This is a genomic window from Glycomyces sp. NPDC048151, from assembly GCF_043202775.1.
Taxonomy (GTDB): domain Bacteria; phylum Actinomycetota; class Actinomycetes; order Mycobacteriales; family Micromonosporaceae; genus Glycomyces.
On record NZ_JBIDBB010000008.1, the window covers coordinates 1 to 114,802 of the forward strand.

Sequence of the window (114,802 nt, forward strand, 5' to 3'; positions counted from 1 at the left end):
CACCCGGTCCCATTCCGAACCCGGTCGTTACGGCTTCCAGCGCCGATGGTACTGCACTCGAGAGGGTGTGGGAGAGCAGGACACCGCCAAACATTAACGTAAAGGAAAGGCCCCCACCTCACGGTGGGGGCCTTTCCGCATGCCCTGATTCAGGAAGAAGTCGAGAGCGCGTCTCTCACTTTCGCCACACCGACCCCGATCCCGAAGATCGCCCCTGTCACCAGGAATGTCAGTAGCGAGACGGTCACCAGGGCGATCGCGATCCCGATCGCTCCTACGACGCTGAAAAATGTGCTCACGTGGCCTCCTCCGTTGCAGGCTCGTCGGCTGGGCGGGGTATGCGCCCTTCCTGTATTGTCCCACATCGCTGGATAGCACGTAGCGGGCGTCACAAGTTAGATAGGTCACAGTAGTGAGCAGAGATTCGGTTTCACGTCTTCCCGGCACAGGGCTTCCGCCGTCGGCTTCGCGGCGGCTGGCCGCAGTCGGAAGGGACCCGATCAATCTGCATCGTGCACTTGGGCACGCGCCGGCGTTGCTCGCGCCGGTGCTCGATCTCATCCATGCGCTGCGGTTCGACGCGGAGGTGTCGCGTGCCCTGCGGGAACTGATGATCTGCCGGATTGCGCAGATCGAGGATTCCGCCTATGAACTGGCACATCACCTGCCGATGGCCGCGGAGTCGGGGCTGGACTCGGAGCAGCTGGCGGCCCTCGGCCGGTGGCGGGAGGCTGACTGCTTCAGCACGCCGCAGCGGGCGGTGCTGGGGTACGCGGACCACTTGGGGGCCGGGGCGCCGCGGGACGATGCGGCGCTCGACGCGTGCTTCAGCCCGGTCGAGCAGACCGAGTTGACGGTCACCGGGGCGACGTACATCGCTTTGGCGCGGATGCTGCGCGCGCTCGAGGTGCGGATCGACGAGGGGCTTTCCGATTGATCGTTCCTCTCGCTGGGTAGGTCGACTGATTGCGGCAATTCGTGATCTACAGGGCGAATGCGGCTTAGGATTTCGGCACGTGTGGTACGGGATCGAGTCGGCAGCGGGAGTGAGTGATGGCCCAGGACAATGAAGATCTGATGCGGAGCGGACCGCAGGCGGGCACCGCTTCGGTGGTGTTCGTTTCTATCGCGGCGGCTCTCGGCGGGTTCCTGTTCGGGTACGACACGGCCGTGATCAACGGGACCACCGGCGCGCTCGAGGTGCAGTGGGGGATCAACTCGGTCGAGACCGGTGTCGTCGTTTCCTCGGCGCTGCTTGGCTGTGCGGTCGGCGCCTGGTTCGCGGGGTCGTTGGCGAACAAGCTCGGGCGTCCCCGGGTCATGATGATCGCCGCGGTCGTCTTCTTCATCACCTCGCTGGGCAGCGCCTTGGCGACGGGCCCGGTGGACCTGACGATCTGGCGCGTGTGCGGTGGCCTGGCGATCGGTGCGGCGAGCGTCATCGCCCCGGCGTACATCGCGGAGATCGCGCCGGCGCATCTGCGGGGGCGGCTGGGTTCGCTGCAGCAGTTCGCGATCGTGCTCGGCATCTTCGGTGCGCTGCTGGTGAACTACGCGATCCAGAACGCCGCGGGCGGCGCGAGCGGCGAGGTCCCGTGGGGCGGCACGGCGTGGCGGTGGATGTTCGCGGCGGCCTCGATCCCGGCGTTCATCTACTTCATGTGCTCGCTGCAGATCCCCGAATCGCCGCGGTACCTCGTGGCGAAGCAGCAGCTGGAGAAGGCGAAGGCCATCCTGCGTAAGTACGTCGGCGGGGACGTCGACACCAAGATCACGGAGATCCAGGCGTCGCTGCACAGCGACAAGCCGCCGCGGATCTCGGATGTGCGCGGCCCGCGCTTCGGGCTGCTGCCGATCGTGTGGGTGGGCATCTTCCTGTCGATGTTCCAGCAGTTCGTGGGCATCAACGTCATCTTCTACTACTCGACGTCCCTGTGGCAGTCGGTCGGGTTCAGCGAGAACGACGCGTTCCTGACGAGCGTCATCAACTCGGTCGTGAACATCGCCGGTACGATCCTCGCGATCTACCTGGTCGACCGGGTGGGCCGCAAGAAGCTGCTCATGTGGGGCTCGCTGATCATGTTCTTCGCGCTCGGCACGATGGCGGTCATCTTCGCGACCGCCGACGTCGACGCGAACAACAACCCGATCCTCGGCGACGCGCAGGGCGTCGTCGCGCTGATCGCGGCGAACGTGTTCGTCTTCGGATTCGCGTTCACCTGGGGCCCGGTCGTGTGGGTGCTGCTGGGGGAGATGTTCTCCAACCGGATCCGCGCCTCGGCGCTCGGCGTGGCAGCGGCCGCGCAGTGGATCAGCAACTGGCTCATCACGGTCACGTTCCCCGAGCTCGCGCAGACCGGCCTGTTCCTGGCCTACGGCCTGTACGCGGCGTTCGCGCTGATCTCGTTCTTCTTCGTGGCCAAGATGATCAAGGAGACGAAGGGCGTCGAGCTGGAGGACATGGAGGCGCTCGAGGCGGGCGGCATCAAGGCCGCCGACTGACGCTGAACCGACGGCGAGGGCCGCCCCTGATGGGGCGGCCCTCGCCGGTTTCCTTGCGGTGGAGAGTTATTCGTAGGCGATGGCGCCGAGGATGTTCACCTTGGAGGCCCGTACGGCCGGGGCGATCGCGGCGAGGAGTCCGACGAGGACGGCTGCGGCGAAGTACCCGGCGATGAGGGCGGTCGGGACGGCGAACACGTTGACGCCGCTGTCGGCCAGCGCGTGCTGCAGCGCCCAGCCGATGCCGAGGCCGGTCGCGATGCCGAGGACCGCGCCGAAGAGGGCGATGGTGACGCTCTCGACGGTGACCATGCGGACGATCTGGCCGCGGGTCATGCCGATGGCCCGGAGCATCCCGAGTTCGCGGGTGCGTTCGAGGACCGACAGGACCAGGGTGTTGACGACGCCGATGACGGCGACGATCATGGCCAGGCCGAGGAGCAGCTGGATCGCGATGATCGCGAAGTCGAAGAACACGGTGATCTGGGAGACGAACTCCTCGTGGTTCTGGGCGCTCACCTCCGGTTCGTCGGCGAGGACGTCGTCGACTGCCGCGGTGACGGCGTCGATGTCGGCGTCGTCGTCCACGTCGACCAGAGCCATCATGGGTTTGATCGTGTAGAACTCCGGGGCGTAGGTCGGGGCGACGTACCAGCCGTCGGTGTTCTCGTTGTCGACGAGGATCGCGGCGATCGTGAACTCGTGCGGCTCCTCGCCGCGGCTGAACTCGACGGTCACGGTGTCGCCCATGCCGACGCCGAGGTTGTCGGCGGCCCACTGGTTCACGGCGATCTCGCCGTCGCCGATGTCGGCCATGCTGCCTTCGGCCATTCGACCGCCGAAGAGCTCGACCGCGCCTTCGAGGTCGGTGCTGGTGTTGACGAACTGCTCTTCGCCGTTGACCTTCGGATTGTCGTAGTACAGCTCGACCGCTGATTCGACGCCGTCGACGGCGCGGATGCCGTCCATGACGGCGGGGTCGAAGGACGCGGGGAGCTCGCTGACGGCGGGTCCGGTGACGAACAGTTCGGCCTTGACCGCTTCGCCGAAGTAGTCCTCGATGCTCGCTTTGACGCTGGTGAGCAGGGTCGCGGTGGCGGTCACGAGGGTCACGCCGATCATGAGCGCGGCGGCGGTGACGGCGGTGCGGCGCGGGTTGCGTCCGGCGTTGCGGCGGCCGAGGCGTCCGGCGAAGTTCCAGGACCACAGGAGGCCGAGCGCGCCGACGAGCGGTTTGGACAGCCATGCGGTGAGGACGGTGACGCCGATGAAGACCAGGCCGGCGCCGATCGCGGTGCTCGTCAGGTTGGCGTTGTCGCTGCTGAACGTGTCGGTCAGGCCGAGGGTCATGGCCGTGCCGCCCGCGAGTGTGACGATCAGCCCGGTGACGGTGAGGGCCGTGATCGGCTTGTCGGTCTTGGCGGCGGCGCGCATCGCCTCGACCGGCGGGACCTTGGAGGCCCGGACGGCGGGGACGAGGGCGGCCAGGACGGTGACGCCGATGCCGACCGCCAGCGCCGCGAGGATCGAGGTCGGCGGCACGGACAGGCTGACGTTGCCGGCGTCGAAGAACGAGTTCGCGATGACGGAGGTCAGGACCGCGCCGCCGGCGACGCCGACCGCGGTGCCGACGGCGGCCGCGACGGTGCCGAGGACGATCGCCTCGACGAGGATCGACCTGACGACCTGGCCGCGGCCGGCGCCGACGGCCCGCATCATCGCGAGTTCCTTGAGGCGCCCGGCGATGACGATCGAGAAGGTGTTGGCGATGAGGAACACCGAGACGAACACGGCCACGAGCCCGAATCCGAGGAGGAAGTTGCCGACGAGCTTCGTCATCTCGGCGGTCTGCGCGTTCGCTTCGGTGTTGAACTCCTCCCAGGTCACGACCTGGGCTTCGGCGCCGACGACGGGTTCGAGGGCGGCGACGAGGCCGGTCGCGGATTCGCCGTCGGAGGCGTGGACCGCGAACGCGGAGTAGGCGTCCCGGCCTTCGAAGAAGAGCCGCTGGGCTTCGGTGGTGGTGAAGGCGATCTCGGTGCCGCCGCCCATGGAGTCGCGTCCGCCGCTGTAGCCGTAGACGCCGACGATCGCGTACTCGGTCTGCTCGGTGGTCATGGTGTACGCGGTGACGTTCTCGCCGAGGCCGAGTCCGGCGTCGGCGGCGAACTTGGCGGAGACGGCGACTTCGCCGTCGGCCTCGGGGGCGCGGCCTTCGCGCAGTTCGCGCTCCTGGGACTCGTCGTCCCAGTTGACGCCGGTGGTGGGGGCGAGGCCGCCGACGATCTTGCCGTTGTCGCCGATGGCGTTGACGCTGGCGGTGACGGTGGTGCTGACGCGGTCGACGCCGGGGACGGCTTCGACGGCGGCGAGGGTCTCGGCGGGCAGGCCCTGCTCCACGAGCGGGTCGCGGCCGTCTTCGGCGGCGGCGGGCTGGACGAGGACGTCGCTGCCGGCGTACGACTCGGCGTTCAGGTCGTCGACAGTGGATTGGATGGAGGCGGTCAGGACCAGGGCGGCGGCGATGAACGCTGAGCCGAGGACGACGGCGAGGCTGGTGAGGGCCAGGCGGGCCTTGCGGGCCGCCATGCCCTTCAATGCGGCGCGGATCATGGGTTAGACGGGCTCTCCGGCGAGGGGGACGCGGTTCTCGAAGCCGCGCATGGTGTCGATGACGGCGTCGGCGGTGGGCCGGTCGAGGTCGCGGACGATCTGGCCGTCGGCGAGGAACACGACGCGGTCGGCGTAGGCGGCCGCTGAAGGGTCGTGGGTGACCATGACGATGGTCTGCCCGAAGTCGTCGACGGACTTGCGCAGGAACCGCAGGACCTCGCCGCTGGAGCGGGTGTCGAGGTTGCCCGTGGGCTCGTCCGCGAAGACCACTTCAGGGCGCGTCGCGAGGGCGCGGGCGCAGGCGACGCGTTGCTGCTGGCCGCCGGACAGCTCGGTCGGCTTGTGCGACAGGCGTTCCTGGAGGTCGAGGGTGCGGATGATCTGGTCGACCCAGGCCGGGTCGGCCTTCGCGCCCGCGATGGACGCCGGGAGCAGGATGTTCTCCTCGGCCGTCAGGGTCGAGAGCAGGTTGAACTGCTGGAAGATGAAGCCGATCTTGTCGCGCCGCAGTTTCGTGAGCGCCTTGTCGCCCAGGCCCGTGATGACGGTGCCGCCGATGTCGACGGTGCCGCGGTCGGTGGTGTCGAGGCCCGCGAGGCAGTGCATGAGGGTGGACTTGCCCGAGCCCGAGGGGCCCATGATGGCGGTGAAGCGGCCGGAGGCGAACGACACGGACACATCGCGCAGGGCCACGACCTGGGCCTCGCCGGTGCCGTACGCGCGCCACAGGCCGGTGGCCGTGACGGCGGATCGGGTGCTGGTCGGCTGTAGGCTCTGGGGGGCGTGGGGAGTGCTGAGTGGCACGGAAGCGCCTTTCTGATCGGGTGTCTTTCCTTTTGCCACAAGGCTATTGAGCAGCGCACCCGGGCGCTTCGGCCCGCGGGACGGAGTTCCGTCCTCCCCGAGGCGGAGCGCCGGACGCCGGATCGGCCGAAAGACGGAGTCCCCGAGTGCCCCTCCCTCGGCCGTCCGGCGGCCCCCGGACAGACGGGAGGGGCGGCGCCTGACAACGCCGCCCCTCACCTGGTTTCCGGTAGAGAGCTATTCGTAGGCGATGGCGCCCAGCACGTTCAGCTTCGCGGCGCGCGCCGCCGGGGCGATCGCCGCGAGCAGGCCGACGGCCACGGCCGCGACGAGGTACCCGACGATGAGGGCCCACGGGAGCGCGAAGCTCGTCAGGCCCTCCTCTTCGAGCGCCTGCTGCACGGTCCAGCCCAGGCCGATGCCGACCGTGATGCCCAGGACCGCGCCGAAGAGGCAGATGATGACGCTCTCGACGGTGATCATGCGCCGGGCCTGGCCGCGGGTCATGCCGATCGCGCGCAGGAGCCCCAGTTCCCTGGTGCGTTCGAGGACCGACAGGACCAGCGTGTTGACCACGCCGATGATCGCGATGATGATCGCCAGCGCGAGCAGGATCTGCACCGACGCGAGGAGGACGTCGAGCTGGCTGGTCTGCTGCTCGACGAACTCGTTGTTGTCGGTGACGCTCACTTCGGGCTCGTCGGCGAGGATCGTGTCGACCTCGGCTTCGACGGCGTCGACGTCGGCGCCGTCGGTGACCTGGATGTAGGCCTGCATCGGCTTCGGCACGGTGAAGTGCTGGATCTGCGCGGGCGAGACCCACCAGCCGTCGGTGAGCTGCGAGTCGTCGAGGATCGCGGTGACCTGGAGCTGGACGGTGGTGCCGTCGGTGAACGCGACCTCGACGCTGTCGCCGAGCGCGACGCCCCGGTCCTCGGCCGCGGACTCGTTGACGGCCAGGCCGTTCTCCGGGAGGTCCGCGACGGAGCCTTCGGCGACGGTGCCGCTGAAGATCTCCAGGCTCGTGGCGAGGTCTTCACTGGCGAACAGCGGCGTCGCCTCGCCGTCGACCTCGGGGCCCATGAAGTCGGCGTACAGGTCGCCGACGGCAGCGACGTCGGGCAGGGCCTTGATCTCGGCGAGCGTCTCGGGCGCGAACGTGGGGATGTTGGCCCCCTGCTGGCCCATGACGATCAGGTCGGAGTTGAGGTTGGAGTCCGTGAGCTCCTCGGTGGTGGCCTTGAAGCTGGACACGAGCGTGGCGATGCCGGTGACGAGGGCGACGGCGATCATGAGCGCGGAGGCGGTGATCGCGGTGCGCCGCGGGTTGCGTCCGGCGTTGAGCTTGCCCAGGCGCCCGGAGAACGACCAGGACATGACCGAGCCGAGGAGCGCCACGAGCGGGCGCGACAGGATCGGCGTGAGCAGGGTGATGCCGACGAACGCGATGCCGACGCCGGTGAGGAACCCGCCGAGGCCGAGGTCGCCGAGGTTGTCGGTGAGGCCGAGCGCCACCAGGACGCCGCCCGCGGCGGTGACCGCGAGGCCAGCGATGGTGATGCCGCGCAGGGGCTTCGGCGGGTTGACCGCCTCGCGCATGGCGGCGACCGGCGGGACGCCGGAGGCCTTGACCGCGGGGATGAGCGCGGACAGGACGGTGACGCCGATGCCGACCGCCAGCGCCCACAGGGCGGTGGCCGGGACCTGCAGGGTGACGGGGAGGCCGCCCATCGCGGTGGAGCTGACCAGGGAGGCCAGGCCCCAGCCGAGGAGGACGCCGAGCCCGAGCCCGAGGATAGAGGCGATGACGCCGATGACTGCTGCCTCGGCGAGGACGGAGTTGACGACCTGGCCGCGGGCGGCGCCGATGGCGCGCAGGAGCGCGAGTTCGCGCTGGCGCTGGGCGACGATGATCGTGAACGTGTTGATGATGAGGAACACCGAGACGAACACGGCCACCAGGCCGAAGCCGAGGAAGATGTAGCCCATGATGTCGGCGACCACGGCGAACCCTTGGGCCGCTTCGTCGCTGGCCTCTTGGCCGGTCTGGACCCGGTAGTCGGCGCCGACCGCGTCGGCGATCGCGTCGGTGGAGGCGTCGCCCTTGACGTAGATCGCCATGTAGGCGTCCTCGCCCTGGGTGAGCAGGCGCTGGGCGGCAGCGGTGGTGAAGCCCATCTGGGTCTCGCCCGCGAGGGAGTCGCGGTCGCCGCTGAGGCCGAAGACGCCGACGATCTCGTAGTCGGCGCGGTCGGCGGTGTAGGAGTAGGCGGTGACGGTGTCGCCGAGACCGAGCCCGGAGTCGGTGACGAACTGGGCGGAGACGATGACCTCGTCGTCGGCTTCGGGGGAGCGGCCGTCGCGGATCTCGTTGAGTCCGGGATCGGCGTCGTTCCAGTTGAAGCCGATGGTGGGGGCGAAGGCGCCGACGAGTTTGCCGTCGTCGCCGATGGCGTTGACCTGGCCGGAGACGTCGCCGGAGGCGGTGTCGACGCCGTCGAGTCCTTCGACGGTGGCGAGGACGTCGCCGGGGATGAGTGTCGCGCCGGGCGTGTTGCCCTGCGCGGCGGCGGGGTCTTCGGCGGAGGTGACGACGGCGTCGATGTCGGTGAAGGCGTCGGCGATGACGCCGGTGACGGACTTCTCCATGGTCGCGGTGAGGATCATCGCGGCGGCGACGAACATCGTGCCGAGGACGACGGCGAGGCTGGTGAGGACGAGGCGGGCTTTTCGGCTCGCCATGCCCTTGAGGGTGGCGCGCAGCATGGTTAGGCGTGCTCTCCTTGGGCGGCGGCGACGAGCTCTTCGAAGTGCTTCATCTTGTCGATGACCTTGTCGGCGGTCGGTTCTGCCATGTCCTCGACGATCTGGCCGTCGGCGAGGAACACGACGCGGTCGGCGTAGGCGGCGGCGGACGGGTCGTGGGTGACCATGACGATGGTCTGCCCGAAGTCGTCGACGCTGGTGCGCAGGAAGCGCAGCACTTCGGCGCCGGAGCGGGTATCGAGGTTGCCGGTCGGTTCGTCGGCGAAGACGACCTCGGGGCGGGTGGCGAGGGCGCGGGCGCAGGCGACGCGCTGCTGCTGGCCGCCGGACAGCTCGGTCGGCTTGTGCGACAGGCGGTCGGAGAGGTCGAGGGTCTTGATGATCTGGTTGAGCCAGGCCGGGTCGGCCTTGGCGCCGGCGATGGCCGCGGGCAGGGTGATGTTCTCTTCCGCGGTCAGGGTGGGGAGCAGGTTGAACTGCTGGAAGATGAAGCCGATCTTGTCGCGGCGGAGCTTGGTGAGCGCCTTGTCGTTCAGGCCGGTGACGGCGGTGTCGCCGATGCGGACGGTGCCGCGGTCGGTGGTGTCGAGCCCGGCGAGGCAGTGCATGAGGGTGGACTTGCCCGAGCCCGAGGGGCCCATGATGGCGGTGAACGCGCCGGACGCGAACTGGACGGAGACGTCGCGCAGGGCGATGACTTGGGCTTCGCCGGTGCCGTAGGCCTTCCAGAGGCCTTCGGCCGATACGGCGGTGGTCTTGACGGGGGATGCGGTGGACACGACGCTCTCGCTTTCGGTGAAGGTGTCGATGTGCCGAGGGATTCGGTGTGCTCGGTTTCCTTGTCCGCGAGACGCCGCTCGCGAAGTCGTTGCGTCAGTTACGAGATGAACGGATGACGTCGGCTCGCCTGATTGTGACATCATACATGATGTCATTCGGCGTCGTGCTGCTCCGGGTCATGTTCTGACGATATTGGACTCCGGCCGGGCGCGCATCAGCTTCGAGAACGGTCTTCGTCTACGTCGAGAGGCGGAGGCGGCGGTACCCCGGTACGACGTTCTGCGGGGGTCTCAGTCGGTGCTGCCGGGCTTGACCAGGCCGCTTTCATAGGCGAGGACGACGGCCTGGACGCGGTCGCGGACGCCGAGCTTGGTGAGCAGGTGGCCGACGTGGGTCTTGACGGTGGTCTCACCGACATGGAGCGCCCCGGCGATCTCGGCGTTCGTGAGGCCCTTCGCCAGCAGCAGCAGGACCTCCCGTTCGCGGGCGGTGAGGCAGTCGACGATGGCCGGGTTGGCCTCGCCGTCGCCGCCGGGGTTCTGGGCGAAGCGCCCCAGCAGGGTCGAGAGGATGTGCGGCGCGACGACCGCGCCGCCGCGGTGGACCGTGCGGATCGCCTCGACCAGGTCGGCGGCGGGCGCGTCCTTGGTGAGGAACCCGGCGGCCCCGGCCCGCAGCGCGCCGACCACGTATTCGTCGAGGTCGAAGGTGGTGAGCACGAGGACGCGGGTGGGCAGGTTCGCCTGCACGATGTCGGCCGTGGCGGCGACGCCGTCGCGCCGCGGCATGCGGATGTCCATGAGCACGACGTCGGGGACGAGCCGCCTGGCGAGGTCGAAGGCCTCGACGCCGTCGCCCGCCTCGCCGACGATGTCGATGTCGGTCTCGGCGCCGAGGACCATCTTGAAGCCCGCGCGCAGCAGCTGCTGGTCGTCGGCGAGCAGGAGGCGGATCGGCCGGTCGTTCAACGTGTGACTCCCTGGAGGTGGGCGTTCTTGGGGAAGCGGGCCTCGACGAGGTAGCCGCCGCCGGGCCGGGGCCCGGCTTCGAGGGTGCCGCCGTACAGCGTGGCGCGCTCCCGCATGCCGATGAGGCCGTGGCCGCCGGAGAACCCGGAGACGACGGGAGCGCCGTGCCCCGAGTCGCCCACGGCGATGCGGAACTCGGCCTCGCCGTAGTCGACGACGACCCCGGCCCGGGCCTGCGGCCCGGCATGCTTGATGGTGTTCGTCAGGGCCTCCTGCGCGATGCGGTAGACCGCCAGGCTCACGCCCGTCGGCAGCGGGTACTCCTCGCCGCGGACGGTGTACTGCACGGGCACCCCGGCGTCCTTCGTCTGCGCGACCAGCGACCGCAGCGAGTCCACTGTAGGCTGCGGCTCGAGGTCGGCGGCGCCGCCTTCGTCGCGTCCCTGCCGCAGCACGGTCAGGATGTCGCGCATCTCCCGCAGCGCGGTCCGCGCGGTCTGGTTCACCGTCGTCAGCGCGTCCTCGGCCGCGTCCGGGTCGGTGCGCAGCACCCGCTTGGCCCCTTCGGACATGACCCCGATGACCGAGATGTGGTGGGCCACCACGTCGTGCAGCTCCCGTGCGATGCGCCGCTGCTCGTCGGCGACGGCCTGGGCCGCCAGCGCCTCCTGGCGTTCCTCGGCGAACCGGGCCCGCTCGGACAGCTCCACGACCTTCTCGCGCCGGTTGCGGATGACCCAGCCGATCCAGAACACCGTGGCCGCCAGCGCGAGGTTGAGGATCGTGACCAGCGTGCTCGTCACATGGTCGCCGCCTCTGAACGCGGCCGACTGGACGAACACGACGACGGGCACCCAGATCGCGGCGCTGGCGACGAGCGCCCTGGCCAGCGGCAGGCGGGAGGCGGCGGTGTAGGTGAGCACGAACATGCCGATGCCGCTGTCCATCGCCAGGCCCACGAGCGGTTCGACGAAGAACGCGACGCCCATGACCAGCAGCGACAGGATGATGCCGCCCCACAGCCACTTGCGGCGCAGGCAGATCGCGGCGAACGGCACCGCCATCAGCCCGGCTTGGCCCCAGGTGAGCTCGACCTCCGGGCTGATCGCCGCCGAGACCGCGAAGAAGCCGAGGTACGCGACGGCGGAGACGGCCGCCAGGAGCGTGTCGGCCAGGAACGGCCGGGCCCGCATCAGGCGTGTGAAAGTGGAGGCGGCGTGCACGCTCTACACCGTATCCGCCGTTCCCGCCCGTTTCATCGAACGCGAGAATGATCCGCGAGTACGCCTCAGGTAGGAGGAGTGTCCGCGGACGGGACCTCGACCGGCATCGCCAGGCCCGGCAGGACCGTCGGCAGCGGGTACGCGGGCGGCTCGCCGCCGAACTCCGGGCACAGCGCCTGGTGCGCGCACCAGCCGCACAGCTTCGACTTCTGCGGCCGGAAGTCGCCGGTGGCGATCGCCTCGCGCATCACCGACCACAGCGCCTTGAGCGTCTTCTCGAACCCCTCGAGCTCACGCTCGTTGGGGGAGTAGTCGAGCATCTGCCCGTCCCCGAGGTACATGAGCCGCAGCAGGGTCGGCACCGTCCCCCGCGTGCGCCACCACACGAGCGCGTAGAACTTCATCTGGAACAGCGCCTTGTCTGCGAACCGCTCCGGCGGGCGCTTCCCGGTCTTGTAGTCCACCAGGCGCACGAGCCCCGCAGGGTTGACGTCGGCCCTGTCGATGAACCCCTTCAGCGAGGTGCCGTCGTCGAGCGTGGTCGTCACCAGGCACTCGGTGCGGTGCGGCTGGAGCCGCTGCGGGTCCTCCATCGCGAAGTACGTCTCGACCAGGCGGCGCACGTTCCGCAGCCAGTCCGACTCGTCGTCGAGCCCGTCGAACAGCGCCGCGTATTCGCCCGACGCCTGCAGCTTCGCCCACTCCGGCTCGATCATGGCCAGGGCCTGCCGCGGCGTGCGCAGGCCCGCCTCCAGCTCGTACAGCCGCTCCAGCACCGCGTGCACGAGCGTGCCCTGCACCTGCGCCTTCGACGGCGGCTCGGGCAGGCGGTCGACCGCCCGGAACCGGTACAGCAGCGGGCACTGCTTGAAGTCCCCGGCGCGCGAAGGGGAGAGCTGGGTCGGGCGGGTGGCGTGCGGCATCACTCGAGCATAAAGCCGCCCACCGACACGCCTCCCGACCCCTCGCTCAGACCGGCCGCACCCGGAACACGTACGTGTCGTACGGCATCGCGAACGACTCCCGGCCCTCCAGGTCCGGGTGCGACCCGAGCACGTCGCCGACGACCGCCTCGATCCGCGCCTTCCCGGCCGCGTCCGCCGTCAGGTAGTAGGAGCGCGACTGGACCAGCCGCAGCACCCCGGCCCGGTCGATCGGCCACTCATGGCGGAACACCCGGTACTCGACCTCCCCGAACAGGTCCCCGAAGTAGCCCGGCGCGGTCGCCGCCAGCGCGTCCTTCTCGCCCTGCGAGTTCCCGATCGCCTCGGTCAGCGCCCCGACCCAGCCGGTCGACTCGTCCCGGACGTTCCACACCGGGGCGAGCACGCCGCCGGGGCGCAGCACCCGCCGGATCTCCGGCATCGCCTTGTCACGGTCGAACCAGTGGAACGACTGCCCGCCGGTGACGAGGTCGGCGCTGGCGTCCGGCACCGGGATCGCCTCCGCGCTCCCGCTCAGCGCGGCCGCGATTCCCTCAGTGGCGCTCACGAGCTTGGTCCGCATGAGGTCGTCGGGCTCGACCGCGGTGACGCGGTGCCCCTGCGCGACGAGCGCCCGGGTGAGCAGGCCCGTGCCCGCCCCGAGGTCGACGGCGTCGACGGCCTTCCCGTCGGTCATCCACGCGACGGCCTCGGCCGGGTAGGTCGGGCGGATGGAGTCGTAGAGGTCGGCCGCGGGGCCGAAGGACTGCGCCATGCTCTTGTCGAAACCCATGCCATCACAGTACGCACGTTATGTTAGAACTTCAACATGCCGCGCCCCCGGAACCGGCCTTCCCGGGCGCGTAGCATTGCCGCCGATGTCGACTGCAAACGCGCTGGCCTTCCGCAAATCCGGATTCACCCTCGTCCGCTTCAAGGGCATCCCCGTCACGCTCGGCTACACCTGGCTGCTCCTGGCCGCCGTCGTCGTGATCGTCTACGCCCCGATCGTGCAGCGCTCGGTCCCCGACCTGAGCACCGGCGCCGCGCTCGTCGTCGCGGCCCTCTTCGCCGTCACCCTCCTCGTCTCGGTCTTCCTCCACGAACTCGGCCACGCCCTCGTCAGCCTCCGCGCCGGCATCGGCGTCCGCCAGATCAACCTCGACGCCCTCGGCGGCTTCACCGAGATGGACCGCGAAGCCCCCGGACCCGGGACGGCCGCCGCGATCGCCCTCGCCGGACCCGCCGTCTCCGCCGTCCTCGGCGGCATCGGCCTCGCCGGCCTCTTCCTCACCACCCCCGGCTCACTGCCCTGGCAGTTCGCCTTCCAGATCTGCGTCGCCAACCTCCTCGTCGCCGTCTACAACCTCCTCCCGGGCCTGCCCCTCGACGGCGGCAAAGCCCTCCAGGCCGGCATCTGGGCCGCCACCGGCGACCGCTGGACCGGTTTCCGCGTCGCGGGCTGGGCCGGACGCGTCGTCGCCGTCGCCACCGTCGCCGGGGGCCTCTGGCTCTACGCCTCCGACTGGTTCTCCCCCTTCGGCCTCATCCTCCTCCTCTTCGTCGCCTTCGAGCTCTGGCGCGGCGCGACCAGCGCTATCCGCGCCGCCCGCATGGGCCCGCGCGTCAAAGCCCTCGACGCCGCCGCGCTGGCCCGCCCGGTCGTCCTCGTGCCCGCCTCCGCGACCCTGGGGGAGGCCCTGAACGCCGCGAACGGGCGCGAGGTCGTCGCCGTCGACGGCAAGCCCGTGGGCGTCCTCGACCGCGCCGCCGCCGAGGCGGTCCCGGCCGACCAGGTGGCCGCGATGCCCCTGGCCGGGCTGCTGCGCTCGGCCGGGCAGGTCCCGGGCATCGGGGCCGAACTCAAGGGCCAGGCGCTGGTGGACGTGATCGGCAAGAGCGGCGCGGAGCGGTTCTTCGTGGTCGATGAGGGCCGCCTGACAGGGCTGCTCTACACCGCCGACGTGGTCAAAGCCCTCCGTTAGGATGCTTCGGACCTACCGGGCCTCGGCGAAGCTTGCGAGCCGTACATGTGCAAGGAGCGCAAAGAAGTGGCATCTGACCTGCTGGAGCCGGGCGACCGCGTCCAGTTGACCGACGCGAAGGGCCGCATGGCCACGATCACCCTCGCCGAGGGCGGCGCGTTCCACACCCACCGGGGCAGGCTCTTCCACGACGACCTCATCGGCAAGCCCGACGGCGTCACCGTCACCACCGAGGGCGGCACCGCCTACCTGGCGCTGCGCCCGCTCCTGCCGGACTACGGCCTGTCGATGAAGCGCGGCGCGCAGGTCATCTACCCCAAGGACATCGCCCAGATCCTCACGTTCGGCGACATCTACCCGGGCGCAAGGGTCGTGGAGGCCGGGGCCGGGTCGGGCGCGCTGACGAACTGGCTGCTGCGGGCCACCGGCCCGACCGGGCGCGTCTACTCCTGGGAGCTGCGCGAGGACTTCGCGAAGATCGCCGAGGAGAACGTCCGCGGCTACTACGGCGAGGTCCCCGAGCACTGGACCCTGACGGTGGGGGACGTGGCCGAGGCCGAGTTCGAGGAGCAGGTCGACCGTGTCGTGCTCGACATGCTCTCCCCGTGGGAGGTACTGGACACTGTGGAGCGCATCCTGCGGCCCGGCGGCGTCTTCATCGGGTACGTCGCCACCACCACGCAGATGTCGGAGCTCGTCGAGGCGCTGCGCGAGCGCAAGACCTTCACCGAGCCCGCCGCGTGGGAGTCGCTCATCCGCGGCTGGCACCTGGAGGGCCTGGCGGTGCGCCCGGACCACCGCATGATCGCGCACACCGCGTTCCTCATCACCGCCCGCAAACTCGCCCCCGGCACGGTCGCTCCGGCGCGGAAGCTCAAGCCCTCCAAGGGACAGCAGGCGCTGCGCGAACGCAAGGAGCGGATCGCCGCCGAGGCCGAGGCCCGCGCGGCCGAGGCGCTGCGGGCCACTGAGGACGACACTCCCGTTTCGTAACGATCTGGTTACGTTCTGAGTCGGATTCACGACTCTGCAAGGGCTGAAACGAGATCCGGGCGGGTGACGTGTTCACGTCACCCGCCCGGATCCGTCCGTCCTACTCGTCGGCTCCGGGCCCGGCGACGGCGCTCTTCGTGGCCCGGTCGCGGACGTAGATGCACTCGCCCGGGCAGTCCTTGGCCGCGTTCACGATGTCCAGGCGCAGGTGTTCGGGCACGTCGACTTGCGAACCGGGCGTAGTCAACAGCTCGCCCGCGGTGTCCTTCACGTATGCAAGACCGTCGATGTCGAACTCGAAAACGGTAGGCGCGTACTGCACGCAGAGCCCGTCGCCGGTGCAGGCGTCCTGGTCGATCGAGACTTCGAGTTCACGTTCAGCTGACATGTTTCCTAGCCTAGATCGGCCCAATCGCTCTAGCGAATGTCGGTGTCGAGCCTTACTATTGGCGTCCACAACCAGATACGGTTGGTGTAGGAAAACCCTCACTCGGGAGGTGTGACCCGTGGCACGTAGCAACGATGACCGTCGACAGAACCTGAGCCAGGGCTCAGAGCACGACGAACTGTCAGGACAGGTCGAAGAGCTCCAGGAAGAACTGGCCGCTGCCCGACGCCGTCTCACCGAAACGCCCCGACACATGCACATTCTGGAGGAGCGGCTCGCCGCCGCCCAATCCCAGATCGACCGCCTGTCGGAGCAGAACGAGCGGCTCGTGGCCACCTTGAAGGAGGCCCGCGAGCAGATCGTCTCACTGAAAGAGGAGATCGACCGGCTCGCCCAACCGCCGTCTGGCTACGGCGTGTTCCTGGGAGCCCGTGAGGACGGCACCGTCGACGTCTTCACCTCCGGGAGGAAGTTCCGCGTCTCGCTCGCGCCGTCGATCGATCCCGACGAGCTCGAACGGGGCCAGGAGGTCCTGCTCAACGACGCCATGAACGTGGTCGAGGTGCTCGACTACGAGCGCATCGGCGAGGTGGTGACGCTCAAGGAGCTCATCGAGAACACCGCGGGCGGCCCTCCGGACCGCGCGCTGGTGACCAGCCACGCCGACGAGGAGCGGGTCGTGCTGCTCTCCGACGCGCTCATCAACGGCCCGCTGCGGGCGGGCGACTCGGTCATGATCGAGCCGCGCGCCGGGTACGCCTACGAGCGCATCCAGAAGAGCGAGGTCGAGGAGCTCGTCCTCGAAGAGGTCCCCGACGTCGACTACTACGACATCGGCGGCCTCGACGGCCAGATCGAGATGATCCGCGACGCGGTCGAGCTGCCGTTCCTCCACGCCGACCTCTTCCGCGAGCACGAGCTGCGCGCCCCGAAGGGCATCCTGCTGTACGGCCCGCCGGGCTGCGGCAAGACGCTCATCGCCAAGGCCGTCGCCAACTCGCTGGCCAAGAAAGTCGCCGAGATGCGCGGCGAGGAGGCCTCCGGCCGGAGCTACTTCCTCAACATCAAAGGCCCCGAGCTGCTGAACAAGTACGTCGGCGAGACCGAGCGGCACATCCGCCTGGTCTTCCAGCGGGCCCGCGAGAAGGCCAGCGAAGGCATGCCCGTGATCGTGTTCTTCGACGAGATGGACTCGATCTTCCGCACCCGCGGCTCGGGCGTGTCCTCCGACGTCGAGAACACCATCGTCCCCCAGCTCCTGTCGGAGATCGACGGCGTGGAGGGCCTGGAGAACGTCATCGTCATCGGCGCCTCGAACCGCGAGGACATGATCGACCCGGCGATCCTGCGGCCCGGCCGCCTGGACGTCAAGATCAAGATCGAGCGGCCCGACGCCGAGTCGGCGAAGGACATCTTCTCGAAGTACATCACCCCGACCCTGCCGCTGCACGACGACGACCTCGCCGAGCACGACAAGGACCGGGACGCCACGGTGCAGTCGATGATCCAGGCGGTCGTCGAGCGGATGTACTCCGAAGTGGACGAGAACCGCTTCCTCGAGGTCACCTACGCCGACGGCGACAAGGAAGTGCTCTACTTCAAGGACTTCAACTCCGGCGCGATGATCGAGAACATCGTGGCGCGGGCGAAGAAGATGGCCATCAAGGACTTCCTGACGCACCAGTCGAAGGGCATCCGGCTGAGCCACCTCATCGACTCCACTGTCGACGAGTTCCGCGAGAACGAGGACCTCCCGAACACCACCAACCCCGACGACTGGGCGCGCATCTCCGGCAAGAAGGGCGAGCGGATCGTCTACATCCGGACGCTCGTCTCCGGGAAGGGCCCCGACTCCGGCCGCAGCATCGACACCGTGTCGAACACCGGTCAGTACCTGTAGCAACCAGCGCTTCGATCGGCCGGCGGACCCCCGTCGGCCGATCGGCGTCCCCTCGAACGTGTCAGACCACCCGCCGCCGGGTAACCGATCGCCATGAAGACCCAGAACCTCAACGGCGCGAAACTCGGCGGCCCTGAAATCCAGACGTCTCCCCTCGGAGGGAGCGACGCCGCGCCCGAAGGGACTAGGCTCGATACCATGACCGTACGCCGCATTATGGGCACCGAGATCGAATACGGGATCTCCGTGCCGGGCCAGCCGGGCGCCAACCCGATGGTGACCTCCTCCCAGATCGTCAACGCCTACGCCGCGCGCCCCGAGCTCTCCAAGGGCGGCCGCGCCAGGTGGGACTACGAGGAGGAGACCCCGCTCCGCGACGCGCGCGGCTTCACGTACACCGGCGCCCTCTACGACCCGGCGGAGAACCTCGCCGACGAGGACTCCGGGCTCGCCAACGTCATCCTCACCAACGGCGCCCGCCTCTACGTCGACCACGCGCACCCCGAGTACTCGACCCCCGAGGTCACCAATCCGCGCGAGATCGTCCTGTTCGACAAGGCCGGCGAGATGACCATGGCCGAGGCCGCCCTCCGCGCGGCCCACACCCCCGGCATCGGTCCGATCAACCTGTACAAGAACAACACCGACAACAAGGGCGCCTCCTACGGCGCGCACGAGAACTACCTCATGTCGCGCCAGACGCCGTTCGCCGACATCGTCGCCCACTTCACGCCGTTCCTGGTCACCCGCCAGATCTACTGCGGCGCAGGGCGCATCGGCATCGGCCAGGACGCCTCCGAGCACCGCTTCCAGATCTCCCAGCGCGCCGACTTCTTCGAAGTCGAAGTGGGCCTCGAGACCACGCTGAAGCGGCCCATCATCAACACCCGCGACGAGCCCCACGCCGACGCCGAGCGCTACCGGCGCCTCCACGTCATCATCGGCGACGCCAACCTCGCCGAGTACGCCACGTTCCTCAAGGTCGGCACCGCCTCGATCGTGCTGTCCATGATCGAGTCCGGTGCGTTCGACGGCACCCTCGGCATCAGCGAGCCCGTCGCCGAACTCCGCGCCGTCAGCCACGACCCGACCCTCAAGCACAAGATCGAGCTGCGCAACGGCAAGCGCGTCACCGCGATCGAGCTCCAGCAGTCCATCCTGGAGCAGGCCGAGGCCTACTGCGGCGCCGACGCCGACCCCGACACCCGCGAGGTCCTCGACCAGTGGGCGTACGTCCTCGACGCGCTCGCCCGCGACCCCATGGAGCTGGCCGACATGCTCGACTGGCCCGCCAAGCTCTCGCTGCTCGACCGCTACCGCGAACGCGAGAACCTCGGCTGGGGTGCGGCGAAGCTGCAGGCCATCGACCTGCAGTACCACGACGTCCGGCCCGAAAAGGGCCTCTACCACCGCCTCGTCGCCCGCGGCAAGATGAAGCGGCTCCTCACCGACACCGAGATCATCAACGCGATGACCGAGCCCCCGCACGACACCCGCGCGTTCTTCCGCGGCCGCTGCCTCGCCCGGTACCCCTCCGAGGTCGTCGCCGCCTCTTGGGACTCCGTCATCTTCGACGTCGGCGCGGACTCGCTCGTGCGAGTGCCCATGATGGAGCCCGAGAAGGGCACCAAGGCCCATGTGGGGGAGTTGTTCGAACGCTGCGAAGCGGCCAAGGACCTCCTCGACGTCATCACCGCCGACTAGGCCCCTGTTTCGTCCGCGGGAATAAGTGACGGCAGTGCAGCGTCGTATCTGGCGTGCTGTCGTACCTTCGCGGTACGGTTTAGGCACCGACGAGGTAGAAGGGAACAGCTATGGCAGCGAAGGACTCCGGCGGGCAGTCGCAGTCACAGCGGTCTCGGCAGGACGCAGACGCCGAAACCACTGAGGCCGCTGTAGACCCCGAGATCGCCGAACGGCACGAAGCAATCACCGAAGACGTCGACGACCTGCTCGACGAGATCGACGAAGTCCTGGAGACCAACTCCGAGGAATTCGTCCGCTCGTTCGTGCAAAAGGGCGGCCAATAGCGCCCCCCTGCCGGTGACAGGGCCACCTGGTGCGACGTCCATGCCGATTTACGGCTCGCAAGCTTCGCCAAGGACGGCGCATCGGGGGCCTTGCCCCACCGGCGGCCCTCCGGCCCCCCGGGTCGAAGCGGCGAGCCGCGTTCTACCGGCGCGTTTTTTGAATAGAGGATTAGGGAGGTCATGTCGTGACAGGTCAAGGATTCCCAGGCAAACTGCCCAACGCGTTTATGACGGCTGGAACCTCCTCCTTCTCGGAGTTCCTCATGCAGGTGGCACCCGAACTGCTGCCGGGGCGCAGACCCCTGCCGCCGGGCGACTTCGCCGCTGTCAGCGCCCACGCCACCACCATCGTCGCCCTCCGCACCGCCGAGGGCGTCGTCATGGCAGGCGACCGCCGCGCGACGATGGGCAACTACATCTCCAGCCGCGACATCGAGAAGGTCTTCCCCGCGGACGGCTACTCGCTCGTCGGCATCGCGGGCACGGCCGGCCTCGGCATCGAGCTGGTCAAGCTCTACCAGCTCGAACTCGAGCACTACGAGAAGATCGAGGGCGCCCCGCTCACCTTGAACGGCAAGGCCAACCGCCTCGCCACCATGCTGCGCGGCAACCTCGGCATCGCACTCCAGGGCCTCGCCGTCGTCCCCCTCTTCGCCGGGTTCGACGTCGACGCCGCCTCCGTCGAGGAAGCGGGCCGCATCTACAGCTTCGACGTCGTCGGCGGCATCTACGCCGAACGCGACTTCGACTCCATCGGCTCGGGCTCCATGTTCGCCAAGAGCTCCCTCAAGAAGCGGTACCGGCGCGACATCGGCACCGAGGAAGCCGTCAAGATCGCCGTCGAATCGCTCTACGACGCCGCCGACGACGACTCCGCCACCGGCGGACCCGACCCGACCCGCGACCTCTACCCCGTGGTCATGACGGCCACCGCCGAAGGCTCCAAGCGGATCGACGAGGCCGTCGTGGCCGACGTCGCCCGCGCGGTCATCGCGGCCCGCACCGAGAACCCCTACGGATAAGGAGAGGAGCCGGACATGGCCATGCAGTTCTACACCAGTCCCGAGCAGATCATGCGGGACCGGGCCGAGTTCGCCCGCAAGAACATCTCCCGGGGCCGCAACGTCGTCGTGCTCTCCTGCGCCGACGGCGTCCTCCTCGTCGCCGAGAACGTCTCCTCGGCCCTGCACAAGGTCTACGAGCTCTACGACCGCATCGGCTTCGCCGCCGTCGGCAAGTACAACGAGTTCGAGAACCTCCGCACCGCCGGCGTCCGGATGGCCGACCTGCGCGGCTACTCCTACGACCGCCGCGACGTCAACGCCGCCAGCCTCGCCAAGGCCTACGCCCAGACCCTCGGCGCGATCTTCTCGGAGCAGACCAAGCCCTTCGAGGTCGAGATCTGCGTCGCCGGGGTCGGCTCCGGACCGCAGGAGGACGAGCTGTACCGGCTCACCTTCGACGGCTCCATCAACGACGAGCCCGGCTACCTCGCCATGGGCGGCGACGCCGACCAGCTCAAGGAGATCCTGGCCGAAGGCCACGACTTCGAGGCCCCGCTCGCCGACGCGTTCGCGCTGGCGCTGCGGGCGCTCTCCAGCTCCGGCGGCAACGGAACGCCCCGCGAGCTGACCAAGGAGGTCCTGGAGGTCGCGGTCCTGGAGCGGGCGCGCCCGGGGCGGGCCTTCCGGCGCATCCAGGGCCTGGCCCTCGACGCGCTGCTGGCGACCCCGGCGTCCGCACCCGAGGCCGAGACGGCCGAGGACGAGGCGCCCGAGTCCGGCGAGTCCTGACGACGCACCGGCGTGAGGCCGGGCCGGGCGGGTACCCGCATACTCGACCGGCCCGGACCCGCAACCGAGCCCGACACTCCAACAAGTAACCACCGTCCCTCTCCAAAGGACGGACAGTCCCGGCGGGACCGCACCAAGCCAGGTGCATACCGCCGTAAATCGAACAATATCCATAGTGCCCGTCGCGGTACGGAACCGTTCGACCGCGAGGGGTGTTCTCCTCAACCGAATCGGGGTAGGGTTTCGACATGGACAGGCGCATTTTCGGACTGGAGACCGAATACGGGGTCACTTGCACCTTCAGGGGACAGCGCCGCCTGTCTCCGGACGAAGTGGCCCGCTACCTCTTCAGGCGTGTGGTCTCCTGGGGCCGCTCCTCCAACGTGTTCCTCCGCAACGGCGCCCGCCTCTACCTCGACGTGGGCTCCCACCCCGAGTACGCCACCCCCGAGTGCGACTCGATCGAGGACCTGGTCAAGCACGACCGGGCCGGTGAACGCATCCTCGAAGGCCTCATGATCGACGCGGAGAAGCGCCTCCACGACGAAGGCATCGCCGGGGACATCTACCTGTTCAAGAACAACACCGACTCCGCCGGGAACTCCTACGGCTGCCACGAGAACTACCTGGTCAGCCGCCACGGCGAGTTCGGGCGCCTCGCCGAGGTCCTCATCCCGTTCCTCGTCACCCGCCAGCTCATCTGCGGTGCCGGGAAGGTCCTCCAGACCCCGCGCGGCGCGCGCTTCTGCCTGTCGCAGCGCGCCGAGCACATCTGGGAGGGCGTCTCCTCGGCCACGACCCGCTCGCGGCCGATCATCAACACCCGCGACGAGCCGCACGCCGATGCCGAGCGGTACCGCCGCCTCCACGTCATCGTCGGCGACTCCAACATCAACGAGGTCACCACGATGCTCAAGGTCGGCTCGGCCGACCTGGTGCTGCGGATGATCGAGACCGGCGTGACGATGCGCGACCTCACCCTGGAGAACCCGATCAGGGCCATCCGCGAGATCAGCCACGACACCACCGGCAAGCGCCTGGTGCGCCTGGCGAGCGGCCGCGAAGCGTCCGCACTGGACATCCAGCGCGAGTACCTCGAGAAGGCCATCGACTTCGTCGACCAGCGCGGCGCCGACGCCGGCACCAAGCGCGTCATCGACCTGTGGGGCCGCGTCCTCCAGGCCGTCGAGTCCGAGGACCTCGACTCGGTCTCGCGCGAGATCGACTGGGTCGCCAAGTACAAGCTCATCGAGCGCTACCGCGAGAAGCGCGGCCTGGCGCTGTCGAGCCCGCGCGTCGCTCAGCTCGACCTGGCCTACCACGACATCCGGCGCGGCCGGGGCCTGCACCACCTCATGGAGAAGCGCGGCGAGGCCGAGCGGCTCACCCACGACGTCGAGGTCTTCGAGGCCAAGGAAGTGCCGCCGCAGACCACGCGCGCGCGGCTGCGCGGCGAGTTCATCCGCAAGGCGCAGGAGAAGCGCCGCGACTTCACCGTCGACTGGGTGCACCTGAAGCTCAACGACCAGGCGCAGCGCACGGTCCTGTGCAAGGACCCGTTCCGGTCGCGGGACGAGCGGGTCGACAAGCTCATCGCCAGCATGTGAGGCGGGCGATGACCGATCGGAACGACTCCGCCGAGCCGGAGCACGCCGACGAGCCGAGGCCGGAACGCGAGCGCCCCGGCGGGCGCCGCTCCGACCCGCTCAGCTCGCTCGACCCGGTGGCCGCCTATGAGCGGCGCACCTCGCGCATCCGCGAGGAGATCGCCCGCAACCGCCGCGGCGAGTACACGGTCCCGACCTGGGTCCTGGCGCTCGCGCTGGCAGCGGTGATCGCCGTGTGGATCCTGGTCCTGTTCGTGCTCTAGCGAAAACGCGAACGAACGACGCCCCGTCGGCGCGAAAGCGCGGCGGGGCGGTTCGCGTTCCGGGGCACGCCGAGCGTCCGCTCGGCGCTGGGAAAGGGCCCCCGGTTTCGACGCTAGCGCGGTGAACCTGAAGGAGAGCTGAAGCGGCGTGCCGCTTGGTCCACAGTGCCGTCCGGTCACCGGGCACGCCGAGTGTCGTTCCGGCGCTGGGAAAGGGCCCCCGGTCGCAACCGTAGCGGGGCGAACCTGAAGGGGCGCTGAAGCGGCGTGCCGGATGGTTCGTCAGGGGCGGTGGGTGGCGATCTGGGCCGCGTGGCGGCCCGCCGCGGCGGCCGCGACGAAGTAGACGCGGTCGCGGTCGAGGCCTCTGCCCATGGTGGACAGTTTGACCGGGAGCGCCTCCATGGCCTCGACGAGGCCGGAGCAGTCGACCTCGATCTGGCGGTGGCGGTCGGGCAGCTCGGCGAGCTGCTCCCTGATCTTGGCGTCGAGGTCCGCCGGGAGCTCGTCCGGCACCGGGACGTCCGCACCGGCCAGCGCGACCTTCGCGTACGCCGTCATCGAGTGGTGCGAGATCCCGCGGTGCCGCTCCCGGGCGTCGCCCTCGGAGATCCGCAGCGACGCCACCGGCCTGCCGCCGAGCACCGCGGCCGCGTTGACCGCCTCGCCCGCCGCCGTCCCCGAGAAGCCCCACACGGTGCCGGTCCCGAGGTTCCCCGGGCCCTGGGCGACGATCGCGATGTCGGCGCCGCCGACCACGCGGGCGGCGATGAGCGCGTTGTGCACGTTCGTCGCCTCGAGGTCGCCGCCGAAGCACTGCCCGGCCGTCACCGTGGTGCACAGCCTCTCGGAGAGCTGGTCGAGCTGGCGGGAGAACCACGCCGGGAGCGAACCGCCGTCGGTCATGACGTACGCGACGCGCGCGCCGGGCGCGGTCGCTTCGATCCCGGCGAGGACCGGCGCGAGCGCCGAGTGCAGGTCGGCGACGACCACCGGCATCCCGCCGAGGTCCTCGCAGGCCTCGACGGCCGCGCGGTGCGGCGAGTCGTCCTCGTCGACGGCCAGGCGCATCGCCTGCAGCGGCGTGTACCGGGCCTTGACGATGTGGCCGGGCGCGTCGACGTCGGCCGGGAGCCGGTCGGGGACGGCCACGACCAGCGCGTACCCGCCCGTGCCCAGGCCCTTCGCGATGGCGTTGCAGTTGAGCAGCACCCGGTCGCCGACCTCGGGCACGCCCACCAGCCCGTCGTACGCCAGGCCGCGGCAGGAGAACGCGTCCTCGCCCTCGCGGGCCTCGACGTCGACCTCGAGCTCGGTGCAGCCGCGCCAGCCGCCGCGCACGCCGGTGACGGTCCCGTATCGCCATCTGATCACGCCCGGACCCTACCAAGCGCGCCCGGAACCGGTGCGGCGCACCGAGCCCGCACCGGCGCCCGCGGGACGTGCGACGCGCGCGGGCGGGCGTGCTGGCAGCGCCTCCACCGCCTGGCATAGGCTGGGCGGGTGTCCAACGATCGCACTGAACGACTGGTGAACCTGGTGCTCTGCCTGCTGTCCTCGCGGCGCTTCCAGACCTCCACCAAGATCGCCCGGACCGTGCCCGGCTACGAGCACAACCACGACGACAAGAAGGCCCACGACGCGTTCCAGCGCAAGTTCGAACGCGACAAGGCCGAGCTGCGCCGCATCGGCATCCCGCTGCAGTCCGGCATCGACTACCTCGGCGACGGCGAGCCCGGCTACCGGATCGCCCGATCCGACTTCGAGCTGCCGCAGATCGAGTTCACCGACGCCGAGGCCGCCGCCGTGGCCGCCGCCGCGCGCCTGTGGCAGCAGCCCGAGCTCCAGTCCGGGTCCTCCGACGCGCTCCGCAAGCTCCGGGCCGCCGGCATCGACGTCGAGTCGCACGCCGCCGCGTCCCCGGTCAAGTCCCTGCCCGGCGCCGAGGCCGCCCTCGCGCCGCTCCTGGAAGCGGTCGCCTCGCGGCGCACCGTCGTCTTCGACTACTTCGGCCCGCGCGACGAGACCGCCCAGCAGCGCCGGATCCAGCCTTGGGGCTGCGCGGCCTGGCGCGGCCGCTGGTACGTCGCCGGGTACGACCTCGACCGCGGCGCCCAGCGCTGCTTCCGGCTCTCCCGCATCAGCGGCAAAGTCCGCCTCACCGGGCCCGAAGGGGCGTTCACGATCCCCGACGGCGTCGACGTCCTCGCGTTCGCCTCCGCGTCCGAGGACCGCCAGCTCCCCAGCCGCGCCACCGTCCTCGTCCGGCCCAAGCGCGCCTGGGGCGTGCGCCGCCGCGCCGACCAGATCGGCCCGCGCACCCCCGAGGGCGACCAGGCGTGCTTCTCGTACACCGACACCGCCGCGACCGCCGCCTGGCTGGCCTCGTTCGGCGCCGACGTGCTCGTGACCGAACCGCCCGAACTGGTCAAGGAGACCATCGCGTGCCTGCAGGCCCTCGCCGACGAAGCGGAGACGACGTGACACAGCAGAACCGGCTCGCCCGCCTCCTCAACCTCGTCCCGTACCTCGTCGCCCGCCCCGAGGGCGTCCCGATGGCCGAGCTCGCGGCGGACTTCGGCGTCGACGCCGACCAGATCCAGTCCGACCTCACCATGCTGTGGATGTGCGGCCTGCCCGGTTACGGCCCCGGCGACCTGATCGACCTGGCCTTCGACGCCGACGAGGTCCGCGTCCTCTTCGCCGCCGGCATGGACCGCCCGGTCCGCCTCGCCGCCCACGAGGCGCTCGCACTTTCGGTCGCCCTGCGGGTCCTCGCCGACACGCCCGGCGTCGGCGACCGCGCCGCCATCGCCTCCGCGCTCGACAAGCTCGCCGCCGCCGCAGGGGAGGCCCCCGCCGACGTCGCCGTCCGCGACACCGTTACCGACCCGCAGGCCGAGCGGTACGCGGCGCTCGTCGCCTCCGGCCACGCCGCCCGCATCACCTACTACTCGGCCAGCCGCGACACCACCTCCGAACGCGTCGTCGACCCCATCGAGGTCGTCGCCGCCGACGGGCACGCCTACCTGCGCGCCTGGTGCCGCGCCGCGGGGGAGATCCGGCAGTTCCGCATCGACCGCATCGACGCCTGCTCCGAACTCGACGAGCCCTCAGAGCCGCTGCGCCTGACCAACCAGCCCGCGCCCACCGCGTTCCTCGCCTCCGAGCTGCCCCGCATCCAGCTGCTGCTCGGACCCGGTGCGAAGAGCGTCACCGACGCCTACCCGTGCGACGAGATCACCGGCGAACCGGACGGGCGCCGCCGCGTCACCATGCGCGTGCGCGACCTCGACTGGGCCCGCCGCTTCGTCCTCGGCCTCGGCGGCGAAGCCGAAGTCGTCGCCCCCGACGAGCTGCGCGACGCCGTCCGCCACACCGCCCGCACCGCGCTGGCCCGCTACCAGACCGCCTGACCCCGCGCCGCGACCCGCCGCCGGGCCCGCTTGAACCCGGGCGGGCCCGGCGCTACACTGACCCGATGATCTGGGCGATATCGGTCGTGCTGGCACTCGCCGGACTCGTGCTCCTGGCCGTCGCGGCCGCGCGCCTCCTCGGCCCCCTCAAAGAACTCCGATTCGGCCTCGAACGCGTCCAAGAACGCGCAGGAGAACTGCAGGACCTGCAAGAACGCCTGAACGCGACGCTCGCCGAAGCCGAACGCACCGCCGCCGCACTGCCCAAGAAGTGACGCACCACCGTCGCCGCCGCCACATTCTGATAAAGATCAGGGTTCCCGAAGGCTCCAGTGTTGACGGAAGTGTCAAACGTCGGTCATGCTTGTCCGGCTCGACAGTGTCGTAGCCACGCCACCGCAGGTGAACCCGGTACCAAGCCGAGACTCAGGCTCCGTGGCAGCCGCCTTCCAAGCGGCATACGATGGTTAACGTCACCGACATATATCCGGAGGGACCGAACAATGGGTGCATTGAAGCCCTGGCACATCATCATTCTCGTCGTTGTCATCTTGCTGGTGTTCGGCTCCAGGAAGCTTCCCGACATGGCGCGTGGTCTGGGTCGCTCCATGCGGATCCTCAAGTCGGAGACCGAGGCCATGAAGAAGGACGGGAGCTCGCCCGACGAGGACGGCGACACCCGCGCCGAGCCCAAGCACACGCGCGAGCCGCTCGAGCCGCCGCAGCCGGTCAACGAGTCCGTGATCGACGGCGAATCGGTCGACCACAAGAAGACCCGCTAGCCCGGAACCGGTCGTTACGCACATGGCTGACGAACCGCCGCGGCGCCAGAGCAAACGCAAGTCCAAGTTCCAGCGCGCCTCCGACGGCTCCATGACGCTCATGGAGCACTTCGCGGACCTGCGCAACCGACTGCTCGTCTCGGTCCTCGTGATCCTGGTGGGCACCGGCGCCGCGTTCTACTTCGCCGACGAGATCATCACGTTCCTGGCCAATCCGTACTGCTCCGCTCTCGGCAGCGGTGTGACGGAGTCCGGCGACGGCGCGCAGTGCGAGGCGGTGCTCAACTCGCCGATCTCGCACATCGCCCTGATGCTGAAGATCGCGCTGTACACGGCACTGGTCGGTACCGCCCCCATCTGGCTGTACCAGCTGTGGGCGTTCATCGCCCCGGGCCTGCACCGCAACGAGCGCAAGTACGCGTACCTGTTCATCGGGATCGCCGCGCCGCTGTTCCTGGCCGGCGCGATCCTGGCGTACTTCGTGGTCTCCCACGGCATGGAGTTCATCATGCTGCTGGCGAGCCAGGACTTCGTCATCCTGCTGAACCTGGAGGACTACCTCAACTTCTTCCTCTCGGTGATGATGGTCTTCGGCATCGGCTTCGAATTCCCGCTCATCATGTTGATGCTCAACGTGATCGGGCTGGTCAACGCGAAGCAGATGCTGGGCTGGTGGCGGATCGTGGTCGTGGTGAGCTTCATCTTCACCGCGGTGTTCACGCCGACGCCCGACCCGTTCGGCATGACGGCGCTGGCCATCTGCATGCTCATCCTCTACCTCGCCGCCTGCGGTGTCGCCTACCTGAACGACAAGCGCAAGGGCATCGTGTACGAGGACCAGTGGGACGACGACGAAGCCGGTGACATCGGTTCCGCCGACGACCTGACCGCGACCGCCGACATCGGCGCGAGCAGTCTCGACGACGAGGACTACCCGGGCGAACCCGAGCGGCGCGGCCGCTTCGGACGCCGCGTCGACGGCTACGACGACATCACCTGAGTCCGCTGAGGACGAAGGTCGAGCATGAAGGAAGGCCCCCACCGCTGTCGCGGCGGGGGCCTTCCGGCGTTCTCGGGCTGCCGCGCGCTAGCAGCCGGCGCGCACGAGCCGCAGCACCGCTTCGAGGCCGACGATCCGGCCCGCCTCGGCGTGCGGCACCAGGTAGCAGCGGGCGCCGATGCGCGCCGCGCCGGCGTCGGCCATGCTGTCGCCGACCATGAGCACCCGGCTCGGCTCCACGTCGAGCGCGTGGCACGCCGCGTAGAAGATCTTCTCGTCCGGCTTGCAGAAACCGACCTCGCAGGACAGCACCCACTCGTCGATGAACCGGTCGATGCCCAAGCGCCGCAGGATCGGACGGGGGTCGAACCCGATGTTCGACACCAGCGCGATCGGGTACCCCTGGGCCTTCAGCGAGACGAGCGTGCCGATCGTGTCGGCGTACGCGACCCAGCCTTCAGGGGAGGCGAGCCGGTCGTACAGGGCCTCGCTCAAACCGTCGAACACGCCGTGGGCCTGCTCGGCCAGGGCCGTGTACGCCTCGCGGTGCGCCTCGTCGTCGAGGTCGCGGTCGGCCCAGGCGTCGGCGAAATGCGGCCGCACCCGCGCCTCCATGCCCGCGCCGACCCAGCCCTGGGCGCCGATCGCGTCGGCGAGGGCGGTGACGGCCATCGGGTCGAGTTTGCGCCCGCACGCTTCGGCCGCGAGCATCACCGAGCGCGTGAGCGGTTCCACCTGCGCCAAGGTGCCTTGGAAATCGAACAGGACCGCGTCGACCCCTCCGCGTCCCGCATCGTCGTCTCCTGGTGAGGAATCCCGGTGCACAAACGGACGATACCCGGCCGTGTAGGCGTCGTCACAGCCGGGTGCGGAAGGCGCGTTACCGGGATGCTCTTGTCGGTGCGGCAGACTAGTGTTGAGGCCATGGTTAACGCCGACGTGCCTTACGCCGACGACCGCTCCCCGGCCCAACGCCACGCCGCCGCGCAGGCGCGCCGGCAATGGCCCCAGCTGGCGGCCTTCGCGGGGGACTACCCGTTCGAACTCGACGACTTCCAGGTCGAGGCCTGCCGGATCCTCGAAAGCGGCCACGGCGTGCTCGTGTGCGCGCCCACAGGCGCGGGCAAGACCGTCGTCGGCGAGTTCGCCGTGCACCTGGCGCTGGCCGAAGGCCGGAAGTGCTTCTACACCACCCCGATCAAGGCGCTGTCGAACCAGAAGTTCAACGACCTCGTCGCCGCGCACGGCGCCGAGAACGTCGGGCTGCTGACCGGCGACACGGTCGTCAACGGCGAGGCGCCCATCGTCGTGATGACGACCGAGGTGCTGCGCAACATGATCTACGCGGGATCCTCCACACTGCAGGGACTGCGCTATGTGGTCATGGACGAGGTCCACTACCTCGCCGACCGCTTCCGCGGGGCCGTGTGGGAGGAGATCATCATCGAACTCCCGCAGGAGGTCCGCGTCGTCTCCCTCTCGGCGACGGTCTCGAACGCCGAGGAGTTCGGGGACTGGCTCAAGAGCGTGCGCGGGTCCACTGAGGTCGTCGTCTCCGAGACGCGGCCGGTGCCGCTGTGGCAGCACATGATGATCGGCGGGGCGCTGCTCGACCTGTTCGAGCCCGACGGCGACTACGTCTCCAAGGAACTGCTCAAGAAGGACGCCCGGGCGCGCGAGCGCAACGAGGGCCGCCAGGGCGGCCGCCGCCGCGGCGGACGGCCCTATGTGGACCGGGGCCGGGTGGTCTCCCGCCTCGACCAGGCCGCGCTGCTGCCTGCCATCTACTTCATCTTCTCCCGCGCCGGGTGCGACGCGGCCGTCGACGAGTGCGTGCGGGCCGGGCTGCGGCTCACCGACGGGCGCGAGCGGGACGAGATCGTCGACTACGCGACCGCCGCGGTCGCCCACATCGACCCCGCCGACCTCGACGCCGTCGGCTTCGACCGGTGGCTCGCCGGACTGGGGGCCGGGATCGCGGCCCACCACGCCGGGCTGCTGCCGGTGTTCAAGGAGGTCGTGGAGAAGCTGTTCGAGCGCGGCCTGCTCAAGGCCGTGTTCGCGACCGAGACGCTCGCGCTGGGCATCAACATGCCCGCGCGGTCGGTGGTCCTGGAGCGGCTCATCAAGTACGACGGCTCCGACCACGTCATGCTCACCCCCGGCCAGTACACGCAGCTCACGGGGCGTGCAGGGCGGCGCGGCATCGACGTCGAGGGCCACGCGGTGACGGTGTGGGCCGAGGACGTGCGCCCCAAGGAGCTCGCCGGGCTCGCCTCCAAGCGCACCTACCCGCTCAACTCGAGCTTCGCGCCGTCGTACAACATGGCCGTGAACCTCATCGGCGCGGCCGGCGTCGAACGGGCGCAGGAGGTCCTGGCGTCCTCGTTCGCGCAGTTCCAGTCCGACGCCGAGGCCGTGCACATCGCCGAGCAGGCCCGCACGCTGAACCGCCGCGCGGCCGAGGCCGCCGAAGGCGCCGAGTGCCACCTGGGCGACTTCCTCGCCTACTACGACCTGACGCAGCAGCTCTCGCAGGCCGAGCGCGGCGCGCAGAAGCGCCGCAAGGGCGCCCTGCGCGACGAGGCCCGCACGAACCTGGAGAAGCTGCGCGGCGGCGACGTCATCTGGATCTCCCGCGGCAAGCGCACCGGCTGGGCCGTGTTCCTGCGCCCCACCGGCGGTTCGCGCCACCACGACCCGCGCTGGTCGGTGCTCACCGCCGACGGCTGGGCCGGGACGCTGGAGACCTCCGCGTTCGACGGGGGCGTGCAGGTCGTCACCCGCATCCGTATCGACAAGCGGTTCGACCGGCGCGACGCCAAGTCCCGCACCGACCTCGCCTCGAGCCTGCGGGAGGCCACCAGGGACCGCTCGCGTCCGACGCGGCGCGGCGGGGCGGCCGAGACCCCCGAGATCGCGCGGCTGCGCGAGGAGGTCAAGGCCCACCCGTGCCGGATGTGCCCCGACGCCGGGCAGCACACCGTGCACGCGTCCCGCTGGTCGCGGCTCAAGCGCGAGGGCGAGCTGCTGCGGCGCCGCTCCGAGCGCCGCGAGCACTCCCTGGCGCGGCAGTTCACGGCCGTGCGGGAGGTCCTCAGCGAGTTCGGGTACCTCGACGGCGAGACCGTCACGACCGACGGTCGGCTGCTGCGCAACCTGTTCGTGGAGACCGACCTGCTCGTGGCGCAGTGCCTGCGCGACGGGATCTGGGAGGGCCTGGACCCGGCTTCGCTGGCCGCGATCGCCTCGACGGTGATCTACGAGTCCCGGTTTGAGGAGGACGAGTTCTTCGTGGCCGTGCCCGGCCCGATCGTCGACCCGGTCGCCAAGACCATGCGCCGCTGGGAGGCGATCCGCCGCGCGGAGAACACGCGTGGACTGTCGCTGATCTCGCGCCCGCAGATGGGCCTGGCCTGGCCGATCTACCGGTGGACGCGCGGCGAGGAGCTGTCGAAGGCCCTCGCGGCCGCGGACGGCCCGTGGCCGATGCCCGGCGGCGACTTCGTCCGGTGGGCGCGGCGCACCGCCGACCTGCTGCACCAAATGGGTACTGCCGCTAGATATATCGGCACCGAGTCATCCAATAAGTTGGCGGACGCCGCCTACGAGGCGGTCGACGCGATCCGCCGCGGCGTCGTCGCCGACGTCTAGACCGCCGCTGATCGGCACGGCAGGCGACTGTCGTGCCGATCGTGCTGAACCGGAAGGAAACCCCGTGCACCGCAGCCGCATCTCGACGGTCCTCATCGACACGCCCGACGCCGACGCGGCGACCGCGTTCTGGTCGGGTGCCCTCGGCGTCCCGACGCGTCCCGCGGCGGGGGAGGAGCACTTCACCGTCCTCGAAGGCGCGCTGCCCGGCCTCGTCACGGTGGTACAGCGCATCGACGAGGGCGAGCCGCGCCTCCATGTGGACATGGAGACCGACGATCTCGACGCCGAGACCGCGCGGCTCATCGCGCTGGGCGCCACCGAAATCTCGCGCTGGCTGGAGTGCCGGACGCTGCGCGCGCCCGGCGGCCACATCGTCTGCGTGATCCCGGTGCACTCCGACCGCGCCGAGTTCGAGGCGGCCGCGACCGTGTGGGAGTGACCTAGCGGGCGATGGCCTCCTCGAAGCGCTTGAGCGCCGAGGACACGCCCCATTCGGCGGCGAGGGCCACGACCGCCTCGGGGTCCTTCGGGGCGGTCGGCAGGGTCGCGTCGACCACGGGCACGTCCACGTCGGCGACGACGGTGGAGGTCCTGACGGCCTTGTCGAGGTACTCGCCCGCCTCGGTGATCGCCTTGCGCTGGCGGTCGGGCAGGTCCGAGCCGTCCTCGGCCGCCGCCGCCTTCAGGCCCGCGATGCCGCCGAAGGTGTTCACCAGGGTCACCGCCGTCTTCGCGCCGATGCCCTTGACGCCGGGCAGGCCGTCCGAGGGGTCGCCGCGCAGGACCGCGAAGTCCACGTAGTGCTCGGGGGCGACGCCGAACTTCGTCGCGACCGCCTCCCCGTCGAACAATTCCGCCTTAGATATCCCGCGCGCGAGGTATACGACTTTGCGGTCGCGGTCGTCGTCGACGAGCTGGAACAGGTCCCGGTCGCCGGTCACCACGACCACCGGCTCGGCGGTGCGCGCGGCCAAAGTGGCGATCACGTCGTCCGCCTCGTAGCCCGGGTGCGACGCCGTCGCGACCCCGAGCGCCGGGAGCAGCGCCTCGATCGCCGCGACCTGCTCCTCGAGCCCCTCCGGGGCGTCCTCGGAGCCGTCCGGGAGCGCCCGCGCGGCCTTGTACCCGGGCATGAGGTCGATCCGCCACTGCGGCCGCCAGTTCCCCTCCAGGCAGCACACCATCCCGGTGGGGGAGTACTTGCGCGCGAGCACGGCCAGGCCGTCGAAGAACCCCCGCACCGCCCCCGAGCGCCGCCCGTCCGGGGCCTTGATCGAGGAGGGCAGCCCGTAGTAGGCGCGGTACCACAGCGAGGCGGCGTCGATGAGCATCAGCATGCCCACCACTTTCTCACGCGGCTGTGACAGAGCGTGCGAACGCCGATTCGACCGGGCCCTTTAGTGCGAAACCTGCCACATTCTCCACCAGCTGGAACAACTATGGGAGTGTCCGACCGGAATGATCGGCGGATCCGTCAACTATGAGGAGCCCTCAGGTGAACACCTATGCCCGCCGCGCCGCCGCCGCACTGGCCCTGATCGGGACCGGGCTGGCCGCCGCCGCATGTACGTCGGACTCCGGCGACGACTCCACGCTCACCGTCTGCACGAACGTCCCGTTCGAGCCCTTCGAGTACCTCGACGGCAGCGAGTACGTCGGCTTCGACATGGACCTCATGAACCTCCTCGCCGAGCGCCTCGACCAGACCGTCGAGGTCGTCGAGATCGACTTCGACTCCATCGGCTCCGGCTCGGCCCTGAACGCCGGCACCTGCGACATCGCCGCCGCCGGGCTCACCATCACCGAGGAGCGCCAGGAGGCCATGGGCATGTCCCAGGCCTACTACCGCGCCGACCAGGCCCTCGTCGTCCCCGCCGGATCCGCGGTGACCGGCCTCGACGCCCTCTCCGGCCTCAAGGTCGCCGTCCAGTCCGGCACCACCGGCGAGACCTACGCCAACGACAACGCCGGCCAGTACGGCTACGAGGTCGTCGCCTTCGAGACCATGGGCGACATCAACTCCGCCCTCACCTCCGGCAGCGTCGACGCCTCCATCGCCGACCTCGCCACCTGGAGCGCCATGATCGGCGACTCCACCGACCTCGTCCTCGTGCAGCCCATCGAGACCGAGGAGCACTACGGCTTCGCCGTCCAGAAGGACGACACCGAGCTGCTCGACGAGGTCAACGCCATGCTCGACGAGGCCTTCGCGGACGGCACCTACGCCGAGCTCTACGAGAAGTGGATCGGCGAGCCCTACACCGGGGACGCCGGTCAGTAGTGGACGCCGCAACCGAGACCACTGAACGGCGCATGACGCCGAAGCAGCGGCAGCGACTCTCGCGCACGATCCAGTACGCCGTGATCATCGCCGTCGTGATCGCGCTGGCGGCGGTCGCGGACTGGGGCCGCATCGCCGACTCCTTCTTCCAGCTCGACATCGCCGCCGACATGTTCCCGGCGGTGTGGACGCCGTTCTGGAACACCATCGTCTACACCCTGCTCGCGTTCGTGTTCGGCATGGTCGTCGGCGTGCCCATCGCGCTCATGCGCGTCTCCGACTTCGGCCCCTACAGGTGGTTCGCCACCGCGTACGTCGAGGTCTTCCGGGGCCTGCCCGCGCTGCTCGTGCTGTTCCTCGTCGGCTTCGGCGTCCCGCAGGCGTTCCCGGGCATCCAGTACCCCGGCGGCGTCTACGGCCAAGTCGCCATCGGCCTCGGCCTGACCTCCTCGGCCTACATCGCCGAGAGCGTCCGCGCAGGCATCCAGGCCGTCCCGAAAGGACAGGTCGAGGCGGCCCGCTCCCTCGGCATGAGCCACACCCGCACCATGGTCACCGTGGTCCTGCCGCAGGCCCTGCGGATCGTCATCCCGCCCCTGACGAACGAGCTCGTGATGCTCACCAAGGACTCCAGCCTCGTGTTCGTCCTCGGCGTCACCACCTCCACCATGGAGCTGTCCAAGTTCGCCCGCAACGAGCTGACCTCCGAGGCCAACGCCACGCCGCTGCTCGTCGGCGGCCTGCTCTACCTGCTGCTCACCATCCCCCTCGGCCTGCTGGCCCGCCGCCTGGAGAAGCGAGGAGAAACCCGATGACCGACGAACCCGAACCGATCGTCCGGATCGAAGGCCTCCACAAGCGCTTCGGCGACAACGAGGTCCTCAAAGGCATCGACCTCGAGATCGCCGAAGGCGAGGTCGTGTGCCTCATCGGCCCCTCAGGGTCCGGCAAGTCCACGCTCCTGCGCTGCGTCAACCTCCTGGAGACCCCCACCGAGGGCACCATCACCGCGGCCGGGCACGACCTCACCGGCCCCGACGCCGACCTCGACCTCGCCCGCCGCGACATCGGCATGGTCTTCCAGCACTTCAACCTGTTCAGCCACATGACGATCCTCGACAACCTCGTCATCCCGCAGCGGCGCGTGTGCAAGACCCCCAAGGACGAGGCGGTCGCCACCGCCCGCCGCCTCCTCGCCGACGTCGGCATCGAAGGCAAGGAGCAGGCCAAGCCCTCGCAGCTCTCCGGCGGGCAGCAGCAGCGCGTCGCCATCGCCCGCGCGCTGGCCGTCAAGCCCCGGCTCATGCTCTTCGACGAGCCGACCAGCGCCCTCGACCCCGAGATCGTCGGCGAGGTCCTGTCGGTCATGAAGGGCCTTGCGGCCGAAGGCATGACGATGCTCGTGGTCACGCACGAGATGGGGTTCGCGCGCGAGGTCGCCGACCGGGTCCTGTTCCTCGACGGCGGCGTCATCGTCGAGTCCGGGCCCCCGGCCGACGTCCTGTCCAACCCGAAGACCGAGCGGGCCCGGACCTTCCTCCACCGCGTCCTGCACCCCGCAGGCTGACATCATTGGGGGCATGAGCCTCCTCCAGAACAACGCCGCCGAGCGCGTCCTGTGGCGCGGCGGGCGCGTCCTGAGCCCGACCAGCCCCGACGCGACCGCGCTGCTCACCGTCGGCGACCGCATCGAGTGGGTCGGCCCCGAAGCCGACGCGCCCGCCGCCGACCGCACCGAGGACCTCGGCGGCGGGCTCGTGACGCCCGCGTTCGTCGACTCCCACGTGCACCTGACCGCCACCGGGAACGCCCTCGGGGGCCTGCACTTCGCCGCCCACCGCTCCGCCGCGGCCGTCCTCGACCACCTCGACGCGTTCGCGCGCACCACCCCCGCCGACGCGCTCGTCCTCGCCGGAGGCTGGGACGAGACCGCCTGGGACGACCCGGCCCTGCCCACCGGCGAAGAGGTCGAACGCGCCGCCGGAGGCCGCATCGCCTACCTCTCGCGCGCCTGCGGGCACACCGGCATCGCCACGCCCCGCCTCCTCGCCGAGCACCCCGAGCTCGCCGAGCACGACGGGTACCACCCCTCCGGCGTGCTCACCCGCGCCGCGCACAAGGCCGCCCGCGCCACCCTCGGCGCCCGCGTCCCGGTCGCCCAGCGCCTCGCCCTCGCCGAGCACGCGCTGGCCACGGCCGCCGAGCGCGGCATCGCCGCCGTCGTCGAGCACTTCATCCCCGTCGCCGCCGACCCGCTGGGGGAGAAGGAGTTCCAGGGCCTGGTCGAGCTCGGGCAGCGGCCCGGGAACCCGTCGGTCCACGGCTGGTGGGGCGAGCTCCGCGCCGCCGCGAAGGCCCGCGACCTCGGCGCGCACGGCTGCGGCGGCGACCTCTCCGCCGACGGCTCCCTCGGGGCCCGCACCGCGTTCCTGCGCGAGCCCTACCGCGACGCCGACACCTGCGGCGCCGAGTACCTGACCGCCGCCGACGTCGCCGCGCACCTCCTCGACTGCCGTGAAGCCGGCCTGCCCGCCGCGTTCCACGCCATCGGCGACGCCGCGATCGCGAACGTCCTCGACGGCCTCGACGCGGTCGAACCCGTCCTCGGCCTCGACGCGATCCGCCACGCCCGCCACCGCATCGAGCACGCCGAGCTCCTCGACGCCGCCCTCATCGCCCGCATGGTCCACCACGGCGTCCACGCCTCCGTGCAGCCCGCGTTCGACGCCGCCTGGGGCGGCCCCGACGGCATGTACGCCACCCGGCTCGGCCGCGAACGCGCGCTCGCCGCCAACCCCTTCTCGAAGCTCGCCGGCGTCGGCGTCCCCCTCGCCTTCGGATCGGACTCCCCGGTGACCGCACTCGACCCCTGGGGCGGCGTGAGAGCCGCCGTGCGCCACCGCAACCCCGTCTCCCGACTCCCGATGGCCGCGGCCTTCACCGCGGCCACCAGAGGCGGCTGGAGGGCCCTGGGCGTCGACGACGCCGGGTCGCTCGTCCCGCACACGCGCGCGAATTTCACAGTGTGGGACCTCACGGACGGGGGACTCCCGGACTTCGGTGACCCCGGCGTCCCCGATCCGAAGTGCTCGCTCACGGTCGCCGACGGCCAGCTCATCTGGTCGGCCGCCTGGCCAGCGCCGACTCCGCGCGAGGCCTGACGCGAGAAAATTTGTGGGACCAAAATTCCGACCCGGTTGACGCCATCGGCGCAGTTTGGCTTACGGTGGTCTGGTCCTCGGCGGACGACCGGAAACGGAAGCCCGCCGAACGTCGGGGGCGACTCGACTTGCTTTGCTCCCACGCAGACTGGACAAGGTGGCAGCGCGGCCGCACTGCTACCGGCGGCCAGGTCCAGATCGCGGGGGTCGGCGGAGGAAGGCGGGCCGGTCGCCGGTGGTGGACCCGCAGCAGACGCAGGAGATCCCTAGACAACAGCTCGTAGACGCTCAGCCAGACGGGTGCGAGTTGGTCCGAAGATCACCAGCGGACGCGGCAGGGGACACCGGCCGTACAGGGACTGGGAGAAACCCGTGCGAGGGGCGTAGCCGGACACAGCTACGCCCCTTTGCCATGCCCGAAGTACGCTAGAGCCCCGCGGGCGAGGACTCCTCGCCTACCGCGCACAGCGAGGAGCGCCCTACTTGAGCACCGTGATCGACGACGACCGCGACGCCGCCCCCACGCCCGGGCAGGCGCCCCCGGCGCCGAAGCGCCGGCGACCGCTCGTGCTGACCGACTCGCCGCTCGGACGCCGCCTCACGCTCCCCGCCGCGCTCCTGGCCGCCGTCGCCTCCGGCCTCCTCGCCGTCCTCGCGTTCCCGCCCTACGGCGCCTGGCCCCTCGCGGCCGTCTCCGTCGCCGGGCTCGGCGCGGCGGTCCACCGCCGCCGCCTCCGCGGCGGCCTCGGCGTCGGCTTCGTGTACGGCATGGCGTTCTTCCTGCCCCTCCTCGCCTGGTCCTCCACGCAGGTCGGCCAGTGGCCGTGGCTGTTCCTGTGCGCGCTCGAAGCCCTCGGCATGGGCCTGCTCGGCATGGGCCTGGCCGCCTGCTCGCGCCTCATCGACACCCATCGCTGGACCTGGGCCCCGCTCACCGGCGTCGCGTGGGTCGCCGAAGAGGCCCTGCGCTCGCGCCAGCCCTTCGGCGGCTTCCCCTGGGGCAACCTCGCCTTCAGCCAGGCCGACTCGCCCACGGCCGCCGCCATCTGGCTCGGCGGCGCGCCGTTCCTCAGCTTCCTCGTCGCCCTCTCCGGCGGGTTCCTCCTCGCCGCCGGGTTCGCTCTCATCACGCGCCGCACGGCTGGGATCAAGAAAGCCGTCGCGTTCACCGCCGCGGCCGCGTTCACCGCGCTGGCCCCCCTCGCCCTGCCGATCAACGCCACCGCGCCCGACGGCGACACGATCAACGTCGCCGTCGTCCAAGGCAACGTCCCCCGCCTGGGCCTGAGCTTCAACGAGCAGCGCCGCGCCGTCCTCGACAACCACGTCCAGGCCACCCTCGACCTCGCCGACGCCGTCAACGAAGGCACCGCAGAGCGCCCCGACCTGGTCATGTGGCCCGAGAACGCCTCCGACATCGACCCCCTGCAGAACCAGGACGCGTACGACCTCATCAGCCAGGCCGCCGCCGCGATCGGCGCGCCCATCGTCCTCGGCGGCATCGTCCACAACGACGACGGCACACGCTCCAACATGACCATCGTCTGGGACCCCGAAGCGGGCCCGGTCTACATGTACTCAAAGCGCCACCCGGTGCCCTTCGCCGAATACGTGCCCTACAAGGCCTTCTTCAGCACCGTCGCCGGCTGGATCGACCCGCGCATGTCCGAGGGCCTCGACAACGTCGCCGGATTCGAGCACGGCCAGAACCCCGGCATCGTCGAAGTAGGCGACTACACCCTCACCGGCCTCATCTGCTTCGAGATCGCCTTCGACGCCGAGACCCGCGCGTCCGTCCTCGACGGCGCCCAGCTCATGGCCGTCGGCACCAACAACGCCACCTTCGACACCAACGAGGCCCAGCAGCAGCTCGCCATGGTCCAGCTCCGCTCCATCGAGCACGGCCGCGACGGCCTCATGGCCTCCACCGTCGGCGTCTCCGGCTTCACCGACCACACCGGCGAGGTCTCCCAGGCCACCGAGTTCAACACCGCCGCCGTCATCCAATCGGACCTCACCCTGTCCGACCGCTCGACTCCGGCCTCCACAGTGGGTATCCTTCCTGAAGCGGTCCTCACCGGAGCGGCACTGGTGGCCCTGGCCTGCGCCATCTTGATCAACCTCAAGCACCGCCGCAGCCAGACCTAGAAAGCCGATCGCATGAGCCAGACACCGGACCGGCGCCCCACCGGCAACGACACCAGTCCGGCCATTGTGGCCATTCCGACCTACAACGAGCGCGACAACATCGAGACCACCGTCGCCGCCGCACTCACCGGGTGCGACCGCATCGACGTCCTCATCGTCGACGACTCCTCGCCCGACGGCACCGGCGACATCGCCGACGCCCTCGCCGCCGCGGAGACCCGCGTCCACGTCCTCCACCGCGCCGAGAAGCAAGGCCTCGGCGCCGCCTACCTCGCCGCCTTCGACTGGGCCACCCAGCACGGCTACCGCACCGTCGTCGAGATGGACGCCGACGGCTCCCACGACCCCGCCGACCTGCCCCGCCTCCTCGAAGCCCTCGACGACGGCGCCGACGTCGCCATCGGCTCCCGCTACATCCCCGGCGGCGCCGTCCGCAACTGGGCACTCCACCGCCTCGCCCTCTCGCGCGGCGCCGGCGTCTTCACCCGCGCCATGCTCGGCCTCAAGGTCAAGGACGTCACCGCCGGATACCGCGCCTACCGCCTCGACGGCCTCCACAAGCTCCAGCTCGACACCGTCAACTCCGTCGGCTACTGCTTCCAGATCGACCTCACCTGGCGCGCCGTCAAAGCCGGGTTCGACATCCGCGAAGTCCCCATCGTCTTCACCGAGCGCCGCGCCGGAGCCTCCAAGATGAGCGGCGCCATCACCGTTGAGGCCCTTTGGAACGTGAGCCGCTGGGGCCTGGCCCACCGCACACGCCAGCTCAAAGACGCCCTCCGGCGTGGCAGAATCGAAGGGTGACGTACCAGCAGCCGCCCGCGGCGCCCAAACGCGCACCGTTCGCCTTCCGGCTCGCGCTGGCCCTATGGGTCATCGCCGAGGCCGCCGCGTTCATCGGCCTGGTGTACCTGATCGGCCTGTTCTTCACGATCCTGATCGCCGTCGGCACCACCGTCCTCGGCGTGGCCCTGGTGACCAACGCGGGCAAGAAGTCCTTCGCGTCCGCCCGCGACTACCTCAACTCCGGCGGCGACCCCACCAGGGAACTCCCCAACGGCTACGCGCTGGCCGGGGCCGTGTGCCTGATCATCCCCGGGTTCGTCACCGACCTCGTCGGCCTGCTGCTGCTCTTCCCGCCCACCCGGCTGCTCTTCCGCGGCGTGGGCCGCTGGCTCGCCAGGAGCGCCCCCGTCATGAACTTCGGCGGCGCCGACGTCATCGACGGCGAAGTGATCGACGAGCGGGACGCGGACGAGCCGGTCAAGTACGGGGACACGAAGAACGGGCCCAGGTCGATCGACCCGGGCCCGTGAGGCTCGCTTAGTCCCTAGCGCTCGCCGCGGCGGGCGCGCATCTCCTGCAGGCGCTCGTCGAGGATCTCCTCGAGCTCCTCCATCGAGCGGCGCTCCAGCAGCATGTCCCAGTGGGTGCGCGGCGGCTTGACCTTCTTGGTCTCCGGCTCCTCGCCGTCGACCAGCTTGGCCGTCGAACCGTCGAGACGGCACTCCCACGTCAGCGGGATCTCCGCCTCCACCGCGAACGGCACCTCGAAGCGGTGCCCCTGCGGGCAGACGTAGTCGCGGGTCTGGCGCGGGGCCAGCTCCGTGTTGCGGTCCGATTCGTAGCTGACGGCGCCGAGACGGGAGCCCCTCAGCATTCTGTCGCCCATGTTCCCCTGCACTTCCTCTGGAGCATTCGCTTTGCCACACGCAGCCGACCCGGTCAGCCCTGGGCCGGCGCACTCAATCCCCAGCCGATCACGCCGATTCCTGGGGTTTTCGCTTCGTACAACGCCGGGACGCGGCCGGATCCTTCCCGGCACCGCCGTTCCCAGGCGCCGCGTTCGCGATGCGGACCCCCAAGTGTGGCCCGGCGCTCCTGCGGCCGCCCACGGACGTCCCCTTGAAGTGTGACACAACACCGGCCGGTATCCGCGCGGCCGAGCACGTGAGATGCCGCTCGTCCCGTTCGGCGCCGGACATCACCGGAGGCAAACGCCGTCCAGCACCTTCCGGCCAGCCCGGGGCGAACCGGGCGCGGGCGGCCGGTGAACGCCGATCGGGTCGCATCAGGTGTGGACGCGCCCAGTAAGGTGTCGTTCAGGCAAGACGCGTCTACGGCTCGCAAGCAGACTTGGCGCGCCGAGAGGGAGTATTCACATGCACGTGCTAGGCATCGACTTCGGAACCTCGAACACCGTCGCGGTGCTGCGTTCTGCCGACGGACGCGTACGCCCGCTGCTGTTCGACGGCGCCCCGATCCTGCCTTCGGCGGTGTACTACAACTCCGACGGCCGCATGCTCGTCGGCCGCGACGCCGAGCGCAACGCCCGCATGGACCCCGCGCGCTTCGAGCCGAACCCCAAGCGCCGCATCGACGACGGCTCGCTGTTCCTGGGCACCTCCGAGATCCCGGTGCCGCAGGTCTTCGCGTACGTGCTGCAGCAGGTGGCCCTGGAGGCCCAGCGCCAGGCCGGACAGATGCCCGGCCAGGTGCGCCTGACCCACCCCGCGCGCTGGGGCGAGCGCCGCCGCGCGATCCTCGTCGACGCCGCCCGCCTCGCCGGGCTCCCGACCCCGCAGCTCATCCCCGAGCCGGTGGCCGCGGCCTCCTACTTCACGTCCGTGCTCGGCACGGCCGTCCCGCCCGGGCGCTCGCTCGCGATCTACGACCTCGGCGGCGGCACGTTCGACGCCACCGTGGTGCGCCGCACCCAGACCGGGTTCGAGGTCCTCGCCGAGGAGGGCGTCGGCGACATCGGCGGCCTCGACTTCGACCACGGGATCGTCGAGCACCTGGGCAAGACCTACGGCAAGTCCCACCCCGCCGAGTGGCAGCGGCTGCTGACCCCCTCCGACGACCGGGACCGCCGCTACCGCCGCATGCTCTACGAGGACGTGCGCGGCGCGAAGGAGACGCTCTCGCGCACCGCGAGCGCCGACATCCACCTGCCCGCCCTCGAAGTCGACGCGCACCTGACGCGCGCCGAGTTCGAGGAGATCGCCCGCCCGCCGCTGGAGCGCACCGTCGACTGCCTGCAGCGGGCCATCCAGTCCGCGCGGATGAACCCGGCCGACCTGGTGGGGATCTTCCTCGTCGGCGGCTCCTCGCGCATCCCGGCGATCTCGCAGCTCATCCACTCCAAGCTGGGCGTGCCGCCGCAGACGTTCGAGCAGCCCGAGACGGTCGTGGTCGAGGGCGCGGTGCGCGCCGCGTCCGGCCCGGCCCCGTCCGAGCAGCCGATGACGCGCCCCACCTCGGGCGGCCCGGTCTCGCCCGGGCACATGTCCGCGCCGCGCCCGCCGGTCCAGGCGCCCGCCCAGGCCCCGCAGATGCTGCCGCCCCAGACGAGCTACCCCCAGCCGGTCCCGGCCCCGCAGCAGGCGTACCAGCAGCCGCAGCAGCACCCCGCGAAGCGCCCGCTGACGCAGGAGCCCGCGGTCTTGGTGACCGGCGCGGCCGTGATCATCCTGATCGTCGTCTTCTTCGTGCTGCTCTCGACGATCCTCAGCGGCTGATCAGGCGCCGCCGCGCTGCTGGACGGCGAACCCGGCGCGGCGGTTGAGGTCGGTGATCTGGCGGTCGAGCCAGTCGATCTCGGTGAGGTTCGTCGACCGGTGGATCTGCATGAGGCCCTTGCGGAACGGCGACTCGAGCCGCTCGGGCGGGATCGGCGCGCCCTGCTCGTCGAAGAACAGCTGCGCGGGCTGGTCGAGGAACTCGCGCCGCCGCGCGAGCACGAGCGCCTGCTCTCGCGGGTTCTCCAGGTGGTGGAGGAACGCGAGCAGCACGTACCACTTGTTGTCGTCGGTGATGAACCCCGGCTCGGGGTCGCGCAGCCACCGCCGCAGCTGGTCGGTGCCGGTCTGGGTGATCTCCAGCATGTGGCGGGGCGCCGCGACCGAGCCCGGCGCGGTGCGCCGCGTCAGGCACTGCGCGTCCTCCAGCTTCTTGATCGTCGGGTAGAGCGTCCCGTCCGCGACGGGCCGGACGTGCCCGGCGAGGCTCGCGACGCGGTTCTTGAGGTCGTAGCCGTGGAGCGGGAAGTCCCGCAGGAATCCGAGAATGGCCATCTTCAGCATGCGTCCATTATGGCAGTTCTCACAAGATATATCGACTCCGAGGTAGAAAACCTCGTTGTCAGTCAACGGAATCGGCCGTCTGAAGCACGCGCACGGGCTTCGCCCGCGCACTCGCCAAAAAAGACAGAGCCTCCCGTTTCCGCTGTTCAGCAAGCGGATCGGGAGGCTCGTGGCGGTGCCAGTCGAGGGGCGTCAGAGGAGGTCGAAGAACCAGACGAGGAGATAGCCTGCGGCGGCGATGAAGGCGATGACCGCGAGGAGGACGAGCCATCCGGCGGCGGCCTCCATGATGCCGGGCCGGCCGTCGTCGCCGGTCGCTGCGGCGACGGGCTCCCAGACGGCGTCGTCGATGATCCGCATGGGAGCCAGGGATTTCGCGGGCGGGTACCAGGCGCGGGACTGCGACTTCAGGGCCGTGCGGTTGGCGGGCTGGAGGCGGCCGCGCCGGTTGTAGGCGAACAGGGCCACTTCGGACTCGTCGGCGAGGGCGGCGATCTCGGGGCTGACGGGCATCGTCGCGTACAGGCGCCGCTTGCGGTCGGGGGAGCCGGTGCCGACGATCATCGGGACGTCCTCGGCGGTGATCGCGAGCCCGGGGGACTTGGCGGCGACCACGGCCTTCGTCGACTCGACGGTGGCCTCCCACTGCGGGCTGCCGATGACCTGGCCTTCGACCTTGTCGAGGTGCTTGAGGTGGGCCTGGACGAGGCTCAGGAGCGCGAAGGTCTGGGGCGGCACGTCGGGCGGCATGTTCATGGTCTGAAGTCTCACATACGGTCGCGGACCGCTCGCGGCCGTGGCTCAGAACGCCTCGATCTCGGCCCCGAGCAGTTGGAGCCGTTCGGCGAGCTGCTCGTAGCCGCGGTGGATGACGTCGACGTGCCGCAGCTCGGAGGTGCCCTGCGCGCGGAGCATCGCGAGCAGCAGGACGACGGCCGGGCGCAGCGCGGGCGGGCACACCACTTCGGCGCCGCTCCACTGCACCGGGCCCTCGACCTGGAGCCGGTGCGGGTCGAGCAGCTTGACGCGGGCGCCGAGCCGGTTGAGCTCGGTCAGGTAGATCGCGCGGTTCTCGTAGACCCAGTCGTGGATCATCGTCCCGCCCTCGGCGCAGGAGGCGAGGAGCGCGAAGAACGGCAGGTTGTCGATGTTGAGCCCGGGGAAGGGCATCGGGTGGATCTTGTCGGGCGCGGCGCGCAGCGGCGAGGGGTGGACGGTGAGGTCGGCCAGGCGCGTGCGGCCGTTGGCGGCCAGGTACTCCGGGCTCCTCGAATAGGCCAGGCCCATCTCCTCGGCGAGGGCCAGTTCGATCTCGACGAACTCGATCGGGGTGCGGCGCACGGTGATCTCGGATTCGGTGACGATGGCGGCGGCGACGAGGCTCCAGGCCTCGATGGGGTCCTCGGCGGGCGCGTAGTCGACGGCCTCGTCGATGTGCTCGCGGCCGTACACGGTGAGCGTGGTGGTGCCGACGCCGTCGATGCGCACGCCGAGCTTCTCGAGGTACCAGCACAGGTCCTGCACCTGGTAGTTGCAGGAGGCGTTGCGGATGACGGTGACGTCCGGGAAGCGGGCGGCGGCCATGATCGCGTTGGCGGTCACGGTGTCGCCGCGTTCGGTCAGGACGATCGAGCGCGGCGGCTCGACGTGCTCCTTGACCGTGGCGCGGTAGCAGCCGTGCGAGCGTTCGACGGCGAGGCCGAAGCGGCGCAGGGCGGTCAGGTGCGGTTCGACGGTGCGGTCGCCGAGCTCGCAGCCGCCCGCGAACGGCAGCTCGAACTCGGGGTAGTCGTGCAGGAGCGGCCCCAGAAACATGATGATCGAGCGGGTGCGGCGGGCGGCGTCGGCGTCGATGCGGGTCAGGTCGAGGCGTTCGGGCGGCTGGAGGCGCAGGTCGCCTTCGGGGCTGAGCCATTCGTGCTCGACACCCATCGAGTCCAGGACCCGCAGGATGCGGTTGACCTCCTCGATGCGGGCGACCCGGCGCAGGACGGTGGGGCCGCGGTTGAGCAGGCTCGCGCACAGCAGCGCCACCCCGGCGTTCTTGGAGGTCTTGACGTCGATCGACCCGGTCAGGGCGGTGCCGCCGCGCACGCGCAGGTGCCGGGGGCCGGTGGGCGCGGGCTCGCCGCCGTAGTCGAACATGCGGTCAGCGTAACGGAATCCAGTGTCCAGTAGGGTCAATCACGTTCACTGGTTCGCCCAGCTCAGCACTGGTGTATAGGGTTTCGCGGCGGGTCAGGACTGCGATTCGGGGAGCGGCCCGATGCCTTCTGCGGCGCGCACCTGCTCGTTCAGCAGTTCCATGACGGCCGCGACGGAGGGCCGCCGGGCGCCGCCGCGCAGCGTCACGGCCTGGAAGTGCCGGAACGGCGTGAACGGCCCCGAGACCGGTACGCGCACCAGGTCGAGGTGGTGGGGGAGGTCCACCAGGCGGGGGATGAGCGCGACGCCCATCTTGTGGGCGGTCATGACGGCGATGACGTTCCATTCGCGGGCCTCGCCGGTGACCGTGGGCCGGAACCCTGCGTTGGAGCAGGCGGTGAGGACGTGGCGGCGGTGCATCGACCCGGGCACGCCGATGATCCACGGCTCGCGCTCGAGCTCGCGCAGGTCGACCGCGTCCTGCTTCGCGCACCAGTGCCCGCCGGGTACGACCAGGTCGAACGGGTCGTTGAACACCGTCTGCGCGTCGAAACGGATGTCCTCGGGCGGCGGGTTGTCCGGCGTCGCCTCGACGAGCGCGAGGTCGGCCTCCCCGGCGAACAAGAGGTCGAAGCTCTCGGAGGCCTCGGCCTCGCGCAGCCGCACCTCCAGCGCCGGGTAGCGGGTGCGGGCGGTGTCGACCAAGGGCGCGAGCAGCGTCGCGATCGCCGTGGGGAACCCGCACAGGCGCAGCATCCCTGACGGTTCGCCCTCGGTGGCCTGCAGTTCGGCCTCGGCGAGGCGCCACATCGCCTCGATCGCGTCGATGTGCGCGATGAGGACCTGCGCCGCCGAGGAGAGCCTGACGCCGCGCCCGACCGGTTCGAGGAGCGGCACGCCGAGGTCCTTGGCGAGCAGCCGGATCTGCTGCGACGCCGCGGAGGTGGACATGTGCAGGGCCTTCGCGGCGCCGGAGACGGTGCCGTGGTGGGCGATCGCCCGCAGCACGTGCAGTCTCCTCAGGTCGATCACGGTTGTGGCCCCAATCGCTTAAGTAGTGGCTTCACGATGAGTTTCGCAAACTAGCGTCACCAAGGTGTTGTAGCCCGGACGATTGGGACCTTAACCTCGTATTGAGCGTGAGAACAGTGCGCGGACACCGCTGCGGGCGGTATCCGGCCTCCGCTCGTCCCAGATGTGAAACCCGAAGCCTTGTAAGGAGGACGCGGTGTTGCAGTGCTGCCCGTTTTGCGGTTGGCCCGACGATGATCCGGTGACGACCGTGTCCGAGCACCGGAACGCCTCCGGCGTGACGGTGTGGACCCGGTGCATCTGCGGTTCGCTGCAGACGCGGGTCCTGCGCGGGGCCGTCATGGAGGTCTGCGCGCGGAGCAGACCGGGCGGCCATCCGGCCGCGACCCTGTAACCCCTCGGTCTCCCTCTCCTCTTCCTCTTCCTCAGCACCGCGCCATCGCCGGCGCGGGGCGCCTTCCTGCCTGCTTCACGTTCTTACGAGGTCTTCCCATGCACGAGTTCGACATCCGCATCGCGTTCCAGATCATCGGCGCGCTCCTGTACATCACCAACTTCCTGCTCCTGCAGACCCACCGCATCCACGCGACCAAGCCCGCGTCGCTGCTGCTGGTCATCTCGGCCTGCTCGATCCTGCTCACCGCCGCGATCATCGGCCACGACTGGGGCCTCATCCTCCTCGAGGGCACCTGGCTGTTCCTGGTGACGACGACCTTCGCCATCCGGCAGCGGTCGGCGCGTCGCCAGGCCGTCCTGGAGCGCGAGGCCGCGGAGTCGGCCGTGGCGCCGATCCGCACCGCCCCGGTCGCCGAGCCGGTGCTGGCGCCTGTGGCGCGCGAGCGGGAACTGGCGGGCGCCGCTGCCTAGCGCTCGCGGCCGGTTAGGCTCGGGGCGTGGCAATCCGAGTGCTGATCGCAGATGACCAGGAGATGGTCCGGGCAGGGTTCCGGGCCATCATCGACGCCCAGCCCGACATGGAAGTGGTGGCCGACGCCCCCGACGGCGTCGTCGCGGTCGCCGAGGCGCGGCGGCACAAGCCGGACGTGTGCCTGTTCGACATCCGCATGCCGCGCCTGGACGGCCTCGAGGCCACCCGCACGCTCCTGGCCGGAGCGAACGGCACCGGCCCGCGCATCGTCGTCGTCACGACGTTCGACACCGACGAGTACGTGTACGGCGCGCTCCGCTCGGGCGCGACCGGGTTCCTGCTCAAGGACTCCGGGCCTACGCTCCTGGTCGAGGCGGTCCGCGCCGCCGCGAGCGGGGAGTCGCTCATCTCCCCGTCGGTCACCGTGCGGCTCCTGGAACGGCTCACCGAGCCCGTCCCCGAAGGCCCGAAGCCCTCCAACGTCCTGACCGAACGCGAACTCGACGTCGTCGAGCTGGTCGCGCGCGGCAAGACCAACGCCGAGATCGCCGAGACCCTGTTCGTCTCCGTCTCCACGGTGAAGACCCACCTGGAGGCCGTGCGCGCCAAGCTCGGGGTCCGCAACCGCGTGGGCATCGCGGCGTGGGCCTGGGAGCACGGCGTCGTCGGCTGATGCGCACCCTCCGCGTCCCCGAATCGACGACCGAGACTGTCGTGAACCGGTCCCGGTTCGTCTGCACGCTCTACCGTGTCGCCTCCGATGCCGAAGCGCGCCAGCACATCAGCGCGCACCGGAAGGCGAACTGGGACGCCACGCACAACTGCACCGCCTACGTCGTCGACGACGGCCAGTCGGCGCGCTCGAACGACGACGGCGAGCCGGCGGGGACCGCGGGGGTCCCGATGCTCGAGGTCCTGCGGGGCCGCGACCTGACCGACGTGCTCGCCGTCGTCACGCGCCACTTCGGCGGCGTGAAGCTCGGCGCGGGCGGCCTCGTGCGGGCTTACGGCGCGGCCGTCTCGTCCGCGCTCGACGAGGCGGGGACCGTGGAGCTGGCGCGCTGGCAGCGGCTCACGGTGCGCGTCGACTACGGCCTGGCCGGGAGTCTCGAGGGGCTGCTGCGGCTGCGCGAGGACGTGCGGCTCGTCGGCGTCGACTTCGGTGCCGAAGTGGCCTTCGACCTGGCCTGCTCCGACGTGGAACTGCTGGTGGACTGGCTCGCGTCCCAGTCTGCGGGCGCGGCGGAGGTGGAGCCTTCGGGGACGCTCCGGGTGGAGTTGTAGCATCACCGTTGTGACCGATAACAGTGTGCTCCCGAACCCCTTCATCCTCGAACGCGCCGACCCGCAGATCACCCGGCACACCGACGGCCGGTACTACTTCACCGCCACGGTGCCCGCCTACGACCGGATCGTGATCCGCGGCGCCGACACCCTCCTGGGCCTGCGCGACGCAGAAGAAACCACCATCTGGGTCCAGCACCCCGAGGGGCCCATGGGCTCCCACATCTGGGCGCCGGAACTGCACTGGATCGACGGCGCCTGGTACGTGTACTTCGCCGCGGGCGAGGCCGAATCGGCCACCGCCGACGTCTGGCGCATCCGCATGTACGTCCTGGAGAACCGCAACCCCGACCCCCTCACCGGCGAATGGACCGAGAAGGGCCAGATCGAGACCCCGGTCGACTCGTTCTCCCTCGACGCGACCACCTTCGCCCACAACGGGACCCGCTACCTGTGCTGGGCCCAGCACGACCCCGGCCTGGAAGGCTCCAACACGAGCCTGTACCTCGCCGAACTCGCGAACCCCTGGACCCTCAAGAGCGCGCCCGTGGAGCTCTCCCGCCCCGAACTGCCCTGGGAGACCATCCGCTTCGCCGTCAACGAGGGCCCTTACGCGATCGTGCGCAACGGCAAGGTCTTCATCACCTACTCCGCGTCCGGCACCGGCGCCGAGTACTGCATGGGCCTGCTCACCGCCGACGCCGACGCCGACCTCCTCGACCCCGCCTCATGGACCAAGCACCCCGAGCCGGTCTTCACCACCAACGCGGCCAACGGCATCTACGGCACCGGGCACAACGCGTTCACCGTCGACGAGGACGGGAACGACCTCCTGGTCTTCCACGCCCGCGCCTACGAGGAGATCGTGGGCGACCCGCTCGACAACCCCGACCGGCACTGCCGCGTCCAGCCCTTCGGCTGGAACGAGGACGGCACCCCCGACTTCGGGGAACCCCTGCCCGAGGACTAGTCGTCGGTGCTGCGCCGCAGCTTCTTGACGTCCGAACGGCGGCGCTTGTCCTCCAGGCGCCGCCGTTTCGCGCCCTTGGAGGGCTTCCTGGCGACGCGCGGCGGCGGCGGTGCCGCGATCGCGCGGCGCATGAGCTCGGCGAGCCGCTCCTGCGCCGCCTCGCGGTTGCGCAACTGCGAGCGGAACTCGGACGCGGCGATGACGACGGTCCCGTCCACGAGCCGGTCGCCCAGGCGCGCGAGCGCCCGCTCCAGGAGCAGCGGCGGTAGCGCCTTCGTCCCGGCCAGGTCGAAGACGAGTTCGACGCGGGAGTCGGTGGTGTTGACGCCCTGCCCGCCGGGACCGGAGGACCGCGAGAAACGCCACCGCAGTTCGCTGTCGGGGATGGCGATGGTCTCGGTGACGTGGACGGGCATGGCGGTCTCTCAGGTGTCGAGGGCGGTGCGGGCCCAGCGGACGAGCATGTCGAAGATCGGGCGGCGCCGTTCGAGGACGGCCGCGTCCTCGGCGGTGTCGTAGTCGGCGCTGGCGATCGGTTTGCCCGCGGCGAGGCGGGTGAGCATCGCGGGGGCCAGCCAACAGTACTTGGCGGCTCCGGTGGCGGCGATGGCTTTTCGGGTCGCGTCCGGCCGGGTGTGCCCGGTTGCGGCGAGTCCGGCGAGGTAGGCGTCGGTGACGAGGGTTTCGGTCTCGTCGAGGCGGTCGACGGGTTGGAGGCCGTCGAAGAAGGTGTCGGCGATGAGGTTGGCGACGTCTTCGCCGATGGCGCCGCGCCCGGTGAAGGACCAGTCGAGGAGGACCGGTTCGCCGTCGCGTTCGACGAGGTTCATCGGCCAGACGTCGAGGTGGCAGAGGGTCTGCGGGGACCGCTCGGCGATGCGGAAGAGGTCGGTGCGGCGTTCCCAGATGCGGCGCAGGCCTTCGCGGGTCTCGGCGGGCCAGTGCGCGGCCGCGGCCGGGTGGTCCCACGGAATGTCGGGGTAGTCGAGGCGGCCCGCGTACTGGCGCAGGAAGCGCCGCGAATGCCAGGCCTGCTCGGTGCTGTCCCGTTGCGCCGCTTGGACGACGCCGAGCCTGTGGGCGAAGTCGGCGAGCATCGGCGCGGTCCAGTCGCGGCCGTGGACGCCGTCGACGGGTTCGAGCCACAGTTCCAGGCTCCCGTCGGGCCGTTCACCGGAGGCGAGCAGGCGGGGCGCGCCGATCCCGGCCGCCGTTCCGTACGCGGCGGCGAAACCGCCGGTGTAGGCGAGGTATTCGCGCCGCCAGTAGTTCCAGTGCCGGGGGTCGTCGGAGGCCTTCCAGTGGTCGTGGCCGCTGCCGCCGGGCGTGAGGTGCTTGAGGATCGCGTCCCCGCCGGGCCCGGTGACGCGCCAGATGCCGCCGGTGGCCTGGTTGCCGGTGTTGTGCTGGAGCGTGGCGGCCGTGCGGACGGGCGTGCCGACGGGGGAGTGGAGCGGGTCGGTGAGCACCGGCCGATTCTGCCACTCGCGCAAGTGGGGCGCGAGGGCTTTAGCTGCCGGTGCGGAGCAGTTCGGTGAGCCACGCGTCGGCGGTGCCGTGGTTGGCCGAGTAGCCCGAATCGTCGGGGTCGGTGGGGTCACTGCTGCAGGTGCGCGGTTCGGTGTCGCAGGTGCGGACGTCGACGGCGACGGCGGTGCGCAGCGGTTGCGGTTCGGCGGTGGAGGCGTTGAACTCGGTCCAGGACGACAGCGGCGTGAGCGCGGGGTCGAGGTAGGGCTCGAGGACCGTCTTGCCGTCGAAGCTGCTGTCGACGAGTGTGCAGGCGGGTAGAACCAGCCGGTTCTCGACCGGGTAGGCGGGCGCGCCGAAGTGGGCGAGTTCGGTTCCGCGGGAGGCGGGGTCACCGTAGCGGTCGGTCAGGTGCAGGTCGTCGAGGCCGAGGTAGATGCCTGGCTCGGTGGCGCATTCGGGAGCGAGGTAGGACTGGGGGGACTGCCAGCCCGGCCAGAGTCCGCTGTCGTAGGGGTCGCCCGTCTCCGAGCCGAGCCCGAAGTAGTCGACGAGGGTCGAGGTGTGCGTGTCGTCGACGCCGGGGTCGGTGTGCGCGGCGGGGTCGAGGTTGGCGGTCTGGGTGATGAAGAGGTCGAGCGGGCGCCAGCGGCCGGCGGGTTCGCCGGGCGGCTCGTGGAGGTCCGCGCGGTTGCAGAACTGCAGCAGGGTGCCGTCTTCGGCGACGGTCGAGGCGGTCTGCAGCGAGGCGTTGAGGCACCCGATGCCGTCGCCGGTGGTGGAGTCCACGGCGATGGCGAGGCGGTGTCCGGTGCCGTAGGCGTCCTCGTAGGTTTCGACGCGGACGGCCGCGATCGTGAGCGTCGCGTCCCAGACGAGGTCGAGGAGGACGCCCTCGGCGCGCAGTTGCGCGTTCAGTGCCCCGGCCGGGTCGGCGATGCCCTCGTAGTCGCCGGGGAACGGCTCGGCTTCGAAAGCCGTGTCGAAGTCGGCGGCGGTCCACTCGACGCGTTCGGTCCGGTCCGGGACGAGACCGCGGGCGGTGTCCCAGAGGGCGGCCCAGTCGGTGCCGCATGCCGTGACGGCAAGGGCCCCGGCGAGGATCGCGGCCCAGCGGGCGCGCACCGGCGGGCCGTCGAGGGCGTCGGGCGGGAGGAGTCGGGGCATCAAGCGATGCTACCGACCCCTCGGACGCCTTGCGGTCCACCGTAAGTCGGTGAAGTCCTCGACGGTCATGACGACGGTGCCGGTCTCGTCGGAGGCGTCGAGGTCGACCTTGAAGTGCATCGCCCAGTCCTTGTCGCCCGCAGGGTCGTCGATGGTCTGGCGGACGGTCCAGGTGCGGCCGTCCTTGGCGATGTCCAGGTACTCGTTCCCGCGCGCGGCACCGGCGGTGCCGATGTCGTCGTGGGCCTGGAAGTACCGCTCCAGGGCCGCGTCCCATTTCGAGACGGGCCAGCCGGTCTCCAACGCCGCCAGGGCGTCGAGGCGGTCGGCCGCGGCGAGTTCGACGTGGCGGAACGCGGCGTTGCGCACGGCGATGGTGAAGGCCCGCTCGTTGTCGGTGAACGCCCGGGCGGGGCGGCCGGTGTCGATGTCCTCTTCTTCACCGGGGTTGGTGAGCTGCTCCCACTCGTTGATGAGGGACGAGTCGGTCTGGCGGATGGTCTCGCCGAGCCAGGCGGTGAGGTCGTCGAGTTCGGGGCCGCCGGTGTCCTCGGGGAGGGTCTGGACGAGGGCCTTGTACGCGCTGGAGAGGTAGCGCAGGAGCAGCCCTTCGGCGCGCGGCAGGCCGTAGAGGCCGATGTACTCGCCGAAGCTCATGCGGCCCTCCCAGATCTCGCGGAGGATCGACTTGGGTTCGAGCTGGTAGTCCGCGGCCCACGGGTGGCTGGTGCGGTAGGCACTGAACGCCTCGTCGAGCAGGTCGGCGAGCGGCTTCGGGTAGTCCACTTCGGTGTCTTCGAGCTGGTTCATGCGGTCGTAGTAGTCGAGGCCGTCGGCCTTCATCGCCTCGATCGCGGCGCCCTTGGCCTTGTTGCGCTGGGCGGCGAGGATCTGGCCGGGCCCTTCCAGAGTCGCCTCGACGATGGAGACGACGTCCATCGCGTACGTGTCGGACTCGGTGTCGAGCAGTTCCAAGGCCGCCAGTGCGAACGGCGCGAGCGGCTGGTTGAGCGCGAAGTGGTCGGGCATGTCCACGGTGAGGCGGACCTTGCCGTCCTCGATGACGATGATCCCGGCGTCGCGGAGGGTGCGGGCGATGGTGAGCGCGGTGCGGGCCATCTTCAGCTGGGTGGCGCGGTCGGCGTGGGAGTCCTCGATGAGGGTCCGGACGTGCCCGAACGTGTTGCCGGGCCTGGCGAGCAGGTTGATGAGCATCGCGTGGGTCATGCGCATGCGCGACTGGAGCGGTTCGGGCGGGGCCTCCGAGAGCGCGGCGAAGGTCTCGTCGGACCAGCCGACGAAGCCCTCGGGGGGCTTCTTCTTCGCCATCTTCTTGCGCTTCTTGGGGTCGAGGCCGAACTTCTGCATGGCCTTCTCGTTCTCGATGACGTGCTCGGGCGCTTCGCACACGACGAAGCCCTCGGTGTCGAACCCGGCGCGTCCGGCGCGGCCGGCGATCTGGTGGAACTCGCGGGCGCGCAGGCGGCGGGTGCGGCGGCCGTCGTACTTCGTGAGGCCGGTGAAGACGACGGTGCGGATGGGCACGTTGATGCCGACGCCGAGGGTGTCGGTGCCGCAGATGATCTTGAGCAGGCCCTGCTGGGCGAGGCGTTCGACCAGGCGCCGGTACTTGGGGAGCATCCCGGCATGGTGGACGCCGATGCCCGAGCGCACGAGCCGGGCGAGGGTCTGGCCGAACTTGGTGGTGAACCGGAACCCGCCGAGCGCGGCGCTGATGGCGGCCTTGGCGTCCTTGCCGACGAGGTTGAGGCTCGACAGCGACTGCGCCGTGTCAAGAGCGGCGGCCTGAGTGAAGTGCACGATGTACGCGGGCGCGCGGTTGTTGTCGACGAGGTTCTCGACGGTCTCGTGCAGCGGGGTCTTGCGGTACTCGTAGTGCAGCGGCACGGGCCTGGTGGCGGAGGCGATGAGCGCGGTCTCGCGGCCGGTGCGGCGGGTGAGGTCCTTCTGGAAGAACTCGGTGTCGCCCAGGGTCGCGGACATGAGCGTGAACTGGGCGCGGTGGAGCTCCAGGAGCGGGACCTGCCAGGCCCAGCCGCGGTCGGGTTCGGCGTAGAAGTGGAACTCGTCGGCGACGACGGAGTCGCAGTCGAGGTCGGCGCCTTCGCGCAGTGCGAGGTTGGCGAGGATCTCGGCGGTGCAGCAGATCAGCGGCGCGTCGGGGTTGACGGCGGCGTCGCCGGTGAGCATGCCGACGTTGTCGTGCCCGAACTGCTCGCACAGCTCGAAGAACTTCTCGGACACGAGCGCCTTGATCGGCGCGGTGTAGAACGAGGTGCGCTGGTTCGCGAGCGCGTTGAAGTGCGCGGCGGCGGCGATGAGGGACTTGCCGGACCCGGTGGGGGTGGCGATGATGGTGTTCTGGCCGGTGCAGATGGCCAGGAGGGCCTCTTCCTGGTGCTCGTACAGGACGATCCCGGAGTCTTCGGCCCATTGCGCGAAGGCCGTGTAGACGTCGTCGGGTTCGGGTGCGTTCGAGGACGGCAGGTAGTCGATGAGGCTCACGGGGTTCAATGGTGCCCGCTTGCCTTGCCGGTCGGCGAGCCGGGTCCAGGGGGTTCCCGCACACCCCCTAGTGGTCGTACGTCACCAGGACCGGGGCGTGGTCGGACCAGCGCTGGTCGTGGGCGGGGGCGCGGTCGACCCAGGCTTTGGCGGCTTTGGCGGCGAGGCCGGTGGTGGCGACGTGGAGGTCGATGCGCCATCCGGCGTCGTTGTCGAAGGCGCGGCCGCGGTAGGACCACCAGGAGTAGGGGCCTTCGACGTCGGGGTGGAGGGCGCGGACGACGTCGACGAAGGTGCCGGTGGCGTAGAGGTCGGTGAGCCAGGCGCGTTCGCCGGGCAGGAATCCGGCGGTCTTCTTGTTGGACTTCCAGTTCTTGAGGTCGGCTTCGGCGTGGGCGATGTTCCAGTCGCCGCAGACGAGGAGTTCGCGGCCGCCGGCTCGGGCTTTCTCGGCGGCTTCGGCGAGGTATTCGGCGAAGACGGTCATGAAGCGTTCCTTCTCGACCTGGCGGGGGGTGTCGGTCTCGCCGGAGGGGAGGTAGAGGCTGGCGACGGTGAGGCCGGGGAGGTCGACTTCGAGGTAGCGGCCGTGTTCGGCGAATTCGTCGCCGAAGCCGGTGCGGACGGCTTCGGGTTCGCCCTTGGTGAGGACGGCGACGCCGGCGCGTCCTTTGGCGACGATGGAGGGGGCGACGTTCCAGTGCCAGCCGCCGGCTTCGAGGGCTTCGGCGGGGATCTGGTCGTGGGCGGCGCGGACTTCTTGGAGGAGCACCACGTCGGCCTGGGTCTGTTCGAGCCAGGGGACGATGCCTTTCTTGGCGGCGGCCCGGATTCCGTTGACGTTGGCGGTGGCGATGGTGCGCATCGGCCCAGCCTAACGCGGGTGGGTGACATCGGGCCGGTGCGGCGCGGAGTGGTGTGGTGAAGGTCGGGGAGCCAGGAGGCCGGGGAGGGCGCGGGGACCCCATAGACTGCTGGCATGAGTTGGGTGGCGGGCGTGCGGGTGCGCGGTGCGTTGGTGCGGGGTTTCGCTGCCGTGCTGGCGGTGGTCTGCGGGGCGTTGGCGCTGCCTCCGGCGGCTGCGGCGGCTGAGGAGGACGAGGCCGCCGGTGTGATCGTGTTCGGTGTGCCGGGTCTGGCGTGGACGGATATCGACGAGTCGGTGACGCCGAACCTGTGGGCGATGGCCGGTTCGGGCGCGTCGGCGTCGATGAGCGTGCGCACGATCGGGTCGTGGACGTGCCCGGAGGCGGGCTGGTTGAGCCTGGGCGCGGGTGAGCGCGCTGGCGGTGCGGCGCCGCGGGACGCGCAGTGCGCGGCGCAGTCGCAGCTGCAGGCGCCTGTGGAGGGCGGCGACGGCTGGACGGTGGACGGCTGGGACGCCCTCGTCGAGGCGAACGAGTCGTTCAATTACGGTGCGCGGCTGGGTTCGCTCGCCGACGCGGTCGCGGAGATGGCCGTTGAGCAGAAGGCCGCCGCGGCTGAGGCTGAGGCGGCCGGTGAGCCGGTGGTGGAGCCGGACCCGGGTGCTTGCGTGGCGGCGATCGGCGACGGGGCCGCCTTGTCGGCTGCCGACACGGAGGGGCGGATCGCGTTCTGGGCGCCGGATATCGCTTCGCTGCCGGAGGCGATGGCCGCGTGCGACGTGGTGATCGTGGACCCGGGTGTGGTCGTGGGGGACACGGCCGACAATGCGCCGGACACGAGCACCGACTACGACCAGCTCGGTGAGGACGACATCGGGGTGGGCTCGGATGAGCCGACGGGTGCGGCGGACGCGGGGGAGATCGAGCCGGAGCCGGATTCGGTGCGTGCGCGGGCGGCGGCTGAGGCCGACGCGGCGGTGGGCGCGGTCGAGGCGGCGCTGCCGGAGGACTGGCGGCTGCTGGTCGCGGGTGTGGCCGATGCGTCGGCGCCGTCGGCGCTGCACCCGGTGCTGTATTCCGGTGCGGGTGTCGAGGCGGGCGATCTGACGTCGGCGACGACGGGCCGCGACGGGTACGTGCAGCTGGTGGACCTGACGGCGACGGCGCTGGCAGTCGTGGGCGCGGAGGTCCCGGCGACGGTGGCGGGCGCGCCGATCCAGGTCCTGCCCGATGCGGACCGCACGAGCGGTGAGGCGGTCGCGCAAGGCATCGACGAGACGGCGGCGTCGCAGTCGGTGATCTCGGTGAGTTTCGTGTTCTATTCGGTGCTGTCGGGTGTGGGCGTGATCGGTGTCGCGGCGGCGGTGTGGCTGCTGTGCGGCTCGGACCGGTTCCGGGGCCTGGCGCGGACGGTGTGCCTGGCGGTGGCGGCGATGCCGGTGGCCGGTGTCGCGGCGGGCATCCCGCACTGGTGGCGGGCCGAGAACCCGCAGTTGGCGTTCTGGCTGATCATCGCCGCCGGCATGGCCGTGCTCACGGTGGCCGCGTCGTTGCCGTGGACGCGGCACGGCGCGCGCCCGGTGTGGGTGATCGCCGGGACCGCGGCGCTGCTCATCGCGGTCGACCAGGTGTCGGGCGCGACCTGGCCCCTGCACACGCCCATGGGGTACACCGCGCAGGCGGGCGCCCGGTTCACGGGGCTGGGGAACTACGCGTTCAGCGTGTTCGCGGCCGCCGTGATCCTCCTGGTCGCGTTCCTGCCATGGAAGGGCCGCGCCCGCGTGTGGGGGCCGATCCTCATCGGGGTGTGCGCGGTCGTCATCGTCGGCGCCCCGAACCTCGGGCGCGACATGGGCGGGACGCTCACGCTCGTGGCCGCCGGGATCCTGTGCTGCCTGAAACTGTGGGGCCGCAGGCTCTCGTTCGGTGCGCTCGCGCTCGCCGGGGGGATCGCGTTCGCGGTGTTCGCGATCGGCGGGTTCCTGGACTACCTGCGCCCGCAGGAGGACCAGACGCACCTGGGCCGGTTCGTCGGATCCGTGCTCGACGGCACGGCCATGAACATCCTCATCCGCAAGGCCGACGCCGCGATCGGCACGATCGGTCGCCCGTTGACGTGGATCTCGGTCGCCGCGCTGGTCGGCGCGATCGTCATCTGGCGCAAGCGGGCGCCGATCCGCAGAGACGAGGTCGCGGCCGCCGCGATCGGCCTGGCGACGATCGCGGTCCTCGGCGCGGTCGTCAACGACTCGGGGATCGCCGTCACCGGGTTCACGACGGCGATCGGGTTCGGGCTCCTCGCCGTCGCCGTCGGACCCCGCACCGAACGTGCCGAACCGGCCACACCGGACCCTGTCGAGGCGGCCCCGACCAGCGGAAACTGACCCTCGCACCCCGGGTCCGGCCAACCCGGGGACGGCTGCGGGTAGGGTGAGGCCCATGCGCGTGGCCACGTGGAACATCAACTCGCTCAAAGCCCGCCTCGACCGGCTCACCGGCTGGCTCGAGACCGCCGAGCCGGACGTGGTCTGCCTCCAAGAGCTCAAATGCGCTGACGCGGACGTGCCCGTCGAGGCGATCAACGCGGCCGGGTACGAGGTCGCGTCGTGGGGCATGGGCCGCTGGAACGGCGTCGCGATCCTCTCCCGGGTCGGCATCGCGGACGTGCGCCGCGGCATCGCCGGGCAGCCCGAGTTCGGCGACGCCGCCGAGCCGCGGGCGATCACCGCCACGTGCGGTCCTGTGCGTGTCCAGTCCCTTTACATCCCCAACGGCCGCGACGTCGCCGACCCGCACTTCCCGTACAAGCTCGCGTTCCTCAAGGCCCTCGCCGCCGACGCGGCCGCGGACGCCGCCGGCGACGTCCCGTTCGCCGCCCTCGGCGACTACAACATCTGCCCCACCGACGACGACGTCTGGGACGTCGACGAATGGCCGGGCACGACCCACGTCACGCAGGACGAACGCGACGCCCTCGCCGCCGTGTTGGCCGCCGGGCTCGCCGAGGTCTACCCCCGCCCCCTCAAGTACGACGTGCCGTTCACGTTCTGGGACTACCGCAACCTGGACTTCCCCAAGAACCGCGGCCTGCGCATCGACCTCGTCCTGGCCAACCCCGCCTTCAAGGCGGCCGTCACCGACGCCTACGTCGACCGCAACGAACGCAAAGGCAAAGGCGCCTCCGACCACGCCCCCCTCGTGGTCGACCTCGATTTGTAAACCGGCCGCCGCCCGAGCCGGGGCGGCGACCCGACCCTCCGGAAGCAGACCACCACCCGTGCGCAGCAAGCAGATCCTCCCCGTAGTGCTCCTCGCCGCCCTCGTGGCGTTCTTCCCCGTCCCGGCCTCGGCAGAACCGGACGAGAAGACCCTCGAAGCCGACCTCGCCGAGGCCATCGACAAGGTCGCCGACGCCGAGGAGGCGGTCGACGCCGCCAACGCGCGCGCGGCCGAGCTGGAGACCGAGATCGCCGAGACGCAGGCGCTGTTCGACGAGCTCACCGCCGACCTCAACGAGTACGCGGTCTACCTCCACACCGAGGGCGAGCTCCAGACCACGAACGCGGTCCTGTCCTCCGAGGGCTCCCGCGACCTCGTCGACGCCATGACCTACACCGGGTTCCTCGGCGGCGAGCGGGCCGCGCTCATGAACGAGGCCGGGGCCCTCCTCGACGAGCTCGAAGCCGAGCAGGCCGCGCACGCCGACGAGATCAAAGCCGCCGAAGACGCCCTCAAGGACGCCGAGACCGCCGCCGCCGAACTCGAAGAGCAGCTCGAGGAGCTCCGCGCCGAAGAGGCCTCCGGGCCCGGCTCCGACGGCGGCGCGCCCGCCGCCGAAGGCTACGGCGGCGACGGCGGCGGCTGCACCGAGGACGACCCCACCACCGACGGCTGCCTCACCCCGCGCACCCTCCACATGTACAACGAGACCAAAGAGGCCGGGTTCGACCACTACGTGTCCTGCTACCGCTCCGGCGGCTCCGGCGAGCACCCGCTGGGACGCGCCTGCGACTGGGCCGCCGACGAGTCGGGCTTCCAGAACGAGGACGCCTCCGGCGACGACAAGACCTACGGCGACCAGCTCGCCTCCTGGTACGTCAACAACGCCGACTCGCTCGGCGTCGAGTACGTGATCTGGTACCGCGAGTTCTGGTCGCCGTCCTCGGGCTGGCGCTCCTATTCCGGCGCCGGCGGCGACCCCGCCTCCGACCACACCAACCACGTCCACGTCTCCATGCGCTAAGGAAGCGAACCGAATGAGCAGCATCCGCGACCAGTACCTCGCCGCCGCCCGCACCGCGCTCGACCTCGCCGAGGACGACGCCGTCACCGGCGCCTGGACAGGACCGTCCGCGCTCGCCGGCTTCACCGTCGGCGGCCTCGCCACCCACCTGCTGCAGCAGATCACCTCGGTCACCGCCGCCCTCGCCGCCGACCACGTCGGCAAGGAGACCGTGACCCTGTTCGGCCACTACGACCGCGCCGCCTGGCTCGCCGCCGACCTCGACAACGACTACAACACCGGCATCCGCGACGGCGGCGAGAAGGGCGCCGCAGCAGGCCCCGACGCCGTCATCGCCGAAGCATCGAGCGCCCTCACCGCCCTGGAGACCGCGCTCGCCGCCATGGACGGCACCGAGACCACCGGCAACACGCGCTGGCCCTACGCGATGACCCTCGACGACTTCCTGCGCACCCGCCTCATGGAACTGGTCGTCCACGGCGACGACCTGGCCTACTCCGCCGGGATCGACACGCCCGTGTTCGCGCAGGACGCGTTCGACACCGCCGCGTGGATGCTCGCCCGCCTCGCCGCCAAACGCCACGGCCAGACCGCGCTCGTGCGGGCGCTCGCCCGCAGCGAGCGCGCCCCCGAGTCGATCAGCGGCCTGTGACACGGGCCCCGGGCCGTGGCCGCCCGCCGCGCGGGTGTGCTACGGTTCGGCGCATGTCTACGGTTCGTGCTTATTGGCGCTTTACGCCGGCTCCGGGTGGAGCCCGGCGGCGCACGCGCTGACCGCACAGACACCCGGAGCCAACAAGGCAGCGACACCAGTCGCTGCCTTTCGTCGTCAGGCGGGCCGGCACCGGGGAAGACCTTGAGTGGACAGGACCCGCCTCGCAACCAGAGATGGGAACCGCACCCGATGAGCACGCCCACTGATCTGCCGCCGCAGACCAACGACCTGCGCGTCACCGCCTTCCAGCCCCTCGTCGCCCCGGCCGCGCTGCGCGCCGAACTCCCGCTCGGCGACGAGCGCGCCGCCCTGGTCGAGCGCACCCGCCGCGAGGTCGAGCACGTCCTGGCCGGCACCGACGACCGCCTCCTGGTCGTCGTCGGCCCCTGCTCGGTGCACGACCCGGCCGCGGCCAAGGACTACGCGCAGCGCCTCGCTGCCGCCACCGCCGGCCTGGGCGACGCCCTGATGGTCGTCATGCGCGTCTACTTCGAGAAGCCCCGCACCACCGTCGGCTGGAAGGGCCTCATCAACGACCCGCACCTGGACGGCACCCATGACGTCGAACTCGGGCTGCGCCTGGCCCGCCGGGTCCTGCTCGACGTGCTCGACACCGGCCTGCCGGTCGGCTGCGAGTTCCTGGAGCCGACGAGTCCGCAGCACATCGCCGACGCCGTCTCGTGGGGCGCGATCGGCGCCCGCACCACCGAGTCGCAGGTCCACCGGCAGCTCGCGTCGGGCCTGTCGATGCCCATCGGGTTCAAGAACACCACCGACGGCGACCTGACGTCGGCGATCGACGGCTGCCGGGCCGCCGCCGGGGACCACGTGTTCTTCGGCGTCGACGAGGACGGGCGCGCCTCGATCGTCTCCACCAGCGGCAACCCCGACTGCCACATCATCCTGCGGGGCGGGCGCGGCGGCCCCAACTACAGCCCCGAGGACGTCCGCGACGGCCTCGCGCTGCTGGCCAAGCACGGCATGCCGCAGCGCCTGGTCGTGGACGCGAGCCACGCCAACTCCGGGAAGGACCACGTCCGCCAGGCCGAGGTCGTCCGCGAGCTCGCGGCGCGCATCGCCGCGGGGGAGCAGGGCATCGCCGGACTCATGATCGAGAGCTTCATCGAACCCGGCCGCCAGGAGCCCGCGCCCCTGGAGACCCTCGAATACGGCAAGTCCGTGACCGACGCGTGCGTCGGCTGGGACGAGACCGAAGCGCTCCTGAACGAACTCGCGACGGCCGTCCGCGCCTCCCGCGCCTGACAACGACGGAACGGGCCCGCAGCCTCCTGCTGCGGGCCCGTTCGCGTGGTGTCCCTAGGCGATACGGATGGTGTTCCAGCTCATCGCGGGCAGCTCCACATAGGCGACGCCGTCCTTGACGGTGATGTCGCCGTTGGCGACCGGCGCGACACGGGTCTGGTCGGCCAGGGTGTTCTTCGCGTTCGGGTCCTCGTCCGTCAGCGTCGAGCACGTGACATCGGCGAGGCCCCCGAGCGAGCCGAGGTCGATCTCCAGGGTCAGCGGCGACTCGAGGTCGCGGTTGACGGCGAACACCGTGTACGTGCCGTCCTCGTTGGCCACGGCCACCGAGTGGAGTGCGGTCACGTCGCCGTACTTCTCGGTCGCGAACGACGGGGAGGCGGCGTTGACGCGCAGGACCTTCCCGCGCCCGAACTTCGAGGCCTCGGCGAACGGGAAGAACGTGGTCTGGCGCCACGCGGGACCGTCCGGCTCGGTCATGATCGGCGCGATCACGTTGACCAGCTGCGCGAGGCACGCGGCGGTGACCCGGTCGCAGCGGCGCAGCAGCGTGATCATGAGCGACCCGAACACGACCGCGTCCATCGCCGAGTACACGTCCTCGAGCTGGCGGGGCGCGACCGCCCACGGCTCGTCCCGCTCACCGGTGGGCGCGTCCTGGTACCAGACGTTCCACTCGTCGAAGGAGATGTTGATCTTCTTGTCGGTCTTCAGCTTCGCGCCGACCGCGTCGGCGGTGGCGGTGACGCCGTCGATGAACAGCTCCATGTCCTGCGCCGAGGCCATGAACGACTTGAAGTCGCCGTCGCGCGGCTGGTAGTAGGCGTGCGCGGAGATGTAGTCGACCGACTCGTACGACTGGGCGAGCACCTCGGCCTCCCACGCGCCGAACTCGGGCATGCCGCGCGAGGACGAGCCGCACGCGACGAGGTCGAGCTCGGGGTCGATGTACCGCATCGAACGGGCGACCTGGTCGGCGGTGCGGCCGTACTCGTGGGCGGTCTTCTGGCCGATCTGCCAGGGGCCGTCCATCTCGTTGCCCAGGCACCACAGCTTGATGCCGTAGGGCTCCTCGTCGCCGTGCGAGCGGCGCAGGTCCGACCAGTAGGTCCCGCCGGGGTGGTTGGCGTACTCGAGCAGGTCGAGGGCCTCCTGGAGGCCGCGGGTGCCGAGGTTGACGGCCATGTTCGGCTCGACGCCGACGGTGCGGCAGAACTTCATGAACTCGCCGAGCCCGAACTGGTTGGTCTCGGTGGTGCCCCAGGCGAGGTCGAGGCGGCGCGGCCGGTCCTCCTTGGGGCCGGTGCCGTCCTCCCACCGGTAGCCGGAGACGAAGTTCCCGCCGGGGTATCGGACCATCGTCGGGCCCAGCTCGCTGATGAGGTCGAGGACGTCCTGGCGCAGGCCGTCGGCGTTGGCGCTCGCGTGCCCGGGCTCGTAGATGCCGGTGTAGACGCACCTGCCGAGGTGCTCTACGAAGGACCCGAACAGCCGCTCGGGCACGTCGGCGACGGTGAAGCGCGGGTCGAACTCGATGCGCGCGCGTTGGGACTCGGCCATGATCGCCTCCAGGCGGGGGGTCGGTTGTCGGTGTGCACCGGCAGCCCAGAGGCGTCGCGACACGCCGCCGGGCCGGTGGCGCAGACGCTACCAGACCCGAGCTTTACCGTTACAGTCGCGGGTGGGGGCCGGTCACAGCTCCTGCGCGGTCGAGGCCCGCGCGACCAGCTCGGGCTGGAACACCACGTTGCGGTGGGTGTGCCCCTCGCCTTCGCCGATCTCGTCGAACAGGAGCTGCGCGGCCGTGCGGCCCAGCTGCGAACGGGGCTGGCGGATCGAGGAGAGCGGCACCGCGGCCGCGGCGGCGAAGTCGATGTCGTCGTAGCCGATGATCGCGCACTCCTGGGGCACCTTGACGCCGTGCATGGTCAGCGCCTGGAGCGCGCCGAGGGCGACGAGGTCGTTGGCGCAGAACATGGCCGTGGGGCGCTCGGCGAGGCCGAGCATCTGCTCGACGGCCTCGCGGCCCGCGGCGAAGTTGAGACCGGCGGTGGTGAACACCTCGAGGGCGACGCCGCGCTCCTCGCAGACCTCGCGGCATCCGGCGAGGCGGTCGGCGACCTGGGGGATCGAGGCGGGCCCGCCGACGAACGCGATGCGGGCGTGGCCGCGGTCGGCGAGGTGGCGGGCGGCCAGGCGTCCGCCGTGGACGTCGTCGACGGCGACCGAGCAGTGCGGGTGCCGCCCGGCGCCGCGGTCGACGAGGACGAGCGGGATGTCGTGGCCCGAGAGCCGCTCGATCCACGACGCCGAGGTGTCGTCGACGGGGGTGATGAGCAGGCCGAGGACCCGCTGCTCCTCGAGGATCTCGAGGTGGCGGCGCTCGCGGCGGACGTCCTCGCCGGAGTCGCAGACGGTGACGACGCCGCCGGCGGACTCGATGAGGGGCTCGGCGCCGCGCACGACGTCGGTGAAGAACGGGTTGGCGACGTCCAGCACGACGACGGCGACGGTGCGCGAGCGCCCGGCGCGCAGCTGCCGGGCGGAGTCGTTGCGGACGTAGCCGAGTTCGGCGATGGCGGCCTGCACCCTGGAGCGGGTCTCCTCGGCGACGGCCTCGGGCCGGTTGAGCACATTGGAGACCGTTCCGACCGACACGCCCGCGGCGCGCGCGACGTCCTTCATGCTGGTAGTGGTCATCGTCACCTCACGAATGCTATCCGGAGCCCAGGGTAATGCGGGGGTGCGCGTCGATGGATCGACACTCGTCGCTGCGGGCGGATCCCGGGCCACGTATTTGAAACGGTTCAACGGCGAACCCGGAGCTTGAGGAGCATATACCGAACCGTGTTCGAATTTCTTGCCGGTCGTGCCTTGACAACCTGAGGCCCCAGGGTTTTAACTTATCGAAATCCCTTCATGAATCGATTCAATACCCCTGCGGCCGATTCCCGCCCCACTTCCGAGGAGGAACCCCTTGGCAGCCCCGACCAACGGCTTGCAAGCGCCTTCCAAGGCGCGCGTGTGCTTCACGCTCCGCGTCCGGCCCGACCGCCTGGACGAGTACCGCGAACGCCACGCCGCCGTCTGGCCCGACATGCTCGCCGCCCTCGCCGCCACCGGCTGGACCAACTACTCCCTCTTCCTCGGCGACGACGGCCTCCTCGTCGGCTACCTCGAGACCGACGACTTCGACGCCGCCCGCTCGCGAATGGCCGAGACCGAGGTCAACGCCCGCTGGCAGGCCGAGATGGCCCCCTTCTTCGAAGGCACCGGCGGCGCCAACGCCGACGACGCCTTCACCGTCCTCCCCGAAGTGTTCAACCTCGAAACCCAACTGGCGCAGACCGAAGGAGCCGGCCAATGAGCGACCGCAAGCAGCACGCCAAGCAGGTCCTCGCGGCCCAGAACATCGAACTGCCCTCCTGGGCCTTCGGCAACTCCGGCACCCGCTTCAAAGTCTTCGCCCAGCACGGCGTCCCCCGCGACCCCTTCGAGAAGCTCGCCGACGCCGCCCAGGTCAACCAGTACACCGGCGCCGCCCGATCCGTCGCCCTCCACATCCCCTGGGACAAGGTCGACGACTACGAAGCGCTCGCCGCCCACGCCGAAGCGCACGGCGTCCAGATCGGCACCATCAACTCCAACACCTTCCAAGACGACGACTACATGCTCGGCTCGGTCTGCCACCCCGACCCCGCCGTGCGCCGCAAGGCCACCGACCACCTCCTCGACTGCGTCGACATCATGGACGCCACCGGCTCCCGCGACCTCAAGCTCTGGTTCGCCGACGGCACCAACTACCCCGGCCAGGACTCCATCGCCGACCGCCAGGCCCGCCTCGCCGACGTCCTCGCCGAGGTCTACGCCCGCCTCGGCGACAACCAGCGCCTCCTGTTGGAGTACAAGCTGTTCGAGCCGTCGTTCTACACGATGGACGTGCCGGACTGGGGCACGGCGTACGCGCACTGCCTCAAGCTGGGGCCGAAGGCGCAGGTCGTGATCGACACCGGTCACCACGCGCCGGGTACGAACATCGAGTTCATCGTCGCGATGCTGCTGCGGGAGGGGAAGCTCGGCGGGTTCGACTTCAACTCGCGGTTCTACGCGGACGACGATTTGATGGTGGGTTCGGCGGACCCGTTCCAGCTGTTCCGGATCATGCACGAGCTGGCGTTGCGCGGCGTGGTGGGCCCGGAGTCGGGGATCGCGTACATGCTCGACCAGTGCCACAACATCGAACCGAAGATCCCCGGGCAGATCCGCAGCGTGATGAACGTGCAGGAGGCGACGGCGAAGGCGTTGCTGGTGGACACGGAGGCGCTGGCCGCCGCGCAGCGTGCGGGGGATGTGCTGGGTGCGAACGCGGTCTTGATGGACGCGTACAACACCGACGTGCGTCCGCTCCTGGAGGAGCTGCGCGCTGAGCAGGGTCTGGACGTCGACCCGATGGCGGCGTATGCGGCTTCGGGTTACGCGGAGAAGATCCGGGCTGAGCGTCAGGGCGGCCAGGCCGCCGGTTGGGGGGCGTAGCCGATGGGTGCGAAGCAGGATCTCATCGGCCGGTCGAACCGGTTGGGCGCGGACAAGCGGAACACGAACTTCGCGGGCGGCAACACGTCGGCGAAGGGCGTGGAGACCGACCCGGTGACGGGTGCGCCGGTGGAGCTGTTGTGGGTCAAGGGCTCCGGCGGTGACCTGGGGACGTTGACCGAGTCGGGTCTGGCGGTGCTGCGGCTGGACCGGATGCGGGCGATGGTGGACACGTATCCGGGTGTGGACGCCGAGGACGTGATGGTCGAGCGGTTCGACTTCTGTCTGCACGGGCGCGGCGGGGCCGCGCCGAGCATCGACACGGCGATGCACGGCCTGGTGGATGCGGCGCATGTCGATCATCTGCATCCTGATTCGGGGATCGCGTTCGCGACGGCCGTCGACGGTCCTGCGCTCACGAAGGAGTGCTTCGGCGACCGTGTGGTGTGGATCGACTGGCGTCGCCCGGGCTTCCAGCTGGGTCTGGACATCGCGGCGATCAAGGCGGCGAACCCGCAGGCGATCGGGTGCATCCTCGGCGGGCACGGCATCACCGCGTGGGGTGCGACTTCGGAGGAGTGCGAGGCGCATTCGCTGGAGATCATCTCCGGATGCGAGGCGTTCATCGCCGAACGCGGCCGCAAGGACCCCTTCGGTCCCCGTGTGGCCGAGCCGCTCGACGCCGGTGCGCGCGCTGAGCGCGCCGCGGCGCTGGCGCCGGTGATCCGGGGCCTGGCCTCGACCGACCGGCGTCAGGTCGGGCATTTCACCGACGACCCGGTCGTCCTCGACTTTCTCGCCTCGGAGCGGATGGGTGAGCTCGCGGCACTGGGCACGTCGTGCCCGGATCATTTCCTGCGGACGAAGGTTCGGCCGCTGGTGCTGGAAACCGAAGCGGGACAACCGCTTGCGGAGGTTATCGCTCACCTCCAGGAGCGGCACGCGGCCTACCGGGCCGACTACGCCGCCTACTACGAGCGGTTCGCCACTGCGGATTCGCCTGCGATGCGCGGGGCGGACCCGGCGATCGTCCTCGTCCCCGGCGTCGGCATGTTCTCCTTCGGGCCGGACAAGAAGACCGCCCGCGTCGCGGGCGAGTTCTACGTCAACGCCATCAACGTGATGCGCGGTGCCGAAGCGGTCTCGGCCTATCAGCCGATCGACGAGTCCGAGAAGTTCCGCATCGAGTACTGGGACCTCGAAGAGGCGAAGCTCAAGCGCCTGCCGAAGCCCAAACCGCTGGCCGGACGGGTCGCGTTCGTGACCGGCGCGGCCGGAGGCATCGGCAAGGCGACCGCCGAGCGGCTCGCCGCCGAAGGCGCGTGCGTCGTGATCGCCGACCTCGACCTGGCGAAGGCCGAGGCGGCGGCCGCCGAGATCGGGAACGGCGACACCGCGATCGGTGTGGCCTGCAACGTGACCGACGAAGCGGCCGTGGCCGCCGCGCTCGCCAGCGCCGCGCTCGCGTTCGGCGGGGTCGACCTGGTCGTGAACAACGCGGGGCTCTCGTTGTCGAAGCCGCTGCTGGAGACGACCGCGGCGGACTGGGACCTGCAGCACGACGTGATGGCGAAGGGCTCGTTCCTGGTCTCCCGTGAGGCCGCGCGGCTCATGATCGCGCAGGGCATGGGCGGCGACATCGTCTACATCGCGTCGAAGAACTCGGTGTTCGCGGGCCCCAACAACATCGCGTACTCCGCGACGAAGGCCGACCAGGCCCACCAGGTGCGGCTCCTCGCGGCCGAACTCGGCGGCCACGGCATCCGGGTGAACGGGATCAACCCCGACGGCGTGGTCCGCGGGTCGGGGATCTTCGCGTCCGGTTGGGGCGCGAACCGCGCCGCCGTCTACGGCGTCGAGGAGGAGAAGCTCGGCGAGTACTACGCCGGTCGCACGCTCCTGAAGAAAGAGGTGCTGCCGTCCTCGGTCGCCGACGCGGTCTACGCGCTCGTCGGCCCCGACCTCGGGCTCACCACCGGCGTCCACATCCCGGTCGACTCGGGCAACCCGCAAGGGTTCCTCAGATGACCGTCCTCGCCGCCGTCGACCTCGGCGCGTCCTCCGGGCGCGTCATGGCCGCCCGCGTGCACGCCGACCGGATCGACCTCGCCGAGGCCGCCCGGTTCCCCAACCGCGCGGTCGACGTGCGCGGCCGCCTGTACTGGGACGTGCTCGGCCTGTGGTCGGGCGTCCTCGACGGCCTGCGGAAGGTGCCGGAGGCGGCTGCGATCGGCGTTGACTCGTGGGCGGTCGACTACGGCCTCATCGGCGCTGACGGGCACCTCGTGGCCAACCCGGCCTGCTACCGAGACGGCCGCAACGCCGCCGCGAAGGCCGCGGCGCTCGAACTGGTCGGCGCCGCCGACCTGTTCGCCGCCACCGGCATCCAGCCCCAGCCGTTCAACACGGTCTTCCAGCTCACCGCCGAGACCGCCAGCGCCGACCGGGCGCTGCTCATCCCCGACCTCCTCGGGTACTGGCTCTCTGGAGTCCAGGCGTGGGAGGCGACGAACGCGTCGACGACCGGGCTGGTCGACCTCGCCACCGGCGACTGGTCGGCGGATCTGGCCGGGCGGCTCGGCGTCGATCTTGGCCTGCTCGGCCCCCTCACTCCCACGGGGACGGTCCTCGGTCCGGTGCTGCCGGAGGTCGCGGCCGCGACCGGACTCGCCGCCTCTACACAGGTGATCGCGACCGCCAGCCACGACACGGCCGCGGCCGTCGCCGCCGTCCCCTACGAGGACGACCGGTCCGCCTATATCTCGTGCGGCACGTGGTCGCTCGTCGGCGTCGAACGCGACACCCCGGTCACGACTCCCGAGGCCCTGGAGGCGGGGTTCACGAACGAGCGCGGCGTGGACGGCACGGTCCGGTTCCTGCGGAACGTCGCCGGGCTGTGGCTGCTGTCGGAGTCGTTGCGCGCGTGGGAGGCCGAGGGGCTCGACGTCGACCTGGCGGGCCTGCTCGAGGAGGCCGGGCGCGCTGAGCGGCTGCGGTCGGTCGTCGATCCCGACGACGCCCGGTTCGCCGATCCCGGCGACATGCCCGGACGGATCCGGGCCTACTGCGCCGAGACGGGCCAGCCGGTGCCGCAGACTCCGGCGGCGACGGCCCGCTGCGTGCTCGACTCGCTCGCGCTGGCCCACAGGACCGCGATCGCCTCGCTCGAAGCCCTCACGGGGGAGCCGGTCGCTGCGGTGCACATCGTCGGCGGCGGCGCGAACAATGCGCTGCTGTGCCAGTTGACGGCCGACGCGCTCGGCCGTCCGGTCCTGGCCGGGCCTGACGAGGCCACCGCCTTGGGCAACGCCCTCGTGCAGGCCCAGGCGCTGGGCTTGATCGCGCCCGGGCCCGGTGCCCGGCGCGAGGCGGCCCGCGCCTCCGCACGTCCGCGCCGCTACGAACCCCGAGGGCCTCAAGCGCCTTGGGTGAGTGCGGCCGCGCGGCTCGAACCCGCCCGCGTCTCCTGACCCGGGCAGCGAACTCAATAGATCCCGAAGGCCCGCCCCCCTGGCGGGACCCCTCTTATAAGAAGGAGCAATCAACGATGATGCGCAACCCTCACGGCCTCCGGCGCCGGTCCGTCCTCACCGGCGCGTCGGCCGCCGCGGTCCTGGCCGCTGCCGCCGCCTGCGGTGACGACGGCCCGGCGGGCACCGCCGACGACCCGATCGAGATCAGCTTCGAATGGTGGGGCGACCAGACGCGCGCCGACATCACCAAGGAAGCGGTCACCCTGTTCGAGCAGAAGAACACGGGCATCAAGGTGAAGACGAACTTCGCCGACTTCCCCGCGTACTGGGAGGGCATGACCGGCCGCATGGCCTCGCAGGACCTTCCGGACGTGTTCCAGATGGACTACTCGCGGCTGCGCCAGTTCGGCCAGTCCGGTCTGCTCCTGCCGCTCGAAGGGGTCGTCAAGACCGACGACTTCCGTGAGGGCTTCCTGGAGACGGCGAAGCTCGACGGGAAGCTCGTCGCCGTCCCGGCCGCGGGCAACACCCTCGGCCTGATCTACCGGACCGACTGGTTCGAGCAGCACGGCGTCGCCGCGCCGGCCCCCGGCTACAGCTGGGACGGGTACAAGGCGGACATCGCGAAGGTCACCGCCGGACTGGGCGAGGGCAAGTGGGGCGGCGGCGACTGGGCCGGGCAGTACCACTTCATGGAGCTGTGGCTGCGCCAGCAGGGCGGCTCGTTCTACACCGAGGACGGCAAGGCCCTCAACTTCGACCAGGCCAAGCTCGCCGAATGGTGGCAGACCTCCGCCGACCTGTACGCCGCCGGGGACGTCCCGCCGGTGGAGACGACGATCGAATGGGTCGAGGGCGGCCTCGTGCAGGACCTGCTCGCCTCCGAGATCGGGTGGGACAACTTCCTGCCGGGCATGGCGCCCACCGTGGAGGCCAACGGCGGCGCGCTCGCGCTGTCGGCCCCGCCGTCGCTGGACCCGAACAACCTGGGCCTGTACCTCAAGCCCTCGATGCAGTTCGTGATCTCGGCGGCGACCGAGCAGGCCGAGGCGTCGGCGAAGCTCGTCGACTTCCTCCTCGGCGACCCCGAGGCGATCGCGATCCTGGGCACCAGCCGCGGCATCCCCGCCACCAACGCGGGGCTGGCGAACGTCGAGCTGGACGCGGCCTCGCAGGCCGTCATCGACTACGAGGCGTCGGTCGAGCAGTACCTGACCACGCCCCCGCCCGCCCCGCCGGCCGCGACCGGCGCGATCGAGGTCAAGTTCGGCGAGCTGTACCAGCAGGTGCAGTACGCCGAGATGACCCCGGCCGACGCCGCGGCGCTGTTCTTCACCGAGGCCGAGACGCTGCTCGCCAACGAGCAGTAACCACCCGTTTAAGGAATCCTCACCGTGTCAGCTTCTCCCTCCACGACCGCGCCACCCGCGGCCAACGAGGCCGGAGCGCCGCCCGCGCGCGGGAACCGGGGTTCGGCCAAGCGCCGCACCCCGGTCTCCCGCCGTGGCGAGCGGCTCGTCGGCTACACCTTCATGACCCCCTGGATCATCGGGTCGCTCGTCTTCACCGTCGGTCCGATGCTGTGGTCGCTGTACCTGTCGTTCACCGACTACCACCTGCTGCTGGGCGGGGAGTTCATCGGCCTGGAGAACTACACGGCGATGTTCGACGACCCGATGTTCGGCCGGGCCGTCAAGGTGACCCTCCTGTACGTGCTGCTGGCCGTGCCGCTCAAGCTCATCGCGTCCCTGGCGGTCGCGATGCTGCTGACGCAGTCGCGGCGGGGCATCGGCTTCTACCGGGCCGCGTTCTACATGCCCTCGCTCATCGCCATGAGCGTCGGCATCGCGATCGTCTGGAAGGCCCTGTTCGCCGGGGGCGGCCCCCAGGACCAGTTCATGTCCTGGTTCGGGTGGGACGGCGGCGGGTTCATCGGCAACCCGTCGGTGTCCATCCTCATGCTCGTGCTCCTGAGCGTGTGGACGTTCGGCGCGCCGATGGTCATCTTCATGGCCGGGCTCCTGCAGGTCCCCGGCGAGCTCCACGAAGCGGCCGAGGTCGACGGCGCCGGGAAGTGGCACCGGTTCGTGCACATCACGATCCCGATGCTCTCCCCGGTCATCTTCTTCAACGTGCTCATGGAGACCGTGCACGCGTTCCAGCTGTTCGGCCCCGCGTTCATCATCGGCGGCACCGCCGGCGGGCCGGCCTGGTCGACCCTGTTCTACACCGTCCGCATCTACGCCCTGGCGTTCGTGGACCTGCGCATGGGCTACGCGTCGGCGTGGGCGTGGGTCCTCGTGCTCGCCGTCGGCGTCGTCACCCTGGTCATGTTCCGCGCCGCCAAGAACCTCGTCTACTACGCGGGGGAGGACAACCGATGAGCGCCACCGTCGCCGAGCCCCGCGTGATCACACGCAAGAAGCGCACCCCGGCCGCGAAAGCCAAATCCGTGATCTGGCACGTCGCGCTGCTGGCAGTCCTCGTGGTCGTCCTGTACCCGGCGTTCTGGGTCCTGACCGCCGCGGTCAAACCCAACGCCGAGATCCTCACCAGCATCTCGCCGATCCCGACCTCCATCACCTGGGAGCACTTCGCGTCCGCGTTCGACGGTATGGCCGGGGTCCCGCTGTGGCGGTTCTTCTGGAACTCGTTCGTCATCGCCGCGCTCTCGGTCGTCGGCATCGTCGCGTCCTGCTCGATCACCGCGTACGCCCTGGGCCGCCTGGAGTTCCCCGGCCGCAAGGCCATGTTCGCGGTGGTCATCGCGACACTGCTGCTGCCGGGCCAGGTCATGCTCATCCCGCAGTACCTGATCTTCTCGGAGATGGACGTCGTCAACACGATCTTCCCGCTCGTGATCGGGAAGTTCCTCGGCCTGGACGCGTTCTTCGTGTTCATGTACGTGCAGTTCCTGCGGGGCATCCCGCGCGAGCTGGACCAGGCCGCGACCATCGACGGCGCCGGGCACTTCCGCATCTTCTTCTCGATCATGCTGCCGCTGCTGCGCCCGGCGATCGTCACCTCGTCGATCTTCACGTTCATCTGGTCGTGGAACGACTTCATGGGCCCCTTGATCTACCTGCACGAGATCGAGAAGTTCCCGATGCCGCGCCTGCTGCAGTCCTACAACAACACCGAAGCGGTCTCCAACTACGGCGGCATGATGGCGATGACGCTGCTGTCGCTCCTGCCGGTGGTGCTGTTCTTCCTGGTCTTCCAGAAGTTCCTCATCAAGGGCATCGCCACCTCCGGTGTGAAGGGCTAGCGTGGCAGCCGTGGCAAGGCGGAGGCAGGCGTTCGGCGAGGGGTTCGCGCTCCTGGCCGAATGCCTGCTGACCGGCGTCTGGGTGGCGCTGGCGGCGCTGCCGGTCGTGACCCTCCCGGCGGCCCTGGCCGCCGGGGCGCGGCACGTCGCGGCGTACGCCGACGGCGACTCGCGCGGCTGGAGCGGCTTCTGGACCGACTTCCGGACCGCGTGGCGCCAGTCGTGGCGGACCGGGCTGGCCGTCATCGGCGCGGGCCTGCTGCTCGCGCTCAACCTCGCCGTCCTCGCCCAGGAAGGGGTCCCCGGCCGCCCCGGGTTCGCGCTGGCGACGTTCCTCGTCGCGGGCCTGGCGGTGACCGTGCTGCTGCGCGCCGCCGCCGCATGGGCGCCGGGGGAGCGGTGGCGGGCCCTGCTCGCCGCCGCCCTCGACCAGACCCGGACCGATGCGTCCGGCACCGGCATCCTCCTCGGCGGCGTCGCCGTCCTCGCCGCCTCCACATGGGCGCTGTGGCTCCTGGCGGTCCCCATGGGCGGGTGCCTCGTCGGCGCCGCCGTCGCCGTCGGCCGCCGCCGCCTCGACCGTGAACAGGAGGCCGAACGCGACGCCTGACGGCCGCCAAGCGCACGCCCGCAGCCCCGAGCCGGTCCCCCTGGGCCGGCCCGGGGTTGTTTCCTGTCACGTTTTCAGGCCCGCCCCAGCCCCGAAATCGTCCTCAATAGACGCGCCTTGCGCGGCCCCAGCTCGGCCGCTCCCTTCCCGGACCGAGCCGCGGCCCTTGCGGCGGGGCGCAAATTCCGCGGTACAGGTGTCGTAGCCTCCGGTTAGAATCCAGATACACCCACCGAACCGGACCGACGACAAAACACCGCCCGCCGCAGCGACGGGCGAGAGGAGACCGACCCAGGGCGCGCGGTCGACGCTACGACAGCGTGCCCGGCCGAGAGGACCGCCTTGAGCAAACCAGCAGCAGCGCCGCTCCCCGGATGGGGCGTCTGGACCTGGCCCAACCTCGTCACCGCCGTGCGCCTCCTGGGCATCCCGCTGGTCTGCTACCTCCTGCTGGCCACCCAGTACTACTGGCAGGCCGCCATCATCCTCGCCGTCGGCGGCGGCACCGACTGGGTCGACGGGCAGCTCGCCCGCCGCCTCGGCCAGGTCTCCAAACTCGGACGCCTCCTCGACCCGTTCGTCGACCGCCTCTACATCCTCTCCTCGCTGCTCATGCTCACCTTCCTGGGCCTGCTGCCGTGGCTGTTCGCCATCGTCGTCCTCCTGCGCGACGCCCTCATGGTCTCCATGGTCGTCCTCCTGCGCTGGCACGGCTTCGCGCCACCGCAAGTGCACTTCCTCGGCAAATGCGCCACCGCCATGGTCTTCATGTCCTTCCCCGTCCTCGTCGTCGCCGGCCTCGTCGCCGACGCCGACACCTGGGCCGCCCCCGTCGGCTGGGCCCTCGCCTGGTGGGGCCTGGGCCTGTACTGGCTCGCCGCACTCGTCTACCTGCGCCAGGCCGCAGGGCTCCTGCGCGAAGGCCGCCCGCAGCCGAGCGTCGCCGCCTAGTTCCGCGCGCCCATGATCACGAGCCGCGGCCCCGCCGCACAGCGGCAGGCGCCGGGCGATACGGTCATGATCGTCCGACCCGCCGCACGGCGGGGTTTCCAAGAGGGGAGCGCCAGGTGATTCCGGAGCAACTGCGTTACACCGCGGAGCACGAGTGGGTCGAGGAGCGCGACGCGAACATCGTCCGCATCGGCATCACCGAATTCGCGCAGAACGCGCTGGGCGACGTCGTATTCGTCCAGCTCCCGGAGGCCGGCACCGAGGTTCGGGCAGGCGAAGTGGTCGGCGAAGTCGAGTCGACCAAGAGCGTCTCTGACGTGTACGCTCCGTTGACCGGTAAGATTCTCTCGTGCAATGACGAATTGTCGGAATCCCCGGAATTGGTGAACAGCGACCCCTATGCGGCGGGCTGGATGTTCGACATCGAGGTCGAGGATGCCGGCTCGCTCACTGCTTTGCTCGACGCCGGTGCGTATGCGAAGCTTACTGAGTGACCAGAGGGTCCAGACTTGTAGAAGGTGGCAATCCATGACGCGTTCGAATGACGAGTTCCCTCCGCCGGATGTTACGGCCACGATGAACCTGTCCGCGCTCCAGGAGAGCGGCGAGGTCGACGCGGAGACGAACGCCGCGAACCTGGCGAGCTCGCTTCCCGCGGGGACCGCTTTGCTGCTCGTCCGCCGCGGACCGAACGCGGGCGCTCGTTTCTTGCTCAACCAGGAGGTGACCACCTCCGGGCGGCACCCCGACTCCGACATCTTCCTCGACGACGTGACCGTCTCCCGGCGCCACGCCGAATTCCACCGCGACGCCGCCGGTTTCACCGTCCGCGACGTCGGCAGCCTCAACGGCACCTATGTGAACCGCGAACGCGTGGAGACCGCAGGCCTGGGCAACGGCGACGAAGTCCAGATCGGCAAGTTCCGCCTCGTGTTCGTCAGCGGCCCCAAACTGACCGCGGCCTGACCCGGCCCGCGCCCGCAGGCGCCGACCGCGAGTAGGCTGACAGTTGCAAGGACCCGCCCCGGGGGCCAACTCCGGTGCGGGTCCGAATCTTTCAGGAACACGGCACCTCTTGGAGGCGAACCGGTGCGGATGATGACCGTCGTCGGGGTCCGCGTGGAACTCCCGAGCAACCAGCCGGTAGTCCTGCTCAAGGAAGCCGAGGGCCACCGGTACCTGCCGATCTGGATCGGCACCGTCGAGGCCGCCGCGATCGCCTACCAGCAGCAGGACGTGCAGCTCTCCCGCCCGCTCACCCACGACCTCATGCGCGACGTCCTCGACGCCCTCGACGTCACCCTCACCGCCGTCGAGATCACCGAACTGCGCGACACCGTCTACTTCGCCGAGCTCGTCCTGGACGGGCGCACCCGCGTCTCCTCCCGATCCTCCGACGCCATCGCGCTCGCACTGCGCGCCGAAGCCCCGATCTGGTGCGCCGACGCCGTCCTCGACGAAGCCGGCGTCGTCCTGCCCGACACGCAGGAAGACGAAGTGGAGAAGTTCCGGGAGTTCCTCGAAGAGGTCACCCCCGAGGACTTCGGCGAGAGCCAGTAACCACCGGCCCACCTGTTCGAGGTTTTCTCTCGTTCAGCCCATGGTGGAGGGTCCGGAAGCTACGCTCACCTCGATGAACTCATCCAGGGGAGGAAGCCATGGACGCCCACAGTGAACCCGCAGGCCGCCCGGCGGTCCCCCCCAGCCAGATCCGCGGCTGGCGCGGCACCGCCGCATGCCGGGTCGTCGGCATCTCCTACCGCCAACTCGACTACTGGGCCCGCACCGGCCTGGTCGAACCCTCCATCCGCCGCGCCTCCGGGTCCGGCTCCAACCGGCTCTACTCCTTCCGCGACATCATCGTCCTCAAAGTCATCAAACGGCTCCTGGACGCCGGCGTCTCCCTCCAGAACATCCGCAAAGCCGTCGAAGCCCTCCGCTCCCGCGGCGTCAAAGACCTCGCCGAGATCACCCTCATGTCCGACGGCTCCACCGTCTACGAATGCCGCTCCGCCGGCGAAGTCATCGACCTCCTCCGCGGCGGCCAAGGCGTCTTCGGCATCGCCGTGCGCACCACCGTCACCGAAGTCATGGGCCGCCTCGCGACCCTCCCCGGGGAGGCCCCCGTGAAGACCCCGACCCGCCTCCACCCGCCCGAGCAGACACAGGGACACCACACCGGGACCGTGCCCGGTCGCCGACGCACCGCATCCTGACCTACCATGGCCGCAGAGCCGCAAAACCGGGCGGGAGAGACCGTGGGCCACACCAGCTACACGGCACCGAAGGGGCAAGTCCCTCGCTTCAAACTCTCAGGTACCAGGACCGCCCAGGTCAGGCCGCTCTGGAGCTGACGCACGCCGGTCGGTGACAGACGAGGGGATGCCAGTGTCGTCCCATGTCACCGGAGGTACCGTGACCGACCGTTCATTCGCCGCCCGCCACATCGGCACCAGCCCCGCCGACCAGGACGCCATGCTCAAGGCCGTCGGCCAGCCCAGCCTCGACGCCCTCATGGACGCGTGCATGCCCGCGCTCATCCGCTCCCGCGACGGCCTCAACCTGCCCGCCGCCGTCAGCGAGACCCAGGCCCAAGCCGAACTCGCCGACCTCGCCGCCCGCAACCGGCCCGCCCGCTCCATGATCGGCCTCGGCTACTACGGCACCCACACCCCCGCCGTCATCCGCCGCAACGTCCTTGAGAACCCCTCCTGGTACACCGCGTACACGCCCTACCAGGCCGAGATCTCCCAAGGCCGCCTCGAAGCGCTCCTGAACTTCCAGACCATGTGCGCCGACCTCACCGGCCTCGACGTCGCCGGAGCGAGCCTCCTCGACGAGGCCACCGCCGCCGCCGAAGCGATGCTCCTGTCCCGCCGCGCCGCCAAACGCGGCACCGGCGACGTGTTCGCCGTCGACGCCCGCGTCCTCCCGCAGACCCTCGCCGTCCTGCGCACCCGCGCCGAACCGGTCGGCATCACCCTCGCCGTCGCCGACCTCCACGACGCGGCCGCGATCCCCGACGACGCATTCGGCGTCCTCCTCCAATACCCCGGCGCCGACGGCTCCGTCCACGACTGGACCGACGTCATCGACACCGCCCACGCCAAGGGCGCGCTCGTCACCACTGCCGCCGACCTCCTCGCCCTCACCCTCCTCAAAGCCCCCGGCGAACTCGGCGCCGACATCGCCGTCGGCTCCACCCAGCGCCTGGGCATGCCCATGGGCTTCGGCGGCCCCCACGCCGGATACATGGCCGTGAGCGACAAACTCCAGCGCCAGCTGCCCGGCCGCCTCGTCGGCGTCTCCCGCGACTCGGCCGACGCCCCCGCGCTGCGCCTCGCCCTCCAAGCCCGCGAACAGCACATCCGCCGAGAGAAGGCCACCAGCAACATCTGCACCGCCCAGGTCCTCCCCGCCGTCATCGCCGCGTCCTACGCCGTCTGGCACGGCCCCGAAGGCCTCAAAGCGATCGCCGGGCACGCCGCCCGCGCCGCCGGACGCCTCGCCGCCGCGCTCGACGCCGCCGGGATCGACCGCACCGGCGCGTTCTTCGACACCGTCACCGCCGCGGTGCCCGGCCGCGCCGACGCCGTCGTCGCCGCCGCTGCCGCGAACGGCGTCGACCTCCACCGCGCCGACGCCGACCACGTCACCGTCGCCTGCGACGAGACCACCACCGAGACCGACCTGCGCACCGTCTGCGACGCCTTCGGCGCCGCACTCCCGGACACCGCCGTGGAAGGCGTCCCCGCCGCACTCGTCCGCGAATCGGCCTACCTCACCCACCCGGTGTTCACCGCCCACCACTCCGAGACCGCCATGATGCGCTACCTCAAACGCCTGGCGGACAAGGACTACGGGCTCGACCGCGGCATGATCCCGCTCGGGTCGTGCACGATGAAGCTCAACGCCGCCGCCGAGATGGAGCCGATCACCTGGCCCGAGTTCGCCGACGTCCACCCCCTCGCCCCCGCCGACCGCACCAGCGGCTGGCGGACCCTCATCGCACAGCTCGAGACCTGGCTCGCCGACGTCTGCGGCTACGCCGCCGTCTCCGTCCAACCCAACGCCGGATCCCAAGGCGAACTCGCCGGACTCCTCGCCATCCGCGCCTGGCAGCACGACCGCGGCGAGACCGGACGCGACCTGTGCCTCATCCCCGCCAGCGCGCACGGCACGAACGCCGCGTCGGCGGTGCTGGCAGGGATGCGCGTGGTCGTCGTCGCGTGCGACGAGGCCGGGAACGTGGACCTGGCGGACCTGGACGCGAAGATCAGTGCGCACGCGGACCGGCTCGCGGCGCTGATGGTCACCTACCCGTCGACGCACGGGGTGTACGAGGAGTCGATCGTCGAGGTGTGCGCGAAGGTGCACGACGCGGGCGGCCAGGTGTACGTGGACGGGGCGAACCTGAACGCGCTGCTGGGGTGGGCGAAGCCGGGCCGGTTCGGGGCGGACGTGTCGCATCTGAACCTGCACAAGACGTTCTGCATTCCGCACGGCGGCGGCGGTCCGGGTGTGGGTCCGGTGGCGGTGGCGGAGCACCTGGTGCCGTTCCTGCCGTCGGATCCGATGGCGGCGGCGGGGCCGGTTGGTCCGGTGTCGCAGGCGCGGTGGGGCTCGGCGGGGATCCTGCAGATTCCGTGGATGTACCTGCGGATGATGGGGCCCGACGGGGTCACGGCGGCGACGGCCGCGGCGGTGCTGGCGGCGAACTATGTGGCGGCGCGGCTGCGGGAGCACTTCCCGGTGCTGTACGCGGGGCAGCACGGGCTGGTGGCGCACGAGTGCATCCTCGACCTCCGCGAGTTGACGAAGGCGTCGGGGGTGACGGTGGAGGACGTGGCGAAGCGGTTGATCGACTACGGGTTCCATGCGCCGACGATGTCGTTCCCGGTGGCCGGGACGCTCATGGTCGAGCCGACGGAGTCGGAGGACCTGGCGGAGCTGGACCGCTTCATCGAGGCGATGATCGCGATCCGCGCCGAGATCGACGCGGTCGCGTCGGGCCAGGTGGCGGTGGAGGCGTCGGCGCTGCGTGCGGCGCCGCATACGGCTGCCGTGGTCACCGGTGACGAGTGGGGCCGGGCGTATTCGCGGGCGGAGGCGGCGTGGCCGGCGGGTGTCGGTGCGGGGAAGTACTGGCCGCCGGTCGGGCGTATCGACAATGCGTGGGGGGATCGCAACCTGGCGTGCACGTGCCCGCCGATCGAGGCGTTCGGGGAGTAGTCGAACGCGGGCCCCGCTCACCACAGTGGGCGGGGCCTGAGGCAGGGGCTTTACACTGGGCGCCGACGATTCCCCCAGGAGTGACGCAGATGGTTTTCGGTTCCACGCACAAGGTGAAGTCGCACCGGCTCGGGCGGCGGCGGAAAAAGGGCGGCAACCGCATGGTGGTGGCGCCCTGGATCGTGATCACTCTGGTGTCGGTGCTGGTCGCTTCGGGGTTGACGTGGGGGTTCGTGGCGCTCATGCGGTCGGGTTGCGACGGGCCGATGTACCGGGTCACGATCGCGGCCGCGCCGAGCCTGACGGGGACGCTGCAGGACGCGGCGCAGGCGTGGGAGGCGACGCAGCCGGAGGCGTCGACGGGGCAGTGCATCGGCGCCGAGATCCGGGAGGTGTCGGCGGCGAGCGCGTCGCGGGGGATCAGCGGCGAGTGGGACACGAAGACGCTGGGGCCGCGGCCGATCGCGTGGGTGCCCGATTCGCAGGCGTGGGTGTCGTGGCTGGCGTCGAACGAGACGACGGCGGAGTTCGTCGAGGCCGAGCCGCTGGTGCTGGGTGAGGCGTCGTCGGTGCTGGCGGTCGCGAACTCGAAGGCGACGGAGCTGGGCTGGGTCGGCGGTGAGCCGCCGTCGTGGGCCGATGTGCTGGCGGCGGTCGAGGCCGGGGACGTGACGTTGGGGGCGGCGAATCCGCGGACGTCGACCGAGGGCCTGGTGGCGATGCTGAACGCGGCCGGTGACGGTTCGGGCGGGTTCTCCGAGGAGGCCATGGCGGCGTGGAAGGCCGCGACGGGCGGCGGTGCGCTGACCGATTCGGCGGGCGAGCAGTTGAGCGCTCTGGCGGAGGCGCCCGACCCGGCGCGTGTGGTCACCGCGTTGGGTTACCAGGTCGAGGACTTCAACGGGATGAACGCCCCGGCGGATCCGCTGGTGCCGGTGGAGGTGGCCGGTTCGGGTGTGAGCGCGGTGGCGACGTACCAGGTGCTGGGCGGGGGCTGGGTCTCGGATTCGGATGCGGCGATCGCCGAGCGGTTCGGCGTCTACCTGTCGGGCATGGTCGATTCGGGGGAGTTCTCGGACGCGGAGGTCGCGGCTGTCGATGATCCTGCGGCGGCGCTGGCGCAGACGAGCCCGGAAGTGGTGGGGGAGGCGGTCCGGACCTGGCAGGTGGGCCGGGAGGACCTGCACGTGCTGTTCCTGGTGGACCGGTCGGCGTCGACCGACCAGGAGAGCGTCGCGTACGGCGGTGAGGACCTGACGGCCGGGGACGCGGCGGTGCGCGCGGCGGTGGCGACCGTGCAGGCGATGGAGTCGACGTACCGGGTCGGGGTGTGGGAGTACGGGGTCGGCGCGGGCGACGAGGGCCCGTACCGGGAGGTCGCGGGGTTGACGGAGCTGTCGGCCGAGGGCCGCGAGAGCGTCGAGACCGACCTGTACGACGTGTCGGACGACCACTTCGAGGGCGGGTCGCCGCTGTACGACACGCTGGTGGCGGCGAGCGCGTACATGAACGGCGAGGCGGCCGACGGGTCGCTGAGCGTGATCGTGGTGCTCACCAACAGCGCGCAGGACGAGGTGAGCGACGGGACCGCCGAGGAGACCGCGGCGGCGCTGGAGGGTCCGACGGTGGTGTACACGGTCGGGTTCGGTGAGACCGACCCGGCGAACCTGACGGTGCTGGCGGAGGCGACCGGGGGCGCGTTCGTCGACGGGCCCGCCGAGGGCGGGCTCTTGGACGCCATCGGCGGCTGAGGCCCGGTGAGGTGAGCCACACGTCTCGGCTGGTGGGGGCCGGTCCCGGCGATACTTGGGGCATGCCGAACTTCCGTGCCGTCCGTCCCGCCCCGCCGGGCGTGCCCGCGGGCTGCCGGTCGCGGCTCGTGGAGGCCGACCGGCTCGAGTGGCGGCTGGGCGACGGCGGCGACCCGGCCGAGCTGGCCGCGGCGTTCCGCGCCCGCCACCTGGACGGGAGCGACCACACCGAGGCCGACGGCGCGGTGTGCGGCGTCGCGGTCCTGATCTCGGCCGCGGCCGGGGCGGTCATGGTCGGCGGCGCGGTCGGTGCGCCCAGCCCGGTGCCGGCGGTGCCGGACCTGGCGATGGTCGCCTACGTCCACGGACCAGCCCGCGAGGCGGACCCGTTCGGGCCGTTCAAGGTCGGCGACTGGGTCCCGTCGTGGTCAAGAGGGGAGCACGCGGCGGCGGTGGTCGCGGTGCAGGACGCGATCGGCCGCGGCGACGTGTACGTCGCCAACGTCGTGGGGCACCGGCGCGCGCGGTGGTCGGGCGATCCGGCCGCGCTCGCCGACGCGGCCTCCACAGTGTCCGGCGCGGTCTGGGGCGGGGTCATGTCCGGCGACGGCTGGCTCATCGCGTCCGGGTCGCCCGAGTGCTTCCTCACCGCCGACCGGGCGACTGTTGCCACGCACCCGATCAAAGGCACCGCACCGGCCACAGAGGACGGACGGGCGGCGCTGCTCGCCTCCGTCAAGGAACGCGCCGAGCACGTCATGATCGTCGACCTCGAACGCAACGACCTCGCCCAGATCGCCGTCCCCGGCACCGTCGCGGTCAAAGACCTGTTCCACATCGGCCGCTGGGCCGACACGTGGCACGCCGAGTCGACCGTCACCGCCGACCTCGACCCCGGCACCGGCTTCGCCGACCTCCTGCGCGCGACCTGCCCGCCCGGGTCGGTCACCGGCACACCGAAACTCGCGATGCTCGACCTCGTCGGGGCCCTGGAGCCGGTCGGCCGCGGCCCCGCCATGGGCGCCTTCGGCTACCTCACCGGGCACGAGACGCGCCTGGGCGTCACCATCCGCACCGTCGCCCTCGACGACGAGCACGTCCACGTCTGGTCCGGCGGCGGCATCACCTGGCGCTCCGAACCCGGAGCCGAAGTGGCCGAAGCCGAAGCGAAGGCCGCCGGCGTCGCCGCGGCGCTGCGCCGCTTAAGCCGCGCGCCGAACGCCAGATCGCGAGCGTCTGCTCCTTCGCCTGCTCCCGCAGCGCATCGGGCCACTCCGCCCGGTACAGGCGCAGCCGCGGCGTCGAGGAGTCGAGCTCGACCACGCAGCCCAGCGCCATCGGCGGATCGGGGTGGACCCGGCGCAGCCACACGGTCCCGGCATTGCCGTCGTCGCCGCTCACTTGGATAGTGCGATGTTCCAATTGGAACTGCCCTAGGATTTTCGGCTCGCTCATGCCCGAGTCCTCACCGTTTGTGTCCCACCGTTAGAAGGAACCGCGTCGGACTCGTGTCAGCGAGGCGCCCGCGCGGGCCTGACTCAATCTTTCCCACGCCCGCGCAGCCGTGTCAATACCCGACCCGACACCTGCGAGGGTGAACTCCACTGGGAGCGGTCCATTGCGGAGGCCCCGCCCGAACCCGTACGCCACCCGTCCGGGTGTGTCAAGCTGGCGGACATGAGCGACGAGAACGACTTCAACGACATCGCCGAAGCCGCCTTCGACCTGGCCCGCGCCGGAGAGACCGAACGCCTGCTCCGCTTCGTCGAGACCGGCCTCCCCGTCGACCTGGTCAACGGCTCCGGCGACTCACTGCTGATGCTGGCCGCCTACCACGGCCACGCCGACACCGCGACCGCCCTCGTCAAAGCCGGCGCCGACGTCGAGAAGCGCAACGACCGCGACCAGTCCCCGCTCGCCGGAGCGGTCTTCAAGGACTACAAGGACGTCGTCGCCGCCCTCCTCGACGCTGGAGCCGACCCCGACGCTGGGACGCCCTCGGCCCGCCAGATCGCCGCCATGTTCGACCGCGACACCTTCAAGTAGTTCACAGGGCCTGCATGCCCTGCGGCAGACGCCCCCAGGCGTGCAGGTCCGTCAGATGCGCCTCCAGCGACGCCGCGAACGCCCCCGCCGCCTTCGTCAACGGCGCCTCCCGCCGCGCCGCCAGCGCGATCGTCCGGCTCGCCCCCGGCGGCGCGATCGGCGTCGCCCGCAGCCCCGGCCGCCCCGCCGCGATCATCGCCGGCAGCAGCGCGATCCCCAGCCCGGCCTCCACCAGCGACGCCACCGCGTCCGTCGCCCCGCCGTCCACGCCCGTGCGCGGCGTGAACCCCGCCGCCTCGCACGTCGCGATCGTCAGGTCCCGCAGGTCGTAGCCGTGCGCGGGCAGCACGAACGCCTGCTCCCGCAGCTGCGGCAGCCCGATGAACCCCTGCCGCGTCAACGGCGGCAGATGCGCCGCCGACGCCACGACGAGGGCCTCCGACAGCAGCGGCTGGACGCTCAAGCCGGCGTCGTGGGCCATGTCGCCCACCGTGAACGCCAGATCCAGGTCCCCGGCCGTCAAACGGTCGGTCAGCGGCCCGGACCCGTCCTCGGTCAGCGTCACCGTCACCCCCGGATGCGCCTCCAGGTACCGCGTCAGCAGCGGCGCGATGAGCCACGAGCACAGCGACGGCGTCGCCCCCAGCCGCAGGTGCCCGGCCCGCACGGCCAGCACGTCGTCGATGTCCGACCGGGCCGCCGTCACCGCCGCCGTGATGCGCCGCGCGTGCGGCAGGAGCGTCTGCCCCGCGTCCGTCAGCTCGATCCGGCCGCGCGCGCGCGTGAACAGCGGCGCGCCGAGCTCGGATTCGAGCGCCTGGATCTGCTTGCTCAATGACGGTTGTGTCACACCGAGTTCTTCGGCCGCATGAGTGAAATGCCGGGTTTGTGCGACAGCGAGGAAGGCCTGGAGTTGCTGCGGGCGCATCTCCATAACCTAACGGCATGAAAGACCGCCACGCCATGAATTGGACCCGTGACCCGCATCGCGTCTAGCCTCTGGACGTGTCTACGGATCTGCAGAACCGACCCGCCGCGAGGCCGGTCAAACGCACCCGAGCGCCCCAGGCCCCCTGGCGCTCCAACATCGGCCTCAAGATCGCCATGGCCGTCTCCGGCATCCTCCTCGTGCTCTTCCTCGTCGCCCACATGGCCGGGAACCTCCACATCTTCGAAGGCCGCGAGGAGATGAACGAGTACGCCCACGGCCTGCGCACCCTCGGCGAGCCGCTCCTGCCGCACGAGAGCATCCTGTGGGTCCTGCGCATCGGCCTCATCGCCATGGCCGCCGTCCACATCTGGTCGGCCGTCGTCCTCACCCGCCGCGCCCTGGCCGCCCGCCCCGTGCGCTACAAGTCGAAGAAGCCCGCCAAGGGCGAATCGCGCCACGCCGTCGCCACCATGCGCTGGGGCGCCGTCGTCGTCTTCTTCTTCATCATCTGGCACCTGCTGGACCTCACCTTCCGCACCGTGAACCCCGTGAAGGACGTCCCCGACGCCTACGGCGCGGTCGTCGCCACGTTCAGCCCCGAGCGCTGGCCGGTCACCGTGTTTTACCTCCTCGCCCTCTTCGCGCTCTTCTTCCACCTGCGCCACGGCATCTGGTCGGCCGTGCAGACCATCGCGGGCCCGGACTCGAAGTGGCGCAAGCGCACCCAGGCGATCGGCCTCGCCGTCGCCCTCATCATCGTTCTGGGGTTCGCCATCGTGCCCCTGTCGGTCACGTTCGGACTGGTGAAGTGATATGAGCACTGACTTCTACCGCGACGGCGAACCCGTCGCGGACGCCAAGGCCCCCGCCGGGCCCATCAGCGAGCGCTGGGAGAAGCGCCGCTTCTCCGGGCGCCTGGTCAACCCGGCCAACCGCCGCAAGCTCCGCGTCATCGTCGTCGGCACCGGCCTCGCCGGGGCCTCCGCGGCCGCGACCCTCGGCGAGCTCGGCTACCGCGTCGCCAACTACTGCTTCCAGGACTCGTCCCGGCGCGCGCACTCCATCGCCGCGCAGGGCGGCATCAACGCCGCCAAGAACTACCGCAACGACGGCGACAGCGTCCACCGCCTGTTCTACGACACCGTCAAGGGCGGCGACTTCCGCTCCCGCGAGTCCAACGTGCACCGCCTCGCCGAGGTCTCCACCGAGATCATCGACCAGTGCGTCGCCCAGGGCGTCCCGTTCGCCCGCGAGTACGGCGGCCTGCTCGACAACCGCTCCTTCGGCGGCGCGCAGGTCTCGCGCACCTTCTACGCCCGCGGCCAGACCGGCCAGCAGCTGCTGCTGGGCGCCTACCAGGCCCTGCAGCGCCAGGTCGCGGCCGGGACCGTGGACCTGCACACCCGCCACGAGATGCTCGAGCTCGTCATCGTCGACGGCAAGGCCCGCGGCATCGTCGTCCGCGACCTCGTCACCGGCGAGATCGCCACCGAGCTCGCCGACGCCGTCGTCCTCGCCACCGGCGGGTACGGCAACGTCTACTTCCTGTCGACGAACGCCATGGGCTGCAACGTCACCGCCGGATGGCGCGCGCACCGCAAGGGCGCCTACTTCGCCAACCCCTGCTACACGCAGATCCACCCGACCTGCATCCCGCAGTCCGGGGAGCACCAGTCGAAGCTCACGCTCATGTCCGAGAGCCTGCGCAACGACGGCCGCGTCTGGGTGCCCAAGAAGAAGGGCGACGACCGCCACCCCGCCGACATCCCCGAGGACGAGCGCGACTACTACCTGGAGCGCCGCTACCCGGCCTTCGGCAACCTCGTGCCCCGCGACATCGCCTCCCGCGCCGCCAAGGTCGTGTGCGACGAGGGCCACGGGGTCGGCCCCGGGGGCCTGGGCGTCTACCTCGACTTCGCCGCCGCGATCGAACGCCTCGGCCGCAAGGCCGTCGAAGCCAAGTACGGCAACCTGTTCGACATGTACGAGCGCATCACCGGCGAGAACCCGTACGAGCGGCCCATGCGCATCTACCCGGCCGTGCACTACACCATGGGCGGGCTGTGGGTCGACTACGACCTCTCCTCGAACATCCCCGGCCTGTTCGTGACCGGCGAGGCGAACTTCTCCGACCACGGCGCCAACCGCCTGGGCGCCTCGGCGCTCATGCAGGGCCTCTCGGACGGCTACTTCGTCCTGCCCAACACCATCTCCGACTACCTCGCCGACGGCCCCTACGAGAAGGTCGAGGAGACCCACGAGGACGTCGTCGCCGCCCGCAAGGCCGTCGACGACCGCATCGCGTTCTTCCTCAACAACGACGGCGACCGCACCGTCGACTCCTTCCACCGCGAACTCGGCAAGATCATGTGGGAGTACTGCGGCATGGAGCGCACCGACGAGGGCCTGCGCAAGGCCATCGGCCTCATCCGCAGCCTCAAGGACGAGTTCTGGCGCCGCGTCAAGGTCACCGGCAAGAACGAGCAGCTCAACCAGGAGCTCGAGAAGGCCGGCCGCGTCGCCGACTTCCTCGAGCTCGGCGAGCTCATGTGCATCGACGCCCTCCACCGCACCGAGTCCTGCGGCGGGCACTTCCGCGCCGAGTCCCAGACCGAGGACGGCGAGGCCAAGCGCGACGACGACAACTTCTCGTACGTCGCCGCCTGGGAGTTCGGGGAGGACGGGCCCGTCCTCCACAAGGAAGCCCTCGAGTTCGAATACGTCAAGCCCACCCAACGGAGCTACAAGTGAAGCTGTCTCTGCGAATCTGGCGCCAGAGCGACGCCCAAGCCGAGGGCAAGATGGTGTCCTACGAGATCGACGAGGTCTCCGAGGACGCGTCCTTCCTGGAGATGCTCGACGTGCTCAACGAGCGCCTCATCAGCGAGGGCTCGGACCCGGTCGCGTTCGACCACGACTGCCGCGAGGGCATCTGCGGCGCCTGCTCGCTCGTGATCGACGGCCAGCCCCACGGGCCCCAGGCCGCCACCACCACCTGCCAGCTGCACATGCGCAAGTTCAAGGACGGCGACTCGATCGACATCGAGCCCTGGCGGGCCGGGGCGTTCCCGGTCATCAAGGACCTCGTCGTCGACCGAAGCGCTTTCGACCGGATCATCCAGGCCGGCGGGTACATCTCCGCGCCCACCGGGACCGCCCCCGACGCCCACGCCGTCCCGATCCCCAAGCAGGACGCCGACGCCGCCTTCTCCGCCGCCGCGTGCATCGGCTGCGGCGCCTGCGTCGCCGCCTGCCCCAACGGCTCGGGCATGCTCTTCATGGGCGCCAAGGTCACCCACCTGGGCCTCATGCCCCAAGGCCAGCCCGAACGCGCCACGCGCGTCCTCGGCATGGTCGCCGCCCACGACGAGGCCGGCTTCGGCGGGTGCACCAACACCGGCGAATGCGCCGCCGCGTGCCCCAAGGAGATCGGGCTCGACGTCATCGGCAAGCTCAACCGCGACTTCCGCAAGGCCGCCATCCGCGCCGCCTAGCCTGACGCGAGAAGAAGCCCCCCGGCGCGCTGCCGGGGGGCTTCTCGTTTCTCCTGCCCCGCGTGAGCGGGGAGACCCCAGGGGGAAAATACGCCCCACGTGAGTGGGTAATGCCGCCCCATGTAAACAACGACGCGGGCGCGCCTAAGTCGCGGCACGCACGCGTGACCCGCGTCTCTCTTCAGAAACCTTGCGGTTGACGCAGCGTCAGCCAATACCGTCGTAACCGCACCACGAACGAAGGAGCGGCATGGACACTTGGACGACCGCCGAGGTCGCCCGCCTGGCCGGCGTCTCGGCGCGCACCCTGCGCCACTACGACGCCATCGGCCTCCTCGCCCCCGCCGCACACGACAGGGGCGGCCAGCGCCGCTACGGCAGGCCCGAACTGCTGCGCCTGCAGCAGATCCTCCTGCTCAAACGCCTGGGCCTGCGCCTGGACACCGTGGGGGAGATCCTCGCCGGAGGCCTCGAGCCCGCCGAAGCGCTCAAACGCCACGCCGCCGAGATCGACACCGAACGCACCCGCCTCGACCGCCTCGCGGCCACCGTCGCGGCGACCATCCGACAACTCGAAGGAGGCCAGCCCATGGCACCCGAGACCTGGTTCACCGGACTCGACCCCGCCACCGAGACCCAGTACCGTGACGAGGCCCGCCGCCGCTGGGGCCAGGCCGTCGTCGAACGCGCCTGGACGCACCTGCAGGAGCTCAGCCCCGAGGAGCGCCGCGCGATCCCCGAGGCGTTCAACGACATCAACGCCCGCCTCGACGCCCTGCGCGCCGCGGGCGAGAGGGCCGACGGCGACGCGGTCCAGGAGGTCGTCGTCGACCACTACCGGCTCATCGCCCGGCACTGGGGTTCGGAGCCGACCGCCGAGGCCTACAAGGGACTGGGCGCGCTCTACACCGACGATCCCCGGTTCAAGGCCACCTACGACGAGGTCGGCGACGGCTTCGCCGATTTCATGCGCGCCGCCATGGACGCCTACGCCGCCGCGAACCTCTGATGCCGAGTGTCGTAGTGACAAATCGTGCGCTAGAATCATGTGTATGGCTCGGCACAACATCAATATCAACGACCAGGTCTGGCAGATGGCCGCGGAGTCCGGGAATGCCAGCGCCTATATCGAGCAGGCGGTGAAGGCCCGCTACCTCAAGGAACTCCGGGACGCAGGCAACGCCATCGTCGCCGCCATGCCGCAGGCGGAAGTCGATGACTGGACGGCCCTGGGCATGTCCAGCGTCGATGACACCCAGGAAGGCCGGAAGTGAGCCACTCCCCGGGACAGGTCTATCGCTGGTTCGACCGTCCAGCAGGTCTGCTCGTCGTGCTTTCCGCAGAGGACAGCAACCGCGACATCGGTCGAGTGACAGTCTGTCCGTACAATCTGACAGACGCCGTCGGGAATCTGCCCCACGCCGCGAAACTGCACAGTCTGCTGCCGTCACCCGGCTACATCGCATGGACGCTTCACTTCACCTTGATCGCCGGTCTGCTGACCGAGCATGTGGGCGAAGTCGAGACCGCGCCGCTGTTCGCCGCACGCTTCGCGATCGAGGGCCACTTCGGCTTCTAGACCGCACGAGCCGGGGCGGCCCCGATCGGGCCGCCCCGGCTTCTTCGTGCCGCTAGGCTGGGCCGCATGCGCGCACCTGGAATCCTCTACCGCTGGTATGCGAAGCGCTTGCGGCGCAAGCTCGACGGCGACCGCCTGCCGCGGCACGTGGCCGTGGCGATGGACGGGAACCGGCGCTGGGCCCGGCAGCAGGGCTTCGCCGATCCCGGTGTGGGCCACCGGTACGGGGCCGAGCACCTCGAGGACCTCCTCGACTGGTGTGCCGCGATCGGCATCGGGCACGTGACCGTGTACGTCGCCTCCAACGACAACCTGGTCAAACGCGACGGCGGCGAGATCGCGCACCTGATGGCGATGATCGAGTCGATCTGCGTCGAGCGCCTGGTGCGCCCGGGGAGCCGGTGGCGGCTGCACCTCGCCGGGCGCCTGGACCACCTGCCGGACTCGACCGCGCACGCGCTCAAGGCCGCCGTCGAGGCCACGGCCGACCGCGACGGCGGGCACTTGACGGTGGCGATCGGCTACGACGGCCAGGACGAGATCGTCGACGCCGTCCGGTCGCTGTTGGAGTCCGAAGCGTCCCAGGGCACCACGATCGGCGAGCTCGCCGCCCGGCTGACCGCCGCCGACATCGGCGCCCACCGGTACACGCCGGACCTGCCCGAGGCGGACCTCATCATCCGCACCAGCGGCGAGAAGCGCCTGTCGAGTTTCCTGCTGTGGCAGTCGGCGGGCGCGGAGCTGTACTTCTGCGACGTGTACTGGCCGGGCTTCCGGCAGGTCGACTTCCTCCGGGCCCTGCGGGACTACGCGAAGCGCCGCGCCGCCTAGGCGGTCCAGGGCGGCGTGATCCGCTGGTCCTCCTTGCCGGGCATGTAGGCCTGCTGGCCCGCGGGGCCGATGACGAGGGCGGTGAAACCGTCCGGCCCCGCGGTGAACTGGCGGGCGGCGTCGGCGGGGACGACGAGGGTGTCGCCCGCGGCGAGCTCTGCCGAGTCGCCCTCCACTGTGGCGGTGACGGTGCCGGTGAGGACGGTCCAGACCTGCTCGGCGTCGATGTGGTGGACCGGTCCGGGCGCTTCGGCGACGGCCTCGACCTTCCAGACCGGGGCGGCCGCGCCGCCGAGGCCGGGGGAGGCGAGGGTGGTCATGACCCCGGCGGGGGTCTCGGAACGGCGGGATTCGGTGCTGCGGACGATACGCAAGAGGAGTCTCCTAAGATGGACAACATGGTTACCCATATAGTAAACCTGGTTGTCGATCATGGGTGAGGCGACCCCCGGGTACGAACTCCCGCTGCAGCTCTTCGCCGCGTTCCGGGCCGTCATCGACGCCGCCCACGCCGACCTCGCCGCCGCCGGACACCCCGACGTGAAACCCATGCACGGCTTCGTGTTCCAGGCCATCGGCACCCGCGGCACCACCGCCGTCGAACTCGGCGCGCGCCTGGGCGTCAGCAAACAGGCCGCCGGGAAGACCATCGCGGGCCTGGAGCAGCAGGGCTACGTCGAACGCGCGACCGACCCCGACGATGCCCGCCGCAAGACCGTGCGCCTCACCGCACGAGGCCTCGACATGCTCGACGTCTCCGCCCGCAGCTTCGACGCGATCCAGGCCCGCTGGGCCGACGCCATCGGCCCCGAACGCCTCGCCGCCCTCCAAGCCGACCTGCGCGCCCTCGCCCCCGGCGAACTGTTCCGCCTCGACGTCCCCGGCTGGTTCGGCCCCGACCGGTAACACGACCGCGGCCCCGCCCAGCCACACCCCGCCCGGCCGCGGCTCGGCCCCGATCAGCGCCGGACGCCCCAGCGACCCGCCCATCGCGACCGCGACCGGCGCACCCAGGTGCGCGGCCAGGCACGCGACCGAGTTCGCGTTCGCCACGTCCTCGTCCACACCGATCGACGGCGCGAACATCCGCGCCGCGAACCGGCCCCCGTCAGACGCGAACACGAAGCAGCCCAAGAACCCCGCCGCATCGCACGCCTCCCGCAGCCGCCCGAAACCCGGCGACACCGCCGCCAGCGCCGCCGCGTCACCGACCCGCACGAGCAGCCGCTCCCGGCCGCCCGGACTCGCCACCCGGACCGCCGCGCCCGCACCGAGCGCCGCCACGACCGGACCGGTCTCTTGCGGCAGCGGCTCGCGCAGCGCCACCGGCCCGGCGTCGAACCCCGCCGTGACACCGCCGCGGTGCATTGCGACCTCGCCGTCGAAGACCCGGCCGCCAGCGGCGAGCCGGTACGCTCCCTCGCCGGTCCGCCCGGCCGCCCACGCCAGCGCCGCGATCGTGCCGTGCCCGCACGCGGGCAGTTCCCCAGCGGCCGTGAAGAACCGCAGCCCGAGCACCCCGGGCGCCGCGTCGACGAACACGGCGTGCGACGCGCCCAGCCGCCCGGGCAGGGCCCGGCGCTCGGCCTCGGTGAACGGCCCGTCAGCGAGCACCGCCGTGGGGCTCCCGCCCGCGCCGTCGCGCGTACAGGCGAGCACGATGTCGGCGTGCGGCATCATCGGGCGCATGGCTCGAGTTTGGCCGAGGTGGGCACGGCGCGGCCTGCCCGCAGTTGGAAACGGCGCAGGCCAGGGCGGCCCCGGGCGCGTCGCTGTCGGCAGCGGTCGGGGCGGGCGGCCCGCACCGCGGACCCCGGCGCAGCCGACCGGCCGTGCACCCGTCCACTAGCGGCGAGGCCGAGATCCGGGACCGACCGCTGCCGACGAACGCGTCTTGGTCGCAACCGGACGGCCCGGCCGGTCAACGGCTCGGCCCGGCACCGTGTGCGGCGATGAAACGGTTGGCCGCCATGACCAGCGGCTCGTGGTCGGCCGCGGCGTGGCGGGTGCGGAGCCGGTCGCACAGCTCGGCGAGCGCGGTCGCGAGGTCGCCCATGATCGGGCCCTGCTTCCCGGTCGCCGTGAGCGCCATGAGCATCGCCAGCCACGCCGGGCCGTGGTCGCGGAAGTTCAGGTGCAGGTTCCGCTCGCCCAACCGGTCCGCCGCGGTGAGCAGGTAGTGGACCTCGGTCGCGATGCGCCACGCCAGGTTCGGGTGCGTCGCGGAGAGCACGTCCACGGCCGGCTCGGCGGTGTGGAGCGCGACCGCGGCCAGCCCGGGATCGCAGCGGGCGCTGATCGTCGCCGGGGCGTCGTGCCCGGCCGGGTCGGGGCACAGCCGCTCGATCAGCCGCGCGTCGAAGAACGCGCCCATGCGCATCGCCGTCTCAAGCGCCGCCCGGAACGTCAACGGGATCGGCGCGGCGGGCGGCCGGACGCCAGGGAAGTGCCGCTCAAGCAGATCCGCCGCGCCCTTGGCGTGCGAGGTCCGCCCCGCCGCGGCGTGGAGCGCGGCCGCCAGCCGGAGGCTGTCGCGCAGGAGCCCGGCCGTGCCGTCGAGGCCGACGCCGTCCGCGCCGAACCCGCCAGGGTCGGCCTGCCGCGCGGCGATGAGCATCCGCGCCGCCTGGTCGGCCGCGCCGACCGCCAGGTCCGGGTCCGCCGCCCGGGCGAACACCCGCGCGGCCCGTGCGATCGCATCGGCGAGGATCGTGAACCCCGGACTGCCCGGATCGGACGGGTCCACGTCGTCCAGCAGCCCCAGTGCCGCATCGGCCTCCGTCGCCGCGGTCATGAGCCGCCCGGCCCCGACCGCCGCCTCGGCCAGGTCCAGACGCGCGGCCGCCCGCTCCACCGGGCCCGCGTCGAGCCCGGCCGTGATCGCCACCCGCTCGCGCTGCGCCGCATACGCTTCGGCGACCTCGCCGACCGCCGCGTGCGACGCCGCCAGGTCCGCTAGGAGCTCGGCGAAGTCGCTGCGCGTGCTCCGGTCCTCCGGATGCACCGCCAGGCAGCCGCGGAACTCGCCCTCGGCGTGCGCGTAGACGGCAAGGGCGCCTTGATGGTTGCCCGCAGCGGCCAGTTTCACCGCATCGCGGTGCGTCCGCCGGGCGTGGCGCCGGTTGGGCATACGGACTCCTCAACGCAGAGGCGATCCGCGCGCCGCCGGGACGGACGGCGCGTCGGCTTCGGGCCCTTCATCGTAGACGCACCCGCACAGTGCGAGGATCCGCCGATCAGCCGATGACGACCTGCTCGGGCCCCGGGTGCCCCAGGAACCGGTCGTGCGAGATCTCCCACCCGTACGCGCCGGCATCCGCGAACACCAGCCGGTCCCCGACACCGATCGACGACACGCCCTGGCCGCCGTTGAGCACATCCCTGGGCGTGCACAGCTCACCGCACACCCGCACCTCCACATCGGACCACACCTCGCCCGTGCGCGGCCCCGGCACCACCCGGAACGGATGCGAGTACCCCCACGCCGCAGGCAGCCGGAAATGATGCGTCCCGCCCCGCACCACCGCGAACGCCTGCCCCCGCACCCGCTTCAGGTCCACCACCTCCGCCACGTACCAGCCGGACGCCGCCGCGACGAACCGCCCCGGCTCGAACACCAGCTCAGCGTCACCGGTGTCGAGCCCCCGCAGCCCCTCCGCGAGCGCGCCCACGTCGATCCGCGCCCCGCGCGGATCCGCACCCAGACCCCCGCCCACGTTCACGTACCGCAGCGCGAAACGCCCCCGCGACGCCTCGCGCGACCACGCCACCGCGTCCCGCACATGATGCGCGTACGCCTCGGCCTCAAGGCAGTTCGACACCGCGTGCAGATGGAACCCGACCACGTCCAGACCCAACCCGACCGCCCGGTCCAGCGCCGCGCCGACCTCCGACTCGTCGATCCCGAACGGCGTCGCCACCCCCGTCATCTGATGCGTCCCCGGCAGCGCCCGGCCCCGGTTGACCCGCAACGCCACCGGACCCTGGAAACCGGCCGCGGCCAGCCCGTCCAACTCGCGGACGCTCTCGGCGTGCATCCACAGCGGCACCGCGCACGCCGCCGCGGCCGCCAGATCCGCCGGCGTCTTCGCCGGACCCGAGAACGCCAGCCGCCGCGCCCCCGCCGCGGCCGCCGCCGCCAGCTCGCCCCCCGAAGCGCACTCGACGCCGTCCGCCGCACGCGCCGCCGCCTCCAGGACGGCCGGGTTCGCGCACGCCTTCATCGCGTACAGCACCGTGTGCCCCAACGCCTCCCGCAGCACCTCCAGCGACGCCCGCACCCCGGCCGGGTCGTAGATCCACGCGCTGGCGGGCGTCGCGAGCGCCCGCACGTGCCGGTCCAGGGCCGGGTGCCCGTGCACCCGGGCCATCGGGTTGTCCACCGGGGTCTCGACCTCCTCGCCGGGATGCAGCCGCATGGTCAGCAGCGCCTTCGTGGGCTGCCGGGCCGCGAGGTACGCGTCCCGCTCGGCCCGCGACAGCCGCCCGCCGAGCTCGTCGCCGAGGTCGGCCCAGAACGCGGCCCCGTCCAGGCCCAGGTCCCTTTCGAGGGCCGCGACGAGCGCCGCGAAATGGTTCTGGAACAGCGTGTACGCCACCTTCGCGCGCACCTGGTCCATGCTCGCGGCGTTCACCGGGCTGCCTTGCGGCAGTTCGAGGTCCCACGGCAGCGTCGGCAGGTGGATGCGGGCGCCGCCGAGGTCGCGCGAGACCGGGACGACCGGTTCGGGCCCGCGCATCCCGACGAGGCTGTTCTGCAGGTGCGCCTCCAGGCCGATCCCGGCCTCCGCCTTCTGGAGCACCGGATGCGCGAACAGCCGCGCGTAGTCGCGGATCCACGCGTCCGGGTCGCCCGACCAGCGCGCGTACTCGGCCGCGAGGCTCAACCCGGTCACCGGGGAGGTCGCCGCCAGTGCCGTGGCGGGGACGTACACGAGCCCCTCCGGCCCCGACGGGAGCGGGGAGCGGGCGAGCGCGGTCAGCTCCCGCGAGCCGGGCAGCCACGCCCCCGCGACGTCGGCGATGATCCGGTGCCGGCGTTCGGATCCGCTGTCGCCGACGCGGTCGATGAAACCGAGCAGCCCCGACAGGCGCGGGCCCAGCAGCGCGGTCGCGGGGGAGATGTCGCGGCGCGTGGAGGTGATGTGGATGCCCAGCGCGAGCTTGAGGAACCCGGGCGCGTCGTGCCCGGCGAGGGTGCGGATCGCGGCGGTCGGCCACGCCGGGACGGCCGCGTCCACGACGCGCAGCCGTCCGGAAGCGAACAGGTCCCGGTAGCCGGGCAGGACCCGGTGCTCCAGCTGCCACGGGTGCACCGGGACGACCGGGTCGGGCAGGTCCATGCCGCGCAGCATCGGATGGTCCCGGAAGTCCCCGCCGGAGCGCTCCAGGACCCCGGCGCGGTCGGCGACGAGCCGGATCCGGACCGGCCGGGACGCTTCGAGGTCGTACCGTTCACGGTCGGCGCGGTCCCAGCCGAGCCGGGTGCGCGCGAGCGGATGCAGCTGGTGCCCTTCGGTAGCGAGCGTCTCCAGCAGCCTGGCCGTGGTGTGCGTGTCGCGCCCGCACGAGGCGACGAGCTCGGCGAGGGTCCCGGCTCCGGCCCGCTCGGCGAGCGCCGCGAGGTGCCGGTTGCGCCGTCCGGCCCGCTCCCGCGCGTGTGCGAGCCCCTCGTGCGCCGAATACAGTTCGGCGGCCAGGTGCTCGGGCACGGCCCCGCCGAGGACCGCTTCGAGGACCTTCACCGGGTCCTCGTCGGGCCCGTCGACCTCGAGCTGGTTGAACGCCTGCTCCCGCGCTCCTTCGGGGACCGGACGGTCGCGGTATCCGTTCAGGTTCTCCCGCCACGCGGCGGCCTTGATCTGCGAGGCGAGGTTCACGCCGCCGCCAAAGGGTTCTCGACGCGCACCCAGATGTCATCGGTCGGCCTGTCGGCCAGGCGCATCGCCGTGGTCGCCTTGACCGGCCACGGGTCCCGCAGCACGGCCCGCTCGATCCACGGGTCCAGACCGAGCCCGCGCACCGCGTCGGCCACGACCGCCCACCACTGCCCCGGGTCGGTGTCCGACCACGCGGCGAGCACGTCCACGATCGCGGTCAGGGTGGTCGGGAACAGCGCGGCGAGCAGCTTCACCAGGCGTGCTTCGGGATCGGCCTCGGGCAGGTCACCGACCACCTCCGGCCAGTCCGCGGCCGGGACCCGGATCCCGCCGAAGTCCCGGTACACCAGGCCCGTCGGCAGGTCCCCGGTGAACGACGCGAGCGTGTTCTGCCCGTGCGCCTCCAACGCCACGCCCGTGGCGGCGAAGAGCCGCAGCGGCGCGACCGCGACCGCGCAGAACGCCGCCCACCACGCCTCGGGGTCGTTCCCGGTGAACGCCACCGCGACCGGCCGCCCGTCCGAGGGGCACGTCTCGGCCAGCGCCGCGAGCGGGACCGCGCGCGGGTGCCCGACGCGGTGCGGCGCGCGCCGGATCACCGCCGCCAGATGCGGCAGCGGCGCCCCGTCCGGGCCGCGGGCGATCGCCGCCCGCTCGCCCAGCAGCGTGATCCCGCAGGCCGCAGCCGGTTCGCCCAGCCGCTGCGCCACGATCGCGCCGTTGCGGACGGCCGCCTCCGACACGTGCCGGACCGCCGACGTCAACTGCAGGTCCACCGCGGTCTTGATGTGGAAGTCGCCGGTCGAGACCGTGCGCAGGCTCATCAGCGGCGCCGCGTCCGGGAACACCCGTGTCGGCGGCGGCGAGCCCAGTCCGTGCCGCGCGGCCTGCCACGGGTGCACCGGCAGCTCCTCGGAGCGTCCGCAGACGCTGAGCCACACCGGCGGCTCGTCGAGCCCCGCGATCCGGTACAGGCCCAGGTCGAACCGGGCCGCGTGCTCGGGCGCGTACGCCCGGATCTCGTCGTCGGTGAGCTCGCCTCTGGAGCGCGCGAGGGGATGCGTCGGGTGCCCCAGCAGCACCGCCTGCTCGAACCACACGCTCGGGTCGGCGTGGAACGCGCTGGCGGCCGCCCACAGGTCGGTGGGGTGGGGCCGGGCCGCTGCGAGCGCGAGCGCGGTTCCCCGTACGGCGGCGGCGATCTCGGCGGTGAAGCGGTCCTTGTGGACTGAGCCTGCCGCGAGCGAGGCGGCCAGTTCGACCGCGCTCGAGCCTTCGGGTCGGCCGGGCAGCGGTTCGCGGGCGGCGGCCGCCCGCAGCCGTTCGGCGACGACGGCGTCGGCGCGCCGGGCCAGGGCCGGTGTGCCGACGGCAGGCGCATCATGGGGTCCTGCGGTGTCGGCCTCGCTGGCGCGGTCGGTGGGTTTCACAGCCTGCACTGTACTGGCGCGGGCCGCCGCTGTGGAGGGTGCGATTGCTCACGGAGCGTGCGGTTACGCTGCGGCGGAAGGGGTCTCAGGTGCGCACGGCGGGGGTGCGGTCCCCGGTGCGCTGTGGCGGGACGGCGGCCAGGCGCATCCGCAGGGCCTGGAGCACCGGCAGGTCGTAGACCATGCCGCCCGCGGCGAGCCAGAGGCCGATGTCGTTCGCGGCCTGTGTGACGGCGACGTCGTGGACGGCGGCGGTCTCGCCGGCGCGGGCGGTCTCGGGCAGGGTCGGCCACAGGACCCAGCCTTGGACGTTCGCGTCGGGCAGGGCCGCGTCGAGGGCCTTGACCGCTTCGGGGAGGTTCACCGAGTCCACGTCGGCGCTGTCGCGGCCCACGGGCGCGCACAGCAGCGCGATGCGGTCGCCGCAGACGATCGCGTGCGGCACGCGGGTCTCCATGTCGACCGGCAGGGCCACGAACAGGCGCGCCGCGGGGAGGTTGGTGAGGACCTCCCGCAGGAGCTTGCCGGTGGACCGGTCGGCTTTGGGGCGGGTGCCGACGGGCCCGAACGCGTTGAACTGGCGCAGGGCCCCGCCGACGGAGCGGCGCAGCGCGAGCGTGTACCGCAGGCGTTTGACGGTCCAGGCGAGCCCGGCGCCGGTGAGGACGTACAGGCCCAGGGCCCAGCCCCACGGCGTGGAGAGCCCGGCGAGCCAGATGACGGCGGCGGCGAACCCGAACGCGATGACCAGCCGCCCGGTGGGCGGGTTCGGTGCGGTGTCGGGGCGGCGGCGCAGGGCCCGGCTGGTCTGGACGAGCACGATGATCGCGATCGCGATGGTGACGGGGATGGCCAGGGCGAGGAACAGCCAGCCGTCGGCGGCGAAGGCCTGCCCGAGGTAGCCCAGGCCGCAGAAGACCCAGACGGCGGCGACGGCGGCGCTGTATCCGGCGGCGGCCCATGTGGAGGGCCGGTGCACGGGCCTGGTGAGGCGCAGCCTGGCGTGCCAGGGGACGGCGACGAGGGCGCCTTCGGCGGGGAAGCCGGCCGCGGCCGGTTGCGGTGCGGGCGAGACGTTCCAGCCGCGGACTTTGCGGTGGGCGGGTCTGGCGGCGGCCTTGCCGTAGCGGCGGGCGGCGCGGCGGCCGAAGCGCAGCAGGTCGTACTCGCGGCGCAGCCCTGGGTGGGAGAGGGTCTCCCAGGCGCCTTGGACGAGGTGGAACTCGTCCTCGTCGCCGCCGCGGTCGGGGTGGGTCTCGCGCAGCCTGCGGCGGTAGGCCGCTTGGATGTCGGCTTTGGGCGCCTGCGGGCTCACCCCGAGGACGCGGTAGTGGTCTGGTTCGTTCACCACGCGGCTCCCGGTCGGTCGTGCGGGGACGGGCCGGTGCCCGTGAGGGGGGTCGGGCGTCGGTCTCGACGGTAATGGAGCCAATCTACCGCCGCTTTGCCGCTTCGGGTGTCGTCAGGGCCGACATTTTCGTACGGATGCGTCGCATTCGGCGTCCGGCCCGGCCACGCGGACGCCACTGTGGAGCTTCGATGGCCGTTCGGGGGCGGCCTCCTGCACGTCGTCCGGGCCTGAAAGCCGTTCGGGGTCAACCGGATCGGCCGCGGGGTCTCGTGTTCGGGGCCGGGGTTCCCTTTCGGGTCGCGTGGCCGCCCGGTGCCGCCGGTGGCGACATCGGACAGTGCGAATGCCTTCTCGGGGCGGCGCTAGCCCTGCCAGAACCGGGCGAGCGCGGAGGCGGCCGGGTCGTCGACGTCGGCGATGGCGTACTCGGAGGCGTCGACGGTGCTGCCGGTGTTGACCCACGGTTCGGCCTCGGCCGAGCCGAGCACGTCCATGTCGACCCACGGGTAGCCGTCGACCGGCTCGGGGAGGTCCAGGTCCAGTTCGGGCGGGAAGCCCGGCGGGTTGTCGGCCTCGTCGACGAGCATGTCCTCGTACGTCGCGGCGTACGCCGTCTCGTCGCCCGCGGCCTCGTCCTCAGCCGTCTCTTCGTCGAATTCGGCGTCGACGGCGAAGTCCTCGTCGAGGGGCTCCTCGCCGTCGAACTCGGCGCCGTCGTCGAACGCGAAGGCGTCGAGGTCCTCGTCCTCGCCGGGAACCGCGTCGTCGTCGAACTCGTCCAATGCGGGGGCGTCCGCGTCGTCGCCGAAGTCGCCGGCGGCGTCGAAGTCCGCGTTGCCTTCGGGTTCGAAGGCGTCGAACTCATCCATCACGCATCCTCCTCGCCGGGGACGAGGGTGCGGGCCTTGGCCAGCACCTCGTCGAGCTGTTTGACCTTGGCGGCCATGGAGTCGCGGCGCTGCTTGAGCGCCGCCTGCTTCTTCGCCCGGGCGGCCTGGTCGGCCTTCTGGGCGTTCTCGGCGGCCGAGATCCGCGCGTCGAACTCGGCGGCGCGCCGCTCCAGGGCGTCGTCCAGGGTGGAGTTGAAGACGAACTCGACCTCGGTGAACCGGAAGCTGATCTCCTCGTTGAGGTTCGCGCGCGCTTCGGCGACGACCCGCTGGATCCACTGCTTCGCGGCCTGGCGGTTGCCCTGGATCTTGCGGCGGTACAGCAGGAACGCGGCGGCGGCGAGGCCGACGCCGATGCCGGAGGCCGACAGGGCGACCGCGCCGATGCCGGTGAGCGCGCCGAGGCCGACCGCGCCGGCGCCCATGGTGACCGCGCGTCCGGCCATCATCGCCACACCCGCGGAGGACGCCATGAGCAGCGCCCCGTCGGAGGAGGCGTCGCGCCGGGCCCGCCCGGAGGCGGCCGTGCGCAGGCCCGCGGAGATCGAGTTGGTGGCCTGGCGCAGCTCGTCGTCGTTGAACACCTGCCGCAGCACGCGTTCGGCCAGGAGCACGAACCGCTGGTGCAGCTCGCCCGACAGGCGGGCCGCGATGCCCTGCAGGGCGATGTCGACCCGGTTCGGCAGCGACTCGAGCGCGGCCTTGTTGGCCTTCTCGACTTCGTCGAGCAGGGCCTCCTCGAGCTCTTGCAGGTGCGTGCGCAGGCGGCCCTGGACCTCGATCTTGGCGCGCTGCGTCTCGACCCTGAGGGCGAGGTTCGCCTTCTTCGTCTCGGTCCGCCTTGAGGCGAGCGCGTTCTTCTTCTCCTCCTTGAGGCGGTTGGCCGCCTCGGGGTCGGGGTCGTAGGCCTTCATGTCCTCCTGGGCGGAGACGGCCAGGCGCTGGAACTCGGTGCGCACCGCGCGCACGACGTTCGCGGCCACGAGGGCCTTTCCGGCGGTGGCGACCTTGACCAGGGCCCGCTGCATCTTCCCGATCCCGGACTCCTTCGCGAGGGCCTGGCGGGTCGGGCCCTGCGAGTTCAGCGCGTGCTCGGCGAGCATCGCCGACACCGGGTAGTGCGGGGCGTTGCGGAACCGGGGCGCGTGCGCTTCGATGAGCGACCGGTTCTCCTCCATGACCGTGCGCCACCCGGGGTAGGTGTCGGTCTTGGTCAAAGCGAACACCACGAAGTTGACGCGCTTGGACGCCTCGGTCAGGAAGTCCAGCTCGGTCTTGGCCATCGGGCTGGAGGCGTCGGTGACCATGATCAGGCACGTGGCGCGCGCGACCGCTTCGAGCGCGATCTGCGCGTGGTCGGGGTCGAGGCCGCCGGTGCCGGGCGTGTCCACGACGGACATGTGCTTGAGCAGCGCCGACGGGTGGCCGACGAGCATCCGCCGCGGCGGCACCATCCCGGGAGGCATGGTGCCCAGGCGGGTCGCCCAGTTGCGCAGGTCGCCCACGCCCAGCAGCATCGGGTCGGCCGCGCCGGGCTGCCAGGCGCGCACCGACGCCTGCTCGGCCCAGGCGAACTCCAGGTACGCCGTCGTCGCCACCTGGGCGTCCACAGGGGACAGACCGGGCATGCCGAGGAGGGCGTTCACCAGGGACGACTTGCCGCGCTTGGTCTCGCCGACGACGACCGCGACGGGCTTCTCGGGCTGCCAGCGCGAGACCTCGTCGACTTCGGCGGCGGCCTTGGCGTCCACGGTCCGCAAGGAAGCGTTGCCCGCCTTGGCGGCGCGGGCGCACAGCTTGTGGATCTGCTGGGCCGGGTTCGGCTTGGCGGGGGCGGCGGCCTTCTTCGCGGGGGCGGGCTTGGCGGCCGGCGGCGGGGTGGCGGTATCGGTCATGCCCGCACCTGGCCGCGGTAGACGGTGACGATCGGGTGGCGCACGATGCGGCCCCGGTCGGTGTAGCCGATCTGCTCGGTGCGGGCGATGATGCCGTCCTCGGCGGGGGACCCGGCGGCGATCGTGGACCCGGCCTCGTGCACGGCCGGGTCGAAGCGCTGCCCGGTCGCGTCCACCTGGGCCACGCCGACGCGGCCGAAGACGCCGTCGAGGTGCTGGGCCAGCGCGGGGGAGGTGGCGCGGTCGCGCATCCAGATGCACGCGTCGACCAGCGCGGTGCGGTCGGCCATGGCCTGCGCGGCCTGGGCCGGGGCCTGCAGCTGGTTGACCGGGATCGGCCCGGAGGGGGCGGGGGTGAAGGGGACGCCGGAGACCGGCGGGGCGGGCTTCGGCGCGGGCGCGATGGACCGTACGGCCAGGACGGCCACGACGGCGGTGACGAGGACCGATCCGGCCGCGACGGCCAGCGTCACCGGGTCGAATCCGCCGGTGAGGAACACCGCGCCCAGGGCGGCGGCGGCGAAGCCCACGAGGGCTCCCACCAGCGGTCCGCCGAGTCGGTTCGTCACAATGCTCTCCTTAGGTCGTGCAGGGCCGGTGCGGGGCGTTCGGGGGCTCATCCGAGCCGCTGGGCGAGTAGATGGAAACCACGATGCACCACGTTCGCCACCCGCGCCTGGGCAGGCGTGGCGCCGCCGTTGGCGAACGCCCGCCAGCGGGCGGCGGCTTCGATGGCGGCGCGGCGCAGCTGCGGGCGGGCCTCGCCGGGCAGGCCGAGGACGACGCCGGCGTCGTCGGTCAGGGCCAGGCGCGCGACCTCGGCCTCCATGGCCTCGGGCAGGGCGACCTGCCCGGTGGTGACCTGCGCGGCGGCCTCCAGCAGCGGCAGGCGGTGGTATTCGGGGCGGGCGACGATCGACTCGACCGCGCCCCGCAGGAGGTCGCGGTCGGCCGCGGGCCCGGAGGCGGCCGCGGCGTCCAGGCGCCCGAGCGCCCACCCGGCCTTGATGACGTCGGCGCGGACGCCGAAGATCTGGTGGAGCGTGGTGCGCAGCCGCGGGAACCCCGAGGCGGCGAACAGGAGCCGGACGAGCTCGCCGGTCGCCAGGTGCGGGTTCGCGCCCAGGTGCGCGATCGCGAAGTGGATCCCGTACAGGTCCAGGCGCTCCAGCAGGCGCTGGCGCTGGTGCTGGTCGACAGGCCCCTCAGTGGACAGGAACAGGCCCGCGGAGGCGAGCATGAGCGTCCGCTTGGCCTCGTCCAGGCCCGCGAGGGTCCGCAGCGCCTCGCAGTCGGCCGCCGTCAGGAGCCCCGCCTCGGCGGTCTCGGCCAGCAGCCCGACCACGGGCACGACGTCGCAGACGCTGCGGCGCAGCACCGCGGCCTGGTCCCCGGCGATCGGCCCCGCGACCGGCCACGGGTCCTGGCCCGGGCCCGGCGCGAGCTTGTCGGCCTTGTTGTACAGCCCCAGCGCGTTCATCGGCGACGACGACAGCTGCTGCGAGGCCTTCGCGAACGCCTCGAGCGCCTCGACGTCGTCGGCGCGGACCTGCTGGGTGAACACGTAGATGATCGCCTCGGCGGACTCCACGGCCGCCCGGGAGTCGTCGTCGACGTCGTCGGCGATCGGCGCGGCGAACAGCATCTCCCGCGCCGCGTCGGAGATGTCGGTGTTGACCGACTGCAGACCCGGCGTGTCCACCACGGTCAAGTCCCGCAACCGGTCCGAGGACAGCTGCACGTCGATCATCGCGGCCTCGTCGGCCGGGATCGGCAGCGTCGTCGGGATCATCCCGTTGGCGTCCAACGGGACCGCGTGCTTGGAGCCGTTGCGGGCGACCACGTCGACCCTGTCGGCCGGGCCGTACCGGAACTGGGTCACCACGCGTGTGCACTCACCGGCCGCCGTCGGCGCCACGCGCCGCCCGATCAACGCGTTCACCAGCGTCGACTTCCCGGCCTTGAGACGGCCCGCGACCGCGACGCGCAGGGGCTGCCCGAGCCTGGCGGCCACCTCCTCGACCACGGGGCGAGACGCGCCGCTGACCTTGCCGGCCAGCTCTTCGCACATGCCCGCCACACTCGTGGTGAGTTGCCCTGCCACCATGCTCCCGCGTCCGCCCTCTCCATCGTTCCCTCGGCACCCGGCCGCCGACGCCGGTCTGCGGCATCGAAGGTTCCGCAATATCATGAGAGGCGTCGGCGTTCCGTCGACAAGGACGACGATACAAACCGCAGCCGCCCGGCCGCCTCCCCCATTCGTGCCACAGCGTTAGGAGCCCCCATTTTGGCCGCCCCGCCGCCCACCCCCGGTCTGGCCCGCCCCCGCGTCGACCCCGTGCCCGCCGACCCCGGCCTCGGCGACCGCGACGACGCGCTCCGCGCCATGGCCGCGGCGCTGGCCGGCCCGGGCCTGGTCGTCGTCACCGGCCCGCCCGGGTGCGGGCGCACGCGCCTGCTGGAGCGGCTCGCGCAGGCGTCCAAGCGCCCCGTCCACTCCGGCGGCGGCCTCGCGATGCTCTCGGGCGCCCCGGCGCTCGCGTTGGAGCGCGCCACGCGCGCCCGCATGCCCACCGACGACCTGCCGCTGCTGGCCGAGGCCGTCTACTCCCGCACCCGCGGGGGCCTGCTCGTCATCGACGACCTCCAGTGGTGCGACGCGGCGACCCTCGCCGTCCTGCCCGTGCTCGCCGAGCGCCTGCCCGTGGCCGCCGCGCTGCGCACCCCCAACCGCCTGGGCGAGGCCGCCCTGGAGCGCCTCCTGGCGAACGCCACCGTCGTCCCCGTCCCGGACCTGACCGACGCCGAAGCGGCCCGGCTCGTCGCCGAGGCCGCGCCCGCGCTGCCCCCGGCCCGCGCCGCCGCGCTCACCGTCCGCTCCGGCGGGAACCCCTTGGCGCTCACCGCGCTCGCCCGCCACGCCGTCCACGTCGACGGCGGCGACGACCTCGACCTGGAGACCCCCGGCGACCCCGCCGCCGCGGCGGCCGCGGCCATCGCCGACCTGCCCCGCGCCGGACGCACCGCGCTGGCCGCGCTCGGCCTCCTGGGCCGCCCGGCCCACCCCAGCCTCCTCGGCGAGGGCGCCGCCGTCCTCCTCGACGCCGGCCTCGCCGTCCCCGACGGCGCGCACCTGCGCCCGGCCAGCCCCTGGATGGCCGAGGTCGCCGCGGGCATCCTCGACTCGGGCGCCCGCACGTCCATGCACGAGCACCTCGCCGACGCCACCACCGGCGTCGAGTCGGCCCGCCACGCCCACGCCGCCGGGCTCTCAGCCCGCGCCCTCGCCACGGCGCTCGACGCCGCCGACTCGGCCGGGCCCCAGGCCCGCGCCGAAGCGCTCCTGCTCGCGGCCGAACTCGACCCCGCGCACGCCGCCCCCGCCGCCCGCGCCGCCCTCGCGGCCGGACGCACCCGGGCGGCCCTGGCGGTGCTCGACCGCGCCCCCGACGAGCCCGAGACCGCCCTCGCCCGCGCCTGGGCGCTGCTGGCGCTCGGCGAGACCGGACGGGCCCGCGCCGCCCTCGTCGACGCCCCCGACGGCCCCGAAACCGACCAGCTGCGCCTCCTCTGCGCCGCACCGTCTGAAAAGGACGAACTGGCGGCGTCGCTGCGCGAGGCCTACCCCGACCTCGCCCACGCCGGACTCGCCGCCGCGCTCGCCGGCGACGACCCCGACGCGCTCGCGTTCGCCGAAGCGCTCGCCCGCGACGCCGGCGACGCGACCACCGCGTACTGGTGCGCGTGGTCGCGGGTGATCGCCCTCGCCGACGCCGCCCGGCTCGTCGAGGCCGAAGCGGTCGCCCACGAAGCCGCCGACCGCGCCGGAGCCGTGGGCGCCTACTCCTGGCAGACCCGGTTCCTCGCCGCCGCCGCCTGGTGCCTCGTCCTCTCCGGCACCGGCCTGGACAACGTCATCGCCGCCGCGCAGTCCCTCGCCGACCACGCCCTCCCGGCCGTCGCCGACACCCTCATCGACGCCGCGATCGCCCTCGCCGAAGCCGACACCGGCGCGCTCGGCGCCGCCCGCGCCCGCCTCGCCCGGCTCCAGCACGCCCCCGCGGCCCTCGAAGGCCTCGTCGCCTGGCTCGAACACGAGACCGCCTGGCTCGACGGCCAGCCCGGACCCGAAGCGCCCGAAGCGAAACCGGGCCTGGTCGGCGGCCTCGCCCACATCACCGGCCGCTGGATCGCCTACGACACCGGCACCGAGCCGATCGCCGCCGAACCGGCCCCCTGGCCCGTACCCGTCGCCTCGACCCTCACCGCCTGGGACAAGGCCGCACCCGGCCCGTTCGCGCAGGCCGCCCACACCTGGGACGGCCTGGCCGCCCGCGAGCAGGTCCGCTGCCTGCTCGCGCTGGCCGCGCACGCCGGGGACGCGGCCGCCGCCGTCGCGGCCCTGGAGGCGGCCGAGCGGATCGCCGACGAGCACGGCCTCATCGTCCTGGCCGGGCGCGCCCGCCGGGGCCTGCGCAAGCACGACGTGCGCCGCGACCGGCGCTCGGCGCGCGGCGGCGGGGGGCTGACCGACCGCGAGAGCGAGGTGCTGCGCCACGTCGCCTCCGGGCACCCGTCGCGGCGGATCGCCGAGATCCTCGGCATCACCGCCGAGACCGTGGAGACCCACATCCGTTCGGGCATGCGCAAACTCGGCGCGAAGACCCGCACCGAGGCCGCGGTGCTGCTGACCGCCGCCGAGGCGGGTGAGGCGTGATGGCCGAGCAGGTGCCGCTGCACGTGGTCGGCGCGTCCGGCGACGCGGACGCGATCGTGCGCCGCTGCGCGGCCGCCGGCTGGGCGGCGCACCGCGGGTTCGCGCTCCTGGAGCCGGCCTGGGACCTCGCCGAGCGGCACCTGGTGTGCCACGGGCAGGTCGCCGACGACCACACCGCGTCCCAGGCGGTCCTGGCCGCCGCGCGCGGCGCGGGGATCGTCGCGGTCGCCACCGGCGCGCTCGCGCTGAGCCTCGCCGCGGACCTGCGCCGCGTCGGGCCGCTCGGCCTGACCCCGGGCAAGGCCGAAGCGGCCGACGGCCTCGACCTCGACGCCGAGCAGCGGGCCCTGCTGGGGCGCCTGGCGGCGGGCTCGACGATCGCGGCCGCCGCCGAAGCCGAGTTCGTGTCCCTGCGCACCGCCAACCGCCGCATCGCCGCCGCCCGACAGTCCCTGGGCGTCAAGACCACCCGCGAAGCGGTCATGATCTACATCAAGCACGCCCGCGACTGACCGCCGCCGCACCGCGAACAGGACGCCGGGGACGGGGCTGTCCCCCCTTGGCCGCCCGGCCCGGTCGGGACGGCCTGCGTGCCGGGCGCGGCCTGCGCGGCGCTCAGGCCGCGCGATGGCGGCTTGCGGCCGTAGGGCATGCCCCTTCCCACCCGCATCCACCTCCGACCAACCGAGTAAATAGGACGACGATCCCATACGGGTCCGACATCCCCCTCGACACGGGCCGCGCTCCCCGGTCGGCGGACTCCAAGACACTCAACCTCGCGCGGGCCCGCCGCGGATGTCGTACCCCTGCGGAATCATCGGAACCGGGGGCGGTCCGATCCGGACACACCCGACCGCGGGGGAGGGCCGCCGTCTCCCGCGGACACAGCCGGGCCCGGCGCCTCGCGGCACCGGGCCCGTGGCTCGCCTCTCGGGCTTACTTCAGCTCGGCGAGACGCGCTTCGGCCTCCTCGAGCTGGCGGCGCAGCCGCGAGGCCTCCTCGGCGGCCTCGGAGCGGATCTTCTCGACCACCTCGTCGACGACCTCGGCGACCTCGTCCGACCCCGACGCCTGGCACATCGCCAGCGCCGCCGAGTGCGCGACCTTGGCGCCCTTGACGACCGCGCGGGCCCCGCGCGAGGCCGCGACCGACCATTCGCCGTCCTCATAGGTCAGCGTGATCGACAGCTCGGGGTGCTTCGGCGCCGCGGCGCGCGGCCGGGCGACCTTCTTCTTCGGCACGGCCACCGGCTCGGCGGCGGACTGGGTCGCCTCAGGTGCGGTCACGGGTTTCCTCTCACTCACAACAGGTTTCGGTTTCGGCGCGGGCTCGTCCGGGAGCAGTCCCGGTCCGGAAGGCGCGACCGGCTCGGCGGCCTCGCCCGCCCGCTGGCGCGGCGCGCGGCGCGCGCCCTCGCCGGGCGCGGGCAGGCGCAGTTCGGCGGCGGAGAACGACAGCTCGTCGGATCCGAACGCGACGTGGACGAAGTCGTCCACCCCGCCCGGGTCGAGGGCGACGACCTTCCCGGTGCGCCCGGCGACCTGCCCGGCGGCGTCGGTGAACACCACCTTCGGCTTCTTTCCTTGCGCCAGCACCGCTTCGAGATGAGCGATGTCGGCACTCGACAGTGACATCGGGGGCTCCTTCACAAGGTTGCGGCAGACGCCGTCTCGGCGGACGGCGCCCGCGGGGCCGGCTGCGGGCCGACCGGTTGCTGCATCCTCCAATACCTATCGCGCGGGTACGACACCACCCCGCACCGAAGTCGCCTGCGCCCGCCCCCGACCCGGACCCGCCGAGCCCGACGACGCCCGGACTGCAGCCGCCCGGAAACGAAGACCCCGGCGCCGAAGACGCCCGTTCCGCCCCGCGCCCGCCCTGCACTCCGGCCGGACTCGCCCGCACCCCTCACGCACACACACCCACCGCGACGGCCCTCCCCGACGCGCTCGTCCGTGCCCTACCAGGCGCTCCTACCGTCGGCCGACCGCCCCCACGCCTGGCCGCCGCTGAATATCGGCTGCGGTTCAGTCCCGGGCCATGTCGGGTTCCCCCACCCGCCCACCTGGGCTCCTACGCTCCGACCATGAGAGTCGCACTGGTCACCGAGTCGTTCCCGCCCCAGGTCAACGGCGTCGCCCGCTCCGTCTTCCGCGCCGCGGCCCACCTCGCCACCCGCGGGATCGAACCGGTCGTCATCGCCCCGGCCCCCGGGCCCGGGCCGCGACCGGTCTTCGACTGGCCCGTCGTCCACGTCCCCTCCATCCAACTGCCCGCCTACAAGCACTTCCGCGCCGGACTCGCCACCCGCGCCCTCGACGACGCCCTCGAGACCCACCGCCCCGACGTCGTCCACCTCGCCAGCCCCTTCGGCTACACCGCCCGCGCCGCCGCCTGGGCCGAACGCCGCGGCGTGCCCACCGTCGCCGTCTGGCAGACCGACCTGCCCGCCTACACCCGCGCCTACCACCTCACCGCCTTCGAACAGCTCGTCTGGCACCGCCTGCGCTCCATCCACTCCCGCGCCCGCGTCAACCTCGCCCTGTCCGAATGCACCGCCAAAGCCCTCGCCGCCCAAGGCATCGGCGGCCTCGCCGTCCTCCCGCACGGCGTCGACACCGACCGCTTCCACCCCCGCTACCGCGACCCCGGCCTCCACGACGCCCTCACCCCCGACGGCGAACTCCTCGTCGGCTACGTCGGCCGCCTCGCCCGCGAGAAGCAGCTCCACTGGCTCACCGACCTCGCCGCCACCCCCGGCATCCGCCTCGTCATCGCCGGAGACGGCCCCCGCCGCCGCGCCCTCGAACGCCTCCTGCCCCAAGCGACCTTCCTCGGCGCCCTCCACGGCACCGACCTCTCCCGCCTCTACGCCTCCCTCGACCTGTTCGTCCACACCGGACCATTCGAGACGTTCGGGCAGACCATCCAGGAAGCCCACGCCTCCGCCGTCCCCGTCGTCGCCGTCGACGCCGGGGGAGCGGCCGAACTCGTCGACCCCGGCGTCGACGGCACCCACTTCCCGCCCGGCGACCCCGCCGCGCTGGCCGCCACCGTCCGCTCCCTCGCCGCCCGCCGCGACGTGCTGCGCCAGTGGGGCGAACGCGGCCGCCGCAAAGTCAAGGCCCGCACCTGGGAAGCCGAAGGCGACGCCCTCATCGGCCACTACGAGCGGGCACTGGCACTGGGCCCGGCACGCGCCGCGCGCCTCGCCGTCCCCACGGTTTGACATACGACAGGACCACCGCGCCCAAGTACACCGAGGAGGACACGATCGGCGCGGCCAGGATCTGGTCGTCCAGGACCTGCAGCCGCCCCGGATCCAGCGTCGCCGCCGTCGCCGCCAGCCCCGGCCGCAGCGAGAACACCGTGAGCGCGAACGTCACCGCGGTCGCCACCAGCTTCACCAGCACCCACGTGTACGCCACCGTCCACTTCGTGCCCAGCATCAGCACCACCCCCGAGACCAGCGCCGCCGCCCCCAGCGGCAGCGCGAGCGCCCCCGCCAGCGCCGACATCGCCGTCCCCGCCGCGTACTGCTCGGCCGCGACCGACGTCCCCGTCGCCCGCAGCCCCAGCACAAGCAGGCACAGGCTCAACCCCAGCCAGGCGACGGACGAGACCACATGGACGATGACGACTGCCCGGTACGCGGGGCGGCGAAGTTTGAACATGACTCCACGATCGCCGCACGAGGCACTGCGGCGCATCGGCACACGAACGTATTCGCCTCTACGCCCAGACGCTGAGGCCCGCTAGATCGCCTCGGCCGTGACCGCCCGCGTGTCCATCCGCGCCCACCGCAACCCGACCAGCGGGAACACCAGCACCGAGATCATCGCCGCCCCGATCATCGCCGCCGCGACCGACGCGTCCACCAGGCCCCGCTCGGTCGCCGTCGTCGCCGCCACCACCACGATCGGCAGCTCCGTCGCCGCGAACGCCGCCAACGCCCCCCGCTGCCGCCGCGGCAGCACCCGCGCGAAGAACGCGAACGTCACCACCCCGCGCACCAGCGCGAACGCCGCCAGGAACACCGGGATCAACGCCAGCGCCACCGGCGAGGACACCAGCTCGTCGAGATCGAACGTCACCCCCGTGTACACGAAGAACACCGGCACCACCGCCCCGAACCCGATCCCGTCGAGCTTGGACCGCACCAGCTCCTCCTCGCGCTCGTCCAACGCCGCCAGCAGCACGTGCATGCAGATCCCGGCCGCGAACGCCCCCAACGCGATGTCCACCCCGATCTCAGCCGCAAGCAGCACCGCCGCCAACAGCACCAGCACCGACAACCGGACCGCCAGCTGCGCGCTCGTCCCCAGCGTCGCCGACAGCAGCCGCCCCACCCGCGCCGACCGCTTCAGCGACCCGAACGCCGCCGCCGCGACCGCCAACCCCACCACCAGGATCACGAACGTCGTCCGCCCCGAATGGTGCCCCTCCGAGAAGAACAGCGCCAAGAGCGCGATCGGCGCGAACTCGCCCACCGCCCCCACCGCCATCAAGTGCGGCCCCACCGGCCCCGCCAGCAGCCCCGAGTCCCGCGCGATCGGCAGGATCGTCCCCAGCGCCGTCGAACACAACCCGATCGCCATGATCAGGACCGCGTCCACCCCCGCCAGCCACAGGCCGCCCCCCGCCAGCACGAACGACGCCAGCCACCCCAGCGACGCCAGCCCGATCGGCCGCCCCCGCACCGCCTTGAAGTCGATCTCATACCCCGCCAGGAAGAACAGCATCGCCAACCCCAGCTGCGACACCGTCTCGAACAACAGGTTCGGCTGCACCAGCCCCAGGATCTGCGGTCCGATGAGGATCCCCAGCACGATCTCCACGACCACGCTCGGCAGCCGCACCCACCGCTCCACCCGGTCCACCAGCAGCGGCGCCGCCACCGCCGCGACCGCCAGCACCAGCAACTGCACCGGCAGATCCTCGCCCCACACCACGTCCACGGCCGGAGCTTAACGGCCCCACCAGGCAGGCAACGCCCAATCGGGGCTTAACCCCACCCCCGATCGGGGGAGCAGCGGCACTACCGGCAAGTAACCGACGGGGATACCGTCGACACATGGCACTGGCGATCTCCCACACCGACACCAAACCCCGACTGCGCGGCCTGCTCCACCTCGCCGCATTCCCCACCGCGATCATCGCCGGACTCGTCCTCATCGCCACCGCCCCCACCCTCACCGGCCGCCTCGCCACCGCCGTCTACGTCGCCACCTCCGCCGCCCTCTTCGGCATCTCCGCGGTCTACCACCGCACCAACCTCTCCGAGGCCGCCACCACCCGCCTCAAACGCCTCGACCACGCGAACATCTACCTCATCATCGCCGGGACCTACACGCCGATCGCAGCCGTCGCCCTCGACGGCACCACCCGCACCGCGCTCCTGGCCGCGATCTGGACCGGCGCCCTCGCCGGAGTCGCCTTCCGCATCCTGTGGCTGAGCGCCCCGCGCTGGCTGTACACGGTCCTGTACATCGCGCTGGGGTGGGCCGCGCTGTTCGTCATGCCCCAGCTCCTGGCCGGGGCCGAGACGGCCGCGACGGTCCTGATCATCGCCGGGGGCGTGCTCTACACCGCCGGCGGCGTCATCTACGCGCTCAAGCGCCCGAACCCGTCGGTGCAGTGGTTCGGCTTCCACGAGGTCTTCCACGCCTTCACCGTGGCCGCGTACGCCGCGCAGTTCGTCGCGGTCGCGCTCGTGCTCCACGTTGCCCACTGACGGCTCGCAAGCTTCGCCGAGACCGCTCACCGACGGCCCCGGGCCGCAAGCGCCGTTATCATTGGCCCCCTAGCGAGGAGGCTGCGATGAGCGACAGGCAGGCCCGAGGCGTCGACCGCCAGATCCAGGAAGCCGAGGCGCGCGGGGAGTTCAAGAACCTCCCCGGCGCCGGGAAGCCCCTGCCGGGCATCGGGCAGCCCTTGCACGACGACTGGTGGCTCCGCCAGCAGGCCGCGCGCGACAACATCGGCCTCGACGCGCTCCCTCCGGCGCTCAGGCTCGCCAAGGAGGTCGAGCAGCTGCCCCAGACGCTCGACGCGCTGGGGGAGGAGGCGGCCGTGCGCGCTGCCGTCGAAGAGCTGAACGTGCGCATCAGGAAGGCCCTCATCGGCCCGATCGAGGGCCCGCCGCTGCGGTTCGGCCTGCGCGACACCGACGCCGATGTGCGCGCCTGGCGCGAGCGCCGCGCCTGAGGCCGAGCACACACCCACATCACTTGACGGTGTCAAGATGCTTGCTGCATCATAAACTTGACACTGTCAAGAAGTGTGCACTGCGCACCCCCGAAAGGCCCGCCCCATGGTCCCCATCATCACCCTCACCGCCGCCACCCTCCTCGCCCGACTCACCGGCCTCCTCGGCGCCGACGCCCTCGACTGGCAGACCTCCCTGCGCATCGGCCTCGCCGCCATGTTCACCATCACCGGCATCGTCCACTTCGTCCCCAAATTCCGCGACGACATGATCCGCATGATCCCCGAACGACTCCCGCGACCAGCCCTCCTCGTCGCCGCCACCGGCATCCTCGAACTCGCCGGCGCCGCCGGACTCCTCATCCCCGCCACCGCACCCGCAGCCGCCATCAGCCTCACCCTCCTCCTCGCCGCCATGTTCCCCGCCAACGTCTCCGCCGCCCGCCGCCACATCCCCCTCGCCGGCAAACCCGCCACACCCCTGGGCATCCGCACCGCCGAACAGATCCTCTTCATCACCCTCACCGTCCTCGCCGCCCTCTGAAACCCGGGGGAGGACCAGACACACCGAAGGCCCCGGACCGACACAGGTCCGGGGCCCTCGCAACACCGCCTACTCCACCGGGCGGCCCAACATCAGATACGCGAACCCCAGCAGCCCGCGATGCCCCCGCAGCCACCAGCCCCGGTGCGCGTCCGCCTTCTCACGGACCCCCGCCGCCTCCGGATGACCCGGATTCGCCAGCAGCCACACCTCCAGATCAGCCAGGAACTGCGACTCGAAATCGTCCCACTCCGACTGCTCCACCGACTCCACCCGCAACGGACGGAACCCCGTCGCGACCGCCGCGTCCACGAACTCCGGCAGCAGCATCATCTCCGACACCGTCGTCCCCGGCCACATCCGCGCGAGCTCCGCCTCCGTCGGCACCCGGTTCCACACCCCGTCCCCGATCAACAGCCGCCCACCCGGCTTCACGATCTTGAACAGCTCACGCAGCGCATCCGCGCCCGTCCCGAACGCGTGCACCGCACCGATCGAGATCACCAGATCCGCCGGCTCAGTCCAGTCCGCACCCTGGTACTCCACGAACTCCAACCGGTCCGCGATACCGC

The 114,802-nt window shown here is 71.4% G+C and carries 105 protein-coding genes, 1 rRNA gene, 2 pseudogenes and 1 riboswitch (1 of these 109 cut by a window edge); of the genes and pseudogenes, 68 read left to right on the top strand and 40 right to left on the bottom strand.

The genetic code is table 11. The features are described from left to right. Positions 1-92, top strand: a 5S ribosomal RNA gene (rrf, locus tag ACGGCP_RS19545); the annotation flags it as partial. A gap of 57 nt (positions 93-149) precedes the next feature. Here the strand turns inward: rrf and ACGGCP_RS19550 are convergent. Beyond that, on the bottom strand, positions 150-299 hold the full coding sequence (locus tag ACGGCP_RS19550; protein WP_157974657.1) for a hypothetical protein: 150 nt from the start codon (positions 297-299) through the stop codon (positions 150-152). 113 nt (positions 300-412) lie between these two features. Between ACGGCP_RS19550 and ACGGCP_RS19555 the strand changes: the two genes are divergently transcribed. After that, positions 413-937: a carboxymuconolactone decarboxylase family protein gene (locus ACGGCP_RS19555; RefSeq protein ID WP_392968062.1), complete on the top strand. Its 525-nt coding sequence runs from the start codon at positions 413-415 to the stop codon at positions 935-937. Positions 938-1,077: 140 nt separating this feature from the next. After that, entirely contained in the window at positions 1,078-2,502 is a 1,425-nt protein-coding gene (locus tag ACGGCP_RS19560; RefSeq protein ID WP_392968064.1) for a sugar porter family MFS transporter, read from the top strand. Positions 2,503-2,568: 66 nt separating this feature from the next. On the opposite strand, the gene ACGGCP_RS19565 is transcribed toward ACGGCP_RS19560, so the two are convergent. The 8 genes from ACGGCP_RS19565 to ACGGCP_RS19600 form a co-directional block, all read right to left on the bottom strand. Continuing rightward, positions 2,569-5,115: an ABC transporter permease gene (locus ACGGCP_RS19565; RefSeq protein WP_392968066.1), complete on the bottom strand. Its 2,547-nt coding sequence runs from the start codon at positions 5,113-5,115 to the stop codon at positions 2,569-2,571. Between the two features lie 3 nt (positions 5,116-5,118). Next, positions 5,119-5,844 (bottom strand): ABC transporter ATP-binding protein, encoded by a 726-nt coding sequence (locus ACGGCP_RS19570; protein ID WP_392968676.1) that lies wholly within the window; start codon positions 5,842-5,844, stop codon positions 5,119-5,121. Between the two features lie 312 nt (positions 5,845-6,156). Continuing rightward, entirely contained in the window at positions 6,157-8,685 is a 2,529-nt protein-coding gene (locus tag ACGGCP_RS19575; RefSeq protein ID WP_392968068.1) for an ABC transporter permease, read from the bottom strand. Positions 8,686-8,687: 2 nt separating this feature from the next. Further along, positions 8,688-9,464, bottom strand: coding sequence for an ABC transporter ATP-binding protein (locus ACGGCP_RS19580; RefSeq protein ID WP_392968070.1), 777 nt, complete (start codon positions 9,462-9,464; stop codon positions 8,688-8,690). A 291-nt stretch (positions 9,465-9,755) separates the two neighbouring features. After that, positions 9,756-10,367: a LuxR C-terminal-related transcriptional regulator gene (locus ACGGCP_RS19585; RefSeq protein ID WP_392968679.1), complete on the bottom strand. Its 612-nt coding sequence runs from the start codon at positions 10,365-10,367 to the stop codon at positions 9,756-9,758. 62 nt (positions 10,368-10,429) lie between these two features. After that, the gene (locus tag ACGGCP_RS19590) at positions 10,430-11,656 is read right to left on the bottom strand and encodes a sensor histidine kinase (RefSeq protein WP_392968072.1); all 1,227 of its coding nucleotides are present in this window, start codon (positions 11,654-11,656) and stop codon (positions 10,430-10,432) included. Positions 11,657-11,721: 65 nt separating this feature from the next. Then, positions 11,722-12,579, bottom strand: a complete 858-nt coding sequence (locus tag ACGGCP_RS19595) for a RecB family exonuclease (protein WP_392968074.1) — start codon at positions 12,577-12,579, stop codon at positions 11,722-11,724. A 46-nt stretch (positions 12,580-12,625) separates the two neighbouring features. After that, on the bottom strand, positions 12,626-13,372 hold the full coding sequence (locus ACGGCP_RS19600) for a class I SAM-dependent methyltransferase (RefSeq protein ID WP_392968076.1): 747 nt from the start codon (positions 13,370-13,372) through the stop codon (positions 12,626-12,628). 85 nt (positions 13,373-13,457) lie between these two features. Between ACGGCP_RS19600 and ACGGCP_RS19605 the strand changes: the two genes are divergently transcribed. Both ACGGCP_RS19605 and ACGGCP_RS19610 read left to right on the top strand, forming a co-directional pair. After that, positions 13,458-14,564: a M50 family metallopeptidase gene (locus tag ACGGCP_RS19605; protein WP_392968078.1), complete on the top strand. Its 1,107-nt coding sequence runs from the start codon at positions 13,458-13,460 to the stop codon at positions 14,562-14,564. Between the two features lie 66 nt (positions 14,565-14,630). After that, complete coding sequence (locus ACGGCP_RS19610) at positions 14,631-15,557, top strand: tRNA (adenine-N1)-methyltransferase (protein ID WP_392968080.1); 927 nt, start codon at positions 14,631-14,633, stop codon at positions 15,555-15,557. Positions 15,558-15,657: 100 nt separating this feature from the next. On the opposite strand, the gene ACGGCP_RS19615 is transcribed toward ACGGCP_RS19610, so the two are convergent. After that, positions 15,658-15,945, bottom strand: a complete 288-nt coding sequence (locus tag ACGGCP_RS19615) for a ferredoxin (protein WP_392968082.1) — start codon at positions 15,943-15,945, stop codon at positions 15,658-15,660. Positions 15,946-16,063: 118 nt separating this feature from the next. Between ACGGCP_RS19615 and arc the strand changes: the two genes are divergently transcribed. The 7 genes from arc to ACGGCP_RS19650 all read left to right on the top strand — a co-directional run bounded on the left by arc (position 16,064) and on the right by ACGGCP_RS19650 (position 23,538). Continuing rightward, positions 16,064-17,845 (top strand): proteasome ATPase, encoded by a 1,782-nt coding sequence (gene arc, locus ACGGCP_RS19620; RefSeq protein ID WP_208495095.1) that lies wholly within the window; start codon positions 16,064-16,066, stop codon positions 17,843-17,845. Positions 17,846-18,043: 198 nt separating this feature from the next. Beyond that, positions 18,044-19,549: a depupylase/deamidase Dop gene (gene dop, locus ACGGCP_RS19625; protein WP_392968084.1), complete on the top strand. Its 1,506-nt coding sequence runs from the start codon at positions 18,044-18,046 to the stop codon at positions 19,547-19,549. Positions 19,550-19,659: 110 nt separating this feature from the next. Next, positions 19,660-19,875 (top strand): ubiquitin-like protein Pup, encoded by a 216-nt coding sequence (locus ACGGCP_RS19630; RefSeq protein WP_392968086.1) that lies wholly within the window; start codon positions 19,660-19,662, stop codon positions 19,873-19,875. A gap of 227 nt (positions 19,876-20,102) precedes the next feature. Further along, the gene (prcB, locus tag ACGGCP_RS19635; protein WP_392968088.1) at positions 20,103-20,897 is read left to right on the top strand and encodes a proteasome subunit beta; all 795 of its coding nucleotides are present in this window, start codon (positions 20,103-20,105) and stop codon (positions 20,895-20,897) included. A 15-nt stretch (positions 20,898-20,912) separates the two neighbouring features. Further along, positions 20,913-21,668: a proteasome subunit alpha gene (gene prcA, locus ACGGCP_RS19640; protein ID WP_392968090.1), complete on the top strand. Its 756-nt coding sequence runs from the start codon at positions 20,913-20,915 to the stop codon at positions 21,666-21,668. Between the two features lie 248 nt (positions 21,669-21,916). Next, positions 21,917-23,275, top strand: coding sequence for a Pup--protein ligase (pafA, locus tag ACGGCP_RS19645; protein WP_392968092.1), 1,359 nt, complete (start codon positions 21,917-21,919; stop codon positions 23,273-23,275). An 8-nt stretch (positions 23,276-23,283) separates the two neighbouring features. Further along, positions 23,284-23,538 carry a hypothetical protein gene (locus ACGGCP_RS19650; RefSeq protein WP_392968723.1) on the top strand — a complete coding sequence of 85 codons (255 nt, stop codon included), beginning with the start codon at positions 23,284-23,286 and terminating at the stop codon, positions 23,536-23,538. 282 nt (positions 23,539-23,820) lie between these two features. Here the strand turns inward: ACGGCP_RS19650 and ACGGCP_RS19655 are convergent, their stop codons facing one another. Beyond that, complete coding sequence (locus ACGGCP_RS19655; RefSeq protein ID WP_392968094.1) at positions 23,821-24,912, bottom strand: DUF3866 family protein; 1,092 nt, start codon at positions 24,910-24,912, stop codon at positions 23,821-23,823. 129 nt (positions 24,913-25,041) lie between these two features. Between ACGGCP_RS19655 and ACGGCP_RS19660 the strand changes: the two genes are divergently transcribed. From ACGGCP_RS19660 to tatC, 5 genes are all read left to right on the top strand, one after another. Further along, positions 25,042-26,022, top strand: a complete 981-nt coding sequence (locus ACGGCP_RS19660; RefSeq protein ID WP_392968096.1) for a helix-turn-helix transcriptional regulator — start codon at positions 25,042-25,044, stop codon at positions 26,020-26,022. Then, the gene (locus ACGGCP_RS19665) at positions 26,019-26,954 is read left to right on the top strand and encodes a helix-turn-helix transcriptional regulator (protein ID WP_392968098.1); all 936 of its coding nucleotides are present in this window, start codon (positions 26,019-26,021) and stop codon (positions 26,952-26,954) included. The genes ACGGCP_RS19660 and ACGGCP_RS19665 overlap by 4 nt, the downstream gene beginning before the upstream one ends. A 65-nt stretch (positions 26,955-27,019) precedes the next feature. Next, a complete protein-coding gene (locus ACGGCP_RS19670; protein ID WP_392968100.1) occupies positions 27,020-27,229 on the top strand; it encodes a hypothetical protein in 210 nt (69 codons plus the stop codon). 228 nt (positions 27,230-27,457) lie between these two features. Beyond that, positions 27,458-27,736 (top strand): Sec-independent protein translocase subunit TatA, encoded by a 279-nt coding sequence (gene tatA, locus ACGGCP_RS19675; RefSeq protein ID WP_392968102.1) that lies wholly within the window; start codon positions 27,458-27,460, stop codon positions 27,734-27,736. 22 nt (positions 27,737-27,758) lie between these two features. Continuing rightward, positions 27,759-28,736, top strand: coding sequence for a twin-arginine translocase subunit TatC (gene tatC / locus ACGGCP_RS19680; RefSeq protein WP_392968104.1), 978 nt, complete (start codon positions 27,759-27,761; stop codon positions 28,734-28,736). A gap of 87 nt (positions 28,737-28,823) precedes the next feature. Here the strand turns inward: tatC and ACGGCP_RS19685 are convergent, their stop codons facing one another. Further along, complete coding sequence (locus ACGGCP_RS19685; RefSeq protein WP_392968682.1) at positions 28,824-29,645, bottom strand: HAD family hydrolase; 822 nt, start codon at positions 29,643-29,645, stop codon at positions 28,824-28,826. Between the two features lie 15 nt (positions 29,646-29,660). On the opposite strand from ACGGCP_RS19685, the gene ACGGCP_RS19690 reads away from it, so the two are divergent. Together ACGGCP_RS19690 and ACGGCP_RS19695 are read left to right on the top strand one after the other, a co-directional pair. Next, positions 29,661-32,390 (top strand): DEAD/DEAH box helicase, encoded by a 2,730-nt coding sequence (locus tag ACGGCP_RS19690; RefSeq protein WP_392968106.1) that lies wholly within the window; start codon positions 29,661-29,663, stop codon positions 32,388-32,390. Between the two features lie 64 nt (positions 32,391-32,454). Beyond that, positions 32,455-32,832 carry a VOC family protein gene (locus tag ACGGCP_RS19695; RefSeq protein ID WP_392968108.1) on the top strand — a complete coding sequence of 126 codons (378 nt, stop codon included), beginning with the start codon at positions 32,455-32,457 and terminating at the stop codon, positions 32,830-32,832. 1 nt (position 32,833) lies between these two features. Here the strand turns inward: ACGGCP_RS19695 and ACGGCP_RS19700 are convergent, their stop codons facing one another. Continuing rightward, positions 32,834-33,730, bottom strand: a complete 897-nt coding sequence (locus tag ACGGCP_RS19700; RefSeq protein ID WP_392968110.1) for a 5'-3' exonuclease H3TH domain-containing protein — start codon at positions 33,728-33,730, stop codon at positions 32,834-32,836. Between the two features lie 158 nt (positions 33,731-33,888). Here ACGGCP_RS19700 and ACGGCP_RS19705 point away from each other — a divergent pair, with 158 nt between their 5' ends. The 7 genes from ACGGCP_RS19705 (at position 33,889) to ACGGCP_RS19735 (ending at position 41,299) form a co-directional block, all read left to right on the top strand. Continuing rightward, on the top strand, positions 33,889-34,674 hold the full coding sequence (locus ACGGCP_RS19705) for a transporter substrate-binding domain-containing protein (protein ID WP_392968112.1): 786 nt from the start codon (positions 33,889-33,891) through the stop codon (positions 34,672-34,674). Positions 34,675-34,706: 32 nt separating this feature from the next. Next, the gene (locus ACGGCP_RS19710) at positions 34,707-35,489 is read left to right on the top strand and encodes an amino acid ABC transporter permease (RefSeq protein WP_392968685.1); all 783 of its coding nucleotides are present in this window, start codon (positions 34,707-34,709) and stop codon (positions 35,487-35,489) included. Next, positions 35,486-36,241 (top strand): amino acid ABC transporter ATP-binding protein, encoded by a 756-nt coding sequence (locus tag ACGGCP_RS19715; protein WP_392968114.1) that lies wholly within the window; start codon positions 35,486-35,488, stop codon positions 36,239-36,241. The genes ACGGCP_RS19710 and ACGGCP_RS19715 overlap by 4 nt, the downstream gene beginning before the upstream one ends. A gap of 13 nt (positions 36,242-36,254) precedes the next feature. Continuing rightward, the gene (locus tag ACGGCP_RS19720) at positions 36,255-37,835 is read left to right on the top strand and encodes an amidohydrolase (RefSeq protein WP_392968116.1); all 1,581 of its coding nucleotides are present in this window, start codon (positions 36,255-36,257) and stop codon (positions 37,833-37,835) included. A 492-nt stretch (positions 37,836-38,327) separates the two neighbouring features. Continuing rightward, positions 38,328-39,983 carry an apolipoprotein N-acyltransferase gene (lnt, locus tag ACGGCP_RS19725; protein ID WP_392968688.1) on the top strand — a complete coding sequence of 552 codons (1,656 nt, stop codon included), beginning with the start codon at positions 38,328-38,330 and terminating at the stop codon, positions 39,981-39,983. A 12-nt stretch (positions 39,984-39,995) separates the two neighbouring features. Then, positions 39,996-40,787 carry a polyprenol monophosphomannose synthase gene (locus ACGGCP_RS19730; RefSeq protein ID WP_392968118.1) on the top strand — a complete coding sequence of 264 codons (792 nt, stop codon included), beginning with the start codon at positions 39,996-39,998 and terminating at the stop codon, positions 40,785-40,787. Beyond that, entirely contained in the window at positions 40,784-41,299 is a 516-nt protein-coding gene (locus ACGGCP_RS19735; protein WP_392968120.1) for an FxsA family protein, read from the top strand. The genes ACGGCP_RS19730 and ACGGCP_RS19735 overlap by 4 nt, the downstream gene beginning before the upstream one ends. A 14-nt stretch (positions 41,300-41,313) precedes the next feature. On the opposite strand, the gene ACGGCP_RS19740 is transcribed toward ACGGCP_RS19735, so the two are convergent. Next, entirely contained in the window at positions 41,314-41,655 is a 342-nt protein-coding gene (locus tag ACGGCP_RS19740) for an RNA polymerase-binding protein RbpA (RefSeq protein WP_205327476.1), read from the bottom strand. Between the two features lie 490 nt (positions 41,656-42,145). On the opposite strand from ACGGCP_RS19740, the gene ACGGCP_RS19745 reads away from it, so the two are divergent. Continuing rightward, positions 42,146-43,504, top strand: a complete 1,359-nt coding sequence (locus ACGGCP_RS19745) for an Hsp70 family protein (RefSeq protein ID WP_392968122.1) — start codon at positions 42,146-42,148, stop codon at positions 43,502-43,504. Here ACGGCP_RS19745 and ACGGCP_RS19750 read toward each other — a convergent pair whose 3' ends face one another. The 4 genes from ACGGCP_RS19750 to ACGGCP_RS19765 form a co-directional block, all read right to left on the bottom strand. Beyond that, positions 43,505-44,068: a PadR family transcriptional regulator gene (locus ACGGCP_RS19750; RefSeq protein WP_392968124.1), complete on the bottom strand. Its 564-nt coding sequence runs from the start codon at positions 44,066-44,068 to the stop codon at positions 43,505-43,507. It lies immediately after the preceding gene. 192 nt (positions 44,069-44,260) lie between these two features. After that, on the bottom strand, positions 44,261-44,824 hold the full coding sequence (locus ACGGCP_RS19755) for a hypothetical protein (RefSeq protein WP_392968126.1): 564 nt from the start codon (positions 44,822-44,824) through the stop codon (positions 44,261-44,263). 45 nt (positions 44,825-44,869) lie between these two features. Continuing rightward, positions 44,870-46,213 carry a UDP-N-acetylglucosamine 1-carboxyvinyltransferase gene (locus ACGGCP_RS19760; RefSeq protein WP_392968128.1) on the bottom strand — a complete coding sequence of 448 codons (1,344 nt, stop codon included), beginning with the start codon at positions 46,211-46,213 and terminating at the stop codon, positions 44,870-44,872. 93 nt (positions 46,214-46,306) lie between these two features. After that, positions 46,307-47,245 carry a LysR family transcriptional regulator gene (locus ACGGCP_RS19765; RefSeq protein ID WP_392968130.1) on the bottom strand — a complete coding sequence of 313 codons (939 nt, stop codon included), beginning with the start codon at positions 47,243-47,245 and terminating at the stop codon, positions 46,307-46,309. Between the two features lie 241 nt (positions 47,246-47,486). On the opposite strand from ACGGCP_RS19765, the gene ACGGCP_RS19770 reads away from it, so the two are divergent. The 5 genes from ACGGCP_RS19770 to ACGGCP_RS19790 all read left to right on the top strand — a co-directional run bounded on the left by ACGGCP_RS19770 (position 47,487) and on the right by ACGGCP_RS19790 (position 50,367). Then, positions 47,487-47,639 (top strand): hypothetical protein, encoded by a 153-nt coding sequence (locus tag ACGGCP_RS19770; protein WP_392968131.1) that lies wholly within the window; start codon positions 47,487-47,489, stop codon positions 47,637-47,639. Between the two features lie 98 nt (positions 47,640-47,737). After that, positions 47,738-48,112 carry a hypothetical protein gene (locus ACGGCP_RS19775; RefSeq protein ID WP_392968133.1) on the top strand — a complete coding sequence of 125 codons (375 nt, stop codon included), beginning with the start codon at positions 47,738-47,740 and terminating at the stop codon, positions 48,110-48,112. A 26-nt stretch (positions 48,113-48,138) separates the two neighbouring features. Continuing rightward, on the top strand, positions 48,139-48,786 hold the full coding sequence (locus tag ACGGCP_RS19780) for a response regulator (protein WP_392968135.1): 648 nt from the start codon (positions 48,139-48,141) through the stop codon (positions 48,784-48,786). Beyond that, a complete protein-coding gene (locus ACGGCP_RS19785; RefSeq protein ID WP_392968137.1) occupies positions 48,786-49,397 on the top strand; it encodes an IMPACT family protein in 612 nt (203 codons plus the stop codon). The genes ACGGCP_RS19780 and ACGGCP_RS19785 overlap by 1 nt, the downstream gene beginning before the upstream one ends. 10 nt (positions 49,398-49,407) lie before the next feature. Next, positions 49,408-50,367: a family 43 glycosylhydrolase gene (locus ACGGCP_RS19790; protein WP_392968139.1), complete on the top strand. Its 960-nt coding sequence runs from the start codon at positions 49,408-49,410 to the stop codon at positions 50,365-50,367. Here ACGGCP_RS19790 and arfB read toward each other — a convergent pair. From arfB to ACGGCP_RS19815, 5 genes are all read right to left on the bottom strand, one after another. Beyond that, a complete protein-coding gene (arfB, locus tag ACGGCP_RS19795) occupies positions 50,364-50,783 on the bottom strand; it encodes an alternative ribosome rescue aminoacyl-tRNA hydrolase ArfB (protein WP_392968141.1) in 420 nt (139 codons plus the stop codon). The two genes, ACGGCP_RS19790 and arfB, sit on opposite strands and share 4 nt — an antisense overlap. A 9-nt stretch (positions 50,784-50,792) precedes the next feature. After that, entirely contained in the window at positions 50,793-51,836 is a 1,044-nt protein-coding gene (locus ACGGCP_RS19800) for an aminoglycoside phosphotransferase (protein WP_392968143.1), read from the bottom strand. Positions 51,837-51,876: 40 nt separating this feature from the next. Continuing rightward, entirely contained in the window at positions 51,877-53,004 is a 1,128-nt protein-coding gene (locus ACGGCP_RS19805) for a hypothetical protein (protein WP_392968145.1), read from the bottom strand. A 9-nt stretch (positions 53,005-53,013) separates the two neighbouring features. Continuing rightward, on the bottom strand, positions 53,014-55,530 hold the full coding sequence (locus ACGGCP_RS19810; RefSeq protein ID WP_392968147.1) for a DEAD/DEAH box helicase: 2,517 nt from the start codon (positions 55,528-55,530) through the stop codon (positions 53,014-53,016). A gap of 67 nt (positions 55,531-55,597) precedes the next feature. Next, positions 55,598-56,395: an exodeoxyribonuclease III gene (locus ACGGCP_RS19815; protein WP_392968149.1), complete on the bottom strand. Its 798-nt coding sequence runs from the start codon at positions 56,393-56,395 to the stop codon at positions 55,598-55,600. A 114-nt stretch (positions 56,396-56,509) separates the two neighbouring features. On the opposite strand from ACGGCP_RS19815, the gene ACGGCP_RS19820 reads away from it, so the two are divergent. The 5 genes from ACGGCP_RS19820 to ACGGCP_RS19840 all read left to right on the top strand — a co-directional run bounded on the left by ACGGCP_RS19820 (position 56,510) and on the right by ACGGCP_RS19840 (position 62,617). Then, entirely contained in the window at positions 56,510-58,780 is a 2,271-nt protein-coding gene (locus tag ACGGCP_RS19820) for a hypothetical protein (RefSeq protein ID WP_392968150.1), read from the top strand. A 55-nt stretch (positions 58,781-58,835) separates the two neighbouring features. Then, the gene (locus tag ACGGCP_RS19825; protein ID WP_392968152.1) at positions 58,836-59,615 is read left to right on the top strand and encodes an exodeoxyribonuclease III; all 780 of its coding nucleotides are present in this window, start codon (positions 58,836-58,838) and stop codon (positions 59,613-59,615) included. A 58-nt stretch (positions 59,616-59,673) separates the two neighbouring features. After that, positions 59,674-60,639: a hypothetical protein gene (locus ACGGCP_RS19830; RefSeq protein WP_392968154.1), complete on the top strand. Its 966-nt coding sequence runs from the start codon at positions 59,674-59,676 to the stop codon at positions 60,637-60,639. Positions 60,640-60,652: 13 nt separating this feature from the next. After that, positions 60,653-61,291, top strand: a complete 639-nt coding sequence (locus ACGGCP_RS19835) for a maleylpyruvate isomerase N-terminal domain-containing protein (RefSeq protein WP_392968156.1) — start codon at positions 60,653-60,655, stop codon at positions 61,289-61,291. 252 nt (positions 61,292-61,543) lie between these two features. Then, positions 61,544-62,617 (top strand): 3-deoxy-7-phosphoheptulonate synthase, encoded by a 1,074-nt coding sequence (locus ACGGCP_RS19840; protein ID WP_392968158.1) that lies wholly within the window; start codon positions 61,544-61,546, stop codon positions 62,615-62,617. A 54-nt stretch (positions 62,618-62,671) separates the two neighbouring features. Here the strand turns inward: ACGGCP_RS19840 and ACGGCP_RS19845 are convergent, their stop codons facing one another. Beyond that, on the bottom strand, positions 62,672-64,177 hold the full coding sequence (locus ACGGCP_RS19845; protein WP_392968160.1) for an alpha-N-arabinofuranosidase: 1,506 nt from the start codon (positions 64,175-64,177) through the stop codon (positions 62,672-62,674). A gap of 132 nt (positions 64,178-64,309) precedes the next feature. Further along, positions 64,310-65,317, bottom strand: coding sequence for a LacI family DNA-binding transcriptional regulator (locus ACGGCP_RS19850; RefSeq protein WP_392968691.1), 1,008 nt, complete (start codon positions 65,315-65,317; stop codon positions 64,310-64,312). Between the two features lie 298 nt (positions 65,318-65,615). Here ACGGCP_RS19850 and ACGGCP_RS19855 point away from each other — a divergent pair, with 298 nt between their 5' ends. The 17 genes and pseudogenes from ACGGCP_RS19855 (at position 65,616) to ACGGCP_RS19935 (ending at position 84,481) form a co-directional block, all read left to right on the top strand. Then, positions 65,616-65,984, top strand: a complete 369-nt coding sequence (locus tag ACGGCP_RS19855) for an L-rhamnose mutarotase (RefSeq protein ID WP_392968694.1) — start codon at positions 65,616-65,618, stop codon at positions 65,982-65,984. Beyond that, positions 65,981-67,150: an L-rhamnose isomerase gene (gene rhaI, locus ACGGCP_RS19860; RefSeq protein ID WP_392968162.1), complete on the top strand. Its 1,170-nt coding sequence runs from the start codon at positions 65,981-65,983 to the stop codon at positions 67,148-67,150. Before ACGGCP_RS19855 ends, rhaI begins: the two co-directional genes overlap by 4 nt. 3 nt (positions 67,151-67,153) lie before the next feature. Continuing rightward, positions 67,154-69,178, top strand: a complete 2,025-nt coding sequence (locus ACGGCP_RS19865; protein ID WP_392968164.1) for a bifunctional aldolase/short-chain dehydrogenase — start codon at positions 67,154-67,156, stop codon at positions 69,176-69,178. Next, entirely contained in the window at positions 69,175-70,620 is a 1,446-nt protein-coding gene (locus ACGGCP_RS19870) for a rhamnulokinase family protein (RefSeq protein WP_392968166.1), read from the top strand. The genes ACGGCP_RS19865 and ACGGCP_RS19870 overlap by 4 nt, the downstream gene beginning before the upstream one ends. A gap of 77 nt (positions 70,621-70,697) precedes the next feature. Then, positions 70,698-71,993: an ABC transporter substrate-binding protein gene (locus ACGGCP_RS19875; protein ID WP_392968168.1), complete on the top strand. Its 1,296-nt coding sequence runs from the start codon at positions 70,698-70,700 to the stop codon at positions 71,991-71,993. 24 nt (positions 71,994-72,017) lie between these two features. Next, positions 72,018-73,007 (top strand): carbohydrate ABC transporter permease, encoded by a 990-nt coding sequence (locus ACGGCP_RS19880; RefSeq protein WP_392968170.1) that lies wholly within the window; start codon positions 72,018-72,020, stop codon positions 73,005-73,007. Continuing rightward, a complete protein-coding gene (locus ACGGCP_RS19885) occupies positions 73,004-73,891 on the top strand; it encodes a carbohydrate ABC transporter permease (RefSeq protein ID WP_392968172.1) in 888 nt (295 codons plus the stop codon). The genes ACGGCP_RS19880 and ACGGCP_RS19885 overlap by 4 nt, the downstream gene beginning before the upstream one ends. Positions 73,892-73,901: 10 nt before the next feature. After that, on the top strand, positions 73,902-74,501 hold the full coding sequence (locus ACGGCP_RS19890; RefSeq protein WP_392968174.1) for a DUF624 domain-containing protein: 600 nt from the start codon (positions 73,902-73,904) through the stop codon (positions 74,499-74,501). 342 nt (positions 74,502-74,843) lie between these two features. Beyond that, positions 74,844-75,452: a CDP-alcohol phosphatidyltransferase family protein gene (locus ACGGCP_RS19895; RefSeq protein ID WP_392968176.1), complete on the top strand. Its 609-nt coding sequence runs from the start codon at positions 74,844-74,846 to the stop codon at positions 75,450-75,452. Between the two features lie 116 nt (positions 75,453-75,568). Further along, positions 75,569-75,946 carry a glycine cleavage system protein GcvH gene (gene gcvH, locus ACGGCP_RS19900; RefSeq protein WP_392968178.1) on the top strand — a complete coding sequence of 126 codons (378 nt, stop codon included), beginning with the start codon at positions 75,569-75,571 and terminating at the stop codon, positions 75,944-75,946. Positions 75,947-75,980: 34 nt separating this feature from the next. Beyond that, entirely contained in the window at positions 75,981-76,418 is a 438-nt protein-coding gene (locus tag ACGGCP_RS19905; RefSeq protein WP_270123406.1) for an FHA domain-containing protein, read from the top strand. A 123-nt stretch (positions 76,419-76,541) separates the two neighbouring features. After that, complete coding sequence (locus tag ACGGCP_RS19910) at positions 76,542-77,012, top strand: bifunctional nuclease family protein (protein WP_310286585.1); 471 nt, start codon at positions 76,542-76,544, stop codon at positions 77,010-77,012. Positions 77,013-77,110: 98 nt separating this feature from the next. Continuing rightward, positions 77,111-77,668: a MerR family transcriptional regulator gene (locus tag ACGGCP_RS19915; protein ID WP_392968181.1), complete on the top strand. Its 558-nt coding sequence runs from the start codon at positions 77,111-77,113 to the stop codon at positions 77,666-77,668. A gap of 21 nt (positions 77,669-77,689) precedes the next feature. Then, positions 77,690-77,790: riboswitch (glycine riboswitch) on the top strand. A gap of 77 nt (positions 77,791-77,867) precedes the next feature. After that, positions 77,868-80,684, top strand: coding sequence for an aminomethyl-transferring glycine dehydrogenase (gcvP, locus tag ACGGCP_RS19920; protein ID WP_392968183.1), 2,817 nt, complete (start codon positions 77,868-77,870; stop codon positions 80,682-80,684). Positions 80,685-80,773: 89 nt separating this feature from the next. Continuing rightward, complete coding sequence (locus tag ACGGCP_RS19925; RefSeq protein ID WP_392968185.1) at positions 80,774-82,435, top strand: VWA domain-containing protein; 1,662 nt, start codon at positions 80,774-80,776, stop codon at positions 82,433-82,435. A gap of 62 nt (positions 82,436-82,497) precedes the next feature. After that, positions 82,498-83,631, top strand: a pseudogene (locus ACGGCP_RS19930) (chorismate-binding protein); the annotation flags it as partial. 481 nt (positions 83,632-84,112) lie between these two features. Next, positions 84,113-84,481, top strand: a complete 369-nt coding sequence (locus tag ACGGCP_RS19935) for an ankyrin repeat domain-containing protein (RefSeq protein ID WP_392968187.1) — start codon at positions 84,113-84,115, stop codon at positions 84,479-84,481. Between the two features lies 1 nt (position 84,482). Here ACGGCP_RS19935 and ACGGCP_RS19940 read toward each other — a convergent pair whose 3' ends face one another. Beyond that, on the bottom strand, positions 84,483-85,409 hold the full coding sequence (locus ACGGCP_RS19940; protein ID WP_392968189.1) for a LysR family transcriptional regulator: 927 nt from the start codon (positions 85,407-85,409) through the stop codon (positions 84,483-84,485). Between the two features lie 77 nt (positions 85,410-85,486). Between ACGGCP_RS19940 and ACGGCP_RS19945 the strand changes: the two genes are divergently transcribed. From ACGGCP_RS19945 to uppS, 7 genes are all read left to right on the top strand, one after another. Continuing rightward, entirely contained in the window at positions 85,487-86,224 is a 738-nt protein-coding gene (locus ACGGCP_RS19945) for a succinate dehydrogenase cytochrome b subunit (RefSeq protein WP_392968191.1), read from the top strand. A gap of 1 nt (position 86,225) precedes the next feature. After that, a complete protein-coding gene (locus ACGGCP_RS19950) occupies positions 86,226-88,163 on the top strand; it encodes a fumarate reductase/succinate dehydrogenase flavoprotein subunit (RefSeq protein ID WP_392968193.1) in 1,938 nt (645 codons plus the stop codon). Next, entirely contained in the window at positions 88,160-88,906 is a 747-nt protein-coding gene (locus ACGGCP_RS19955) for a succinate dehydrogenase/fumarate reductase iron-sulfur subunit (RefSeq protein WP_392968195.1), read from the top strand. Before ACGGCP_RS19950 ends, ACGGCP_RS19955 begins: the two co-directional genes overlap by 4 nt. A gap of 250 nt (positions 88,907-89,156) precedes the next feature. Further along, entirely contained in the window at positions 89,157-89,915 is a 759-nt protein-coding gene (locus tag ACGGCP_RS19960) for a TipAS antibiotic-recognition domain-containing protein (RefSeq protein WP_392968197.1), read from the top strand. Between the two features lie 43 nt (positions 89,916-89,958). Next, entirely contained in the window at positions 89,959-90,180 is a 222-nt protein-coding gene (locus tag ACGGCP_RS19965; RefSeq protein WP_392968199.1) for a hypothetical protein, read from the top strand. Further along, the gene (locus tag ACGGCP_RS19970; RefSeq protein ID WP_392968201.1) at positions 90,177-90,485 is read left to right on the top strand and encodes a hypothetical protein; all 309 of its coding nucleotides are present in this window, start codon (positions 90,177-90,179) and stop codon (positions 90,483-90,485) included. Before ACGGCP_RS19965 ends, ACGGCP_RS19970 begins: the two co-directional genes overlap by 4 nt. A gap of 66 nt (positions 90,486-90,551) precedes the next feature. Beyond that, positions 90,552-91,316, top strand: a complete 765-nt coding sequence (uppS, locus tag ACGGCP_RS19975; protein WP_392968203.1) for a polyprenyl diphosphate synthase — start codon at positions 90,552-90,554, stop codon at positions 91,314-91,316. On the opposite strand, the gene ACGGCP_RS19980 is transcribed toward uppS, so the two are convergent. Then, a complete protein-coding gene (locus tag ACGGCP_RS19980; protein WP_392968205.1) occupies positions 91,313-91,690 on the bottom strand; it encodes a cupin domain-containing protein in 378 nt (125 codons plus the stop codon). The genes uppS and ACGGCP_RS19980 overlap by 4 nt on opposite strands. A gap of 58 nt (positions 91,691-91,748) precedes the next feature. Between ACGGCP_RS19980 and ACGGCP_RS19985 the strand changes: the two genes are divergently transcribed. Then, positions 91,749-92,222: a MarR family winged helix-turn-helix transcriptional regulator gene (locus tag ACGGCP_RS19985; protein ID WP_392968696.1), complete on the top strand. Its 474-nt coding sequence runs from the start codon at positions 91,749-91,751 to the stop codon at positions 92,220-92,222. A 111-nt stretch (positions 92,223-92,333) separates the two neighbouring features. Here ACGGCP_RS19985 and ACGGCP_RS19990 read toward each other — a convergent pair. From ACGGCP_RS19990 to ACGGCP_RS20030, 9 genes and pseudogenes are all read right to left on the bottom strand, one after another. Beyond that, positions 92,334-93,005: pseudogene (locus ACGGCP_RS19990) on the bottom strand (PhzF family phenazine biosynthesis protein); the annotation flags it as partial. Between the two features lie 232 nt (positions 93,006-93,237). Next, entirely contained in the window at positions 93,238-94,446 is a 1,209-nt protein-coding gene (locus ACGGCP_RS19995) for a hypothetical protein (RefSeq protein ID WP_392968207.1), read from the bottom strand. A gap of 106 nt (positions 94,447-94,552) precedes the next feature. After that, complete coding sequence (locus ACGGCP_RS20000) at positions 94,553-97,195, bottom strand: IucA/IucC family protein (protein WP_392968209.1); 2,643 nt, start codon at positions 97,193-97,195, stop codon at positions 94,553-94,555. Next, entirely contained in the window at positions 97,192-98,625 is a 1,434-nt protein-coding gene (locus tag ACGGCP_RS20005) for an IucA/IucC family protein (protein ID WP_392968211.1), read from the bottom strand. Before ACGGCP_RS20005 ends, ACGGCP_RS20000 begins: the two co-directional genes overlap by 4 nt. A gap of 85 nt (positions 98,626-98,710) precedes the next feature. Next, on the bottom strand, positions 98,711-99,973 hold the full coding sequence (locus tag ACGGCP_RS20010) for a J domain-containing protein (protein ID WP_392968213.1): 1,263 nt from the start codon (positions 99,971-99,973) through the stop codon (positions 98,711-98,713). Between the two features lie 365 nt (positions 99,974-100,338). Continuing rightward, positions 100,339-100,845: a hypothetical protein gene (locus ACGGCP_RS20015; RefSeq protein WP_392968214.1), complete on the bottom strand. Its 507-nt coding sequence runs from the start codon at positions 100,843-100,845 to the stop codon at positions 100,339-100,341. Beyond that, positions 100,845-102,761, bottom strand: a complete 1,917-nt coding sequence (locus ACGGCP_RS20020; protein WP_392968216.1) for a dynamin family protein — start codon at positions 102,759-102,761, stop codon at positions 100,845-100,847. Before ACGGCP_RS20020 ends, ACGGCP_RS20015 begins: the two co-directional genes overlap by 1 nt. After that, entirely contained in the window at positions 102,758-103,330 is a 573-nt protein-coding gene (locus ACGGCP_RS20025) for a nucleotide exchange factor GrpE (protein ID WP_392968218.1), read from the bottom strand. Before ACGGCP_RS20025 ends, ACGGCP_RS20020 begins: the two co-directional genes overlap by 4 nt. 47 nt (positions 103,331-103,377) lie before the next feature. Continuing rightward, the gene (locus ACGGCP_RS20030) at positions 103,378-104,868 is read right to left on the bottom strand and encodes a dynamin family protein (protein ID WP_392968220.1); all 1,491 of its coding nucleotides are present in this window, start codon (positions 104,866-104,868) and stop codon (positions 103,378-103,380) included. A 180-nt stretch (positions 104,869-105,048) separates the two neighbouring features. Between ACGGCP_RS20030 and ACGGCP_RS20035 the strand changes: the two genes are divergently transcribed. Further along, positions 105,049-107,478, top strand: coding sequence for a LuxR C-terminal-related transcriptional regulator (locus ACGGCP_RS20035; protein ID WP_392968222.1), 2,430 nt, complete (start codon positions 105,049-105,051; stop codon positions 107,476-107,478). Next, positions 107,478-107,990, top strand: coding sequence for a LuxR family transcriptional regulator (locus ACGGCP_RS20040; protein ID WP_392968224.1), 513 nt, complete (start codon positions 107,478-107,480; stop codon positions 107,988-107,990). Before ACGGCP_RS20035 ends, ACGGCP_RS20040 begins: the two co-directional genes overlap by 1 nt. 424 nt (positions 107,991-108,414) lie before the next feature. Here the strand turns inward: ACGGCP_RS20040 and ACGGCP_RS20045 are convergent, their stop codons facing one another. Next, positions 108,415-109,113, bottom strand: coding sequence for a hypothetical protein (locus ACGGCP_RS20045; RefSeq protein ID WP_392968226.1), 699 nt, complete (start codon positions 109,111-109,113; stop codon positions 108,415-108,417). 452 nt (positions 109,114-109,565) lie between these two features. Between ACGGCP_RS20045 and ACGGCP_RS20050 the strand changes: the two genes are divergently transcribed. Then, positions 109,566-110,708, top strand: coding sequence for a glycosyltransferase family 4 protein (locus tag ACGGCP_RS20050; RefSeq protein WP_392968228.1), 1,143 nt, complete (start codon positions 109,566-109,568; stop codon positions 110,706-110,708). On the opposite strand, the gene ACGGCP_RS20055 is transcribed toward ACGGCP_RS20050, so the two are convergent. Next, positions 110,635-111,153: a DUF2269 domain-containing protein gene (locus tag ACGGCP_RS20055; protein ID WP_392968229.1), complete on the bottom strand. Its 519-nt coding sequence runs from the start codon at positions 111,151-111,153 to the stop codon at positions 110,635-110,637. The two genes, ACGGCP_RS20050 and ACGGCP_RS20055, sit on opposite strands and share 74 nt — an antisense overlap. An 81-nt stretch (positions 111,154-111,234) precedes the next feature. Beyond that, the gene (locus ACGGCP_RS20060) at positions 111,235-112,437 is read right to left on the bottom strand and encodes a cation:proton antiporter (RefSeq protein ID WP_392968231.1); all 1,203 of its coding nucleotides are present in this window, start codon (positions 112,435-112,437) and stop codon (positions 111,235-111,237) included. 116 nt (positions 112,438-112,553) lie between these two features. Here ACGGCP_RS20060 and ACGGCP_RS20065 point away from each other — a divergent pair, with 116 nt between their 5' ends. The 3 genes from ACGGCP_RS20065 (at position 112,554) to ACGGCP_RS20075 (ending at position 114,230) form a co-directional block, all read left to right on the top strand. Then, complete coding sequence (locus ACGGCP_RS20065; protein WP_392968233.1) at positions 112,554-113,213, top strand: hemolysin III family protein; 660 nt, start codon at positions 112,554-112,556, stop codon at positions 113,211-113,213. A gap of 86 nt (positions 113,214-113,299) precedes the next feature. Then, positions 113,300-113,686, top strand: a complete 387-nt coding sequence (locus ACGGCP_RS20070; protein ID WP_392968235.1) for a DUF1992 domain-containing protein — start codon at positions 113,300-113,302, stop codon at positions 113,684-113,686. A 106-nt stretch (positions 113,687-113,792) separates the two neighbouring features. After that, positions 113,793-114,230: a DoxX family protein gene (locus tag ACGGCP_RS20075; protein WP_392968237.1), complete on the top strand. Its 438-nt coding sequence runs from the start codon at positions 113,793-113,795 to the stop codon at positions 114,228-114,230. Between the two features lie 69 nt (positions 114,231-114,299). On the opposite strand, the gene ACGGCP_RS20080 is transcribed toward ACGGCP_RS20075, so the two are convergent. After that, on the bottom strand, positions 114,300-114,802 hold the 3' portion of the coding sequence (locus tag ACGGCP_RS20080) for an SAM-dependent methyltransferase (RefSeq protein ID WP_392968239.1). Its footprint extends 244 nt past the window's final position; the window shows 503 of its 747 coding nt (coding positions 245-747); its start codon lies off the right edge, out of view; the stop codon is at positions 114,300-114,302.

Coding starts and splice junctions, on each gene's coding strand:
- ACGGCP_RS19560 (WP_392968064.1), top strand. CDS start 1,078: ATGCGGAGCGGACCGCAGGCGGGCACCGCTTCGGTGGTGTTCGTTTCT.
- ACGGCP_RS19565 (WP_392968066.1), bottom strand. CDS start 5,115: ATGATCCGCGCCGCATTGAAGGGCATGGCGGCCCGCAAGGCCCGCCTG.
- ACGGCP_RS19575 (WP_392968068.1), bottom strand. CDS start 8,685: ATGCTGCGCGCCACCCTCAAGGGCATGGCGAGCCGAAAAGCCCGCCTC.
- ACGGCP_RS19585 (WP_392968679.1), bottom strand. CDS start 10,367: ATGGTCCTCGGCGCCGAGACCGACATCGACATCGTCGGCGAGGCGGGC.
- ACGGCP_RS19595 (WP_392968074.1), bottom strand. CDS start 12,579: ATGCCGCACGCCACCCGCCCGACCCAGCTCTCCCCTTCGCGCGCCGGG.
- ACGGCP_RS19600 (WP_392968076.1), bottom strand. CDS start 13,372: ATGGGTTTCGACAAGAGCATGGCGCAGTCCTTCGGCCCCGCGGCCGAC.
- ACGGCP_RS19605 (WP_392968078.1), top strand. CDS start 13,458: ATGTCGACTGCAAACGCGCTGGCCTTCCGCAAATCCGGATTCACCCTC.
- ACGGCP_RS19615 (WP_392968082.1), bottom strand. CDS start 15,945: ATGTCAGCTGAACGTGAACTCGAAGTCTCGATCGACCAGGACGCCTGC.
- dop (WP_392968084.1), top strand. CDS start 18,044: ATGACCGTACGCCGCATTATGGGCACCGAGATCGAATACGGGATCTCC.
- ACGGCP_RS19630 (WP_392968086.1), top strand. CDS start 19,660: ATGGCAGCGAAGGACTCCGGCGGGCAGTCGCAGTCACAGCGGTCTCGG.
- prcB (WP_392968088.1), top strand. CDS start 20,103: ATGACGGCTGGAACCTCCTCCTTCTCGGAGTTCCTCATGCAGGTGGCA.
- prcA (WP_392968090.1), top strand. CDS start 20,913: ATGGCCATGCAGTTCTACACCAGTCCCGAGCAGATCATGCGGGACCGG.
- pafA (WP_392968092.1), top strand. CDS start 21,917: ATGGACAGGCGCATTTTCGGACTGGAGACCGAATACGGGGTCACTTGC.
- ACGGCP_RS19650 (WP_392968723.1), top strand. CDS start 23,284: ATGACCGATCGGAACGACTCCGCCGAGCCGGAGCACGCCGACGAGCCG.
- ACGGCP_RS19670 (WP_392968100.1), top strand. CDS start 27,020: ATGATCTGGGCGATATCGGTCGTGCTGGCACTCGCCGGACTCGTGCTC.
- tatA (WP_392968102.1), top strand. CDS start 27,458: ATGGGTGCATTGAAGCCCTGGCACATCATCATTCTCGTCGTTGTCATC.
- tatC (WP_392968104.1), top strand. CDS start 27,759: ATGGCTGACGAACCGCCGCGGCGCCAGAGCAAACGCAAGTCCAAGTTC.
- ACGGCP_RS19690 (WP_392968106.1), top strand. CDS start 29,661: ATGGTTAACGCCGACGTGCCTTACGCCGACGACCGCTCCCCGGCCCAA.
- ACGGCP_RS19700 (WP_392968110.1), bottom strand. CDS start 33,730: ATGCTGATGCTCATCGACGCCGCCTCGCTGTGGTACCGCGCCTACTAC.
- ACGGCP_RS19710 (WP_392968685.1), top strand. CDS start 34,707: ATGACGCCGAAGCAGCGGCAGCGACTCTCGCGCACGATCCAGTACGCC.
- ACGGCP_RS19715 (WP_392968114.1), top strand. CDS start 35,486: ATGACCGACGAACCCGAACCGATCGTCCGGATCGAAGGCCTCCACAAG.
- ACGGCP_RS19720 (WP_392968116.1), top strand. CDS start 36,255: ATGAGCCTCCTCCAGAACAACGCCGCCGAGCGCGTCCTGTGGCGCGGC.
- ACGGCP_RS19730 (WP_392968118.1), top strand. CDS start 39,996: ATGAGCCAGACACCGGACCGGCGCCCCACCGGCAACGACACCAGTCCG.
- ACGGCP_RS19740 (WP_205327476.1), bottom strand. CDS start 41,655: ATGGGCGACAGAATGCTGAGGGGCTCCCGTCTCGGCGCCGTCAGCTAC.
- ACGGCP_RS19745 (WP_392968122.1), top strand. CDS start 42,146: ATGCACGTGCTAGGCATCGACTTCGGAACCTCGAACACCGTCGCGGTG.
- ACGGCP_RS19750 (WP_392968124.1), bottom strand. CDS start 44,068: ATGCTGAAGATGGCCATTCTCGGATTCCTGCGGGACTTCCCGCTCCAC.
- ACGGCP_RS19755 (WP_392968126.1), bottom strand. CDS start 44,824: ATGAACATGCCGCCCGACGTGCCGCCCCAGACCTTCGCGCTCCTGAGC.
- ACGGCP_RS19760 (WP_392968128.1), bottom strand. CDS start 46,213: ATGTTCGACTACGGCGGCGAGCCCGCGCCCACCGGCCCCCGGCACCTG.
- ACGGCP_RS19775 (WP_392968133.1), top strand. CDS start 47,738: ATGCACGAGTTCGACATCCGCATCGCGTTCCAGATCATCGGCGCGCTC.
- ACGGCP_RS19785 (WP_392968137.1), top strand. CDS start 48,786: ATGCGCACCCTCCGCGTCCCCGAATCGACGACCGAGACTGTCGTGAAC.
- arfB (WP_392968141.1), bottom strand. CDS start 50,783: ATGCCCGTCCACGTCACCGAGACCATCGCCATCCCCGACAGCGAACTG.
- ACGGCP_RS19805 (WP_392968145.1), bottom strand. CDS start 53,004: ATGCCCCGACTCCTCCCGCCCGACGCCCTCGACGGCCCGCCGGTGCGC.
- ACGGCP_RS19815 (WP_392968149.1), bottom strand. CDS start 56,395: ATGCGCACCATCGCCACCGCCAACGTCAACGGAATCCGGGCCGCCGCC.
- ACGGCP_RS19820 (WP_392968150.1), top strand. CDS start 56,510: ATGAGTTGGGTGGCGGGCGTGCGGGTGCGCGGTGCGTTGGTGCGGGGT.
- ACGGCP_RS19825 (WP_392968152.1), top strand. CDS start 58,836: ATGCGCGTGGCCACGTGGAACATCAACTCGCTCAAAGCCCGCCTCGAC.
- ACGGCP_RS19835 (WP_392968156.1), top strand. CDS start 60,653: ATGAGCAGCATCCGCGACCAGTACCTCGCCGCCGCCCGCACCGCGCTC.
- ACGGCP_RS19840 (WP_392968158.1), top strand. CDS start 61,544: ATGAGCACGCCCACTGATCTGCCGCCGCAGACCAACGACCTGCGCGTC.
- ACGGCP_RS19845 (WP_392968160.1), bottom strand. CDS start 64,177: ATGGCCGAGTCCCAACGCGCGCGCATCGAGTTCGACCCGCGCTTCACC.
- ACGGCP_RS19850 (WP_392968691.1), bottom strand. CDS start 65,317: ATGACCACTACCAGCATGAAGGACGTCGCGCGCGCCGCGGGCGTGTCG.
- rhaI (WP_392968162.1), top strand. CDS start 65,981: ATGAGCGACCGCAAGCAGCACGCCAAGCAGGTCCTCGCGGCCCAGAAC.
- ACGGCP_RS19865 (WP_392968164.1), top strand. CDS start 67,154: ATGGGTGCGAAGCAGGATCTCATCGGCCGGTCGAACCGGTTGGGCGCG.
- ACGGCP_RS19870 (WP_392968166.1), top strand. CDS start 69,175: ATGACCGTCCTCGCCGCCGTCGACCTCGGCGCGTCCTCCGGGCGCGTC.
- ACGGCP_RS19875 (WP_392968168.1), top strand. CDS start 70,698: ATGATGCGCAACCCTCACGGCCTCCGGCGCCGGTCCGTCCTCACCGGC.
- ACGGCP_RS19885 (WP_392968172.1), top strand. CDS start 73,004: ATGAGCGCCACCGTCGCCGAGCCCCGCGTGATCACACGCAAGAAGCGC.
- ACGGCP_RS19905 (WP_270123406.1), top strand. CDS start 75,981: ATGACGCGTTCGAATGACGAGTTCCCTCCGCCGGATGTTACGGCCACG.
- ACGGCP_RS19915 (WP_392968181.1), top strand. CDS start 77,111: ATGGACGCCCACAGTGAACCCGCAGGCCGCCCGGCGGTCCCCCCCAGC.
- ACGGCP_RS19925 (WP_392968185.1), top strand. CDS start 80,774: ATGGTTTTCGGTTCCACGCACAAGGTGAAGTCGCACCGGCTCGGGCGG.
- ACGGCP_RS19935 (WP_392968187.1), top strand. CDS start 84,113: ATGAGCGACGAGAACGACTTCAACGACATCGCCGAAGCCGCCTTCGAC.
- ACGGCP_RS19940 (WP_392968189.1), bottom strand. CDS start 85,409: ATGCGCCCGCAGCAACTCCAGGCCTTCCTCGCTGTCGCACAAACCCGG.
- ACGGCP_RS19950 (WP_392968193.1), top strand. CDS start 86,226: ATGAGCACTGACTTCTACCGCGACGGCGAACCCGTCGCGGACGCCAAG.
- ACGGCP_RS19960 (WP_392968197.1), top strand. CDS start 89,157: ATGGACACTTGGACGACCGCCGAGGTCGCCCGCCTGGCCGGCGTCTCG.
- ACGGCP_RS19965 (WP_392968199.1), top strand. CDS start 89,959: ATGGCTCGGCACAACATCAATATCAACGACCAGGTCTGGCAGATGGCC.
- uppS (WP_392968203.1), top strand. CDS start 90,552: ATGCGCGCACCTGGAATCCTCTACCGCTGGTATGCGAAGCGCTTGCGG.
- ACGGCP_RS19985 (WP_392968696.1), top strand. CDS start 91,749: ATGGGTGAGGCGACCCCCGGGTACGAACTCCCGCTGCAGCTCTTCGCC.
- ACGGCP_RS19995 (WP_392968207.1), bottom strand. CDS start 94,446: ATGCCCAACCGGCGCCACGCCCGGCGGACGCACCGCGATGCGGTGAAA.
- ACGGCP_RS20015 (WP_392968214.1), bottom strand. CDS start 100,845: ATGGATGAGTTCGACGCCTTCGAACCCGAAGGCAACGCGGACTTCGAC.
- ACGGCP_RS20020 (WP_392968216.1), bottom strand. CDS start 102,761: ATGACCGATACCGCCACCCCGCCGCCGGCCGCCAAGCCCGCCCCCGCG.
- ACGGCP_RS20030 (WP_392968220.1), bottom strand. CDS start 104,868: ATGGTGGCAGGGCAACTCACCACGAGTGTGGCGGGCATGTGCGAAGAG.
- ACGGCP_RS20040 (WP_392968224.1), top strand. CDS start 107,478: ATGGCCGAGCAGGTGCCGCTGCACGTGGTCGGCGCGTCCGGCGACGCG.
- ACGGCP_RS20045 (WP_392968226.1), bottom strand. CDS start 109,113: ATGTCACTGTCGAGTGCCGACATCGCTCATCTCGAAGCGGTGCTGGCG.
- ACGGCP_RS20050 (WP_392968228.1), top strand. CDS start 109,566: ATGAGAGTCGCACTGGTCACCGAGTCGTTCCCGCCCCAGGTCAACGGC.
- ACGGCP_RS20055 (WP_392968229.1), bottom strand. CDS start 111,153: ATGTTCAAACTTCGCCGCCCCGCGTACCGGGCAGTCGTCATCGTCCAT.
- ACGGCP_RS20065 (WP_392968233.1), top strand. CDS start 112,554: ATGGCACTGGCGATCTCCCACACCGACACCAAACCCCGACTGCGCGGC.
- ACGGCP_RS20070 (WP_392968235.1), top strand. CDS start 113,300: ATGAGCGACAGGCAGGCCCGAGGCGTCGACCGCCAGATCCAGGAAGCC.
- ACGGCP_RS20075 (WP_392968237.1), top strand. CDS start 113,793: ATGGTCCCCATCATCACCCTCACCGCCGCCACCCTCCTCGCCCGACTC.